Source organism: Flavobacterium frigoritolerans (assembly GCF_025847275.1).
Lineage (GTDB): Bacteria > Bacteroidota > Bacteroidia > Flavobacteriales > Flavobacteriaceae > Flavobacterium > Flavobacterium frigoritolerans.
The window spans coordinates 1-115,343 of sequence record NZ_JAOZEV010000004.1; the positions used below are offsets into that span (position 1 = coordinate 1).

The 115,343-nt window shown below is 32.4% G+C and carries 99 protein-coding genes (1 of these 99 running past the window's edge); 60 read left to right on the top strand and 39 right to left on the bottom strand.

What is annotated here, in order from left to right; translation table 11 throughout:
• Positions 1-742: 742 nt before the first annotated feature.
• The 3 genes from OIU80_RS06485 to OIU80_RS06495 all read right to left on the bottom strand — a co-directional run bounded on the left by OIU80_RS06485 (position 743) and on the right by OIU80_RS06495 (position 3,008).
• Positions 743-1,645, bottom strand: a complete 903-nt coding sequence (locus tag OIU80_RS06485; RefSeq protein ID WP_264286230.1) for a PhzF family phenazine biosynthesis protein — start codon at positions 1,643-1,645, stop codon at positions 743-745.
• Positions 1,646-1,678: 33 nt separating this feature from the next.
• The gene (locus OIU80_RS06490) at positions 1,679-2,170 is read right to left on the bottom strand and encodes a hypothetical protein (RefSeq protein ID WP_264286231.1); all 492 of its coding nucleotides are present in this window, start codon (positions 2,168-2,170) and stop codon (positions 1,679-1,681) included.
• 76 nt (positions 2,171-2,246) lie between these two features.
• Complete coding sequence (locus OIU80_RS06495) at positions 2,247-3,008, bottom strand: MBL fold metallo-hydrolase (protein ID WP_264286232.1); 762 nt, start codon at positions 3,006-3,008, stop codon at positions 2,247-2,249.
• A gap of 299 nt (positions 3,009-3,307) precedes the next feature.
• Here OIU80_RS06495 and OIU80_RS06500 point away from each other — a divergent pair, with 299 nt between their 5' ends.
• The 9 genes from OIU80_RS06500 to proC all read left to right on the top strand — a co-directional run bounded on the left by OIU80_RS06500 (position 3,308) and on the right by proC (position 12,415).
• Complete coding sequence (locus OIU80_RS06500) at positions 3,308-3,478, top strand: hypothetical protein (RefSeq protein ID WP_264286233.1); 171 nt, start codon at positions 3,308-3,310, stop codon at positions 3,476-3,478.
• Positions 3,479-3,665: 187 nt separating this feature from the next.
• Positions 3,666-4,148, top strand: a complete 483-nt coding sequence (locus tag OIU80_RS06505) for a hypothetical protein (RefSeq protein ID WP_264286234.1) — start codon at positions 3,666-3,668, stop codon at positions 4,146-4,148.
• Positions 4,149-4,352: 204 nt separating this feature from the next.
• On the top strand, positions 4,353-4,892 hold the full coding sequence (locus OIU80_RS06510) for a DMP19 family protein (RefSeq protein ID WP_264286235.1): 540 nt from the start codon (positions 4,353-4,355) through the stop codon (positions 4,890-4,892).
• A gap of 377 nt (positions 4,893-5,269) precedes the next feature.
• Positions 5,270-6,541 (top strand): serine--tRNA ligase, encoded by a 1,272-nt coding sequence (gene serS, locus OIU80_RS06515; protein WP_264286236.1) that lies wholly within the window; start codon positions 5,270-5,272, stop codon positions 6,539-6,541.
• 117 nt (positions 6,542-6,658) lie between these two features.
• The gene (locus tag OIU80_RS06520) at positions 6,659-8,437 is read left to right on the top strand and encodes a tetratricopeptide repeat protein (protein ID WP_264286237.1); all 1,779 of its coding nucleotides are present in this window, start codon (positions 6,659-6,661) and stop codon (positions 8,435-8,437) included.
• Positions 8,438-8,497: 60 nt separating this feature from the next.
• On the top strand, positions 8,498-8,809 hold the full coding sequence (locus OIU80_RS06525) for a DUF4286 family protein (RefSeq protein WP_264286238.1): 312 nt from the start codon (positions 8,498-8,500) through the stop codon (positions 8,807-8,809).
• A 538-nt stretch (positions 8,810-9,347) separates the two neighbouring features.
• The gene (gene rsmA, locus OIU80_RS06535; RefSeq protein WP_264286239.1) at positions 9,348-10,127 is read left to right on the top strand and encodes a 16S rRNA (adenine(1518)-N(6)/adenine(1519)-N(6))-dimethyltransferase RsmA; all 780 of its coding nucleotides are present in this window, start codon (positions 9,348-9,350) and stop codon (positions 10,125-10,127) included.
• Positions 10,117-11,523 (top strand): magnesium transporter, encoded by a 1,407-nt coding sequence (gene mgtE, locus OIU80_RS06540; protein ID WP_264286240.1) that lies wholly within the window; start codon positions 10,117-10,119, stop codon positions 11,521-11,523. The genes rsmA and mgtE overlap by 11 nt, the downstream gene beginning before the upstream one ends.
• A 115-nt stretch (positions 11,524-11,638) precedes the next feature.
• The gene (gene proC, locus OIU80_RS06545; RefSeq protein ID WP_264286241.1) at positions 11,639-12,415 is read left to right on the top strand and encodes a pyrroline-5-carboxylate reductase; all 777 of its coding nucleotides are present in this window, start codon (positions 11,639-11,641) and stop codon (positions 12,413-12,415) included.
• A gap of 60 nt (positions 12,416-12,475) precedes the next feature.
• On the opposite strand, the gene nhaA is transcribed toward proC, so the two are convergent.
• Positions 12,476-13,627 carry a Na+/H+ antiporter NhaA gene (gene nhaA / locus OIU80_RS06550; protein ID WP_264286242.1) on the bottom strand — a complete coding sequence of 384 codons (1,152 nt, stop codon included), beginning with the start codon at positions 13,625-13,627 and terminating at the stop codon, positions 12,476-12,478.
• A 169-nt stretch (positions 13,628-13,796) separates the two neighbouring features.
• On the opposite strand from nhaA, the gene OIU80_RS06555 reads away from it, so the two are divergent.
• The 3 genes from OIU80_RS06555 (at position 13,797) to OIU80_RS06565 (ending at position 15,761) form a co-directional block, all read left to right on the top strand.
• Positions 13,797-14,741, top strand: coding sequence for a 2-hydroxyacid dehydrogenase (locus OIU80_RS06555; RefSeq protein WP_264286243.1), 945 nt, complete (start codon positions 13,797-13,799; stop codon positions 14,739-14,741).
• A 203-nt stretch (positions 14,742-14,944) separates the two neighbouring features.
• Entirely contained in the window at positions 14,945-15,322 is a 378-nt protein-coding gene (locus OIU80_RS06560; RefSeq protein ID WP_264286244.1) for a DUF4234 domain-containing protein, read from the top strand.
• Positions 15,297-15,761: a DUF2752 domain-containing protein gene (locus OIU80_RS06565; protein ID WP_264286245.1), complete on the top strand. Its 465-nt coding sequence runs from the start codon at positions 15,297-15,299 to the stop codon at positions 15,759-15,761. Before OIU80_RS06560 ends, OIU80_RS06565 begins: the two co-directional genes overlap by 26 nt.
• A 65-nt stretch (positions 15,762-15,826) precedes the next feature.
• Here OIU80_RS06565 and OIU80_RS06570 read toward each other — a convergent pair whose 3' ends face one another.
• Complete coding sequence (locus OIU80_RS06570; RefSeq protein ID WP_264286246.1) at positions 15,827-17,629, bottom strand: lysophospholipid acyltransferase family protein; 1,803 nt, start codon at positions 17,627-17,629, stop codon at positions 15,827-15,829.
• Between the two features lie 117 nt (positions 17,630-17,746).
• On the opposite strand from OIU80_RS06570, the gene OIU80_RS06575 reads away from it, so the two are divergent.
• From OIU80_RS06575 to OIU80_RS06585, 3 genes are all read left to right on the top strand, one after another.
• Entirely contained in the window at positions 17,747-18,511 is a 765-nt protein-coding gene (locus tag OIU80_RS06575; RefSeq protein WP_264286247.1) for an exodeoxyribonuclease III, read from the top strand.
• Positions 18,512-18,650: 139 nt separating this feature from the next.
• Complete coding sequence (locus OIU80_RS06580) at positions 18,651-19,592, top strand: OmpA family protein (protein WP_264286248.1); 942 nt, start codon at positions 18,651-18,653, stop codon at positions 19,590-19,592.
• Between the two features lie 560 nt (positions 19,593-20,152).
• On the top strand, positions 20,153-21,190 hold the full coding sequence (locus OIU80_RS06585) for an NADP(H)-dependent aldo-keto reductase (protein WP_264286249.1): 1,038 nt from the start codon (positions 20,153-20,155) through the stop codon (positions 21,188-21,190).
• A gap of 234 nt (positions 21,191-21,424) precedes the next feature.
• Here OIU80_RS06585 and OIU80_RS06590 read toward each other — a convergent pair whose 3' ends face one another.
• The 3 genes from OIU80_RS06590 to OIU80_RS06600 all read right to left on the bottom strand — a co-directional run bounded on the left by OIU80_RS06590 (position 21,425) and on the right by OIU80_RS06600 (position 24,941).
• Positions 21,425-23,065 (bottom strand): DUF4139 domain-containing protein, encoded by a 1,641-nt coding sequence (locus OIU80_RS06590; RefSeq protein ID WP_264286250.1) that lies wholly within the window; start codon positions 23,063-23,065, stop codon positions 21,425-21,427.
• Positions 23,066-23,134: 69 nt separating this feature from the next.
• Positions 23,135-23,749, bottom strand: a complete 615-nt coding sequence (locus tag OIU80_RS06595) for a murein L,D-transpeptidase catalytic domain family protein (RefSeq protein ID WP_264286251.1) — start codon at positions 23,747-23,749, stop codon at positions 23,135-23,137.
• A 31-nt stretch (positions 23,750-23,780) separates the two neighbouring features.
• On the bottom strand, positions 23,781-24,941 hold the full coding sequence (locus OIU80_RS06600) for a vWA domain-containing protein (protein WP_264286252.1): 1,161 nt from the start codon (positions 24,939-24,941) through the stop codon (positions 23,781-23,783).
• A 456-nt stretch (positions 24,942-25,397) separates the two neighbouring features.
• Here OIU80_RS06600 and OIU80_RS06605 point away from each other — a divergent pair, with 456 nt between their 5' ends.
• Both OIU80_RS06605 and OIU80_RS06610 read left to right on the top strand, forming a co-directional pair.
• Positions 25,398-27,215, top strand: a complete 1,818-nt coding sequence (locus OIU80_RS06605; protein WP_264286253.1) for a tetratricopeptide repeat-containing sensor histidine kinase — start codon at positions 25,398-25,400, stop codon at positions 27,213-27,215.
• Positions 27,212-27,961: a LytR/AlgR family response regulator transcription factor gene (locus OIU80_RS06610; RefSeq protein ID WP_264286254.1), complete on the top strand. Its 750-nt coding sequence runs from the start codon at positions 27,212-27,214 to the stop codon at positions 27,959-27,961. The genes OIU80_RS06605 and OIU80_RS06610 overlap by 4 nt, the downstream gene beginning before the upstream one ends.
• A 106-nt stretch (positions 27,962-28,067) precedes the next feature.
• On the opposite strand, the gene OIU80_RS06615 is transcribed toward OIU80_RS06610, so the two are convergent.
• From OIU80_RS06615 to panC, 8 genes are all read right to left on the bottom strand, one after another.
• Positions 28,068-28,634, bottom strand: a complete 567-nt coding sequence (locus OIU80_RS06615; protein ID WP_264286255.1) for a hypothetical protein — start codon at positions 28,632-28,634, stop codon at positions 28,068-28,070.
• A 38-nt stretch (positions 28,635-28,672) separates the two neighbouring features.
• Complete coding sequence (locus OIU80_RS06620) at positions 28,673-29,176, bottom strand: hypothetical protein (RefSeq protein WP_264286256.1); 504 nt, start codon at positions 29,174-29,176, stop codon at positions 28,673-28,675.
• Positions 29,154-30,827 (bottom strand): type VI secretion system tube protein TssD, encoded by a 1,674-nt coding sequence (gene tssD, locus OIU80_RS06625; protein WP_264286257.1) that lies wholly within the window; start codon positions 30,825-30,827, stop codon positions 29,154-29,156. The genes OIU80_RS06620 and tssD (OIU80_RS06625) overlap by 23 nt, the downstream gene beginning before the upstream one ends.
• Before the next feature lie 244 nt (positions 30,828-31,071).
• The gene (locus tag OIU80_RS06630) at positions 31,072-33,036 is read right to left on the bottom strand and encodes a biosynthetic peptidoglycan transglycosylase (RefSeq protein ID WP_264286258.1); all 1,965 of its coding nucleotides are present in this window, start codon (positions 33,034-33,036) and stop codon (positions 31,072-31,074) included.
• A 24-nt stretch (positions 33,037-33,060) separates the two neighbouring features.
• Positions 33,061-34,422, bottom strand: a complete 1,362-nt coding sequence (radA, locus tag OIU80_RS06635; protein WP_195738188.1) for a DNA repair protein RadA — start codon at positions 34,420-34,422, stop codon at positions 33,061-33,063.
• Positions 34,422-35,573, bottom strand: a complete 1,152-nt coding sequence (locus tag OIU80_RS06640; RefSeq protein ID WP_264286259.1) for an alpha/beta hydrolase — start codon at positions 35,571-35,573, stop codon at positions 34,422-34,424. Before OIU80_RS06640 ends, radA begins: the two co-directional genes overlap by 1 nt.
• 182 nt (positions 35,574-35,755) lie before the next feature.
• Positions 35,756-36,106 carry an aspartate 1-decarboxylase gene (gene panD, locus OIU80_RS06645; protein WP_195738186.1) on the bottom strand — a complete coding sequence of 117 codons (351 nt, stop codon included), beginning with the start codon at positions 36,104-36,106 and terminating at the stop codon, positions 35,756-35,758.
• Between the two features lie 14 nt (positions 36,107-36,120).
• A complete protein-coding gene (gene panC / locus OIU80_RS06650; protein WP_264286260.1) occupies positions 36,121-36,999 on the bottom strand; it encodes a pantoate--beta-alanine ligase in 879 nt (292 codons plus the stop codon).
• 78 nt (positions 37,000-37,077) lie between these two features.
• On the opposite strand from panC, the gene OIU80_RS06655 reads away from it, so the two are divergent.
• From OIU80_RS06655 to OIU80_RS06725, 15 genes are all read left to right on the top strand, one after another.
• Positions 37,078-37,884 carry a glycogen/starch synthase gene (locus OIU80_RS06655; RefSeq protein ID WP_264286261.1) on the top strand — a complete coding sequence of 269 codons (807 nt, stop codon included), beginning with the start codon at positions 37,078-37,080 and terminating at the stop codon, positions 37,882-37,884.
• A 21-nt stretch (positions 37,885-37,905) separates the two neighbouring features.
• A complete protein-coding gene (locus OIU80_RS06660) occupies positions 37,906-39,510 on the top strand; it encodes a DUF4270 domain-containing protein (RefSeq protein ID WP_264286262.1) in 1,605 nt (534 codons plus the stop codon).
• A 10-nt stretch (positions 39,511-39,520) separates the two neighbouring features.
• On the top strand, positions 39,521-41,368 hold the full coding sequence (gene glmS, locus OIU80_RS06665) for a glutamine--fructose-6-phosphate transaminase (isomerizing) (RefSeq protein WP_264286263.1): 1,848 nt from the start codon (positions 39,521-39,523) through the stop codon (positions 41,366-41,368).
• Between the two features lie 298 nt (positions 41,369-41,666).
• Positions 41,667-44,474: a TonB-dependent receptor gene (locus OIU80_RS06670; protein ID WP_264286264.1), complete on the top strand. Its 2,808-nt coding sequence runs from the start codon at positions 41,667-41,669 to the stop codon at positions 44,472-44,474.
• A gap of 89 nt (positions 44,475-44,563) precedes the next feature.
• The gene (locus OIU80_RS06675; RefSeq protein WP_264286265.1) at positions 44,564-46,042 is read left to right on the top strand and encodes an SGNH/GDSL hydrolase family protein; all 1,479 of its coding nucleotides are present in this window, start codon (positions 44,564-44,566) and stop codon (positions 46,040-46,042) included.
• Positions 46,043-46,281: 239 nt separating this feature from the next.
• Complete coding sequence (atpD, locus tag OIU80_RS06680; protein WP_195738179.1) at positions 46,282-47,793, top strand: F0F1 ATP synthase subunit beta; 1,512 nt, start codon at positions 46,282-46,284, stop codon at positions 47,791-47,793.
• A gap of 68 nt (positions 47,794-47,861) precedes the next feature.
• Positions 47,862-48,143, top strand: a complete 282-nt coding sequence (locus OIU80_RS06685) for a F0F1 ATP synthase subunit epsilon (protein ID WP_264286266.1) — start codon at positions 47,862-47,864, stop codon at positions 48,141-48,143.
• A gap of 262 nt (positions 48,144-48,405) precedes the next feature.
• Positions 48,406-49,542, top strand: a complete 1,137-nt coding sequence (locus tag OIU80_RS06690) for an aminotransferase class I/II-fold pyridoxal phosphate-dependent enzyme (protein ID WP_264286267.1) — start codon at positions 48,406-48,408, stop codon at positions 49,540-49,542.
• Between the two features lie 201 nt (positions 49,543-49,743).
• Positions 49,744-49,941 (top strand): hypothetical protein, encoded by a 198-nt coding sequence (locus OIU80_RS06695; RefSeq protein WP_264286268.1) that lies wholly within the window; start codon positions 49,744-49,746, stop codon positions 49,939-49,941.
• Between the two features lie 119 nt (positions 49,942-50,060).
• Positions 50,061-50,924 (top strand): TraB/GumN family protein, encoded by an 864-nt coding sequence (locus OIU80_RS06700; protein ID WP_264286269.1) that lies wholly within the window; start codon positions 50,061-50,063, stop codon positions 50,922-50,924.
• Positions 50,925-50,931: 7 nt separating this feature from the next.
• On the top strand, positions 50,932-51,435 hold the full coding sequence (locus OIU80_RS06705) for an RNA polymerase sigma factor (protein ID WP_264286270.1): 504 nt from the start codon (positions 50,932-50,934) through the stop codon (positions 51,433-51,435).
• Positions 51,425-52,039, top strand: a complete 615-nt coding sequence (locus tag OIU80_RS06710) for a hypothetical protein (RefSeq protein WP_264286271.1) — start codon at positions 51,425-51,427, stop codon at positions 52,037-52,039. Before OIU80_RS06705 ends, OIU80_RS06710 begins: the two co-directional genes overlap by 11 nt.
• Positions 52,040-52,113: 74 nt before the next feature.
• The gene (gene bioD, locus OIU80_RS06715; protein WP_264286272.1) at positions 52,114-52,731 is read left to right on the top strand and encodes a dethiobiotin synthase; all 618 of its coding nucleotides are present in this window, start codon (positions 52,114-52,116) and stop codon (positions 52,729-52,731) included.
• A gap of 97 nt (positions 52,732-52,828) precedes the next feature.
• Positions 52,829-54,100 (top strand): adenosylmethionine--8-amino-7-oxononanoate transaminase, encoded by a 1,272-nt coding sequence (gene bioA / locus OIU80_RS06720; protein ID WP_264286273.1) that lies wholly within the window; start codon positions 52,829-52,831, stop codon positions 54,098-54,100.
• Positions 54,101-54,223: 123 nt separating this feature from the next.
• Positions 54,224-55,402, top strand: a complete 1,179-nt coding sequence (locus tag OIU80_RS06725) for a beta-ketoacyl synthase N-terminal-like domain-containing protein (protein WP_264286274.1) — start codon at positions 54,224-54,226, stop codon at positions 55,400-55,402.
• Positions 55,403-55,438: 36 nt separating this feature from the next.
• Here OIU80_RS06725 and OIU80_RS06730 read toward each other — a convergent pair whose 3' ends face one another.
• A complete protein-coding gene (locus OIU80_RS06730; protein ID WP_264286275.1) occupies positions 55,439-55,735 on the bottom strand; it encodes a hypothetical protein in 297 nt (98 codons plus the stop codon).
• A gap of 387 nt (positions 55,736-56,122) precedes the next feature.
• Between OIU80_RS06730 and OIU80_RS06735 the strand changes: the two genes are divergently transcribed.
• On the top strand, positions 56,123-58,294 hold the full coding sequence (locus OIU80_RS06735) for a zincin-like metallopeptidase toxin domain-containing protein (protein ID WP_264286276.1): 2,172 nt from the start codon (positions 56,123-56,125) through the stop codon (positions 58,292-58,294).
• A 4-nt stretch (positions 58,295-58,298) separates the two neighbouring features.
• Entirely contained in the window at positions 58,299-58,610 is a 312-nt protein-coding gene (locus OIU80_RS06740; protein ID WP_264286277.1) for a hypothetical protein, read from the top strand.
• Between the two features lie 146 nt (positions 58,611-58,756).
• On the opposite strand, the gene OIU80_RS06745 is transcribed toward OIU80_RS06740, so the two are convergent.
• Together OIU80_RS06745 and OIU80_RS06750 are read right to left on the bottom strand one after the other, a co-directional pair.
• Positions 58,757-62,143 carry an Ig-like domain-containing protein gene (locus OIU80_RS06745; RefSeq protein ID WP_264286278.1) on the bottom strand — a complete coding sequence of 1,129 codons (3,387 nt, stop codon included), beginning with the start codon at positions 62,141-62,143 and terminating at the stop codon, positions 58,757-58,759.
• 383 nt (positions 62,144-62,526) lie between these two features.
• Positions 62,527-63,003: a regulatory protein RecX gene (locus OIU80_RS06750; RefSeq protein ID WP_264286279.1), complete on the bottom strand. Its 477-nt coding sequence runs from the start codon at positions 63,001-63,003 to the stop codon at positions 62,527-62,529.
• 456 nt (positions 63,004-63,459) lie between these two features.
• Between OIU80_RS06750 and OIU80_RS06755 the strand changes: the two genes are divergently transcribed.
• Both OIU80_RS06755 and OIU80_RS06760 read left to right on the top strand, forming a co-directional pair.
• Positions 63,460-68,457, top strand: coding sequence for a T9SS sorting signal type C domain-containing protein (locus OIU80_RS06755; protein ID WP_264286280.1), 4,998 nt, complete (start codon positions 63,460-63,462; stop codon positions 68,455-68,457).
• A 587-nt stretch (positions 68,458-69,044) separates the two neighbouring features.
• On the top strand, positions 69,045-73,436 hold the full coding sequence (locus tag OIU80_RS06760) for a T9SS sorting signal type C domain-containing protein (RefSeq protein ID WP_264286281.1): 4,392 nt from the start codon (positions 69,045-69,047) through the stop codon (positions 73,434-73,436).
• Positions 73,437-73,600: 164 nt separating this feature from the next.
• On the opposite strand, the gene bioB is transcribed toward OIU80_RS06760, so the two are convergent.
• The 3 genes from bioB to OIU80_RS06775 form a co-directional block, all read right to left on the bottom strand.
• A complete protein-coding gene (gene bioB / locus OIU80_RS06765; protein WP_264286282.1) occupies positions 73,601-74,686 on the bottom strand; it encodes a biotin synthase BioB in 1,086 nt (361 codons plus the stop codon).
• A 334-nt stretch (positions 74,687-75,020) separates the two neighbouring features.
• A complete protein-coding gene (locus tag OIU80_RS06770; RefSeq protein WP_264286283.1) occupies positions 75,021-75,458 on the bottom strand; it encodes a hypothetical protein in 438 nt (145 codons plus the stop codon).
• Positions 75,459-75,573: 115 nt separating this feature from the next.
• Positions 75,574-76,503 (bottom strand): bifunctional riboflavin kinase/FAD synthetase, encoded by a 930-nt coding sequence (locus tag OIU80_RS06775; protein ID WP_264286284.1) that lies wholly within the window; start codon positions 76,501-76,503, stop codon positions 75,574-75,576.
• A gap of 193 nt (positions 76,504-76,696) precedes the next feature.
• Here OIU80_RS06775 and OIU80_RS06780 point away from each other — a divergent pair, with 193 nt between their 5' ends.
• From OIU80_RS06780 to OIU80_RS06795, 4 genes are all read left to right on the top strand, one after another.
• Positions 76,697-79,372, top strand: a complete 2,676-nt coding sequence (locus OIU80_RS06780; RefSeq protein ID WP_264286285.1) for a reprolysin-like metallopeptidase — start codon at positions 76,697-76,699, stop codon at positions 79,370-79,372.
• Between the two features lie 352 nt (positions 79,373-79,724).
• Positions 79,725-80,459, top strand: a complete 735-nt coding sequence (tssD, locus tag OIU80_RS06785; protein ID WP_264286286.1) for a type VI secretion system tube protein TssD — start codon at positions 79,725-79,727, stop codon at positions 80,457-80,459.
• A 46-nt stretch (positions 80,460-80,505) separates the two neighbouring features.
• The gene (locus OIU80_RS06790; RefSeq protein ID WP_264286287.1) at positions 80,506-81,138 is read left to right on the top strand and encodes a type VI secretion system amidase effector protein Tae4; all 633 of its coding nucleotides are present in this window, start codon (positions 80,506-80,508) and stop codon (positions 81,136-81,138) included.
• Positions 81,139-81,144: 6 nt separating this feature from the next.
• Positions 81,145-81,627: a hypothetical protein gene (locus OIU80_RS06795; protein WP_264286288.1), complete on the top strand. Its 483-nt coding sequence runs from the start codon at positions 81,145-81,147 to the stop codon at positions 81,625-81,627.
• Positions 81,628-81,938: 311 nt separating this feature from the next.
• On the opposite strand, the gene OIU80_RS06800 is transcribed toward OIU80_RS06795, so the two are convergent.
• Positions 81,939-82,622 carry a ComF family protein gene (locus tag OIU80_RS06800; protein ID WP_264286289.1) on the bottom strand — a complete coding sequence of 228 codons (684 nt, stop codon included), beginning with the start codon at positions 82,620-82,622 and terminating at the stop codon, positions 81,939-81,941.
• 98 nt (positions 82,623-82,720) lie between these two features.
• Here OIU80_RS06800 and OIU80_RS06805 point away from each other — a divergent pair, with 98 nt between their 5' ends.
• The 5 genes from OIU80_RS06805 (at position 82,721) to OIU80_RS06825 (ending at position 88,767) form a co-directional block, all read left to right on the top strand.
• Positions 82,721-84,262 carry a glycine--tRNA ligase gene (locus OIU80_RS06805; protein ID WP_264286290.1) on the top strand — a complete coding sequence of 514 codons (1,542 nt, stop codon included), beginning with the start codon at positions 82,721-82,723 and terminating at the stop codon, positions 84,260-84,262.
• 366 nt (positions 84,263-84,628) lie between these two features.
• A complete protein-coding gene (locus OIU80_RS06810; protein ID WP_264286291.1) occupies positions 84,629-85,444 on the top strand; it encodes a LytR/AlgR family response regulator transcription factor in 816 nt (271 codons plus the stop codon).
• A gap of 174 nt (positions 85,445-85,618) precedes the next feature.
• The gene (locus OIU80_RS06815; protein ID WP_264286292.1) at positions 85,619-85,930 is read left to right on the top strand and encodes a hypothetical protein; all 312 of its coding nucleotides are present in this window, start codon (positions 85,619-85,621) and stop codon (positions 85,928-85,930) included.
• Positions 85,931-86,093: 163 nt separating this feature from the next.
• Entirely contained in the window at positions 86,094-88,085 is a 1,992-nt protein-coding gene (locus OIU80_RS06820; RefSeq protein ID WP_264286293.1) for a tetratricopeptide repeat-containing sensor histidine kinase, read from the top strand.
• Positions 88,075-88,767 carry a response regulator gene (locus OIU80_RS06825; protein WP_264286294.1) on the top strand — a complete coding sequence of 231 codons (693 nt, stop codon included), beginning with the start codon at positions 88,075-88,077 and terminating at the stop codon, positions 88,765-88,767. The genes OIU80_RS06820 and OIU80_RS06825 overlap by 11 nt, the downstream gene beginning before the upstream one ends.
• A 64-nt stretch (positions 88,768-88,831) precedes the next feature.
• On the opposite strand, the gene thiL is transcribed toward OIU80_RS06825, so the two are convergent.
• Positions 88,832-89,878 (bottom strand): thiamine-phosphate kinase, encoded by a 1,047-nt coding sequence (thiL, locus tag OIU80_RS06830; RefSeq protein WP_230727961.1) that lies wholly within the window; start codon positions 89,876-89,878, stop codon positions 88,832-88,834.
• Positions 89,879-90,173: 295 nt separating this feature from the next.
• On the opposite strand from thiL, the gene OIU80_RS06835 reads away from it, so the two are divergent.
• Positions 90,174-90,653 (top strand): DinB family protein, encoded by a 480-nt coding sequence (locus OIU80_RS06835; protein WP_264286295.1) that lies wholly within the window; start codon positions 90,174-90,176, stop codon positions 90,651-90,653.
• Between the two features lie 48 nt (positions 90,654-90,701).
• Here OIU80_RS06835 and OIU80_RS06840 read toward each other — a convergent pair whose 3' ends face one another.
• The 4 genes from OIU80_RS06840 to OIU80_RS06855 form a co-directional block, all read right to left on the bottom strand.
• The gene (locus tag OIU80_RS06840; RefSeq protein WP_264286296.1) at positions 90,702-91,661 is read right to left on the bottom strand and encodes a helix-turn-helix transcriptional regulator; all 960 of its coding nucleotides are present in this window, start codon (positions 91,659-91,661) and stop codon (positions 90,702-90,704) included.
• A gap of 173 nt (positions 91,662-91,834) precedes the next feature.
• The gene (locus OIU80_RS06845; RefSeq protein WP_264286297.1) at positions 91,835-92,461 is read right to left on the bottom strand and encodes a porin family protein; all 627 of its coding nucleotides are present in this window, start codon (positions 92,459-92,461) and stop codon (positions 91,835-91,837) included.
• Between the two features lie 253 nt (positions 92,462-92,714).
• Positions 92,715-94,511 carry a translation elongation factor 4 gene (gene lepA / locus OIU80_RS06850; protein ID WP_264286298.1) on the bottom strand — a complete coding sequence of 599 codons (1,797 nt, stop codon included), beginning with the start codon at positions 94,509-94,511 and terminating at the stop codon, positions 92,715-92,717.
• A 251-nt stretch (positions 94,512-94,762) separates the two neighbouring features.
• Positions 94,763-95,296 (bottom strand): CvpA family protein, encoded by a 534-nt coding sequence (locus tag OIU80_RS06855; RefSeq protein WP_264286299.1) that lies wholly within the window; start codon positions 95,294-95,296, stop codon positions 94,763-94,765.
• Between the two features lie 281 nt (positions 95,297-95,577).
• Here OIU80_RS06855 and OIU80_RS06860 point away from each other — a divergent pair, with 281 nt between their 5' ends.
• The 5 genes from OIU80_RS06860 to OIU80_RS20870 all read left to right on the top strand — a co-directional run bounded on the left by OIU80_RS06860 (position 95,578) and on the right by OIU80_RS20870 (position 99,571).
• On the top strand, positions 95,578-95,934 hold the full coding sequence (locus tag OIU80_RS06860; RefSeq protein ID WP_035617732.1) for a hypothetical protein: 357 nt from the start codon (positions 95,578-95,580) through the stop codon (positions 95,932-95,934).
• Positions 95,935-96,044: 110 nt separating this feature from the next.
• The gene (gene pheS, locus OIU80_RS06865; protein WP_264286499.1) at positions 96,045-97,064 is read left to right on the top strand and encodes a phenylalanine--tRNA ligase subunit alpha; all 1,020 of its coding nucleotides are present in this window, start codon (positions 96,045-96,047) and stop codon (positions 97,062-97,064) included.
• A gap of 78 nt (positions 97,065-97,142) precedes the next feature.
• Positions 97,143-97,550: a hypothetical protein gene (locus OIU80_RS06870; protein ID WP_264286300.1), complete on the top strand. Its 408-nt coding sequence runs from the start codon at positions 97,143-97,145 to the stop codon at positions 97,548-97,550.
• Positions 97,551-97,746: 196 nt separating this feature from the next.
• Positions 97,747-98,520, top strand: a complete 774-nt coding sequence (locus tag OIU80_RS06875; RefSeq protein ID WP_264286301.1) for an isocitrate lyase/PEP mutase family protein — start codon at positions 97,747-97,749, stop codon at positions 98,518-98,520.
• Positions 98,521-98,530: 10 nt separating this feature from the next.
• The gene (locus OIU80_RS20870) at positions 98,531-99,571 is read left to right on the top strand and encodes a bifunctional transcriptional activator/DNA repair enzyme AdaA (RefSeq protein WP_319004960.1); all 1,041 of its coding nucleotides are present in this window, start codon (positions 98,531-98,533) and stop codon (positions 99,569-99,571) included.
• A gap of 169 nt (positions 99,572-99,740) precedes the next feature.
• Here the strand turns inward: OIU80_RS20870 and OIU80_RS06890 are convergent, their stop codons facing one another.
• The 3 genes from OIU80_RS06890 to OIU80_RS06900 form a co-directional block, all read right to left on the bottom strand.
• A complete protein-coding gene (locus OIU80_RS06890; RefSeq protein ID WP_264286302.1) occupies positions 99,741-100,736 on the bottom strand; it encodes an NAD(P)H-dependent glycerol-3-phosphate dehydrogenase in 996 nt (331 codons plus the stop codon).
• Between the two features lie 284 nt (positions 100,737-101,020).
• Positions 101,021-102,178 (bottom strand): iron-containing alcohol dehydrogenase, encoded by a 1,158-nt coding sequence (locus tag OIU80_RS06895; RefSeq protein WP_264286303.1) that lies wholly within the window; start codon positions 102,176-102,178, stop codon positions 101,021-101,023.
• A 162-nt stretch (positions 102,179-102,340) separates the two neighbouring features.
• Positions 102,341-103,105, bottom strand: a complete 765-nt coding sequence (locus OIU80_RS06900) for a type 1 glutamine amidotransferase domain-containing protein (RefSeq protein ID WP_264286304.1) — start codon at positions 103,103-103,105, stop codon at positions 102,341-102,343.
• 87 nt (positions 103,106-103,192) lie between these two features.
• On the opposite strand from OIU80_RS06900, the gene OIU80_RS06905 reads away from it, so the two are divergent.
• The 8 genes from OIU80_RS06905 (at position 103,193) to OIU80_RS06940 (ending at position 110,222) form a co-directional block, all read left to right on the top strand.
• On the top strand, positions 103,193-104,089 hold the full coding sequence (locus tag OIU80_RS06905; RefSeq protein WP_264286305.1) for a LysR family transcriptional regulator: 897 nt from the start codon (positions 103,193-103,195) through the stop codon (positions 104,087-104,089).
• Between the two features lie 291 nt (positions 104,090-104,380).
• Positions 104,381-105,073, top strand: coding sequence for an NUDIX hydrolase (locus OIU80_RS06910; protein ID WP_264286306.1), 693 nt, complete (start codon positions 104,381-104,383; stop codon positions 105,071-105,073).
• Between the two features lie 74 nt (positions 105,074-105,147).
• Positions 105,148-105,981 carry a ribose-phosphate diphosphokinase gene (prs, locus tag OIU80_RS06915; RefSeq protein ID WP_264286307.1) on the top strand — a complete coding sequence of 278 codons (834 nt, stop codon included), beginning with the start codon at positions 105,148-105,150 and terminating at the stop codon, positions 105,979-105,981.
• Complete coding sequence (locus tag OIU80_RS06920) at positions 105,978-106,514, top strand: NADAR family protein (RefSeq protein WP_264286308.1); 537 nt, start codon at positions 105,978-105,980, stop codon at positions 106,512-106,514. The genes prs and OIU80_RS06920 overlap by 4 nt, the downstream gene beginning before the upstream one ends.
• Positions 106,515-106,534: 20 nt before the next feature.
• A complete protein-coding gene (locus OIU80_RS06925; protein ID WP_264286309.1) occupies positions 106,535-107,077 on the top strand; it encodes an RNA 2'-phosphotransferase in 543 nt (180 codons plus the stop codon).
• 49 nt (positions 107,078-107,126) lie between these two features.
• Entirely contained in the window at positions 107,127-107,966 is an 840-nt protein-coding gene (locus tag OIU80_RS06930) for an ADP-ribosylglycohydrolase family protein (RefSeq protein WP_264286310.1), read from the top strand.
• A gap of 33 nt (positions 107,967-107,999) precedes the next feature.
• Positions 108,000-108,728, top strand: coding sequence for a metallophosphoesterase family protein (locus OIU80_RS06935; protein ID WP_264286311.1), 729 nt, complete (start codon positions 108,000-108,002; stop codon positions 108,726-108,728).
• 24 nt (positions 108,729-108,752) lie between these two features.
• Positions 108,753-110,222, top strand: coding sequence for a nicotinate phosphoribosyltransferase (locus tag OIU80_RS06940; protein ID WP_264286312.1), 1,470 nt, complete (start codon positions 108,753-108,755; stop codon positions 110,220-110,222).
• Positions 110,223-110,476: 254 nt separating this feature from the next.
• Here the strand turns inward: OIU80_RS06940 and nadD are convergent, their stop codons facing one another.
• The 5 genes from nadD to OIU80_RS06965 form a co-directional block, all read right to left on the bottom strand.
• Complete coding sequence (gene nadD / locus OIU80_RS06945; protein WP_264286313.1) at positions 110,477-111,058, bottom strand: nicotinate (nicotinamide) nucleotide adenylyltransferase; 582 nt, start codon at positions 111,056-111,058, stop codon at positions 110,477-110,479.
• A 116-nt stretch (positions 111,059-111,174) separates the two neighbouring features.
• On the bottom strand, positions 111,175-111,597 hold the full coding sequence (locus OIU80_RS06950; protein ID WP_264286314.1) for a DoxX family protein: 423 nt from the start codon (positions 111,595-111,597) through the stop codon (positions 111,175-111,177).
• Positions 111,598-111,657: 60 nt separating this feature from the next.
• The gene (gene gmk / locus OIU80_RS06955; protein WP_264286315.1) at positions 111,658-112,233 is read right to left on the bottom strand and encodes a guanylate kinase; all 576 of its coding nucleotides are present in this window, start codon (positions 112,231-112,233) and stop codon (positions 111,658-111,660) included.
• A 71-nt stretch (positions 112,234-112,304) separates the two neighbouring features.
• Positions 112,305-113,165 (bottom strand): YicC/YloC family endoribonuclease, encoded by an 861-nt coding sequence (locus tag OIU80_RS06960; protein ID WP_264286316.1) that lies wholly within the window; start codon positions 113,163-113,165, stop codon positions 112,305-112,307.
• Positions 113,166-113,222: 57 nt separating this feature from the next.
• Positions 113,223-113,576, bottom strand: coding sequence for an arsenate reductase family protein (locus OIU80_RS06965; protein ID WP_264286317.1), 354 nt, complete (start codon positions 113,574-113,576; stop codon positions 113,223-113,225).
• A 73-nt stretch (positions 113,577-113,649) separates the two neighbouring features.
• Here OIU80_RS06965 and OIU80_RS06970 point away from each other — a divergent pair, with 73 nt between their 5' ends.
• Positions 113,650-114,105, top strand: a complete 456-nt coding sequence (locus tag OIU80_RS06970) for a DinB family protein (RefSeq protein WP_264286318.1) — start codon at positions 113,650-113,652, stop codon at positions 114,103-114,105.
• Here OIU80_RS06970 and OIU80_RS06975 read toward each other — a convergent pair.
• The 3 genes from OIU80_RS06975 to OIU80_RS06985 form a co-directional block, all read right to left on the bottom strand.
• Positions 114,098-114,607 (bottom strand): septal ring lytic transglycosylase RlpA family protein, encoded by a 510-nt coding sequence (locus OIU80_RS06975; protein ID WP_264286319.1) that lies wholly within the window; start codon positions 114,605-114,607, stop codon positions 114,098-114,100. The two genes, OIU80_RS06970 and OIU80_RS06975, sit on opposite strands and share 8 nt — an antisense overlap.
• A gap of 86 nt (positions 114,608-114,693) precedes the next feature.
• Entirely contained in the window at positions 114,694-115,116 is a 423-nt protein-coding gene (locus OIU80_RS06980; protein ID WP_264286320.1) for a hypothetical protein, read from the bottom strand.
• Between the two features lie 103 nt (positions 115,117-115,219).
• Positions 115,220-115,343 carry the 3' portion of a TonB-dependent receptor gene (locus OIU80_RS06985; RefSeq protein WP_264286321.1) on the bottom strand. It continues 2,720 nt past the right edge of the window, so 124 of the gene's 2,844 nt are visible here — the last part of the coding sequence; the start codon falls outside the window, past its right edge; the stop codon is at positions 115,220-115,222.

Here is a 115,343-nt window from a genome sequence, read left to right on the forward strand (position 1 = left end):
GCACAAATATCTAGATTTTAATATTTACCCACAACAATATGTATTGATCCAAAAAAACTCTGACTTCATGTCTTGGATGTCTTTTTGAGAAACTATTTTAAATAACTCATTAAAAGAATCTCATATCTAAATTCACGAAATATAATGGCTAAGATGCCCTCTTGAATTAAAACAGAATAGGTATGTATTGATTAAAATACTTAAATCTTATCTTGATAGTAATGAGTTGTGGTAATTCTTGTAGGTATAGTTAAAAAGGTATTATTTAACACGGCTACTATTTCTTCTATAAAAATAGGAGAAGATATATACAATTAGTAGATATGGAGAGAAAATTAGAAAAAACATAAAAGCCTTAAGTGACCAACCAACTCCCAACATGTTTGTTTCTAATTCTTTTACTTTATCTAAATTTTCAATGGTTACATTTCTAAATCTTTCCATGTCATTCATTGCATCAAAATTATATCCATAATGAGAAAGTAGAAAATCATTTGAAAAGTTTACCCATCATCCTACAATTAAAATCAAAATAAATGTTGTTATGAGGGCAGTGAGTAGATATACGATGAAAATGTTTTTAGTATTTCGTTTATATATTTTATTTAATACCAGAATCGGTAAAGCGACTAAAGCTATTGTTGATATAAATGTTATTACTTTTATTATAATTTCCATGTGATGGCTATTTGTAGTTGTAGAAAAGAATTACTAAGTAATCTAATTTGGTTTATTGTAGTATCTAAATGTAAAGTTCTCCACGCATTGTTATAGCCGAAGATCCGCCAACTAAAATATCATTTTCTCTACTCATTACTTCAATTATTGAAGATTGATTTAATTTTACGCCTTGTAGAATCTTATATTCTGTATTGGGTTGTGTATACTTGTTTTTTGTCAAAAAACCGATTAGAGGCCCTGCAGCAGTTCCTGTAGCGGCATCTTCTTCTATTCCGATTATTGGGTTGAAAAATCGGGCTTCAACAATATTGTCCTGGTTTTTATCAGTAATAGTAAAACAATAAAAGCCTTCAAATTGATGCTCTTTTGAAATTTCGATTAGGAGTTTGCTATCTGGAGTACAGTCGTTGAGTAATTGGCTATTTCTAATAGGAACCATTACGTGTGCAACTTCTGTTTGAACTACCGTTGGAACTAACATATTAACTTCTAAATCCTCAATTTTTAAACCGAGTGCTATCGCTATCTTATAAGTAGGAATTTGATGTTTAACAACAGCTTGTTTTTGATGCATTTGTACAATTGGATATTGTGTCACAGAATCAAAACTTGCGGTTAATCGTATTGGTGAATGTTTCATAATTACAAAACGATTGTTTTCATCTTGTTCAGCGAATATTGGTAATTTTTTTAATAATGCACCACTAACAGCTCCTAATAAGTTGTGACCTGCTCCATCTATTTCAAAACCCATAGGTGTAAACGAACGAACATTAAGCGCTTTTTCTTTTGTAGAGTAATAAACAAAAGATGTTTCAGAGTATCCAAATTCCTTTGCAATATTTTGGTAAACTTCTAATTCTAAATCACCATCAGTAAAAACGACAGACAAAGGATTTCCTTTGTAACTTGTATTGGAAAACACATCCAAAACATAGTATTCTAATGCTATTCTTTCTTTCATATCTATCTTTTTAATGAGTTTTTGTCAAATAATCTATTGACTTTCATATTCGTCTAATTCTTTCCAACAAACTTCTATTTCGCGTTGAATTTGTTTTTCTAATTTTGGGACCTCATTTATAATCCAAAATTGACTTTCTTTAGACAAGTAGTATTCATTTTCATTAAGCTTAAAATTCATTGCTCCTATAATTAATGGAATCATGTCATTAACCTTCGATGTTCTATTTGCGAAATTTGGACCTATTAAGTATTTTAATATGTCTTTTTCGTATTCAGGTTTATAATATAGAATATGACTGACCATTGGAAAATAGAAATAAAAAAAACTATTTGTGTTAGAAGCATATTGAATTTTATTGAGTTCAGAAATTAAAATATCTGATTGTACATTGCTAGTTTCTAGACTCAATTCTTTTAGTAATTCATACGTTTTCTTTGCACTAGGTGCTATGTCTCCAAATTTTTTGAGATATGAAAAAGCTTTTTCAAATTGTGAATTGCGATTAATTTTTTCCTTATTCAATTATTATTTTTCAGTTTAGTATTTATTTAATGTTTTTTACGATCCATTTTGTTGAATTAATAGCTATTTACAAAGGTTATTTCTCGTAAGGTTTAAATTCTTCAATATCATGATATCCAAAAATTTCAATTTCTGGGTGTTCATTTATTAAAGTTCTGATTTTATCTAATGAGTTTAATCTTAACTCATTGTCTTCGGCTCTCATTCTGGCTAACTGGTTTACAGGATGCTTATTGTCGTTGAGTTCTATCCTCATATAATAAGCATCTGCAATATAAAATATCCATTTGCCTTCTTTTTTTAAAGCTACTCCACAATGTCCTAAGGTATGTCCAAAAAGTGGAATAAGGAAAATTTCTGTTTCGGCATTTGTAGCTACTTTTCTCGCTTCAAATCCGAACCAATTGTAATCGGATTTATTGTATGTCTTGATTGTTGGGTTATGGGATAATGGCGCTTTTAAATATCTTGGATTTCCTGAATTATAGCTTTCGTATTCTTCAATTCCCACATGAACTGTTGCATTAGGAAAGTCGGCAAGCCCACCAATATGATCATTATCCAAATGTGAAATAATGCAATCGGTAACTTTTTTAGGATCGAGGCCTAATTTTTCAATTTGTCTAATGGCGGTTTGATTTTCGTTAAAATTATAACCAACCATATTTATGAGGTCTTGTCCTATTCTTTCTAATGGTTTTTGGATGTCTAAAAGTCCAATGCCTGTATCTATTAAAATGAGTTTATCGTCCTCTTTAATTAGAAGGCAATGTCCGCAAACATTGTCATTTACTGGTGAAACAATTTTTACACAGTTTAAATGATATATTTTTTTCATGATTTTTTATTGTAGTATTAGTGGTGGATAGTCACTTAATGTAATTGTTTATTATATGATAACTTTTCTAGTTATGCTAAAATAGTGTTTTTTTAATTGGTTTATTATTCTCACAAATTTATGCTTTTTGTAAATATAAGTTGCGTGAGGGATAGTAGCGGATAGCCCGCAGCCTGACGAAGGAAGTGTGAGGACTTGCAGCGAATAGCCCGACCTGAAGTTTACGGAGGGACACGCCCGCAAAAATATTCGCATTCAGTTTCTTATATTTGTAAACGCAAATTTAAGAAAAGTAAATCATGGCAAAAGGACCTGAGAAAAACACCAAAAACAAGGCTTTACATACCAAATTGCTAAACCGGAAAAAGTCTAAACTTCAGGAGGAGAAAAAGGAAAAAGCATTACGTTTAAAAGCTTTAGTTGCAAAAATGAATCAGAAAGGGAATAGTAACGAATTGGATACTAAATAAATCCTATTGTATTTTTTTTGCTAGAATGAACACTTAACAATCTCTAAGTATAGAAGTTAATAAGATTGATGATGTTAAGGTGTGTTTAGTGTTTAAAAATGAAAAAATTATCAAAATATATAATTTAATTTCTGTTTAGTAGTTAAAAAAATATATTTTAGCGGTTAAATTAACTTAACCCAATCAGATGAAAATTTTAAAAAAAATTACCTTTTTTGCTTTTGCTATTTTTGCTTTAACAATGTCTTTCTCATGTAGTAACAATGACTCTTCTGACGAGGATGAGATTGAAACGACAGAAAATTTCATTAAATTTAAATATAAAGGAGCTTCTTATTCTTTTGATCCTGGATTAGTGACTTCGGATGCAATGAACTTAATGGGCTTTCAAGGTATTGATGATACATATAAAAGTGTTTCGTTATGGATGCCTTTAAACGCTACAGCAGGAAGTCATCCTATTGTTTATGATTTACAAAGTCTCAATACAACTTATCAAGTAGAATTTAAATTTTTACCTGAAATCGGTAATGCTAAAGTAACATCAGGAACCATTACTATTACTGCTATTGATAGTAAAAAAATTCAAGGAACATTTAATTTTTCTGGGACAAATGAAGGAACAGCATTTACTGTAACTGATGGTAGTTTTAATTTCTATAGATTTTAAATAATTAAATAAATAAATTTTAACCGTAGTGAGTATAAGCTTACTGCGGTTTTTATATATAAATACTTTCTGATCTTTATATTTTGATGTAGTTTTTGTAAAGGAACCTTAATAAATTGATACAATTTGTGATTAAAATAAAAAGCGTTTCTTTTCTCCATTTTTTACCCGAAATTTGCACCAAACTTTTTAAACATAAAGGATATGGAATTTGGTAGAATAATAATTTCTGAAACGGCAATGAATAGTGAAAATCTTCAAGATGTGATTCACTCAAATATTTCGGTAATTAACTTAATGCGCGAAGAAAAAATTGATGATGACCTGATTCATGAAGATGCTTTAATGAGTTATTATTTAGATTATTATGCCGCACAATATACAGAAGGGAATTTTGCTCAATTTGTATATAATTCGAGTTGGAATACGGAATTAAATGAATTAATAGAAGAAGGTTTGGCATTACTTGGTGCCGAAAAACATTTGGAGCTATTTCAACAACAAAGCAAAAAAGTAAAATTAATGAGTAGTGTAAAACTCAATAAATTCTTGAAAGGTAAACTAGAAGGTGTGAACCCAATAAGAGATTTGCTTAACAATGATACTTTTTACGAAATAGATGAAAATCTTGTTACCCTGAATGCTAATTTTTTAAAATCACATCCAGATTTAGAAGTTCTTTCAGTAGATGATATGTTTGCTGCTTTGGAGGAGTTTGTGGGGCATGAGATTAAAAGGGCTTAAGGAAAGTTCTGAGAAGCAAAGACTCAAAGGTTTGGGTTTGTGTGAAATGAAGTTTGTGAGAGGAGAGATGAAAGAAGAAAGAAGAAAGAAGAAAGAGGGATTTGGGAATAATGATGTTATAAAGTAATAAGAACTATATTAGGGATAAACGATATGATACTTTGATTATATTTGTCTATATTTAATTAAACTTTTGCGTCTCTTTGTGTGGTCTTAGCGCAACTTTGCGAAATAGCTTTGGCACAATGTTATGTAATAATTTCTTCTTACAAATAAGAATTTACCTTTAGCTACAAACTTTGTCTAATTCTTAGCAAACATTTCCTTAAATTTGCTTCCTTAATATATAAAAATACAATAGTTACAAAATTTAAGCTATGTTACAAATCGCATTTATTAGAGAGAATCAGGAAAAAGTAATCGCAGCTTTGGCAAAACGAAATATCGATGCCAAAAGCGCTGTTGAAGAAGTGGTGCAACTAGATGAAAAACGTCGTTCAACTCAAGTTGAGTTAGATAACATTTTGTCTGAATCTAATAAATTATCCAAAGATATTGGCGAATTGATGAAGGCGGGCGAAAAATCTAAAGCTGCAATCTTAAAAGAAAAAACAGTTGTATTAAAAGAGAAAAGTAAAGACTTAGCTGATAAAGCTGAAGTTTTGGCACATGAATTAACTCAAAAGCTATATACATTACCAAATCTTCCAGCTGATATTGTACCAGCAGGAAAAACTCCAGAAGAGAATTTGAATGTTTTCGAAGAAGGTGAAATTCCAGTGTTGCATGAAGGTGCACAACCGCATTGGGATTTGGTAAAGAAATATGATATTATCGATTTTGAGCTAGGTGTAAAAATTGCTGGAGCTGGATTTCCTGTTTACAAAGGAAAAGGAGCCAGATTACAACGTGCCTTAATCAATTATTTTTTAGATAAAAATACTGCTGCTGGATATAATGAAGTACAAGTGCCGCATTTGGTAAATGAAGCTTCAGGTTATGGAACAGGTCAATTGCCAGACAAAGAAGGGCAAATGTATCACTCGACGATTGATGATTTATATTTAATCCCAACTGCCGAAGTTCCTGTAACGAATTTATTTCGTGATGTTATTTTAAGTGAAAGTGAATTACCAGTTTTATATACTGCCTATACACCTTGTTTCCGTCGTGAAGCAGGTTCTTATGGGGCGCACGTACGTGGGTTAAATCGTTTACACCAATTTGACAAAGTCGAAATTGTACGTGTTGAACATCCAGATAATTCATATAAAGCGCTTGATGGAATGGTGGAGCATGTGAAAAATATTCTGCAAGAATTAAAATTACCATACCGAATTTTACGTCTGTGTGGCGGCGACATGGGTTTTACAGCAGCATTAACATATGATTTTGAAGTTTTTTCTACAGCGCAAGATCGTTGGTTAGAAATTAGTTCAGTATCTAATTTTGAAACTTTTCAGGCAAATCGTTTGAAATTACGTTTTAAAGATAAAGATGGAAAGAATCAATTGGCTCATACGTTAAACGGAAGTTCATTGGCATTACCAAGAGTTCTTGCTGGAATTCTTGAAAACTACCAAACGCCAGAAGGAATCGTAATTCCAGAAGTATTACGTCCATACTGTGGGTTTGATATTATAGATTAATATTTAGTATTCAGTTATAGTATTTAGTACCAGTTGCAGTTTTTAGTTTCCAGATGGTGACCGAAAACTGTGACTGAATACTGTTACTGCGATTACATACTACAAATAAAAACGAAGATGAAAAAGCTCTTTCTATTTATTACTTTATCATTCTCGCTATTTGCGTTAGCCCAAAATGAGCAATTAGCGCAATATTATTATGATAAAGGTGATTTTGAAAAAGCAAAAATCAGTTATCAGGAGTTGTTGGATAATAATCCTTCGAATACACAATATTTTTATAGAGCAATTGACTGCTATCAGCAATTACAGCAGTTTGATGTAGCTGATAAAATTATCCAAAACCGTTTTAATAAGTACAAACAAGGTACTATTTTAATAGAATTGGGGTATAATTTTCAATTGCAAAAAAATGATGCTAAAGCCAAAACTTACTACGATCAGGCTTTAGATAAGATTTTGACCAACCCTAATGAAGTTTTTGGAATTGCCAATTCTTTTGAGAAAAAAGTATTATTAGAATATGCTCTAAAAGCGTATCAGCAAGCAACCAAAATTCAACCTAGTTTTAATTTTAATTTTCAGATTGGTTTGTTGTACGGGCAAATGGGTAAGACTGATATGATGATTGAAACATTGTTGACAGAGTCGTATACCAATCAGCAAAACACACCACTTATTCAGAGTCAGTTATCGAGATTTATGGCTGATGAAGCCGATACAACATTTAATGATGCATTGCGAAAATCCCTTATTTTAAGGACTCAAAAAGAACAAGATGTTTTTTGGAATCGTTATTTGAGTTGGTTTTATGTGCAACGAAAAGAATTTGGAAAAGCTTTTATTCAGGAAAAAGCGATTTATAAACGTGATCCCGAATCGCTTTCAAGCATTGTTAATTTGGCTCAGTTTGCTATTGATGATGACGATCCAGAAGCTGCGCAAGAGATTTTAGCTTTCGTTTTAGAGAATACAAAAGACTTGGATTTACTTGTACAGGCAAATACCTATTTGTATAAAATAAAAATCGATAAGGCTACTGAAAAAGAATATCCAACAATTAACACGGAGCTTCAAGGACTGCTAACAACTTATGGTGTAAGTCCTTTTACTTTATCTTTGCAATTAATTCAAGCTCATTTTTTGGCTTTTGATTTAAAAAAATCGGAGGAAGCTAAAGCGATTGTGAAAAAAGCACTCGAATTGCAACTTAATGGCTATCAACAAGCACAAGCTAAAATGGAATTAGCGGATATTTTGCTTTTTGAAGAAAAATTTAATCAGGCGTTATTGTATTACTCACAAATAGAATTGGACTTGAAAAATGATGTTATGGCACATGAAGCAAGTTTAAAAGCGGCCAAAACAAGCTATTTTAAAACTGATTTTGTTTGGGCTTTAAAACAGTTTAAAGAGCTTAAATCAGCTAGTACGCAGTTAATTGCAAATGATGCCTTAGAGTATTTTTTATTGATAAATGATAATACGGTTGCCGATTCTACACAAACGGCTTTGAAGCAATTTGCTAAGGCGGACTACCTTATATTTCAAAATAGAAACCAAGATGCAATAGTACAATTTCAAAATATATTAAAAACTTTTAAAGGACAAGAAATAGAAGCCGTAACTTTGCTGCGATTAGGACAGATTTACGAAGATTTAGGCGATTATAATTCGGCGATAAGCCAATATCAATTGATTATCGATCAGCATAGTGACGGAATTTATATTGATGAAGCTTTGTTCTTTTCGGCAGAGATTTATAATAAGAAATTACAGGATTTTGAAAAGGCAAAGGCCTTATACGAAAAAGTAATTTTTAATCATCAGGACAGTATTTATTTTGTAGATGCCAGAAAGAGATATAGGGAATTAAGAGGCGATACTAATTTATAGCTAAGTTTAATTGGTTATTCGTTTAACCAATTAATCGAAAAAACGATTAAACAGATAAAAATGATTATTTACAACATTACTACAAACATACATGAAAGTGTGCATGACCAATGGTTAAATTGGATGCAACAAAAACATATTCCTGAAATTTTAGCAACAGGAAAATTTTCATCGGCAAGAATCGTAAAAGTTTTAGTAGATGAAGAAATGGGGGGAACTACTTACTCTGTTCAATATGTAACCGATAGTAAGGAAACCTTAGAAAAATATTATCTTGAAGATGAACCCGCTTTTAGTCAGGAAGCATTGCGATTATTTGCAGATAAGATGCTTTCTTTTAGAACAGAATTAGAGTTTATCTCAGAGCATTAATTAATACGGTATTCAATTTTTAGATGGATCGATATTTCGAAAAATCTAATAATCTGAAAATATAAAAATGGAAATTAGATTTCAAACAAAAGAAGAAAGTAATAAACAACAACAATAAGATTTCTTGAAGTTGTCTAAAACCGAAAGGCTATATAGTTTTTTTCGTTTGATGGAGCGTGTGAGCAAGTTTCCTGTTAAGAATAAAGATAATTTTCGGATTGTTATAAAATCAAAGTAGGATGTTAAAATTGTGGGATCAAAAGATTGACTAGTTCCGTAACCTATTTTAGGGAAATAAAATTTTTGATGAAGCTTACAATGACAGTGAGGAAGTAACTGTAAATGACAAAACATTTTTAAGATGGAATGTTCTGTCTTTAGAAGATTTGATTATAAGTAAAATTAAAGCCAATAGAGCTAAGGATTTGCTAAATATTCAGTAACTTCTAGAAATTAATAAAAAATAGATTATTTGATATTTGGGTGGATTGATATTTCGAAAAACTCAATAATCTAACAATCTGATAATCTAAAACAAATGGAAAAAGTAAAAGCCAAAAAACATCTCGGACAGCATTTTCTGAAAGATGAAAGCATCGCTAAGGCAATCGCAGATACGTTAAGTTTAAAAGGATATGAAGAGGTTCTGGAAATTGGACCAGGAATGGGTGTGCTAACAAAATATTTGTTAGAAAAGCCAATCAATACCTATGTTATCGAAATTGATACTGAATCGGTAACTTATCTAGATGAGAATTATCCAAAATTAAAAGGTAAAATTATTTCAAAGGATTTTTTGAAGTATGATATAAATGAAGTTTTTGAAAAGAAACAATTTGCTATAATTGGTAATTTTCCGTACAATATTTCGACTCAAATTGTTTTTAAAACATTAGAATATCGCGATCAGATTCCGGAGTTTTCGGGAATGTTTCAAAAAGAGGTAGCGCAACGTATTTGTGAAAAGAAAGGGTCAAAAGCTTACGGAATACTTTCGGTTTTAGCACAGGCTTTTTATGATACTGAGTATTTGTTTACAGTAGATGAGAATGTATTTATTCCGCCTCCCAAAGTAAAATCGGGTGTTATGAAAATGACCCGAAAAGAAGATTACAGTTTGCCTTGTGGCGAAAAGTTATTCTTTACAGTTGTAAAAACAGCTTTCCAACAGCGTAGAAAAACGTTACGTAACAGTTTGAAAACATTAAATTTATCAGACAAGTTAAGAGAAGACACTATCTTTGATTTGCGTCCGGAACAACTAAACGTGGCAGAATTTATAGCATTAACTCAGAAAATAGAAGCCGATGGAGTTTAAAATCAGCAAAGGTCTAATACAAGAATTAGAAAGTCTCATTCAAAGTAAAAACGACAAGCAATTGGAAGTTTTATTGAATGATATTCACCATGCTGATATTGCCGAAATCCTGGATGAATTGGATTTTGATAAAGCAACTTACATATTTAAAGTATTAGATAGCGAAAAAACCGCCGAAATTCTTCTAGAGTTAGAAGATGATTTGCGTGAAAATATATTAAGCAGGCTTTCGCCAAAAGAGATTGCCGAGGAGCTTGATGAATTAGAAACAAATGATGCTGCCGATATTATTGGTGAATTATCGAAAGATAGAAAAGCCGAAGTAATATCTGAGCTTCAGGACGTAGAACATGCCAAGGGCATTGTCGATTTATTACGTTACGCCGAGAATACTGCAGGAGGAATCATGCACAAAGAGTTAGTAAAAGTCAATGAAAATTGGAATGTACTTACTTGTGTGAAAGAAATGCGAATTCAGGCAGAGAATATTTCAAGAGTGCATTCTATTTATGTAGTTGATGATGAAGATAGATTAAAAGGACGTTTGTCGCTTAAAGATTTATTAACTACTTCTACACGAACTCCAGTTAGTGAAGTTTATATTAAAAAATTACATTATGTAGATGTAGAAACTCCTGATGTTGAAGTAGGACGTATCATGGAAAAATATGACTTAGAGGCAATTCCTGTTGTAGATGAACTGGGACGCTTGGTAGGTCGCATTACAATTGATGATGTTATTGATGTCATAAGAGATGAAATAGAAAAAAGAGACACAGAGGACATTCAGAAATTTGGGGGTTTGGAAGCGCTTGAATTACCGTATGTAGAAACGACTCTTTTTGAAATGGTCAAAAAAAGAGCTACCTGGCTGGTGGTTTTGTTTATTGGAGAAATGTTTACTGCATCTGCAATGGGCTTTTTTGAAGGAGAAATAGAGAAAGCTGTAGTTTTAGCATTATTTGTCCCCTTGATTATTTCTAGTGGAGGTAATTCGGGTTCACAAGCTGCAACACTTATTATTCGTGCCATGGCGTTAAAAGAATTAACGCTAAAAGACTGGTGGTATGTAATGAAAAAAGAAATCGCATCAGGATTTTTATTGGGTTCTATATTAGGAATTGTAGGCTTTGTAAGAATTATGATATGGCAAAAAACAGGATTGTATGAATATGGAATCCATTGGTTTTTTGTTGCACTAACTGTTTCTTTTTCATTATTATTTATTGTGTTATGGGGAACGCTTTCGGGTTCTATGATACCATTTATGTTAAAGAAACTTAAACTAGATCCAGCAACTTCATCGGCGCCATTTGTAGCAACATTAGTCGATGTAACAGGATTAGTTATTTATTTTACAATTGCATCCATATTATTAAAAGGCAGGTTATTATAAAAAATAAGGCATAAAACTAAATATAATTAACCACTATATTTTATGCTTTTAGAGTCTTTTTAAGACTCAAACTATTAAACCAAAAACAACCAAAAAACTATAAATTACGACTAGAATGAAAGTACACATAATAGGAGGAGGAAACCTTGGGGTTTCTATAGCCTTAGGAATTGCAAAATTTTCAAAGAACAATCAGGTTACGATTACCAGAAGAAATACAGCTAGTATTTTGTATTTACAAGAATTAGACATTACAGTTTCATCTGATAATAAACACAAAATACAAGAAGCAGATCTTATTATTTTGACTATAAAACCCTATCAGGTTGATACGGTTTTGGCCGAAATTCTACCTGTAATTTCTAACAAAACAATAGCTTCGGCAGTAAGTGGTTTAGCGATAGATGTACTTCAGGATAAAACCAATCAAGAGCATCATGTGGTTCGAATCATGCCCAATATTGCAGCGCAATTTGGAGAATCGGCTACATGTATTTCATTTAGCGAAAAAGATAAAGCACAAGCGTTACCAGTTGTAACTTTATTTGAGGATTTAGGTACAGCACCAATTATTGACGAAAAATTAATGGATGCTGCAACTGTTTTAGGAGCTTGTGGTACAGCGTATGCATTACGATATATTCGTGCTTCGATGCAAGCGGGTATCGAAATAGGATTTGATTCTCAAACAGCATTAGCAATAGCGGCGCAAACTGTAAAAGGAGCTGCTAAAATGTTACTTGAAGAAAAAGTACATCCAGAACAGTTAATAGATAGAGTGACTACGCCACAAGGCTGTACAATCGTTGGTTTGAATGAAATGGAACACAACGGCTTTAGTTCATCACTAATAAAAGGAATTAAAACTTCTTTAAAACAAATTAAGGGATAATTTTAAAATAAGACTTATAAAAAAAGGACTTTCGGTTTAAACTGAAAGTCCTTTTTTGTTTTAAGTATGTTTGATTTTTTTCTTTGAAAGAGAAAATTTTAAGTAGATGAAACCTAATAGTCCTGCCATAAAAGAAGCAAGTAAAATAGCTATTTTAGAAAAAGTAATTACTTCGGGTTCATTAAAAGCTAGTAAGGTTATAAAAATAGACATCGTGAACCCAATTCCTCCTAGCATTCCTGCACCTATAACATACGACCACTTAAGCTCTTTTGGTAATGTGCAGACTCCTAATGTAACACCTAAGAAAGTAAATAGAGCTATTCCTAATGGTTTTCCAACTACTAAACCTAGAATGATTCCTAATGTATTAGGATGACTTAAACCTTCGTGCCAGTCAGAGTTAATGGCAATACAAGTATTGGCCAATGCAAATAGTGGTAAGATAAAAAATGCAACAGGTTTGTGTAAAAAGTGCTGTAGTTTATAAGAAGAAGTTTTCTTACCTCCATCTCCAAACGGAATTACAAAAGCTAATAAAACACCTGTTATAGTGGCGTGAACTCCAGAATTAAGCATAAAATACCACATGATAACTCCACCTATTAAATAAATAAAGAGATTGTGAATTTTCATTCGGTTAAAAATAAATAATACGCCTAAAACAGCAAAAGCAAGAGCTAGATTTAGAAAAGATATACTTGTAGTATAAAATAATGCAATAACTATAATAGCGCCTAAATCGTCGATTACAGCAAGAGCAGTAAGAAAGACTTTAAGAGAAGAAGGTACTTTATTTCCTAAAAGAGATAAAATTCCAATTGCGAAAGCAATGTCGGTAGCCATAGGAATTCCTGCTCCGTTTTGAGTAGCAGTTCCAAAATTCAATAATAAAAATATTCCAGCAGGAATTAGCATTCCACCTAAAGCGCCAAAAATGGGTAAAGAAGCATTTTTTATACTGGTTAATTCACCTTGATAAATTTCGCGTTCTAATTCTAATCCTATTAAAAGAAAAAAGATGGTCATCAAACCATCATTTATCCAATGTGTTATTGAATGATGTCCAATGTTGGTTTCCCAAAAAGCAATATAATCAGTTTGGAATATTGAGTTGGCTAGAAAAAGAGAAAGAATAGTTACGAAAAGTAAGAGGAGCCCTCCAGATTTTTCACTTTGAAAAAAGGCCTTAAATGTTTTTGTTAATTTCATTTTTTGGAATAAGGTTGAAAATGCATTATTTTCAAAGTTAAAAAAATATAACCAATAAAACAGGAAATATTGGTTTTTAGAGGAGTTTTAGTATTGGCAATTTAGTAGATAAACGGTATAACCCATATTTTTTTTGTTACTTTGTTAGTCTAATTTAAGTTATAATTTCATGCCAATTAAAGTTTTACATATCGATAGCAATCATCCCATTCTTTGGAAACAATTAGAAGAAGCAGGATTTGAAAATCATGCTGATTTTACTTCAACTAAAGAAGAAATTGAAGCAAAAATTCAGGATTATCAAGGAATTGTAATTAGAAGTCGTTTTAAGATTGATAAACAATTTATAGATAAAGCAACAAATTTAAAATTTATAGCACGAGTTGGAGCAGGACTAGAAAGCATCGATTGCGATTATGCGCTCTCTAAAGATATTGAACTCATTGCTGCTCCTGAAGGAAACCGTAATGCAGTTGCCGAACATACATTAGGAATGATTCTTTCTCTTTTTAATAAACTGAATCTTGCCGATAGCGAAATACGTTCGGGACAATGGAATAGAGAAAGTAACCGTGGTCATGAACTTGATGGGAAAACAGTAGGGATTATTGGTTACGGGAATATGGGTAAAGCATTTGCGAAAAAATTAAGAGGTTTTGATGTAGAGGTTTTGTGCTATGACATTAAGGATAATGTTGGGGATGAAAATGCTAAACAAGTTTCGCTAAAAGTACTTCAAGAGAAAACTGATGTGTTGAGTTTACATATTCCGTGGACTCCAGAAACGGATAAGATGGTAGATGCAAAATTTATCAACGCATTCAAAAAACCAATATGGATCATTAATACTTCAAGAGGTAAAAATATTGTTACTGCTGATTTGGTAGCGGCAATGGAATCAGGGAAAGTACTTGGAGCTGGTTTGGATGTTTTGGAATATGAGAAATTATCTTTTGAAACACTTTTTCAGGATAAAAATACACCAGAAGCCTTTCAGTATTTATTAGATGGAAGAAAAGTGATTTTAACTCCACATATTGCGGGTTGGACATTTGAAAGTCATGAACGATTAGCGCAAGTAATTGTCGATAAAATTAAAGCGGTTTGTTTGTAGATAACACACTTGGTGAGTTTTGTTTTTCGAATTTAATAACGAGTTTTTTCTTGTAAATACTCTAGTAATAATTAGCTTTATTTGTTAATTTTTAATAATATTGCTCCTGATTTTTAGAAAGAATTAATCTAAATAGTTTTTTTTAAATCAAGGAGTAACCGAAAATTCAAAGAGTAGGAATTAACAAAATCAATAATAAAAAAATGGAATTAGAAAAAACATCAAATAATTTTAATGACCCAATCCCTGTATTTAAAGTTGATCCAATTATGGTATTACTTTTCGGAATTTTGACTTGTGGATTATATTTAATTTATTGGAATATAAAAGTAGCAGAGGTTTTTAATGCAGTTTCGGAGAAAGAGGTTATATCACAGCCTATTGCAATTTTTGCAGGTTGTTGTATGCCAGTTAATATTTATTTTTATTATCTAGCAGGAAAAGACGCATTACCTAAGGTTTATGAAAAAACTGGTGAGCTTCAAAAAGACCAATCGACTTTATTAATTCTTTTAGGGTTATTTTTCCCTATCGCGGCAGCAATGATTGTACAAGGTGATATCAACAGATTATACAAATAATAGCAGAGCAAAACGTAAAATTTACGGAATTATCGGTGCAGTAATTACACTGATAATTCCGTTTTTTTTAATGCTAAATAATCACAATGATCATTTAGAAACGGATCAGTCATTTTGTCCTTTTAAGATGCTCACAGGTTTTCCTTGTCCTGGGTGCGGAATTACTAAATCATTGGTTTATTTTTATCAGGGAGATTTATATAAGTCAATTAGTTATCATATTTTAGGACCTTTTGTGATTGCCTTTTGTTGGGTGACTATTATCGTATTGGTAACGGAATTAATTACTAAAAAAGAATATTTCACTGGACTTTTATACAACAGAAAGTTAGCATATAGATTGGCTTTTTTTCTAGCAGTTTATCATTTTGTAAGAATCATATTTTTCATAAAAAACAATTCTTTTGATGATATATTGCATCAATCAATTTGGTTTTAAGGCATAAAAAAATCCCGTTTCATAAATTTATGAAACGGGATTTTATTTTATATAATAATTCGAAATTAATCGTCTTTCTCAGCTAATTTTCTTTCCAATTCTATTTGGAATTCTTCGATAACCGGTTTCATAGTACTCTCTGGAATATCGGCAATACGAATGTACATTAAACCATCGATAGCATTGTTAAATAACGGATCGACATTAAAAGCTACAACACGCGCATTTTGCTTGATGTATTTTTTAATTAGAACTGGCAAACGTAAATTCCCTGGTTCTAATTCGTCGATTATTTTATCAAATTTATTTAAATCTGATTCGGCTTCATCAAAAATAAAGTCTTTATCAGCATCTTTCAGTTTTACTTTATATGCTTTTTTCGGATGAATGTATTGAGCAATATAAGGATCGTAATAATTTGATTTCATAAACTCAATCATCAATGATTTAGAGAAATCAGAGAATTGATTGCTTATACTTACACCACCAAGCAAATATTTATGCTCAGGATAACGTAATGTTGTATGAATGATTCCTTTCCATAATAAGAAAAGAGGCATTGGTTTTTGTTGGTATTCTTTAATGATAAATGCACGCCCCATTTCGATAGATTTATGCATCATATCATGAAGTTCTGGTTCGAATCTAAAAAGGTCATTTAGGTAAAAACCATCCATTCCGTATTTAGGGTAAATCTCAGAACCTAATCCCATGCGGTAAGCTCCTGATATTTTTTTTGCATCATCATCCCATAAAAACATATGGTGGTAATATTGATCGTATTTATCAATATCAATAGGTTCATTTGTTCCTTCGCCAACTTCACGGAAAGTAATTTCGCGTAAGCGGCCAATTTCATGTAGAATGTTCGGAATGTTTTTGGCAGAAGCAAAAAACACTTCGTAATTTTTACTTTGTAATAATCTGCAATCAGTACTTCTTAAAGCTTCTACTTCGGCATTTATCTTGTTCTCATTTGCAGGAGTAACAATTTCCTTAGGGCTTCTAGGGATTTTTAAGTTAGCAGTATCTAGCAATTTATGTTCCTTTTCAAAAGGATTTGCTAGCATGTATGTTTTCTTTCTTAAAAACTCAGAGTATTCTTCAAATGATTCAATTTCATTTTGTTCATTAACCGAAATAGGTTTACCTACACGTACCTTAATTACACGATCTTTTTGAGTAAGTAACTCCGATGGTAATTTTGCTGTACGTAAAGTGTCATCTATCTTAGAAAGCCAATAGAATAATTTACTGTTTTTGGCATGAAAATAAATAGGAACAACCGGAACTTTGGCTTTTCGGATTAATTTAATCGCGCCTTCTTCCCAAGGTTTATCCACTACTAGTTTTCCATCTTTATAAGTAGAAACTTCACCTGCTGGAAAAATACCCAAAGGTTTTCCATCACTTAAATGACGGAATGTTTCCTTAATTCCAACCACGCTAGATTTAGCATCCTTATGATTTTCAAAAGGATTTACAGGCATGATATACTTTTTAAGAGGAACGATGCGGTGTAATAGGAAATTGGCAATGATTTTAAAATTAGGCTCTCTTTCAAGCATTAATTTTAGCAATAAAATGCCATCAATACCACCTAGTGGATGGTTTGAAATAGTAATATAAGCACCATCTTTAGGTAATCGTTTTAAGTCTTCTTCAGGAATCTCGAATTTGATTTGTAAATCATCCAAAACCCCGTTCAAGAAAGCAACATCTTCTAGATGTTTGTTTCTATCGTAAACCTTATTCAAGGTAGATATCTTTAGCACCTTCATAAGGACCCAACCAGAGAAAGTACCTAGAACCCCGTACTTGTCAACATTTATTGCCTTGGCAACTTCTTTCGCGGTAACTAAACCCATGTACAATTTGTTTTTTAGAGCAGGAAACAAAGATAACAAAAAACTCTACTTTTCCTTATTTCTTATTCAAACTTTCCGCTTTTTTATTACATTTGAAATACATAAAACAAAATTGTAATGAAAATTATTTCTTATAACGTAAACGGAATTCGTGCTGCAATTTCAAAAGGATTTATCGATTGGTTGCAACATGCAAACCCGGATGTTATTTGTCTTCAGGAGATTAAAGCCACAGAAGAACAAATTCCTGTAGACGATATTACCAATGCAGGTTACCCATATCAGTATTACTATCCAGCTACAAAAAAGGGATATAGCGGTGTAGCTATTCTTTCAAAAATAAAACCAAATAACGTAGTGTACGGAACTGGAATTCAGCACATGGATTATGAAGGAAGAAACCTTCGGGTAGATTTTGATAGTTGCTCAGTAATGAGTTTATATCTTCCATCGGGAACAAATATCCAGCGATTAGACCATAAATTTATGTTCATGGATGACTTTCAGAGTTATATCAATGAGCTTAGAAAAATAATACCCAATCTTATCATTTGTGGAGACTATAATATTTGTCACGAAGCAATAGATATTCATGATCCGGTTCGTAATAAAACCGTTTCAGGATTTTTGCCAGCTGAACGAGCTTGGTTAGATGGTTTCATGAAAACAGGATTTATAGATAGTTTCCGCCATTTTAACAAAGAACCTCATAATTATTCTTGGTGGAGTTACCGCGCAGGAGCAAGAGGAAACAACAAAGGATGGAGAATCGATTATAATTTAGTTAGCGACACTTTACAGCACAAACTAAAACGAGCTGTTATATTACCAGATGCAGTACATTCAGATCATTGTCCGGTTTTAGTCGAAATTGAAGATTAATGGTACCATTATTGTTAGCTACATCCAGATTTTAAGCTTATATTGCCATTTTAATAAGATTTACTTTGCTTATGCACTGCTTTGTACTGATAATTAGAAAAGAATAAGAATATCTCAAATAATAAACACCACAATTAAAATGATTAAAAAAGTCTCAATCGGATTATTGATATTAGCGCTTACAACATCGTGTGTATCCAAAAAAATATACAATGACTTAGAAACTAAATTTACCGATTTAAAAAAAGAAAACCGTTCGATCTCTGATGAAAATGCCGAATTGCTTAAAGCAAAAAATCAATTGGAGTTAGATCGCGATGGATTAAATAAAAGCCTTAGTGCAACCAAAGCAGAGCTAGAAAAGCAAAAAGCCGATTATGCTGCTGCACAAAACAAACTAAAAGTTTTACAAGACTCCTATAATGCACTAGAGAAAAATAGTGACGAAGCCTTAAAAAACAACATGAATAAAAATCGTGAGTTACTAGAGCAGTTAGAGGCAAAAGGAAAAGCATTAGCTGCTGAACAAGCACGTTTAGATAAAACAGCTAAACGATTAGATGAACTTGAGGCTATGATAGCTGCTAAAGAAGCTGCTATGAAAAAGCTAAAAGAAACGCTTTCGAAAGCACTGAACGGTTTTGAAGGAAAGGGATTAACTGTAGAGCAAAAGAATGGGAAAGTATATGTTTCAATGGAAAACAAATTACTTTTTAATTCAGGAAGCTGGTCTGTAGGTACCGAAGGTAAAAAAGCGGTAGTAGAATTAGGAAAAGTATTAGGAGATAATCCAGATCTTTCGGTACTTATCGAAGGGCATACAGATGATGATCCATATATAGGTTCAGGAGTAATTACAAACAACTGGGATTTATCTACCAAAAGAGCAACAGCAATTGTAGCTATTTTGAGTGAGAATAGTAAGATCAACAAACAAAAACTAACGGCAGCAGGTCGTGGAGAATTCTCTCCATTGGCAAGCAATGCAACTCCTGAAGGTAAAGCTAAAAACCGTAGAATCGAAATCATTTTAACGCCAAGATTAGATGAAATCGCAGATATGTTGAATAGCATTAATTAAGTTGCTAAGGAACTGAGGTTCTATGGTACAAAGAGACAAAGGTTCAGAGTTTATACTCTGGACCTTTTTTGTTTTCTGGCTTTTCTGCAAGTTCTTTTTCTGACCTTGTAGGTATTAAGTTTATACTTGCGATTATGAAACTTGATTTTGTTTTATAGCATATTTACTCCATTTTATCTTCAAAGGATAAAATTAACTGGAAGAGTTGCACAGAGATTCGCAAAGTTTTTGCTCAATTTTGTCATTTCGAAGAATGAGAAATCTCCGTAAGAAATTCCATAATCTTTGTTGAGCTACTAACTAAGATTTCTCCTGCCTCGAAATGACAATTTTATGATAATTCGGATATGGTTTAAACAGATTTCAAAAATCTATTTAATCATTGTAATCTGTGGAAAGAAACAAAACAAGCTTTCTTCCAAACAAGGCTATAACATAAAAAGCTTTAGAGTTTTTTAACTTTGAACCTTTTTCTTTTGAAAATTTGCTTTGTACCTTTGAAGCTTATTCGTAAAAACTTAGAATCTTAGCAACTCAGTATCTTAGAACCTTAAAGAAAAATGAAATACACTACAATTCCCAATACCGATATTAAAGTAAGTAAAATAAACCTTGGTACGATGACTTTTGGTCAACAAAACACCGAAGCCGAAGGACATGCTCAAATGGATTACGCGCTAGAACATGGCGTTAATTTTTTTGATACTGCTGAGATGTATTCTATTCCTGCAAGTAAAGAAACTTACGGAAGCACAGAGAAAATTATAGGAACTTGGTTTAAAAAATCAGGAAAAAGAGAAGACGTTGTTTTAGCAACTAAAATCGCTGGACCAAATGATAACTTTGGTTATATGCGCGAGAAAATAGATTTCTCACCAGCAAGTTTAAAATATGCTTTAGACAATAGTCTGCAAAGATTACAAACAGATTATGTAGATATATATCAGTTGCATTGGCCAGAGCGTAAAACAAATTGTTTTGGACAACGTGGTCTTAAAATTCAAGACGATGCTTGGGAAGATAATATCCACGAAGTTTTACAAACGATGGAAGGTTTTATAAAAGAAGGGAAGATTAAACACGTTGGACTTTCTAATGAAAACCCTTGGGGAATTATGCGTTTTCTAGAAGAGAACAAATACAATAATTTGCCTCGTATTAAAACAATCCAGAATCCATATTCATTATTAAATCGTCTTTTTGAGAATGCTTCTGTTGAGGTTTGTATGCGCGAAAATGTTGGTTTATTAGCGTATTCGCCAATGGCATTTGGGGTACTATCAGGTAAATTTTTATCTGGAGAAAAACATCCAAACTCAAGACTTAATTTGTTTCCACAATATACGAGATATAGCAGCGAACAAAGTACCAAAGCTGCGCGTATGTATCAGGAAATCGCTAATAAACACAGTTTGAATTTTGCTCAAATGTCTTTAGCTTTTGTTAATCAGCAACCATTTGTAACGAGTACTATTATCGGAGCAACTACAATGGAACAATTAAAAGAAAATATAGATTCTATTAATCTTACATTATCAGACGAAGTTATTGCCGAAATCAATGCAGTTCACGCTATAATCCCTGATCCAGCACCGTAGTTAAGTTTTTAGTTTCAGTCTCGGTTTTCAGCTCCAGTAGCTATTATCTTTGTGAGCTTTGCGTAACTCTTTGCGAGCTTTGCGGTTAATTTATCTGCCACAGATTAAAAAGATTAAAAGGATTTTTTAATCCGCGTTATCCGCGTTCCATATTAAAGCATCACAAAACGAGATGATAAAATAAAAATCCCGATACACGTTAAACATGTATCGGGATTTATTTTTAAAAGGTTTTTATAAATTCAATATCTGATCTTTAGGATATCTTACTTTATAGCTAATTCTGAATTTCTTGATTTCATTAGGCTTCATTTGCAATTGCCAAGTCAAGATTCCAGTTTCAGAATTTACTTTTGCGCTATCACTTTGTAATAACTCAACTTCGATTTCTTTATTGGTACTCAAAGGATATTGATCTTTTAATAAAAGTTCAACAGCTTCTTTTTTGTTGTTTCTTACAGTGATATCATAGGTAAAAGTTTGTTCTTTTTTAGTCGATAAAAACTTAGTTCCCGATTTGTCGGCTACTTTTTCACGTTTTATAGATACTTTCTTATCACGCCCCATACTCAAGTTTAGTGTATCGCTAGTTTGGTTTGGCTCGATAAATGTTTTACCTACATACATTCCTTCAAAGATGATATTGGCTTCACCTCTCAATAAATTGTATTTGCTATAATCTGCAATTTCAGCAAGAAGGAAAGCTTCGTTTTCTACTCTTGGTGCAGCATAATATTTATACGATGCAGGCAATTTTATTTCTTTTAGAGAAACACTATGTACTTTTCCGTTAGATAAAATATCATAAGGAATATCAATATCAAAAGATACATTAAGTTGGTTTTCTTCTACTGTTGTGTAATTAGAAACAGATGATTTTACCATTTTTTTTGTTACTGGAGCTGTGACAACTACTTCTCGTAATGTATTATCCTCAGCAACTCTTCCCTGTAACTGATTCATTTTATTTTTTTGAGGAGCATAACCCATTTGAACAATTTCATTATTGTTTCTCAAAAACCATGAACTTAATATTGGCGCTTGATTGTTTTGGTTAGGATAACCGCTTGATAAAGTAAGCTTTACTTTTTTCCAATCGATCCCCGTGTTTTGGATTACCTGAGCTTTGTACATCATATTAATAGGTGAGGTAACACTTTCGGCACGTAGGTCATAAAAAGGAGTCCAGGTAGCATTATTTGTTAAGTACGAAATATCCAATGGCACAGCCCCAGCAACTTCATTCATAACCTGAACGATTAGTTTTCCAGATGAGGTTTTCTCTTCTTTACTCGTGTCAACTTCAAGTTTGTTATTTAGTTTTTGAAGCGTTTCATTAAGCTTTTGTTGTTTCTCTGAAAGCGTATTAATAGTATTGGCAATTTCTAGTTGTTTGTTTTTATAATAGTCCACCATCTTCATTAATTCAGTTACATTTAAACCTGAATTCACTCCCGAAATTTGTTGGTTTTTATCTAAAAGCTGAATCGTTTTTGTTTCAGAATTTATCGTGTTATTAACTTTCTGAAGTTCTTTCTGAACCAAAACAATACTATCTCTTACTCTTTTTAATGCTGGAGATTTAGTATCAACTTCATATTCTGAGATATAATTATTGGTAAACTGAACTGAAAGAACGGTTACTGTTGAGGGAGTTCCTATTTGTATTGAACTTTCGTTTAGGTCCACAGCTACATTTTTTATTACAATTTCGCTTGTTCCTAGAGGTAGGTTCGCGTTTGCAGTTTGTGAAATTTCGGCAGCATTAAAATATACTGTTGCGGCTTTTACTTTTGCTGTTGTAAAGATTGGTTTCTGCGCAAACGCAATTGTGCCAATCAATAATAAAACGGAGGTTATTATTTTTTTTATCATGGGATTATAATTTTAAAATATTTATTTAGTCTAATATAGATTACAAATAACGAAAATTTGAATGGGTTTTTAGTGATAGATAACAAGAATGATTTTCTTTTTAGAGTTGTCAATTATTTTTTCAATTACACCATAAAATTTTTCATTAACCATTGGGCAACCTTGACTGTTGCAAATAGGATTTTTTTGTTCTTCAAATGGGACGTCCCAATATTTATGTAAAACGATATTTCGATCAAAGGCATTACTATTAGATTTGTCTAAGCCATATAATTTGTAAGCTTTACCAAACGTACCATTATAAGAATTACCAATTGCATATTTCCCTAATGAGGTGCTATAGGAATTTTTTATATTACTAAACTTTAGCTTTCCTGGAATTCCAGTTTCCGAACCCGAACCATGACCTACTAAACCCTGATCAAGCAGCTTGTTATTTTTTAAATCATATATAAAAAAACGATTTTTGCAAGATGCAATTCTCATATCGATAAAAAAACCAACTTCAGTATTGTATTTAGAAGATGTATTTACAAACTTTTTAATCTCGTTTATCTGGCTTGCTAGTTTTTCTTTTGAAGAAAGTTTTGAATTGGGTAATTGTAGGTTCTCTTCTTTATGTATGCATTTAAAACTAACACAAAATACTCCTATAAAAATTAAAAAGAGGGCGCTCTTTTTCATGTTCTTAACTAATTTATTTTTCACACTTTATTTATTTTTCAACAGTATATCCTTTAACTTTTGCAAAAGCAACAATCGATGTATTAATGGCATTACCCAAATCATCTTGTTTCTTTGTTTTTTTCGCTTCAGTATCTATATATTCTTGACGTTTTTTGGCAAGTTCGCCAATTTCCTTTTGAATATTTTCTCTTTCTTTGGTTTTTTGTGCAACAATTACCTTTAATTCAGCAGTAGATTTATTACGGAGTTCAGCAGGTAATTCTTCTTTTTTAATTTTTGAAATAGCAGTAGCATCATCTTTTACTTTATCGACCAAGTCCCAACTATCGTTTTTATAAACAGCTTTGGATTTACTTACAGCACGTTCGGCATAATTTGATGCAGAAACTTTCTGAGCGTTTTTATCTTGCATTTCCTGATTCATTTTTTTCTCAGAGCCTTTTGAACCATAACCAATGTAAGTTTTATTGATTTTTTCGTTACATTTTGTAATTTCAACATCATAAGGAGTTACTATATAACGTACTGTTTGATTGGAATCGATATTAAAATATTTGCCTTTTCCGTAATCGGCACCATCTTTCCATAGTTCATTTATGCCTTGAGTTTTATCTCCGCAATAAATAGTATTTACATAAATGTCATTCTTTAAAGCATTACTAATAGCTTCTTTATAATTAATTCCACCCTGATTAAATTCTTCGTTTCCTGCAATATAAATTAGCTTCATATTGTTGTTGTCTTTTGCCCATTTTAATTGCTTGGTTGCATCTTGTATTACAGCTCCACAGTATTCGTTACCACCATTGGTACTTAGAGAAAACAGTTTTTCTGAAATCAAATCTAAATCTGTCGAAAGTGGTGCTATTTGTCGGATATAATTCGATTGCTTAGACAAACCGTCATTACCATATTCGTATAAAGCAATTTCGATATCGGGTGTTTTTCCATCATATTTTAAAGTCGTTAAAGTGTTTACAATATTCCAAAGTCTGGATTTTGCCTGATCAATTAAACCATCCATACTACTAGAAGTATCTAATAATAATGCAACTTGTATTTTGGTCTTTTCCGCTGTTATCGGTTTTTCAGTTTTAGTATTCTTTTTTGGATTTGCAGTAGTATAATTGCTATTTGCAAAAGAGAATGTAGTTGCTAAAAGCGCTGAGATAAAGATTGATGTTTTCATGATTTCTTATGTTTAAGATTGTGATTATAGACCAAACTTATAAACTTAAAGAGTTCGTTTTTTGCATAAATGGTGAAACGGTATTTTCACTTGGTGAAACGAGTTGTAGACAGAATATAAAATACTTTACTTTACAGTATTGTTTTTAAAGAGTCTAAGGCACTAAGTTTCTGAGTTACTAAGTATGTTATTTACAGCTTTCCAGTTATTTAACCTTTCTTAGGATATTGTTTTAAACACATAGAAACATAGACTTTATACTCTTAAAAAAGGCGTTTCACTTAATTTTAAATACACATAGCCTAGTTATGTGAATAGAAATGTATTTCTTTTTTGCGTTCTTTTTCACGTTCTTTTTCACATATGAAATCTATGTTTCTATGTGTTAAATAAAAATGATATGAATTATACCAATGCTTTAACTATTAGCACATCAGAATTTTTAAAAAAAGTAAAATGAGATTAGTATCTGTGTTTATCGTTTTCTTATTTACATTGTTGTTACTTCCTTTTGGAGTAACAGCACAGGATTCTCTTGCTAAGAAAAAAGCAGTGCCGGTTTCTAAAATGAGTAAAGTATCTAAAGAATTGCAAAAATCGTTGGATATAAATGATGAAACACAAATAGGTCAGAATTATGAACGCTTAGCTAATGAGTTCCTTAATAAAGGAGATAATGCAAAAGCCGAAGAATATTATAAAAAAGCATTAGCAAGTTATACCAAACAAAATCTTGCCGAAGATAAAATACGTGTAACAAGAAGTATTGCCAAAGTACAGGAAAGCCAGAAAAAGTTTGTATCGGCAATTAAAAATTATGAAGCTGCAGGAGCCATTGCAGCGGATAAAAATGAAGAAAAAATAAATAGTAATGATGCTAATCGTCTGCGAACACAAGCAAGCCCCGTTACGCAAGCAGAATATGTAGATTCGAATATTGAGTTACTTAAAAGAGATAATAAAATTGATGAGGTTGCAGCTGCATACGTTCAGAAAGCAGAGAATTCTTTGCAGCAAAAAAACAAAGTGATTGCAATCGAAAGTTATACTAAGGCACTCGCTTACGCAAAAGATAAGCCGGAAGAGGTTATTAAAATCAAAAATGAAATTGCCAAAGTATATGCTTCTGATAATCAGTTTGAGAAAGCAATTGGCATTAACGAAAGACTTTTGGCAGAAGCCAAAACCAAAAAAGATTATACTACCCAAATAAAGCAATTGCAATCTTTAGCAAAACTTTATTTTAAAAAAGAAGAACCTAAAAAAGCTGTTGTATCACTTAAGGAAGCATATGACTTAGCCTCTAAAAGCGGAAACTCTACTGAGGCAAAGAAAAGCTTGTCTGCTTTAATTCAGTATTACAAAACGAAAGGAGATGATAAAGAAAGTATTGCTTTATATGAGCAGTTTTTTCAGAATTTTGATAAGTTAATTGAATCGGATACAACGCTTATCGATGCTAAAACATTTCAAGTTACTGAGGATAAAATACGTCAGTTAGAAAAAGAAAAGACATTAAAAGATGAATTGATTACAAAGAAAAATACGTTTAATTATTTTCTTCTAGGATCAATAGTACTGCTCTTATTGTTGTTCTTATTTATTGTGAAAGCATTGTACTCGATAAAAACCAAAAACAAAGAAATTGCGTTACAGTCTTTGCGAAGAGAAATGAACCCGCATTTTATCTTTAACAGTTTGAACAGTGTGAATCAATTTATTTCTGAAAATAAAGAATTGGAAGCCAATAAATACCTGACTTCTTATTCTAACTTAATGCGAAATATGATGGAGAATTCGAATAAGGATTTCATCACATTAGATAAAGAAATTGAGCAACTTAAAAAATATTTAGATTTAGAACATTTGAGGTTTCAGGACAAATTTGATTTTAAAATTAGTGTTGATGATGCTTTAGATACAGAAACAGTCCTAATTCCTAATATGATTATACAGCCACATCTGGAAAATGCGATTTGGCATGGATTGCGTTATCTCGATAAAAAAGGATTTCTGAATCTTAATTTTGAGTTTGTAGCAGAGAAAGTTGTAGTGATTATAGAAGACGATGGGATTGGTTTAACTAAAAGCCGTGAACTTAAAACAAATAATCAAAAAGCACATGAATCCCGAGGATTAAGTAATACTAAGGAACGAATAGGTTTGCTGAACGAATTGTATAAAAAGAATATTTCTTTCGAAATTATCGAAAAAGGGATGCCCAAGACAGGTACTATTGTTCGAATTGTTTTTCCGTTAATAGATAAATTATGATGACTTTTCAAAAGATAAAAAGTGTAATTGTTGAAGATGAACTTGCTGCTCGAGAAGTACTTAAGAATTATTTGAGTAAATATTGTCCGCAGGTAGAAGTTATTGGCGAAGCACAGAACATAAAAGAAGCTGTTCCGTTACTGCATGAGTTACAGCCACAATTAGTCTTTCTGGATGTCGAAATGCCTTTTGGAAATGCTTTTGATGTTTTGGAGGCTTGCAAGGATTTACATTTTGAAACTATTTTTGTTACTGCTTTTTCCGAATATTCATTAAAAGCGTTAAACCAAAGTGCAGCTTATTATTTGCTAAAACCAATAAGTATCGAAGAGTTGATTGTTGCAGTAAACAAAGTACAGCATCAGGTTATGAATCATGAAATTTTTAACAGAAACAAAATTATTGTTGAAAATTTCCATGAAACAAAACCAGAGAAACAACAAGTTATTTTGCCAACGTTAGAAGGATTTGAGGTGGTGAAAATGGAAAAAATTGTTCGCTTAAAAGGAAACGGAAACTTTACCGACTTATATTTGAATGACGGAAGTAAAAAAATGGTTTGTCGGTTTTTAAAACACTTTTCTGAAATTTTACCCTTACCATTTATAAGAGTTCATAAATCACATATCATTAATATGAATTGTGTAAAATCATATAACAAAGGAGGAATTATTATGCTAAACGATGGGGCTGAGATCGAAGTTTCTCCAACGTATAAAGAAGATTTTCTGAAGAATTTTAAGTAAATATTACATAAAGATACTCACTAATAAAATGCTTAAACCAACTAAGCTAATATCCTTCAATATACCCATAATAATTACTTTTAAATGATTCGATAGTACTAACAAACTATTTAATCTTTTTGCCTAATGATGCATCTAAAGATATATACGTCGATTGGCGTTCCGATTTTATCGTATCTAAATAGTTAATATTTTTGCCGTTGACAGTAGCCTTTAAACTATATCTTACAATAATCTTACGTCCTAGAAAACCGAGAGGATTAGAAAGCTTCAAACTATCCTTAATAAAGTATACATTTGTAAATTTATACTCAATAGTATCATTTAATAAAAGAATCATATCATCATTAATAGGTTTATTATTTACAAATTTTGGAGTAATTATCAACGCATAAGATGGAATGGGACTCCTTTCAGTTCCATTATCTATTTCTTTTGTAACCTCAAAAAGTGAATCCGCAGTAATTATTTTTTTAAAACTTGTATTTTTATCATAATAATATAATTTAGCTTTAACATTACTACTCAAGATTCCTTTTGCATTGGCTTTAATATTTGTCTCCCAATTTTTTATACAAATAAAATCATAGATCTGTTCATCTTCTTCATATGTATTACAAGAAGACAATAATAAGAATATTGAACAATACTTAATAAAGTTCGATATAGCCATAATAATTTGATTTAAATGATTATAAAGAAATTCTTTGATTATTTCTTTATAATCTTCCCAATTTTGGTTGGAATATTAAAACTAAGAGGAGTTTTTGTATTATCTAATTTATGGCTGTTGATGATTAATGATTTAATATTATTCATCACAAGCCATTTTCCTGGACCAGATTTTCCTGAAATAGTATCTAATTTATCTTGAATATTTGTTATCTTAAATTCCAAACTATCATCAATGATCAATTTTATATCATAATTAATATGACCCTCGTAAGGAATAATAGGTGTAAATACTCTTTGATTAAATTTTGATTCTGTTTTTTCGCAACCTCCAATCTCGAAATTTGTATTACGATCAATTAATTTTTTAAAATTGGTTTTTTTTACATACCTCTCAAAAACAACCTTTTTGGGACATATAGATGAATTCCATTCCTTTATATGAATATCACTAAAAGAATCGTCAATTTTTTTATACTCTGTATTTATACAACTTGAAAAAAAAACTAATAGAAAAAAACTAATATACTTCAATATACCCATAATAATTACTTTTAAATGATTCAATAGAGATTCTTTGTTTTTTGTAAATAAGTGGTCTTTTGTACTTATTGTCTTCATTTCCTTCTTCATCTTTTTGACTTACTGGATCAAATCCCCAAGTATAAATACGGAAACCAACAAATTTACTATCTCCAACCTCTAAAAAATTCAATCCACCTTCGTAAACCACCCAATGTACATTTGTTGTTAAAGCTTTGGGATTATAACCAGCTTTATCCTCAATCATATCGCTGTCTATCATCATTAGGATAGTATGTCCTTGTTTGTACTTTCGGTCAATGATTTTAAGGTGCATAATATCCATGTCGCCAATAGCATCGTTTAATTTTCCGGACATTCCTTTTTTATTTGCAATTTGAAGCATACCTAAATCAATTGCTTCTGCACTACTAAAACCTGCAACTTCTTTGCACATTCTGGTTAGCATTTCTGGCCAATTTACTCCTTTTAACATATCAATATTGCCATTTTCAAAACCATTGTACACAAAATAATCGTTTAAACTTTCTTTGCTGCGGGTTGTTGCAAGAACTATCCAATCTATTTCTGGCATTTTTAATGCCATGTAGTTGTCATAACTTGTATTAACATCATACATGCTTAAAGCTTTTTCATGAGGTTTAAGTATATAACTACCAATTGCATATTCTCCTGTTCTAAACAATTCTTTGGCAAGTTTCTCATATCCTTTTGGGTCACGTTTTGCCATCGCATAATACAAGGCTGCCATACCACAAAGCGAAGTTTGTGCTTGATTAATCTTCCAAGGATCATTAACACGGTTTTTTATTTGCTCATGAACAACCATTCTATCAAAAAATCTAAACCTATTGTGTTTCCAAACTTTAAGTTCTCCTTCGTTTTCAGCATCTTTTATGTAAGCTCTAAGATACACAAAACGACCGCACATGTCTTTTTCGTTAAGCGTAAATTTTAGCGTGTCGCCTGTTACCGAAAGTTTTTTCTCAATCCACTTGTTTTCAGATAAGTTATGGAATCTGTACATCCAGTTTATAGACGATTTGTTTTCGGGAACTCCTTCGGTATAATCGGTTACTTTAAACTCGTAGGTTTCCCCATAAAGCATTCCTTGCTGATGTTTTGTTCTTGTACCATCATTAGCAGAACCTAAATCAAGAGTTGTAACACATTCTATAGTTTTTACTCTGGTTTCTTTTTCTTCTTTTTTAGGTACGTAATAAACAGGTTCACTTGGCGGAATCCAAGATTTATTCCAGTATTTTACTATTTCTGCTCCATAATCCTGAATTGCAGGGGAGATGGTTAAAACAATTTGCATGCTTTCTGTTTCATCGGTATTAAATACTTCTGAATATTCGATCAAATAGGCATCACTAAATTTATACTTTCTTATCGGAATATCTTCATCGCCTTTTTTATAAAAGTGTACTTCACCTTTTTCCATTCGGTCCGTTTGTTTTTCAATGTCTTTTGTCATATTATGCCAAAAGACATCATCGTTTTCTTGCGATACAAAACTTAAAGTAAGAAAGCCTCCTTCGACATCACTGGTTGGTGAGCCATCTGCTCTCGTACTTCTATAATAATTGGTGTTTATCCATAGTAATTCTCGCTCTTCTCCTAAAATAAATAATTTAGCTGTGGTCATAAATTCACACATTTACATTTCGATAAATATATGTAAATAATTACAAATAAATATTTTTATCAAATAAAGAGTAAGATAAATACTCTTTTAATTATGTTTTGGAACTATAGAATACTATCCTGATACTTATGAAATGCGACAAAGAATAGCTATAGAAAAGCAGGAATTAGCTTCTAAAGCGCGTAATAAACTTCATGAAAAAGGATGAGATTTTTATTCAAATTATATTCTGTAGCAATGGGTTCTAAAGATCAAATTCATCATCAATAGACATTGAATCTACTGGTACAGCCGTAGAATCGGGAGCTTTTATTCGCAATAATGAACGAGCATGACCCGAAATGTAAACAGGTAATCTGTTAATAGTATCCTCAGGTGTTAGAACACCACGGCGTAACATAAGATTACTAAGGAATTTTTGATTCCTGATAGCATAATCTTTTAAATTACCCTGATCGTTAAATTGGTATGTGAATTTTCTTGGACTGGGAATAATTGTAGCCAAAAATAAACATTCATCTAAGCTTAAATCGGCTGGGCTTTTTTGGAAATAAAAACGACTTGCTTCCCCAATTCCATATACATTTGGTCCCCATTCGATAATATTGAAATATACTTCGAGCATACGTTGTTTGCTTACAACGCGATTATTTTCGAGGATATAAACTAATAAAATTTCTTCGAGTTTACGAGATAGCGTTTTTTCTCTGGTAAGGAAAACATTTTTTACCAGTTGCATGCTAATTGTACTTGCGCCACGAGAAAATTTCTTGGTTCGGATATTTTTTAAAATCGATTGCTTGAAAGCTTCATTAATAAAACCGCGATGTGAGAAGAACGATGGATCCTCTGTAGTTAATACGCTTTTTTGAAGATACGGAGAAATTTGCTCAATAGGAGTGTAATTTGGGTTTCCAGAACCTACTAAAATGGGTCTCTGTAATACATTTTTTATAATGGCACGATATACAAATTCACTATTTAATTTGTTGAGGTTTGCTTGGCCATACTTAGTAATTACAAGATTTTCTTTGTTTAGTTTACTATCAAAAACTAAACTGTTTGGTTTGTTTTTGTTGAACTTGAAATCGAGTTTGTAATCAAAATTACCTGTAGCTTCCATGCCTTGAAAATTAGTAAATAAACCATCTGGCAACGAGACAATAAAATCTTGTGCTTTCATTTTAGGAATAGCAACTTTTAAGGTATAAATAGTATCCGATTTGGTATTATAAGATACGTAAGGGTGGAGTTTTATTTTGTTTAATTGAACTGTTGAGGTGCTATCTATTGAGATAAAATCAGAGCCTAATAAGAAACGATAATCAAAACGAGCATTTTTTATGATTACATCTTTGCTGGCAATCTTTGCATGGTTAATTTTTAAATTGGTTATAGAAGAATATCCATCGATGTGAAGTTCACTTCCACTTTTTTTAATATTTTCAATATTCAATCGGATAGAATCGAAGCTTGCCAACATATTAAAACGATCATCTATGTAGGGTACTCGAATTGCCCCTGTATCGAGATTAAAAAATCTAATGTCTGCTTTTTTGTTTCTTGGATCAGCAAAGCCTTTTATGTTCCAACGCTGGTCGAATGTTTTAGTTTGAACATGTAAATTAGTTTCAAGTTCTTTATCGACCAAGACCAGCTTGTTTATTGCGATTTGTGCTTTTTTACCATTGTCATCAATCCTAAAGGTTAAATTTTCCAACTTCATATCAGTTGGAACAAGATTTAATAGTTTTGATATAATTCGGTATGCATACGTTGCGTATTCTCTTTTTTCATTTTTAGATGTACTGGTACTGTCTTTCTTTAAGAAAGCATCGAAGTTCTTGATGTTTCCTTTTTTTACCAATTGTATATATCCTTTGTCGATTTTTAAAGTTCCAATTTGAATGTCACCCACTAATAAATGTGACAAACTAATGCTCGTCTCTATATTATGAATGTTGCAAAGCGTATCGGCGTTTTTTGGAACTAGTATTACATTGGATAGTTTTATGCCTGAAATTCCATCAAATGAAGCTGTTTTAACTGAAAACGTACTGTTATATTCGTTGTTCATTTTATCTGATACTTTTGCAATGGCTTTATGCAAAAGAGCATCTCGAAAGAAATAAGCACCAACTAGTACTACAATAAATAGGATGACTACAATTTTAAGAGCCAATACTATTTTTTGTTTTTTTGTTTTCATATAAATTCTTTGATGTATTTAAGTTTATCCAAAAAGAATACTGGCTACGTCTTCGATTTTGGCAACAAGTTCAATTTTGATTCCTGTATTCTTTAACGCAATTTTATTGTATTTAGATACAAAAATAGTCGAAAATCCTAATTTTTCTGCTTCTTGTATGCGTTGATCTACTCGATTAACAGGGCGAATTTCACCAGATAGGCCAACTTCTCCAGCAAAACAGAAGCCTTTGGTTACAGGAATATCTTCATTTGAAGATAAAATAGCAGCTACAACGGCAAGGTCTATTGCGGGATCATCTACAGAAATTCCTCCTGTAACGTTTAGGAAAACATCTTTAGCTCCCAAGCGAAATCCAGCTCTTTTTTCTAAAACGGCCAAGATCATATTTAATCTTTTGGCGTTATATCCTGTTGTGCTTCGTTGAGGTGTTCCGTAAACGGCCGTACTTACCAAGGATTGTATTTCGATCATTAACGGACGCATTCCTTCAAGTGTTGAAGCAATTGCTGTTCCTGATAATTCTTCGTCTTTGTGTGAAATTAATATTTCGGAGGGGTTAGAAACTTCTCTTAGACCGCTTCCTAGCATTTCGTAAATACCTAGTTCAGCAGTCGATCCAAAACGGTTTTTTAGTGATCGTAAAATACGATATACATGATTTCTATCTCCTTCAAATTGTAAAACAGTATCGACCATGTGCTCCAGTATCTTCGGACCTGCGATGTTTCCGTCTTTGGTAATATGACCAATTAGAATTACAGGGATATTGGTTTCTTTGGCAAATTTGATTAATTCGGCTGTAGTTTCTCTAATTTGAGAAATACTTCCAGCAGTTGATTCGATATAATCGGTATGAAGCGTTTGGATAGAATCTATGATTACTATCTCAGGTTGAATGGCTTCAATTTGTTTAAAGATATTTTGGGTTTTGGTTTCGGTAAGAATATAGCAATTGTCACCATTTGGCGTAATTCTTTCAGCGCGCATTTTTATTTGTTTCTGGCTTTCTTCACCCGAAACGTATAGGGTTTTATAAGGCAATTGTAATGAGACCTGAAGCAAAAGTGTACTTTTCCCAATTCCAGGTTCTCCCCCTAAAAGGGTTAGAGATCCTGGTACAATACCGCCACCAAGAACCCTGTTTAATTCGCCATCGGTAGTGTCCATACGAACCTCTTGCGTAGAATCGATTTCGTTTATTCTTAAAGGACGAGGTGCTTTACCAGTTGGAGTAGGTTCGCTTTTCCAAGCAACTTTTTCTTGCTTCTGGATAATTTCCTCGGCTATAGTATTCCATTCTTTGCAAGAATTGCATTGTCCTTGCCACTTAGAATATTGGGCGCCACAATTTTGGCAAAAAAATGTTGTTTTAACTTTTGACATTATTTCTTTTTGATAAGATCATTCATTTCATCTATTTTGTCGTACATCAAATCTTTGTTCAATCTGCCAATAGGCTCCATTTGTGAAGCGTTTTGGTATTTTTTAGAAGCTCTTTTTGCATCTCCCATTTTTTCGTACATCAATCCTAGTTCGTATTCACCTAACATTGCTTTAGGATAACTGGTATTGGCAATTTCTGCTAATATGCCTAATTCATCGTAAGCATTATTTTTTAAAATAGCAGTCTCTATAGCTATGTAGTCATTCATTCGAACAGGCATTTCAACACCTAACGTTTTTGTAATTATATCGTATTTGTTTCTTAGGTAATCAACATAATCAGATTTAAGAATAGCTATTTTGTCATTGTATTCGGTTAAATTTATAGGCTTGTAAGCTTCGAAAATTTGATTTAAAGCGTTAGGTATTGCATATAAAACAGCCGAATAATAGGTCGTATTTTTAAATAAATCGTATTTGTAATTAATTAAAGGATTGTTAGCTATTTTAATATTTTGATCTAATTTTTGGATTGGTTCTTTAGTTTTTTTGATATCTCCATCTGCAACAGATAGATAATAAAATAAAGGTGTTTTTAATTTAGCAAATTTTTCAGGAACACGAACTTCCATTTGAGTTGCCAGCTCTGGACTCATAGATATGTATGCATTAAATAATGGGACTTCTTTATATAAGAAAAAGTTTAAATAGCCAGCAGTTACTCCGTGACCTGCAATAATTCTGAATGGTGCAGTACGGTAATTTTTTTCAATTTTAGGAATTACTTCACCTGCAACAAATTCAAAAAACTTAGCTCCTTTTTCAAATGGTAATCCATTGATTGCGTCAAAGGTTGAATCATCTTCACGTTCATCATTTTTGTTTTGATGAATAGCTACGATAATTGTTTCTGGCAAATCATCCCAATAAACTCCATATTTTAGAGCACCACTAAATGGGTCAAGAAGATATTCTCCATCAAATAAATAAAGTACTGGATATTTTCGGGTTTTATTAGTTTCATAAGAAGCAGGTAACTCAATAGTTATTGTTCTTGCTTCTCCTAATGGTGTTGAGTTAATTGTTTCTGTTTTTCTTTGAGAAAAAGCTGTAATAGAAATGAATAATAATAGTAGGTAAACTTTTTTCATAATTTGGGATTTCTGAAATTTTAAGATTATCAAAATAGAGTAGCAATATAGTACTTTATTTTTTTTATTGAATTACAAATTGATAATGCTATAGCAATTTGGTTGGCTTATAGATGCAAAATTGCCCTTTTTACAAAATTTAACTTTGAAAAAGGGCAGTTTTTATATGTTTAGAAACAGATTTATGTCAAGGAATTATCATTTTCATTTGGGAAAATGATCCATGGTTTGAAGGTTTTGGCTTCTTCAAATTCTAATGTTGCATAAGAAATAATGATGATGATATCATCTTTTTGTACTTTTCTTGCAGCAGGACCATTAAGGGTTATTTCGCCCGAATTCCGTTCTCCTTTAATGGCGTACGTTTCAAAACGTTCTCCATTATTAATGTTGACAATTGCTACTTTTTCGCCTTCAATTATGTTTGAGGCATCTAGTAAGGCTTCGTCAATAGTAATGCTGCCAATATAATTAAGATCGGCTCCAGTTACTTTAACGCGGTGTATTTTTGATTTTACTACTTGAATTTGCATGTTACAAAAGTAAATTAATTTAATGAAATAGTATCAATCAACCTAATAGAATTAACAAATACTGCTATAAATGCGCGGTAATTTTTGTCTTTATTTTTATGATCTATAGGTAATAATGTTGATTCATCAGCAATTACGAAATATTCTAGTTCAAATTTGGTGTTGTTTTTGAAAGAGTTTTCTACAAATTCAATTGTTTCTTCAGGGCTTTTTGTCTGAAAAATTTCTTTTACTTCAGTTAGAATTTTATAGATCATGGCTGCTTCTTGACGTTCTTCAGGTGTCAGGCGTTCGTTTCTAGAGCTCATTGCCAATTGGTTTGGTTCTCTAAAAATTGGACAGCCAACAACATTTACTGGGAGATGGTTTTTTTCGACCATTTTCTTTACAATCTGTAGTTGTTGGAAATCTTTTTCTCCAAAATAGGCATTTGTGGGAGTGATAATCTCGAACAAACGCTTTACAATTGTACCTACACCATTAAAATGTCCGGGTCTAAATTTTCCTTCCATCTGATTTTCTAGTCCATCGAAATCAAATGATTGAGAAACGGTATGGCCTTCATAGATATCTTCGACAGTTGGAGCATATAAGATTATTTTATCACTTAAAGTGCGCATTTTTCTTACATCTTCCTCTAGAGTTCGGGGGTATTTTGCTAAATCTTCTTGGTTGTTAAACTGTGTTGGATTTACAAAAATACTTACAACTGTATCATCATTTTCGTTCAATGATCGTTGCATTAAAGCCAGGTGGCCTTGGTGTAAAGCGCCCATGGTTGGTACGAAACCAACACTCGAATTTTCGGTTTTAATAGTTTTCAAATAAGCTATTAAAGCAACTTTACCGTAGAAAATATGCATGGTGGTATTATTAAAATTTAGTGCAAACATAATATATTAGTTAATAACTGCATAAATTTTTGTAATTTTGCATCGTTTTTATTACCAAAAATTAAGCAAATTACTATTATGAAAGATAAGAGGATATTGTATGTATCATCTGAAGTTGTGCCTTATTTAGCTGAAAATGAGGTTTCTTTAATGTCTTATGATGTGCCCAAAATGATTAATGATCAGGGCGGACAAATAAGAATTTTCATGCCAAGATATGGAAATATCAATGAAAGAAGACACCAGTTACACGAAGTTATCAGGCTTTCTGGAATGAATTTGGTAGTGAATGACTTAGATATGCCATTGATTATTAAGGTAGCATCTATTCCTAAGGAAAGAATTCAGGTTTATTTTATAGACAACGATGAGTATTTTAAAAGGAAAGCCACTTTTACGGATGAAGAAGGTGTAATGTATCCAGATAATGACGAAAGAGCAATCTTTTTTGCTAAAGGAGTTGTGGAGACAGTTAAGAAATTAAACTGGGTTCCAGATATAATACATGTACATGGATGGATGGCTGCAATGCTGCCAATCTATATGAAGCATTATTATAAACATGAAGCTTTATTCTCTGATACAAAAATTGTTACTTCTGTTTATACGCAATCGTTTGATGAGACACTAGATCCAGAAATGATTAAGAAGGTAAAATTTGATGGGGTTCCACATGAAGCTGTTTCAGATTTAGAAATTCCGAATTATGAAAATATTTTAAAAGCGAGTATTCTTCATTCAGATGGGGTAATAATAGCCTCAAATAATCTGTCTTCAAGTTTAACAAAATTTATAGAATCTTCAGGAAAACCTTTTTTACCTTTCGTCCCAAAAGATGCATTCGCAGAGGCGTATACAAATTTTTATAAAAACGAGGTTCTTTAAAATTTAACTTTTTTATTACACATGTATAATACTTCTTTTTTTAGAAAAATACTTTTAGTAGCAAGCGTTGTTTTTTTATATTCTTGCGATAAGGATTTTAATGTTATTGGCGATGATTTAATTGGTGATAATCATTTTAATTTAGCAACGTATAGTTCAGATGTAGTGGCTTATAATCAGAAAATTAAGCCGATACAATCAAACAATTTAACTTCAAATCAATTGGGGATTTATGTTAATTCTGCATTTGGTACTACTGTAGCTAGTTTCGCTACGCAGTTAAGTTTGGCAGTAGTTAATCCTACAATAGGAGCAGATCCAGTTATTCAAAGTGTTGAGCTTGAGGTTCCGTATTATAGTCATGTAGATAAAGTTAATACTGATGGTACTCGTGTATATAAGTTAGACTCGATTTATGGTCCAGCAACAGGTGAAATGAAACTTAGTGTTTATCAGTCAGGGTATTATATGGCTGATTTGGATCCGAATAGTAACTTTGCAAATTCACAACTTTTTTTTACGGATCAAAATTCTACTTTTGACACTGCCAAAGTTGGGACGCGTTTGAATACTGGTGTAGAAGGTCAAAACGATAAGTTTACTTTTAGTGCGGCAGAAATAGTTGAGACAACTAAAGATGATGCAGGTAAAGAAACTACTGTAAGAAGAGCGCCAGCAATGAAACTGACGTTGGATAAAGGTGTTTTTCAAAAGGAGATACTTGATGCGACAGGTAAGTTGACAACAAATGATGTTTTTAAAAATCATTTTAAAGGATTGTACTTTAAAGTAGAAAGTAATGGAGAAGTTGGTAGTTTAGCTAATGTTGATTTTAGACAAGGAAAGATTACTATAAAATATAAAGCAAAAACAGAGATAACAACAGATGCTCCTGAAACAATGGAGGATAAAACTCTTATTCTTAATTTAACAGGTAATACGGTAAATTTATTACAGGAAGTTAATGTTAATTCAGCTTATAATACTGCAATAACGACTCCAAAAGCAACTGGCGACGAGAAGTTGTATTTAAAAGGAGGAGAGGGTTCAATGGCTATATTAGAGCTTTTTAAGCCTGGGGAATTAGAAGAAATAAGAAGTAAAGGCTGGTTGATTAACGAAGCTAATTTGATTTTTCATGTTGATTCTGATGCTATGAAAGGAGTGCCTTATGATGAAAATAAAGTTCCTTCTGAGCCAAACAGAATTTATTTGTATGATTTTAATAATAATCGACCAATTATTGATTATTATAATGATGGAACTCCAAGTGCTACGACTGATGCGAAAAAAATCAAACAGGTTTTTAATGGTATATTAAACGTTGACCCTGTTACTAAAAGAGGTTCTACTTATAAAATCAGAATTACAAATCATGTTAGGAATTTGATTAAACATGCAGATTCAACTAATGTGAAGATGGGAATTGTAGTTACTGAGGATATAAATATTGTTGCTTCTAATAAATTAAAAGGGACAGATATAAAAACGGTAAAAGGAGATCCTTTTACTAAAGCACCAAGAGCATCGGTAATGAATCCTTTAGGAACGATTCTTTACGGAACAAATACTCCGGATGAAAGTAAGAGATTGAAACTTCAGATTTACTACACGAAACCAAATTAATTAAATATATATGTGTGGAATTGTTGGATATATTGGATATAGAGAGGCGTATCCTATAGTAATAAAAGGACTAAAACGACTCGAATACAGAGGTTATGATAGTGCTGGAGTTATGTTATATGACGGAGAAGCAATTAAACTTTGTAAAACAAAAGGTAAAGTTTCGGATCTTGAAGTTAAAGCTAAAGAAGGCTTTACTACAAACGGAACAATAGGAATAGGACATACGCGTTGGGCAACACATGGTGTTCCTAATGACGTGAATTCACATCCCCATTTATCTAATTCTGGAGATTTGGCGATAATACATAATGGTATTATTGAAAACTATGCTCCACTTAAAGAAGAATTAAAAAAAAGAGGATATGTTTTTCATTCTGATACTGATACTGAAGTATTGGTAAATTTGATTGAAGAAGTTCAGAAAAAAGAAAAGCTTAAACTAGGTAAGGCAGTACAAGTTGCATTAAATCAAGTTGTAGGGGCTTATGCTATTGCAGTATTTGATAGAAAAAATCCAAATGAAATTGTAGCTGCCAGATTAGGTAGTCCATTGGCAATTGGAGTAGGTGAAGGAGAGTACTTTATTGCATCTGATGCTTCGCCTTTTATTGAATATACTTCAAATGCAGTTTACCTAGAAGATGGAGAAATGGCAAACATTAGATTGCATAAGCCTATCAAAATCAGAAAGATTAAAGACGATTCATTAGTTGATCCTTATATTCAGGAACTTCAAATGAATTTAGAGCAAATTGAAAAAGGTGGTTATGAGCATTTCATGCTTAAGGAAATATATGAGCAGCCTAGTGTTATAAAAGATACTTATAGAGGAAGACTTCATGCAAATGAAGGAATTGTTCAGCTAGCTGGTGTTGAAGATAATTTAGAAAAATTTCTTAATGCCGACAGAATAATTATCGTTGCTTGTGGTACATCATGGCATGCAGGTTTGGTTGCAGAATATATCTTTGAGGAATTTGCCCGAATTCCAGTAGAGGTTGAATATGCTTCAGAATTTAGATACCGTAATCCTATTATCAATAAAACAGATGTAGTTATAGCAATTTCTCAATCAGGAGAGACTGCAGATACTATGGCTGCTATTAAATTGGCAAAAGAGCATGGAGCATTTGTGTTTGGTGTATGTAATGTTGTAGGTTCTTCTATTTCTAGAGAGACTCATGCAGGTGCTTATACACATGCAGGCCCAGAGATTGGAGTAGCTTCTACAAAAGCATTTACAACTCAAATTACTGTATTAACAATGATTGCTTTGCGTTTAGCAAAAGCAAAAGGAACATTGTCTAGTCCAGATTTTCATAGATACTTGCAAGAGCTTGAACTTATCCCAGATAAGGTAAAAGAAGTTTTGGAAACAAATGATGTTGCCAAAGAAATTGCAGGAGTATTTAAGGATTCTCCAAATTGTTTATACTTAGGAAGAGGTTATAATTTTCCTGTAGCACTTGAAGGGGCTTTGAAGCTTAAAGAAATCTCATATATTCATGCCGAAGGGTATCCTGCAGCAGAAATGAAGCATGGACCAATTGCTTTAATAGATGAGCATATGCCAGTAATAGTAATTGCGCCTAAGCAAGGACATTACGATAAAATTGTAAGTAATATTCAGGAAATAAAATCCAGAAGTGGAAAAATTATTGCAGTAGTAACCAAGGGAGATACACAAGTACGTGAATTAGCAGACTATGTGATTGAAATACCTGAAACTTCAGATGCATTATCACCGTTAATTACTACAATTCCATTGCAGCTTTTATCTTATCATATAGCAGTTATGAGAGGTTGTAATGTTGACCAACCAAGAAACTTGGCGAAGTCAGTTACTGTAGAATAAAAAACGAATAAAAACATAAGTATTTGAAAAAGCGAGATTTACATCTCGCTTTTTTTATAACAAAAAATTAAGAAATTCATTTTTGTAGAATATTCATTTTTTTCTTCAAAATAATATGTATGCATAGTATATTTCAATGAGTTAGGGAGGAATAGTTGTCAAAAGTTCAAAAAACACGAATGTGTAATATGTATTTTTGTTGCTAAAAAGTTAAGGAAAATTAATTTTTTTTAACCTTTTTTTAGTAATATCAAAAATATTTGTACTTTGGTAACATAAACCATCTAAAACTAACCAAATGAGAATGTATTTACTTATTCTATCATTGTTCTTTTGCGGGGTATCCTTTGCGCAGAGTACAATTTCAGGTTCCGTTACCGATAATAAAAAAGAAGCAATTCCCGGAGCTAATATTAATGTTGTGGGTGAGGCCAGTAGTACTTCTACTGATTTCGACGGTTCATTTATTTTAAAGTCATCCAAAAGTGTACCGTTAACAATTAGGATTACGGCAGTTGGATATGAGACTAAAACTGTCAATGTTACTTCAGCAAACCAAAAAGTCAATGTATCGTTGGTTGAGGAGAGAACAATGTTAAATGAGATTGTTGTTTCGGCTTCGAGAACTCCAGAAAGAGTAATTGAATCACCAGTTACAATTGAAAGAATGGGTATTCAGGAAATAAGAAACACTACGGCTCCATCTTTTTATGAAGGTTTGGAGAATCTAAAAGAAGTTGTTTTTAATACCAGTAGTATTTCGTTTAAATCGGTAAATACGAGAGGTTTTGCAACTGTTGCTAATACTCGTTTTATGCAATTAGTTGATGGTATGGATAATTCATCTCCAGCATTGAACTTTGTGTTAGGAAACTTAATTGGTCTGAATGATTTAGATGTGGCAAGTGTAGAGCTTTTGCCAGGAGCATCATCTGCACTTTATGGAGCTAATGCGTTTAATGGTATTTTGTTTATGAACAGCAAAAGCCCGTTTACAAACCAAGGTGTTAGTACTTATTTTAAATACGGACAAACTTCACAAGATGTAGCGGGAACAAATGATTATGTAGATTTTGGTTTTAGAGCGGCTACTGCATTTAGTAAGCATTTTGCAATAAAAGCAAATTTTAATTTCATCAGAGCAACGGAGTGGATTGCAGATGATCAAAGAAGTTTGACAGGAGGTTCTATCGGACATGCTAATAATCAAAACTATGATGGGTTAAATATTTATGGAGACGAGGTTACTACTTTTCTTCCAAATGTAGGACAGGTAAGTAGAACGGGATATCATGAAAAAGATTTGAATAATAATAAATCAGAAAGTGTAAAGGCTGATTTCGCAATGCATCTTAAGCCTTGGGAAAGTGAAACTGAGATTATATTCCAATACAAATTAGGTATAGGTAGTACTATTTATCAAGGAGCAAACAGATATTCTTTGAAGAACTTTTTCATGGGCCAAACTAAATTGGAGGTAAAAGGAAAGAACTTTTTCGCAAGGGTTTATATGACAAATGAAGATGCTGGAGATTCTTATGATATGCGTTTTGCAGGTTGGAACGTAAATAGAGCAGCTAAATCAGATACGAACTGGTTTACAGATTATGCTAAATCTTTTCAATTGTCTTCTGCGGTATTGGGGCTTAATGCAAATGACGCTGCTAAATATGCTAGAACTTTTGCAGATTATAATATTTCACCAGGTTTAGGCTTGGCACCAAATATTGATCCAGCTAATCCTAGTGCTCCAAGATCAGCACGATTTGAACCAGGTTCTCCGCAATTTGCAAGTGCGTTTGCAGATGTAATAGATAATCCAAATCTAAAAGAGGGAGCAAAGTTTATAGATCATTCTAAGTTGTATCATTCTGATGTAAATTACAATTTTAAAGATCTTATTGATTTTGCTGAAGTTCAAGTAGGAGGTTCTTGGAGAGAGTATGTAATGAACTCTGAAGGGACAATTTTTACAGATTATGATGGTCCGTTAAGGTATAAAGAATATGGAGCATATACACAGCTTGCTAAAAAATGGATGGATGATAGATTAAAATTTACAGGATCTATTCGTTATGACAAAAGCCAAAACTTTAAAGGAAATGTATCGCCTAGGATAGCATTTGTTTATTCTGCAGGAGCGACAAAAGTGCATAATTTTAGAGTTTCATACCAAACAGGTTTTAGAAATCCAACAACTCAGGATCAATATATCGGTCTAGATTTAGGTCCGTTTGCATTAATTGGTTCAGCGGCAGAAAATTTAGATCGTTTTACAGAAGTTAGAGAAGTGAGTTTAGCAGGTCAGGCAGCGGGTAATCCAGCTACAGTGACAATGAATGGTCATAAAGCTTATGAAAATGCATATACAGTAGCTTCTGTGCAGGCGTTTGGAGCTACCGGAAATCCAGCAAATCTTGAAGTGGCGAATATTGGATTGGTAAAACCAGAAGAAGTGCAAGCTTTTGAAGTTGGATATCGTTCGGTAGTAAGAGATTTTTCAATTGATGTTAATGCATATTATAATATTTATGATAATTTCATGAATACAGCCCGAGTGATTAGTCCGTATTACGGAACTGTAGGGACAGATGTTACTAATCCAGCAGTGCAACAAAGTTATCAGGCACTAGCATTTGGTGACAGAAGAGTTTATCAAGTTTATACTAATACAACTGCGCAAATATCTTCTTTTGGAGTTGGGGTTGGGTTGTCTAAAAAAGTATACAAAGATTTTGAAGTAGGAGTGAATTATAATTATTCACAATTTAATTTTGATCAGTCAAAAGATCCAGGATTTGTTGCTGGATTTAATACTCCAAAACATAGAATTAAAGGTTCGTTAGGGAATTCTAAATTATTTAAAAATTTTGGATTTAATATGAACGTAAGATGGAATACGGAGTATTTATGGGAGGCATCTTTTGCTGACGGAATGGTTCCGGAAAATACAGTGTTTGATGCTCAGATAAACTATGGAATTCCTAAATTAAAATCGGTTATCAAAATTGGAGCTACAAATATTTTTGGAAAAGATTATATTCAGGTAATAGGGGCAGGTTTAATAGGGCAACAATGGTTTGCTTCATGGACAATTAACCCATAAATAAATTATAAGTATATAGTTTATTGTATTTCTTATTAAATTTTAAGAAGTGTGGAAAAATGAATATTAATGTAAAAAAAATACAAATCATGATAAAAAATTTTAAATGGCTATTATTGGTTTCATTGGCCTTTGTAGCATGTAATAACGATGATGAAGATACAACGCCGGCAGAGGTTCCGATAACGCCTGGTTCGGCTGTTTTTACAAAATATGTTGCATTAGGAGATTCATTTGCGGCAGGATATAGTGATGGGGCTTTATTTGCAAAAGGACAACAAGGTTCTTATGCGAATATATTGTCTCAGCAGTTTGCTCTTGCAGGAGGAGGTGCCTTTACAACGCCATTAATGCTTGATAATATAGGAGGGTTTTCTTCAGGTGGGACACAGGTTGCTGGATTTCCAACAAGGTTAGTTTTTAATCCACTTACAAGTTCGCCGGTTAATGTGCCTGGGGTTTCTGGGACATCAATAACGGCTCATTTAACGGGTTCATTTGGTAATTTAGGAATTCCGGGAGCAAAGAGTTTTCATCTTATGGCGGCAGGTTATGGTAATGTTGCAGGTGTTCCTTCGGGAGCTGCAAATCCGTATTTTGCCCGTATTGCAAGTTCGGCAACAACAACAATCTTGGCAGATGCAGTAGCTCAAAAACCTACTTTTTTCTCTTTATTTATAGGAGGAAACGATGTTTTAGGTTATGCAACATCAGGAGGGATAGGGAAAAATCAAACAGGGAATCCTAATCCAGCTACTTATGGTAGTAATGATATTACGGATCCTACTGTGTTTGCAAATGTATACACGGCTTTGATTACGGGTTTAACGGCAGGAGGTGCTAAAGGGGTAGTAGCAAATTTACCTTACGTAAATGCATTGCCTTATTTTACAACTGTTCCTTATAATCCAGCTGCATTAACGGCTCCTTTGGCGGCACAGTTAAATTCTGGATACGCTGTTTATAATGGTGGTTTGCAGCAGATGGTTACTAATAAATTACTGAGTGAAGCTGAAGCAGCTCGTCGTACAATAAAATTTGCTGCAGGAAATAATGCGGTTGTAATTGTAGATAGTTATTTGACTGATCTTAGTGCATACGGACTACCGTCTTACAGACAAGCTACAAAAGAAGATTTCTTGGTTTTGATTTCCAGAACATTTATAGGCACTACTGTTGGTGGAGATCCAACAAAAGTAAATGGTTTGTCGGTGCCTCTGGCAGATAATTGGGTGTTGTCAAAAGATGAAGTAAAAGAAGTGAGTACGGCAACAGATGCTTATAATGTAACAATTGAAGCTATTGCTAAGGAAAAAGGATTAGCTTTTGTGAATACAAGAACAGTTATGGCTCAGTTGTCTAACGGAGGGGTTAATTTTGGTGGTTTTAATATGACATCCGCTTATGTAACCGGAGGGGCATTTTCGCTAGACGGGGTTCATCCAAGTGCAAGAGGGTACGGATTAATTGCTAATATCTTTATAGATGCGATTAATGTAAAATATGGTTCCACATTGCGACATGTTGATTTGGGAATTTATCCAATTCAATATCCAGCAAATTTATAACAAAGCCAATTTTTTTTAGTAGGAAAGCCACCCGTTTTTGTAATGTGGTGGTTTTTTTTTATTGGGCTGAAAAGATGGTCTTTTATGCAATCAATGTACTTATTTTTATTAAGTGTAAAAATTATAGTATTTTTCTAAAAAAAAGTTATTGATTTTATATTTTAAAAATTATCTTTGCGCACTGAAAAAAGAGGTATTTTCGTTAAACCTAAATAGCTATTTAATAAACACATACAGTAATGTCAAAAGTAATAGGAAAAGTTGCCCAAATCATTGGACCAGTAGTTGACGTCGTTTTCAACGGTAAAGATGTTGAACTTCCAAAAATTTATGATTCATTAGAAATCACTAAAAAAGACGGAACATTGTTAGTTCTTGAAGTACAATCTCACATCGGAGAAAATACAGTTCGTACAATATCAATGGACTCAACAGATGGTTTGAGCCGTGGATATGAAGTAGTTGGAACTGGAAATCCAATCCAAATGCCAATCGGTCCAGACGTATATGGTCGATTATTTAATGTAATTGGAGATGCAATTGATGGTTTAGGGAACTTGCCAAAAACAGGAGAGAATGGATTGTCTATTCACAGACAAGCACCAAGATTCGAAGATTTATCAACTTCATCTGAAGTATTGTTCACAGGTATTAAAGTAATCGATTTGATTGAGCCTTACTCAAAAGGGGGTAAAATTGGATTGTTTGGTGGTGCTGGTGTTGGAAAAACAGTATTAATTCAGGAGTTGATTAACAATATCGCAAAAGGTCACGGTGGACTTTCAGTATTCGCAGGAGTAGGAGAAAGAACACGTGAAGGAAATGACTTACTTCGTGAGATGTTAGAGTCAGGAATTATAAAATACGGTGATGATTTCATGCACTCTATGGAAAATGGAGGATGGGATTTATCTAAAGTAGATATGCCAGGAATGAGAGAGTCTAAAGCTACTTTCGTTTTCGGACAAATGAATGAGCCTCCTGGAGCTCGTGCACGTGTGGCACTTTCAGGATTATCTATCGCTGAGTATTTCCGTGATGGAGCAGGAACAGATCAAGGTAAAGACGTATTGTTTTTCGTTGATAACATCTTCCGTTTTACACAAGCAGGTTCAGAGGTTTCGGCTCTTTTAGGTCGTATGCCATCTGCGGTAGGATACCAACCAACATTAGCAACAGAAATGGGTGCGATGCAGGAACGTATTACATCTACAAACAAAGGTTCGATTACATCTGTACAAGCGGTTTACGTACCTGCGGATGATTTAACTGACCCGGCGCCAGCAACAACTTTTGCTCACTTAGATGCAACAACAGTATTGTCTCGTAAAATTGCTGAGTTAGGTATTTATCCAGCAGTAGATCCATTGGATTCTACTTCTAGAATTTTGACTCCTCAAATCTTAGGTGATGAGCACTATGACTGTGCACAAAGAGTAAAAGAAATTCTTCAAAAATACAAACAATTACAAGATATCATCGCGATTCTAGGTATGGAAGAGTTATCAGAAGAAGATAAATTATCTGTATCAAGAGCACGTCGTGTACAACGTTTCTTATCTCAACCTTTCCACGTAGCGGAGCAATTTACAGGTATTCCTGGAGTATTGGTTGATATTAAAGATACTATCAAAGGATTTAACATGATTATCGATGGTGAGTTAGATCATCTTCCAGAAGCAGCTTTCAACCTTAAAGGTTCTATTCAAGATGCAATCGAAGCTGGAGAGAAAATGTTAGCAGAAGCTTAATCTAGTTTTCAGTATTGGGTCGCAGTATTTTGCTGAGGCTATTAACTGAAACTGTAAACTAAAAGAAAATGACTTTAGAAATAGTATCACCAGAAGCAAAATTATTTTCAGGAAATGTGACTTCGGTTACTTTGCCAGGAGTTGATGGAAGCTTTCAAATATTGAATCATCACGCTCCTATTGTTTCTATTTTAGAAAAAGGGACTATTAAAATTGTAGCGCCAAGCTTCAATTTTTCTAAAGAAGTAGCGGGTAAATTCACGAAAGTAAATGACCAAACTTATACTTTAGATATTGTGTCAGGTACTATCGAGATGAAAGACAATAAGATAATTGTTTTAGCTGACTAAGACAATTCAGAATAAAGTTAAAAAAGCCAGACATATGTCTGGCTTTTTTATTGTTAAGAACTGCCATTGTAAAATTTATGGTTTTAATTTTAATCTCAGTATTTTAGTTAATGAAAATTCAATTAGACTAAAATATAATTAAGCTTGATATTGCTTGAATTTATTTTTGGCGGCTATAATATGAAATTCTGATAGCTTTAGGGACAGCGCTAAAAAAATATAATAGGTAATGAATTCAGGCTTAATTTTATAACTTTGCTTTATGAAATTACCAGAAAGTCTTATTCAAAAATTAGTTGTACGAAAGCAAAACAATGCACTTAGACAATTGCCGGATGTTAATGCATCAATTGATTTTACTTCCAACGATTATATTGGGTTTTCAAAATCTGGGATAATTTTTAATAAAACACACCAATATTTACTCGATACCAAAAATATACAAAATGGAGCAACAGGTTCAAGATTAATTTCGGGTAACCATTCTTTGTATAAAATTGCAGAAACTTTTATAGCGCAGTTTCATGAGTCAGAATCGGCTTTAATCTTTAATTCGGGTTACGATGCCAATGTTGGTTTTTTTAGTGCTATACCGCAGCGCAATGATGTTATTTTGTATGATGAGCTAAGTCATGCTTCTATTCGTGACGGAATTTTAATGTCGAATGCTAAAACGTATAAATTTAATCATAATGACTTTGAAGATTTAGAACGACTTATAGTAAAACACCAAAATTCAATTATTTATATTGTTACCGAAAGTGTTTTTTCTATGGATGGAGATTGTCCAAATCTAGAGGAATTGGTACTATTATCCGAAAAATATAAGTGCTACCTTGTAATCGATGAAGCTCATGCATTAGGAGTTTTTGGAGAGAAAGGCGAAGGATTGTTACAGTTTTTAGGATTGCATAATAGAGTTTTTGCCAGAATTATGACTTTTGGTAAGGGTTTAGGATGTCATGGTGCAGCAGTTCTTGGTACTCAAGAATTAAAAGAATATCTCGTTAATTTTGCAAGAAGTTTTATTTACACAACAGGATTGTCTCCACATTCAGTTGCTACTATTTTTATTGCTTATCAGCAGTTGGAGATAGAGAAAGAAACTATCGAAATACTACGCCAGAATATTGTTTACTTCAATCAGCAAAAAAAACTTCTTGGATTACAACCTATGTTTGTTAGAAGTAAATCAACAATTCAATCAGCAATTATTCCGGGTAATGAAAATGTAAAGGCTGTTGCTCAAAAATTGCAAGAAAAAGGATTCGATGTAAAAGCAATTTTGTCTCCAACAGTTCCAGAAGGGCAGGAACGATTGCGTTTTTGTATTCATAATTATAATTCGGAAAAGGAAATAAATCAGGCTTTAGAATTGTTAAGAGACTACGTGTTTTAATATTGTTCTACAATCAATCACAAAGTTGATTTTGTGAATCTCTGTGTTTTTTTTCACGCATATCTTTTTGAAATTAAGAATTTTTAAAAAAATATACTCCCTAAACTATTGCATTTTCTCACTTTCTTTAAAAAGGTTTAAAAATTTTGTAACGTTTTGATGATTCGATTACTTACGAGTCGTAATCAAAAAATCACAATTATGAAAACCACATCAACTTCAAAAAGCGAAAATATTTTCAACTTCGTATTTATCTTTTTAACTTCTTTAGGATTGGGATATACTTTAGTAAACCAATTTCTTTTAAATAAGCCTAAAACAGAATTACTTGTCGTAATGATCTGCTTATTTGTTATTTCGATAGCTTCTTGGCAGCGAAGAAAAATGGGAAAATTGTAAATAACGAGTTTTAATCATCAATCAAAATCAATCAAAATCATCAATCAAAATCAATCAATCAATCAAAATCAATCAATCAATCAAAATCAATCAATCAAAATCAATCAAAATCAATCAAAATGAAAAATTTATTTAAATCACTAGCAGTAGCAATCGCAATTATTTTTTGTGCAACAATACAAGCACAGGATAAATCTCCTAAACTTGAGAATAGTCTTTTATGGGAAGTTTCAGGAAAAGGATTAAGTAAGCCATCTTATTTGTATGGAACTATTCACATGATTTGTGGAGCAGATTATTTTCTTTCTGAAAAAACAAAGAAAGCATTTGAGGCTTCAGACAAATTAGTTTTAGAAGTTAATTTATCTGATCCAAATGAAATAACAGACATGCAACAATTAGCAATGGGTAAAGAACCTCTCGATAAAAAATTAACAGCTTTACAATTATCGACGTTGGAAGAAATTTTGAAAAAAAGTACTGGGATGAATGTTCAACAAGTAAATAAGTATAGTTTATCTTCTGTGATGAGTTTGATTTTTATGAAAACGTATCCATGTACAGATCTCAAAGTTTATGAGTTTGAATTTATAGAACTGGCAAAAAAAAGAAATTTTGAAGTGGCTGGTTTAGAAACTATTAAATCTCAATTTGAAACCCTTGATGACGCTTATACAAATGATGAAATGATTTCAATGTTGGTAGAATCTGTTAAGGATGGTTCTACTCCTTTAGTAGATGATTACAAAACAGAGAATATTGAAGCTCTTTATAAGAGAACAACTGGCGATAAGTTTATGAATGAAAAAACAAGGATTGCAATGTTAGATAAAAGAAATAGTAATTGGGTAAACCAAATACCTGAATTAATGAAAAAGCAATCTATATTTATAGCAGTTGGAGCTGCTCATCTGGCTGGAGAACAAGGAGTGATTAATTTGTTAAGAATGGCAGGATATAAAGTAAAACCAGTAATGAAATAGAAATATTTTGAAAGAGAAAGAACTAGAATTTTTAAATCGGATCGAAAGGCATAAAGGGATTTTATATAAAGTTTCTAAAATGTACATGGATAATTATGATGATCAACAAGATTTGTTTCAGGAGATTGTTTGTCAACTTTGGAAATCACATGATTCTTTTAGAAACGAAAGTCAGTTTTCAACATGGATGTATCGCGTAGCAGTTAATACGGCTATCATTTTTCTTAAGAAAGAAAAACGAAAAGTAGATAGATACGAAATTGCGTCAGAAAATATTAAAGAGGAAGAAACAGATTCGCATATAAAAGAAAGTCAGATTGATCATTTTTATAAAGCAGTTCAGAAACTCGAAAAGATTGATAAAGCGATTATATTTTATCAGTTAGAAGGCTTTTCGCATAAAGAAATAGGTGAAAACCTTGGGATTTCTGAGGGAAATGCAAGAGTGAAATTAAATAGAGCAAAAGAAAAATTAAAAGAAATAATTAAAAATCAAGGATATGGATTTTAACGATATACAAAACGCATGGAATAATGAAAAGGCTGAAAATGTCATTCTTCCAGATAATTTAGAAAAAATTGAATCGGCAAATACGCCTTTGGATAAAATTAGAAAAAACCTTAAAAAAGAACTTCTTTATCAGTCTATTTCTGTGATTTTTATAGGATTTGTGCCTTATTTATATGCTTTCCCAGAAAAATGGATTGCGCCATTTTATTTGTTTTTCAGCATATTTGTTGCAGTTTGTGTGTATTATTTAGTAAAGCTGTATTTGTTTTATAAAAGATTAAACAAGATTACTTTAAGTACAAAAGACAGTTTGTATGAAACCTATTTTGATATTAGGTTAAATATGGAATTATACAAAACTTTTGGGTTTGCTTTAACTCCGTTTATGGTTTTGTTTTTAATTGGGTTTTTATATGACAAATTTTCAAAACAATCAGGATTTCAGTTAAATGATTTTAGCAATCCTCAATTAATTAGTGTGTTTACGGTAGTAACTTTTTCTATTCTGTTTATGGGATTGGCACTGGAGTGGTGGGTATATTATTTTTATGGCAAATACGCTAAAGAAATCAAAAAGGTTATAGATCAATTAAAAGAAGAATAATCAAAAACAATAAACCCATCGTAATGATGGGTTTTGTTTTTATTGGTATTTTTGTACGCAATAAAAACAAGGGAATGAAACTATTTATTACAGGTATTTCTACCGATGTTGGTAAAACAATTGCTTCGGCTATTATCGTAGAAGCATTAGAAGCAGATTATTGGAAACCAATTCAGGCAGGAGATTTAGATAACTCAGATACAGGAAAAGTTCAGTCAAAAATTTCGAATAAAAAATCTCAATTTCATAAAAATTCATATGCATTAAATACGCCTGCAAGCCCTCATTTGGCAGCCGAAATTGATGGAATTACTATTGATTTGAATGAGATAACTGAACCAAAGACTGATAATCATTTGGTTATTGAAGGAGCAGGAGGAGTTTTTGTACCATTAAATAATAAAGAATTTGTAATTGATTTAATTCAACCAAATTATAAAGTTATAGTGGTTTCTAGGCATTATTTAGGAAGTATCAACCATACAGTGCTAACAATTGAAGCCTTGAAGAGCCGAAAATTAAATATTGCAGGAATTATTTTTAGCGGAAGCGAAAATAAATCTTCTGAAGCAATTATTTTAAATAGTACAGGGGTTAAATGTATTGGGCGAATTGATGAAGAACCTTATTTTGACCAAAATGTAATTCGCGAATACGCCGATTTATTTCGAGAGAATCTTTTAGAATTGTAAAATGTTTTTTGTGGAAAGTAAAATACATTCCACATCTTGCAGAATACATTTTACAAAAAACACAGTTTACTTTTTACAAATAAACATTTCACACAAAATGACATTATCAGAAAAAGACAGCCAATATCTTTGGCATCCTTATACACAACATAAAACTGCTGCAGTACCAATTGCTATTTCTCGAGGAGAAGGTGCATTACTTTGGGACGAAAACAATAAAGAATATATAGATGCAATTGCCTCTTGGTGGGTAAACCCTTTTGGACACAGTAATCGGTTTATTGCCGATGCGATCTACAAACAGTTAACTACGCTGGAACACGTTTTGTTTGGGGGATTTACGCATGAACCAGCAATTGTTCTTGCTGAAAGATTAATTGAAATTTTACCTAAAAATCAACAGAAAATTTTCTTTTCTGATAATGGTTCTACAGCGGTAGAAGTAGCAATAAAAGTTGCTTTGCAATATTTCTTTAACAAAGGAGAAAAACGAACTACGATTATTGCTTTTGAAAATGCTTTTCATGGAGATACATTTGCGGCAATGGCTGCAAGCGGAATTTCATTTTATACACAGGCTTTTCAAGGAATGTTTATAGATGTAGTTCGAATTCCAGCTCCAGTAAAAGGACAAGAGCAGGAGAGTTTTGATGCATTAAAAAGAGTAATAGAAGAGAAGAATTGTGCAGGATTTATTTTTGAACCCTTAGTTCAGGGAGCAGCGGGAATGGTTATGCATGAGCCAGAAGCACTAGAAACTTTAATTAAGATTTGTGCAGCAAATAATGTTCTTACAATTGCCGATGAAGTGATGACAGGTTTTGGTAAAACTGGTAAAACATTTGCAATGGATTATGTGAATGAAAAACCAGATATGATGTGTCTTTCGAAAGCATTAACAGGAGGGACAATCCCGATGGCAATTACAACTTTTACTCAAGATGTTTTTGATGCTTTTTATGATGATGATATTAATAAGGCATTGTTTCATGGGCACACTTTTACAGCTAATCCTACAGGATGCGCTGCAGCTTTGGCAAGTATTGATTTGTTGCAAACTCAAGAAATGCAAGACAATATCGTGCGTGTAAATAAAAGACATCTTAATTTTCAGAATAAAATAAAAAATCACCCAAGAGTTGTTACAACCAGAGTGTTAGGAGTTATTTTTGCATTAGAAATAAAATCTGATTCAGAAGAAAGCTATTATGGATCGATGAGAAATAAACTTTATAATTTCTTTATTGATAAAGGAGTTATTCTAAGGCCAGTTGGGAATATAGTTTACATTTTGCCACCATATATTATTAATGATGAGCAACTTGATAAAGTGTATTCAATTATAGAAGAAGCTATAGAGATGGTATAATTAATTTTAGACCATTAGATTAGTTAGACTTGTTGGATTTAATAAAATCTTAAAACACTGCAAACTTTGCGTATCTCGAGAGTTATCGGGATTGCAACTTTTTCGGTTAATAAAATAATAACATTGAATAAAAAAATCGCGATTACCGCATTTTCTTCTATTTCGCCTTTAGGAAACAATCCAAAAGACGTTTGGGAGAATTATTTGAGTAATAAACATTGTTTTACTTTGCAACAATTGGACAAACAAGAAACTCCAGTTGCTGCACTTAATGCTGATTCTAAACAAATTATAGATCAGGTTCGTAATTCGGATATTAAATATAAATTTCTTGACAATAGTGTTTTGTTTGCTTTAGCGGCATCACGAGAGGCAATAAAAAATTCCGGATGGGATTCAGAGGCAGTTTTTGGAATTAATATTGGTTCTTCTCGTGGAGCAACCGATTTATTCGAAAAGCATTATCAAGAATATTTAGAAACTGGAAAAGCCCAAACATTGGCTTCGCCAACAACCACATTAGGAAATATATCGTCTTGGATAGCGCATGATTTACAGAGTTCTGGCCCAGAAATCTCACATTCGATTACATGCTCTACAGCGTTACATGCTTTGTTAAATGGTGTAGCATGGATAAGAGCAGGAATGGTCGATAAGTTTTTGGTAGGTGGTAGTGAAGCTCCGTTGACCGATTTTACGATTGCACAAATGCGCGCTTTAAAAATTTATTCCCGAGTAGATTTAAATACCGACAAATGGCCTAATCTGGCTTTTGATTTAGATAAAACTCAAAATACGATGGTTTTGGGCGAGGGAGCAGCAGTTTGTTGTCTTGAAGCTGGAGAGAAAGAAAATGCCATTGCTTACGTTACAGGAGTAGGATATGCTACAGAAGTTTTGGAGCATAATATATCTATTTCGGCAGAAGCAACTTGTTTTCAAAAATCAATGAAAATGGCTTTAAAAGAAATAAGCCCAGAAGATGTAGATGTAATTGTAATGCATGCGCCAGGAACAATAAAAGGTGATTTAACAGAATATAGAGCAATCCAAAAGATATTTGCTCCGATAGCAGGGACTAAGCTTCCGCTGCTTACTACCAATAAATGGAAGATTGGACATACTTTTGGAGCTTCGGGAATACTGAGTGTAGAAATGGCAATCTTAATGATGCAACACAATACGTTTATTGGAGTTCCTTTTGCAGAAGAGCAACAACAAACGAAACCTATAAAAAAGATTTTAATTAATGCAGTAGGTTTTGGAGGAAATGCAGTGAGTATTTTAATAGAAAAAGCATAAAAAAAGAGGCTATCATTTTTAGATAGCCTCTTTTTTTTAATCAATAGTAAGATGGGGGTTTAGAATTTCGGCTAATTGATTTAACCAATATAACCCGTGGTCTAATTCTTTTGTATGGTGTTCTAATGTTTCATTTTTTCTAATTAAGGTCAATGCGATTACGTAGTTTAGGTTGCGAATTATTTTAGCCATAGATTCAGGCGGGACGTCCTTATTAAAAAATTCGATAAGCTTTTCAGGGTCGTAGCTTGTAGCGGGTGTGTTTTTTGCATTCATAATTGTGATGATTTTAGAATATAAAAACCCTTGTACGTTAGCGGTTCTAATGCTCATCACAGCATTTGTCGAGCGTTTCCACTTCGACCCACATAATACAAGGGCAATCTTTTAGTTTCTAAGGTGATGATTTTAGAAGTTGCAAATATAAGAAAACCCGTGCAATCAACACAGGTTTTCTTATCTATCAAAAATAATTTAGGCTAATCACTTCCTGCCTATTCGTTTATGTTTCCAGTTTTTAGCATTCATAAATAATTTTGAATAGCTCTTGTAAGCTAACTAAAAAGAGATTATTTGTGTTTATAGATAGCCTCAATTTTTTTCTTGATTTCAAATCACAGATATCTTATCATCTACTGAAACTACTGATTTGCAGTTGTGTATTATTTTTAAAACATGCTACTTCGGTATATTTTTGCAGTCTTATTAAAACAGACCGCAATGATTATTAAAAACCATACAATAGTACTAGAAGATACCAGTCCTGCCGAAATGGCAAGGTTCAGGCAAATTATGATTGGTATTTGGCGACAGCAAATAGAAGACGATAAAAATACCGCTGAAATGGAGAAGTATATTAAAAATTCTCAGATAAGTACCTCTGTTAATTTCATACCAGTATTCCAAGTCATAGAATGTATTAAAAGTAAGATTAACAATGTTTATCCTAATACTTCTTTTAGTCAATTTATTGGTAGTACAAGAATGAGTACACCCGAAAAATTAGGAAGCATAATTTATAACGACAGCCAAGGAGCTCAAAAAAAAGGAGGAGTACATTTAGAGTGGAATGACTTTAATGGGATAAATTTAATAACATTTAGTCCTTCTATTGAAATTGGAAAATACCACACCGATTTTACGCTGACTATTTTTGACCATGACTTAAAGAAGATTGCCTTTAAATTTACGGTTCGTGATTTTGATCTTTACATCACTCTTTTTGGTTTGCTGGGAGTCGCAATTACCAGCGATGCTCAAGTGATTATTGATTTGTATCTTAAAAAAATAAAAGAAGCCAAGTCTGATCCTAACAAATTAGATGTTATTTATGAATCACTTCCCAGCACATTATTTGGAAAAATGAATGATCAGGAATTGTATAAACATCTTGACCTTATTTTAAAAAATATATCTATTTTAGAAGCAATAGGAACACCTACAGAATTGGATACAAACGAAGATAAAGCCGTTTTACACATTCTTTATGCTATAAAAAACAGAGAACATTTATACACTACACTCCGTGATACGGATTTATTACATAGAATATACAATAAGCTTGATGGTGAAGAAGTACAAGATTTACTGCGTTTTTTAACTCGTCTGGTAGGCGATTTTGATAAGACAAAACCAACAGACATTGTGTACTTTGACAACGCCTATTATTTATTTAGAGATGTACATGTAAAAACCAATTGGTCAGGAGGAAAAATTTATGTAGACAATTATAAAGATAAAACCGAATTAGTAGGAGCTCCTAGAGCAGCACTTAATCCAAAAGAACTCGATAGAATGTACCCTCCAGGGGTTCAGGAAATATACCTTCCTCAATATTTTATTTTTAGCAAACCCTTTAATCCATTAGCAAAATTAAATTTCGGAACCAAATTAGGAGATTTAGGTGAGCAAATAGGCGACGAAAACACGTTTGTCATAGCCTTAAAACTCCACAATATGGCTACTAAACAATCAAACTGGGATTGGTTTGATATTGCTACAGATTTCCTCAGTTTAGTATCTGCTTTTGGTGCCTTGCGTATCGTGTTGGCAAAAGGAGCATCTCTGACTGCAAGAGCACTTGCGGGAGTTGTTTTGGCAAAAGATGTTGCTCATTATGTAATGTTAAGTAATGGCACTTTAGAAAACTGGCACAAAAACGGTTATGGCTGGCTAGCCAATCTCTGGATTGCTTTTAGTGTAACAGTAGATCTTGCTTCTTTTGGATTACCTAATTTATCCCGAATCGCCAAAGAAGGAAACGCCGCGGCCGAAATTGCAAAAACTGCTGAAGATGCTAAAGAAATAAGACGAGTAGCTAATGAAGCAAACAGACTTGTAGAAGCAGAAACAGGTAAAGATGTTTCTAAGATGAGTGAGAAAGAGTTTGAGGATCTTTTTGATTATTTAGCAAATTGGGATGGTAAACCAGTAAGTAGAAGAGGTTATTTAGGGGCTAAAAAATTATCAAAAAAAGAAATAAATGTATATATTCGGAAAATAAATAAAATGTCGAATGGAAAATCAAAACTAATGGTAGTTCCAAAAGGACATGAAATTTTACAAGGTAATAAAGCAGGCTTTCACCCGTTTTCTGGTACATTATATGTTGAAAAAGGCGCAACAGAATTTGAAATTTTCCATGAATTTAAGCATTTTGAAGAATTTAAAAAAATTGGATTAGATGAATATCTAAAAGGTGCAGTTGACATTAGTGGCAACTATGTATTAGATGCTATTAGAACTTATAAGCGTGAAAAATATGTATTTGATGAAATTATGAAAAATAAAAGTAAGTTTAATAAAGCACAGATAGAAAGGGCTCAAGAATATATGGAGGAAATAATTACTGCATGTAGAGCATATAACATTGATGTAACAAAAATAAAATAAAAGTATGAATGCAAAAGAACAGGTAATTGAAAACTTAAAAAATTGGCTTAATAAGACAAGCATAATTTCATACGAGGAACGTATTGCTTTCAATTGTTGGGACAAAGAATTAAAAAAAATAAGAGATGGAAAAACAAAAGAAGTTTATGTGGTATCATTTAAAACAAAAAGCACTAATGTAGAATATAATGAAAATGGCGAAATTACTTCATTTTTCGAAGGAATGTACTGTTTTGCTTATTTTGATGCAGAAACACTAGAGTTGCTTTATATAAGTAAAAAAGCAGGATATATAGAAGTGGATGGTTCTTACTAATCAATCTAAGTATTTAATTTTCTTCTATTGGAGACTGTTTAAAAAGCCGCAGTCCTTTCTGAGAATCATATATTTGAAAAAATGTCAGATAGAGGTATCCGAAAACAAAAAGAGGCTATTTATTATAATAGCCTCTTTTTGTTTTATTACAAAATTATCTTTTTTGTAATTATTGAATTGTCTTCCGTTTTAATTTTGACAATTACAATTTGATCTGGAACCTGCAACTCTCCGGTACTAAATGTGGTATTATTTATAGTATCTTTTTTATATATAATCTTTCCTAGTATATCATAGATCATAATAGAATTGATGTTTTTGTCATTTGAGGAAACCTGAATTTGCTTATTTTGGTTGTAAACTATGATTCCGTTTTCTGCCAATATTGGTTTGTCGATTCCTAATGTTTTTTGAGTAAAACGTAAAGAAAATCGATCATTAAAAGTTCCTGATTCAGATTTAAAAGAATAGCGAGAATCTTTTAAGTTGGTTGTAATGTTGGTTGTTTTATCAGTCAAGAACACTTTTTCATTACGGAAAAAACCATCCATACTTTCGATGCCAATAGTATATTCGCCAGCAGCATCAGTAATAATTCCTAAAGGGATAACCTCATTTTCATCAAAAGGTAAAGCACGGCCTTGGATCACTAAATTTTCATTATTTAAAATAGAATAAATTGCGGTTCCTGCTGAATAGGATGGACCATCATAAGCTTCATCTAAATCATTTGTGGCACCAGTTATGTATCCCAAAAGGGTTTCATTGTAAAGGCCGTCATCATTTTTTAGGTTTAACCAAACTCTGTTTTTTTCAATAGTTGTTATGGTTTTTTCCTCAGTTTTTGAAGCTCTAGAAAATTCATTGTTTTTAGAGTTCAATTTAACTCTCATGGCATTATTATAGGTTAATTTGCCTGACTTTTTAGCCTGTACAAAGAAACTTTGGCCACTAGCAATATTACCTGTCATTTTTTCGCCTCCGCAGGTAGAACAGTATGCAGTATCTCCAGAACTAGTTGCTCCAGTGGCATTGTATGAAATGTAATCAGATGGACTATAGTTATATTGTCCATTTGGACCAACTACAGAGCTTATTCGTGTATTATGTGTCCAGAAATAAAAAGTTCCTTTTATCAGTGCTTTGTTTTGCTCATAAAATAAGTCGGCACTTATTGCTGATGGATATGGATTTCCTATTAGATTGGTTGTATAATCACCAATAGTAAATACATCTACATTTGTAATGCCGTTGTTTGGTTTTCCAATAAAATTAGCAGTGTATGGTAATTTAATGTCTAGATTGCTGTTATAAGGGGCTCTTACAATGTAACCATATCCAGGTTTCATTTCTAATGAACCACTACTATTAAGTTCCCATCCTTTGTCTGTGCTATAGCTATAATATCTATTTCCTGTAGAATTTGGCGATAACATTTTTAATGTAAATTTTGAGTCGGTTGTCAAGGGCGATGACCAATAAGTGTAATCCGTTGAGTACATTGCTTTTGTTATTCTTTCCATCTCAAACGAACCCATAGATCCAGTATATGATGCATTGTCGTTTGTTTGAACTAGTGCTCCTGCATTTTTTATAATTAAAGAACCATCATTAACAATGTTATTATTTACAATCAAGGTTTCGCCTTCATTGATTGTAACTTGTATTTTTGATTTTATAATTAATTTATTTACGTTAGCTAGTATTTCGTAAGATTCTAGAAGTCTTGTTTTACTATCATAGTTCCCTTCAATAATAACATCAGTATTGGCACTTGGATAACCATTTTTCCAACGTTTGCCAGTCCAGATTACTGTTTTGATAAGAGGTTCTTTTACAAGTACAGTTACTGTAGCCGAAGAATAACTTTTTTTGTTATTAATTGTATATGTAAAAGAAGTTGTTCCTGTAAAATTTGGAGCAGGTGTGAAAGTAGCCTCCTTAGTGCTACTAATAATTACTGTTCCCTCTGAGCTTGATGGTTGTTTTGTAATAACAATATTTTGCAAAGGTTCTAGTCCAACTATGTCATTTTTTAAAATTGGAATATCAATAGCTTGATTCATTTCTGTGGTTGCAGAGTCATTGTTTGCTATTATTGTGCTAATGTTTTTTACATAACCATTTATTGAGGCTCCAGTTTTTATATGAAAATTATTATTACTATTATATGCATAAACTCTTATGTATACTGTTTCATTAGGCGCTATAGGGTTTATGTCATTTGAAAAAGAAGGATTTACAGTAGTCCATGATGTACTACTAGTTGTTTGTGGGATTAAAGTTTTAACATCAGTAATAAAATTAATATCTTTTGAATAGCGAATTTCAAATCTTTCATTATTACCGCCTTGGCTTCTATAAGAAAAACTAAATGTACTTAATTCAATTTCATGATCTTTATCTGGAGCTATTTTAAACAAGGCATATTTCATGAGATTAATATTGCCTTCGTTTTCTTGTGGAGTTGGCCATTTTCCAAATAGAAAGAAAGCATCACTCCAATTCGTATACTCTACTTTCATATTGTTACCTTTAGTAGTAATTGGATATGGGACAACATTATTGTTGACAATTGGAGTCAATTGATCAGAGTTAGTAGCGTCCCATATAGCTAGGCTTTCAGCTTTTGTTTCATTAACAGTTATGAAAACTGTGGCTGTTGAAGAACCTGTTGCGTTTGAAATAGTATAAGTAAACGAAGTTTTACCTGTAAAACCTATTGTTGGGTTGAAAGTAAAGGTTAAGTCTTTATTGATTAATACTGTTCCACCATTTAAACTAGGCAGAGAATTTATTACAATCTTATTTATTTCGCTTGATCCTTTAACATCATTTTTAGTAATTGGTAAGTTTACTGCCAAATTTTTAGAAGTGGATTCATAATCATTAATTGCAAGTATTTTATTGGTATCAAAATTTGAAGTACTACCTGTAATTGTTGGTCCTAAATTATTACTATTAGAACCTATTTTTAGGTGAAAATTATTATTACTGTTATAAACATATAGCCTTATGTAAACAATTTGATTAGGTAGTACTGGATTTATTTCATCAGAAAAGGTTGGATTGATAGTAGTCCAAGAGTTGCTGCTTGTTGTTTCTGAAATCAAAGTTTTCACACCAGTTTTGAAATTAATATCCTTTGAATAATGGATTTGGAATTTCTCCTTAGAACCTCCTCCTTGACTTCTATAAGTAATATTAAAAGTGTTTAAATCAATTTTATGATTTGGTTTTGATGTTATAGTAAATTGTATATACTTTTCAGGATCATAACTTCCTTTGTTTTGTTGAGGTGTTGGCCAATTTCCTATTTGAAAGAAGACATTTTCTCCTGAATTATTTATAGGCGCTGAGGCTAGATTTACTCCACCATACGCTGTAATTTTGGTTGGATCGACAGCAGGATTAATAACTCCAGGATAGGTTTGTGGACTAACTCCATTATTTCCATTCCATTTTACTAAATCAACAATTTGTCCAAATCCAAAAAAAGGTAATAATAAAAAATAAAGTATAAATTTTCTCATATAAGTAGGCTAGATTTTTTGTGCTTTTTTAGGTGCATTTTTTTTTAAACGCGCAAAAGTACACCTACTTACAAGGTGAAAATGTTAACAGGATTTAAATTTTCAAAGTTTTCGACAAAGTGTTTAAAAACTCGACAAAGAGCAACTAAAGTTAGTTTTTTGGCGCTTTTACTTACAATTAATTTGCTTAATTTAAGCGCAAATCACTAGTAAATGATGCTATATGGATTAGGAATTGAGTTTTTAGAAATGATCTGTATTTAAGAAATCGATTGAATTATTTGTAGATAATTTTATTAGATATAATTTGTAGAATATATATAAGCTAAGTCTAGATTTAGCCAATATTAAAAATGGGTATCGTTTTTCTATAAAGTAGAAAATTATTTTGCTTCGGCTTCCAGTTCTTTTACCTTTTCATATACCATATTACTTTCATAGCCTCGGCGTAGTATATAATCGCAAAATTTCTTGCGTTTTTTAAGCTGATTATTTTCATGTATGCCATCCCAACATTTTTGAGTTAACTTTTCAAATGTCTCTATATATTCTTCAGCACTAATTCCGGCAAGAGCAAGATTAATATTGGTAGAAGTAATATGGCGTGCTTTGAGTTCGTTTACGATTCTTATTTTTCCCCATTGCTTTATTCTATGTTTTCCTTGGGCGAAACTACAGGCAAAGCGGGTTTCATTAAGAAAATTGTCTGTAATAAGTTGTACAACAATAGAGTCTATCTCGTCTGAAGTCATTTTTAAGCTATATAATTTAGATACAACTTCATCATGACAGCGCTCTTGATAAGCACAAAAATGCTCTAATTTTTGTAAAGCTTCTTTGGGAGTACAATCTGATTTCATACAGGCTATCGTAGTTTTAATATTGAATAAAAAACAAATGTAAAGCTTTAATTTTTTTTCAGAAGATTGTTTCGTTTAGAAAGTTTGCTTTAGAAAGTATCCAAATGAAAAAAGAATAAATAAAAATCTGATTAAGATATATGTTATTGTGATCGATAATCCAAATTACATGTTATTATTCATTTATGTGTTAAATAGTTATCAATAATTCAATTTCGCTCTCTGTAATGTATAATAATATGAATAATATTATAACTGATTTCAATTTATTTTCATTAAATTTAATAATGTATTTTATAATTGTCTTTGCCCCAGGATGTTATGGAATTTTTATTTTCCTTTAGAGAAAAGGACATGTTATTAATTAATTTCTTCAATTAGTACTGTCGTCTTTTTAATACCACTCATAAACATCACAAAGAATTAGTTGATTTTTTTATCATTAAACCTACTATTATGAGACTAAAATTATCTTTGTTTTTCTGTTTTATTAGTATTTATTCATGGTCACAGACCACAGACATGTTTACAACAAGTGGTACATTTACCGTTCCTGCTGGTGTTACTAGTATTACCGGTAAGGCTTGGGGTGGAGGTGGATCTGGAGGTGGAGCCAGCGGTGCTGGTTTACTTGTAGGAAGAGGTGCTGCCGGAGGAGGAGGAGGAGCTTATGTAAGCTCTGTACTTGCAGTTACTCCCGGAGCAGCTTTGAGTGTGGTTGTTGCAGGTCAGACATTCGGTACAACAGGAGCAAATGGTACAGCAGGAGGGAATTCTACAATTACAGGTTTTGAAGCTTCATTTTTGGCAGCCGGAGGATCAGGAGGAGGTGCTAATAATACAGGAACTGCCCCAGGTGCGACAGCAGGTGGTACAGTTGCAGCGTCAGCAGGAACAACCAGGATAGCTGGTGTTGCAGGAGGTGCAGGTAATTCAGCATTATTATCATTAGGTCTTTTCTCAGGAGCTGGAGGAGCGGGCGGAAATTCGGGAGGTGCCGGAGGAGTTGCTAATTCAAGTTTGATTTTGGGAACCGCGCCGGGAAATATAGGTACTGCCCCTGGTGGAGGTGGAGGTGGAGCAATAAATTCTGCATTAGGGGTAGCTCAAATTGGAGGTACAGGAGGAGCAGGTGAAATATCGATTACTTATACTTGTCCAACTTATAATATTACAGGTACTAGCGCAACAAATGTGTGCTTGTCTGTAGGTACTACATCTACAGTAACATTAACCTCAAGTGCATTATCATTACCTGTTGGTAATTACGTCGTTACTTATAATAGGAGTAGTCCTAGTGCTACTGGACTAACTGCAAATATGACGGTTAGTACAGCTGGAACAGGAGGCTTTACAGCTGTAGGGTTAACGACAGCGGGATCTAGTACTATAACAGTTACTGCGCTTACATCAGGGGCTTGTTCGTCTAATCCTACTACTAATAATACAGCTACTATAACAGTAAGTGCTTTGCCAACAATAACATTAGCAGCCTCTGCAGTTACAGTTTGTTCTAGTTCAAGTGCTCAAAATACCACATTAAGTTATAGTGCAACAACAAATACTCCTACATCTTACAGCATTGTTTGGAATGCATCGCCAGCAAATACTTTTGTGGCAGTTACTAATGCTGTTTTGGGAGCAAGTCCTATTACTATTGCCGTTCCTGCAGGTACTGCAGTAGGAACTTATACTGGTACATTAACGGTAAATAATGCCGCAGGTTGTGTTAGTAGTTCAGGCTCAAGTTTTTCAGTAACTGTAAATCCTCTGCCAACTATAACCTTATCAGCAACCACAGCAAGCGTTTGTTTTAATACAAGTGCCCAAAATACAACTTTAGCTTATAGTGCAACTTCAGGAACTCCAACTACCTATAGTATTGTTTGGAATGTTTCACCTAGTAATACTTTTTCAGCGGTTACAAACGCGTCATTATCAGCAAGTCCCATTACAATTGCTGTTCCTGCGGGTACAGTAGGAGGTACTTATACGGGTACGTTGACAGTTAAAAATGCAAATGGATGTGTTAGTTCTGGTACAAGTTTTACCGTTACAGTAAATGATTTACCAACGATAACCCTATCAGCAGCTACCGCAAGCGTTTGTTTTAATACAAGTGCCCAAAATACAACTTTAGCTTATAGTGCAACTTCAGGAACTCCAACTACCTACAGTATTGTTTGGAATGTTTCACCTAGTAATACTTTTGCAGCGGTTACAAACGCATCATTATCAGCAAGCCCTATTGCAATTGCTGTTCCTGCGGGTACAGTAGGAGGTACTTATACGGGTACATTGACAGTTAAAAATGCAAATGGATGTGTTAGTTCTGGTACAAGTTTTACCGTTACAGTAAATGATTTACCAACGATAACCCTATCAGCAGCTACCGCAAGTGTTTGTTTTAATGCGAACGCCCAAAATACAACCTTAGCTTATAGTGCAACTTCAGGAACTCCAACTACCTATAGTATTGTTTGGAATGTTTCACCTAGCAATACTTTTGCAGCGGTTACAAACGTGTCATTATCAGCAAGTCCCATTACAATTGCTGTTCCTGCAGGTACAGTAGGAGGTACTTATACGGGTACGTTGACAGTTAAAAATGCAAATGGATGTGTTAGTTCTGGTACAAGTTTTACCGTTACAGTAAATGATTTACCAACAATAACCCTATCAGCAACCACAGCAAGCGTTTGTTTTAATACAAGTGTTCAAAATACAACTTTAGCTTATAGTGCAACTTCAGGAACTCCAACTACCTACAGTATTGTTTGGAATGTTTCACCTAGCAATACTTTTGCAGCTGTTACAAACGCATCATTATCAGCAAGTCCCATTACAATTATCGTTCCTGCGGGTACAGTAGGAGGTACTTATACGGGTACATTGACAGTTAAAAATGCAAATGGATGTGTTAGTTCTGGTACAAGTTTTACCGTTATAGTAAATGATTTACCAACAATAGCCTTATCAGCAACCACAGCAAGCGTTTGTTTTAATACAAGTGTTCAAAATACAACTTTAGCTTATAGTGCAACTTCAGGAACTCCAACTACCTACAGTATTGTTTGGAATGTTTCACCTAGCAATACTTTTGCAGCTGTTACAAACGCATCATTATCAGCAAGCCCTATTGCAATTGCTGTTCCTGCGGGTACAGTAGGAGGTACTTATACAGGTACATTGACAGTTAAAAATGCAAATGGATGTGTTAGTACAGGATCAATTTTTACCGTAACTGTTAATGCTTTACCAACAATTACTACAACTGGAACAATGATAAGTGTTTGTACGAGTGCTGGCTCACAAAATGCAACATTAATCTATACTGCAACTACAGGAACTCCTTCAGGATATAGCATTGACTGGAATGCAACGGCAAATACTAATTTATTAGCAGATCAACTTAATACTTCTTTTGCTTTCTCACCAACAGGAGGTAGTTTAAATACGATAGTAGTTCCTGCAAATGTTGTAGCAGGAACTTACTCCGGCATAATGACAATTACGAATGCGAACTGTAATACAACGCAGGCGGTGTCTATAACGATTAATGCTACACCAACAGCTCCAACAATAGGATTGGTTACACCTCCAACTTGTACCGTTCCTTTTGGAAGTGTTCCTCTAAGTGGTCTCCCTTCTGGTAATTGGACAATAGTAACTAATCCGGTTACTGTTACTACATCGGGTTCTGGTTCGAGTGCAGTTATTACAAATCTTGCGCCAAATAGCTATACTTTTACTGTAAGTAATTCAGTAACAGGTTGTACTTCTTCAGCTTCACTACCGGCTACTGTTGCAAGCTTAGTTACCAATTATTGGAATGGTTCAGGATGGACAAGTGGTACTCCAAATATAAATCAGAATATTGTTTTTTCAGGAAATTTCACTTCTTCAACTGGGACAGCTGGAGATATAAATGGATGTTCTTGTCAGGTAAATTCAGGGATTAAAGTTGTATTTGACTCAGGCGCCACATTGTCTATTATAAATGCTGTTAATGTTAACACGAATGCAGGAACTAGTCTGACTTTTAAGAATAATGCTAGTTTATTACAAACGAATAATGTTTCTAATTCAGGGAATATTATTTACAACCGTACAACGACAGCAATGAACGCGTTAGATTATACGTATTGGTCTTCTCCAGTATCTGGACAGAAGTTTAATTTACTATCACCAAATTCAGATCCCAATAAGTTGTATTCATACAATAACGGATGGGTAGCCGAGTCGGCAACTAATGCTATGACAGTTGGTAAAGGATATCTTATTAGAGTTCCAAAGGCAGGTACATGGCCAAATGGGGAAATAGTTAGCTATCCTTACTCCCAGTCTGTTTCGTTTACTGGGACTCCAAATAATGGAAACATAACAGGTCAGACAGTTACAGTGTTAGATGAGCCTTATTTAATTGGTAATCCATATCCTTCGGCAATGGATGCAAAAGCTTTTCTAACAGCAAATAATCTTGTTCTAGAAGGGACATTGTATTTATGGACACATAATACACCCATTGCAGATAATGGAAATTTAGGTTTTCTTTATACTGCAAATGATTATGCTGTTTATAATTTTACAGGAGGAACAGGAACTTCAGCAGCAATAAATCCTGGAGTTAATAATTCAGTACCCTCAGGTCAAATTGCTTCAGGGCAGTCCTTTTTTGCTAAAAGTATAGCCTCAAGCGGAACTATTGTTTTTAATAATAACATGAGGATAGCAGGAAATAATACTCAGTTTTTCAGACCTGCAAAAGATGCTTTTGTAGGAGAAGGTCGTATATGGCTAAATCTAACAAATACGAATGGTTTTTTTAAGCAAGTACTTATCGGATATGTTGACGGAGCTACAAATGAGTATGATAACAAATATGATGGAGTCAAATTTGATGTGGAACAAATGGCAGATTTCTATAGTATAGCTTCAGATAAAAAATTTATAATTCAAGGACGCGCGTTGCCTTTTGATGTTAGTGATACAGTACCGTTGGGGTATAGTTCAGCAATTATTGGTAATTATACTATTGCAATCGACCATTCAGATGGGTTGTTGGCAAATCAAGAGGTATATCTCGAAGATAAAGTAACTAATACGATACACAATTTGTATAATGGAGGATATACATTTGCTACAAAAGATGGAGTTTTTGAGGATAGATTTGTATTTAGATATACCAATAAAACTTTAGGAACTGATGAATTTAATACTTCTAAAAATTTGATATTTGTTGCTGTTGAAAATAAAGAAATTAAAATTAGTGCACCTGATCAAACTATAGATAAGGTATTTATATACGATATGTCGGGTAAATTGATATATAAAAAAGAAGCTGTTGGCAATCCTGAATTAGTAATAGAATATTTAAAATCAAGTAATCAGGTTTTAGTGGTGAAAGTAATTTTAGATAATAAACTTATTGAAACAAAGAAAGTGATTTACTAAATGCATCCCGTTTAGATTTTTAAAACCATTTGCTGAAAAGCAAATGGTTTTTTGTTTTAAAAAATCTTTAAGAGTGTGATATAAATTTATTTTTCTCATTTTTAAGTATTGTTTATTTAATAGATGTGTTTTTGATACAAAATAATAAGTTTTTACTTCATAAATAAATATAATGTTGTTAAAGTTGTGTACTTAAACGAGTATTTAAGTAAAATAACGAAAATGTATTATCCAAAAAAAAAAATCTTGTAAGAGGTTTTTTTTTGTGCTTTATTTGGTGTGAAATTGTTAAAATTAACAATTTTTTACATTTAATTAACTGTTATTCATTTGGTTGTGAATTTGCAACAATCTCTAAACGGATGCTGGAAGACTAGATAAAAAATCATTTGCAAATAAAAACCTACAACACATTGGGTTTATTTTTTGGAATGCAATTAAAACTGAAAATAAAAAAATAAGAGATACTGATTTACTGAATGTTATTGAAAAATATTAAGTAATGAATTATTAAAATAAGATTGCTAATAACGAGTCAATGAAATGATTGACAAAAAAATATCATACCAAAACAAATCTATAATTCTATGAATAGAAAACTACTATTAAGTGTTGCCCTATTTTTTACTTTTTTAATTAATTACGGACAATGTGTTAATTATCCAGCTTCTGGAACATCGCAATCAGGAGCAGAGCAGTTCTTTTGTGTTGATAATAATACCCAAACTGTTACTCGATCAACTTTTAAAGCAATGCAGTATGTTAGTGTTAATGTTGTTAAGGGATTTAAGTATACTTTTTCAGTACCGAATATTTGGAACACAGTAGGGAATGATGTTGAATATTTGGGATTATTTAATGATGTAGGAAATGGGTTTTTAGCTCAAAATAATTCAACAAATGGGGCCAGTGTATCGTGGGAAGCGACATTCTCTGGAAAAATAAGAGTTTTGTTATTAAGAGGTAACAGTTGTTCAACTGCAACGGACAGTGCATCAACCACCCTTACGCTAACTTTGAACTCTATCGGCAACAACTTTGATTCTCCAGATGCGGAAGGCTTAAACACATGGAGAGGGCATATTTATAATTATGCTGGTGGAGGTGCCCCAGGAAATTTTCCGTCACCATCAACACTACCAACAAATGTAAATCCTTTTTTTAATGCAGATTATGTAGGGTATTATGATGTTACTTCAGAGGCAATAAATGCAAATTTCACGGGTAATGCAATTTGTTTTCCAGTATTTTCAAATGGAAATAAACGTGCAGAAATTTATACAGAAACTTTTGCCGTTCGTTATCGGATGAATTCAAAAAAAGCAGCGGGATGTTATTTGGCTACTTTTACAGGAGATGACGGAGTTCGGTTGTATGTTGATGGTGTAAATGTTTTTGATGAATGGAAGGAACAGTCAGGGCTTACTTATAATAGTGTTATGATTTATTTGTCTGGCGATAGTCATCTTGTACTCGATTATTATGAAAATGAAGGAGGTAATCAGGTTAGTTTTAGTTTAACCCCTTTTGATAATAATACAAATAAAATTACTGCACCTGCAACGACAACTGTATGTGGGGGAATAACTCCAGGAGCTATTGTTGGATCTAATTATTCGTATAATGGAGCAACAGTTAATCCTACGATTAAGTTTCAATGGCAATATTCATCATCAGCTACTGGTCCATGGACAGATGCAACAACGGGAGTAGGATTTACCTCAAGAGATTATACACCAGCAGCAATTACTGAGTCAACAATAAATACAACCTTTTACAGACGTAGAGTGTCTCCAATTTCAAGTTCAGCATGTTATAGTGATAGTACACCTATTTCTATTACAACAAATCCTAAAGCTGTAGTTAAAGACATGACAGCTTCATCTTGTAGCGGATTTGTATTTACTGTTATTCCAGCGGATGGTATCAATGGGGTTGTGCCAGCTGGAACCATGTATAGTTGGCCAGTTCCAACTACTCCTACTCCAAGCAATGTAAATGGACGTGCGTCTAGTGGGAGTAATCAGACAAGTATAACAGGAACATTAACATTAACGAACGGAACCACAACACCACAAAACGTTACGTATACAGTTACAGCAACAAAAGGAAGTTGTACAAGTACGTTTAAAGTAACTGTTACTGTATATCCTGCAAGTATTGCGGGTACAATTTCTGGTGGTACTGCAATTTGTGCAGGGACAAATAGTACCCTTTTAACTTTAAGTGGAAATAGAGGAAATGTTCTTAGATGGGAATCTTCTACAGATAATTTTACTTCGGTAATTACGCCTATCATAAATACAAATACAACATATACAGCAGAAGACTTAAACACAACAACTTCTTATCGTGCAATAGTACAAAGTGGAAATTGTTCTGTTGTTACTTCTGCGATTGAAACAATAACAATTAAAAATCCAATAGCTACTGGCGTTACAATTTGTCAAGGAGGTTCAGGTTCTCTTACAGCATCAGGCTCTTGTACACCTGCTGTTCAAACGCCAATCACGGCCTCAGGGACAGGAGGAACATCAAGTTCTTCTGGTTATGGAGGTTCAGGTAATAAGGATATAGTTATAAATTTCCCAGTATTACCAGCTGGAGCAGTGGTTGTTAGTACAAATGTTACGATAAGTTTTAATACAAATGGTAATTCGTATTTGAAAGAATTACGTGTCAGAGCAACACCTCCTGCGACAGTCGGAGGAATACAAGATGACATAGCTCCAGGGGGTAATCTTACTTGGGGTAATCTTACAAACGAAGCTTTAGGAATATGGGGGACTGGAAATCCTGCGGGTAATTGGACATTTGCATTTAGAGAAACTGTTGTAGATTACGCAAATCCAGATGCAAACATAACAGATATTACAATTAGGGTTAATTATACTTTACCAGGAACATTAGATTGGTATACAGCTGTATCCGGAGGTACAAAAATAGGTTCTGGGTCTTCATTTAGCCCCGTTGGCAAAGCTAATTCAGGGTTGTTAGATACCAATACGGCAGGTACATTTCCATACTATGTAGCCTGTTCTAATGATGCAAATTGTAGAACACGTGTTGAATATGTTATAAATCCACTGCCAACAACTCCAACAGTAGGAGCAGTTACTCATCCTACATGTATTGTCACTACAGGAAGTATAGCTTTGAGTGGGTTGTTAGTTGGAGGTACTCTAAAACAAACTGGTTTTGTTAATAAAGATTATTCAATTACAGCATCGTCAATGACGATTCCGCTGCTAGCATCAGGAACCTATCAGTTTGCAGTAGATAATGGTACATGTACCTCGACGGTAACAGCTGGAATAACAATTAAGCCACAACCAGAAGTGGCGACTTATAGAACAATTGGAGGATGGAGTTCTACACCTACAATCGAAAAGAGTATTATTTTTGCAAACAATTATAATTCAGGAATTGGAACTGTAGGTAATCTAGAAGGCTGTTCTTGCACAGTAAATTCAGGAGTTAATGTTATAATAAATTCAGGAGCTACCCTAACTATTACCAATTCAGTTGAGGTTAATACAGCTTTAAATACAAGCTTAACATTTGAAAATAATGCAAGTTTAGTTCAAACTACAAATGCAACTAATAAAGGAGACATTATTTACAAACGTATTTCTAGTAAAATGAAAGCGTTGGATTATACCTATTGGTCATCCCCAGTTTTAGGGCAAAAACTTAATGGATTGTCGCCAAATTCAGATCCGAATAAATTTTATTTTTACAATAATGGCTGGCAAGCACTAGGAGCATCTAATCCGATGGTTGTTGGAAAAGGATATATTATCAGAGTTCCTAAAGCGGGAACCTGGCCAGGAGAAACCGTTAGTTACCCTTATGCACAGCCAGTAGCTTTTAAAGGAGTTCCAAATAACGGAATCATTCAGGGAGAGACTATTACAGCAGGAAATGTTTATTTAGTGGGGAATCCCTATCCTTCTGCTATTGATGCAGATAAATTTATATTGGATGTAACGAATAATGCAATTACAAAAGGGACTCTTTATTTTTGGACACACAATACAGCCATTGAAGATAAAGGTTCTCAGGGATTTGTATATACATCAGATGATTATGCTTCTTATAATATTACAGGAGGTACAGTTACAAAAATAGCAGCAACTACAACAGGAAATAAAGACCTTCCAACAGGTAAGATAGCGGCAGGACAATCTTTTATGCTTGAGAGTAGAGGAGCAGGAACAATTGCTTTTAATAACGGAATGCGAGTAGCAGGAGAAAACAGTCAGTTTTTTAGACCAAGTAAAACGGCTAAAGCATCTGGTATTGAGAAAAACCGTGTATGGCTAAATTTAATCAACGCTAAGGGAGCTTTCAAGCAAATTTTAGTGGGTTATATTGAAGGAGCTACTAATGGTGAGGATAATAATTTTGATGGTGCATCATTTAATTTAAATAGTTTTATTGATTTTTATAGTATCAATGATGAAAAAAATTATAGCATTCAAGGACGTGCTTTGCCATTTACAGACAGTGATCAAGTTCCATTGGGTTATAGTTCAACAATAAAGGGTGATTTTACTATCGAAATAGATAATGCAGATGGGTCGTTGTCAAGTCAGGTGATATATCTGGAAGATAAGACAGTAGGGACAATACATAATTTGACTCAAGCAGGTTATACATTTAAGACAGCAATAGGAACTTTTGATGATCGATTTGTGTTGCGATACACTAATAAAACATTAGGTACGGGAGAGTTTGAAACAGCAGAAAATGCAATTTTAGTATCAGTAGCAAATAAAGAAATTAGAATCAATGCAATTAGTCAAACAATAGATAAGGTATTTATTTATGATGTAACGGGTAAATTAATTTACAAGAAAGACAAAGTAGAAAATCCTAAATTGGTTATTGAGAATTTAAAATCAAGCGATCAGGTTTTGTTGGTAAAAGTTGTTCTTGATAATAAGCATACCCAAACAAAGAAAATTATTTTCTAATATATAATAGCAATTTATTTTAAAACCATTTGTAGAAAGGCAAATGGGTTTTTGTTTTTAGAGGTTATGTTTAATCAATAATGAATGTTCCAAAAGAAAGCTAAGCATAAAAAAAATCCTCATTAAAATTAATTAATGAGGATTTTATATGTTTTAGAATAAGATTATTTCGATTTACCCGAAGCCTCTAAGTTTCTTTCGATAGCATGTCCAGGTCTTGACCATTTTGGTTTTTCACCAAGAGGAGCGTATTGAGAATTTTCTGCTTCTACAGTTTCTGGTTGAGAAATTTTAGTAAAAGGCTTTTGAGGAATCAATCCTAATAAATCAAACATTTTCATGTCTTCGTGTACATCAGGATTTGGAGTTGTAAGTAATTTATCTCCTGCAAAGATTGAGTTCGCCCCAGCAAAAAAGCACATTGCTTGTCCTTCGCGACTCATATTAGTTCTTCCTGCAGATAAACGTACTTGAGTTTCAGGCATGATGATTCTGGTTGTAGCAACCATACGAATCATTTCCCAAATTTCAACAGGTTTTTCTTCTTCCATCGGAGTTCCTTCTACAGCAACCAATGCATTAATTGGCACTGATTCTGGTTGAGGGTTTAAGGTAGAAAGTGCTACTAGCATTCCAGCACGGTCTTCAATACTTTCTCCCATACCTATAATTCCTCCGCTACAAACAGTAACATTGGTTTTACGAACATTCTCGATAGTTTGTAAGCGATCTTCGAAACCACGTGTCGAAATAACCTCTTTATAATATTCTTCAGATGTATCTAAGTTATGGTTATATGCATATAAACCAGCTTCGGCCAAACGTTGTGCTTGGTTTTCAGTTATCATACCAAGGGTACAACATACTTCCATATCTAGCTTGTTAATAGTACGAACCATTTCTAGAACTTGGTCAAATTCAGGTCCATCTTTTACGTTTCTCCAGGCAGCTCCCATACAAACACGAGATGAACCACTAGATTTAGCACGTAAAGCTTGAGCTTTTACTTGGCTAACAGACATTAAATCATTTCCTTCTACTCCAGTATGATAACGGGCAGCTTGAGGGCAGTAGCCACAATCTTCTGGACAACCACCAGTTTTGATAGATAGCAAAGTAGATACCTGAACTACATTTGGATCATGATTTACTCTGTGAATTGATGCTGCCTCGTAAAGCAAATCCATCATCGGTTTATTATATATAGCGATAATCTCGTCTTTCGTCCAATTGTGTTTTGTACTGTTCATCTATGCGATTTTTTGATGCTCCAAAAGTAGTTAAATTGTTCTAATGAATCAATGCACTATTTCGTAAAATAAATTACAGTATTTAAAATTCAGTCTGTTAAAAGTTTTTGCAATTATATTTCAAGACACAAATTTTAGATGCATGTTGGCAAGCATATTCAAAAAACAATAATTTATTCTTTTGAAATTCTTCTATTTATTGAGAAATATTCTTTTTAATTGCCTGTTTAAAATTTAAATATTAAAATTTTTATGAGGTTATTTAATGATAGATGAGGTTGATTTTATGAGAATAATTAGATAAATTTTAAACAGGGTTTAAATGGTTTTAAAATTAATCAGCTGCATATTTATGGTTCCAATACAGCATTAATAGCATGGTTACAACTACTGAAGATGCAATACCTTCAAATAATAGACAGATACAATAAGTAGGTACAGAAGGATTGCCGCCAAACATGAAAGTTGCTGATAAAGTTTTTACATAAGCATCTCCGCCTTTGGCATAACTGTAAATAAGTAGTCCGAGGATACTAAGACAAACACCAATTACAGATGTTGTCATGGCAGAAATAGCATTAGAAACAGCATTGTTTTCTCCCTCAGCAAGATTCATCTTAATAGTTCTGTTTACTCCATAAACCACAAAAGCTACGTTTAATGCACGTAAATAAAGTATATGAGCAAGACCTAAAACATTCATTAATAAAAAATAAACACCAATACCCAGGAATATAAGAATTCCGTTGTACAATTCTTTTGAAAGTTTCATAACGATTATTTTTAAGAAGTTAATAGTATTTGGTTGATAAACAGTGTAGTGCTTATCAAATTTACTAAAAAAATCGCTATGTTGTCATTATGAACAGCAGAAAAAAATAAGGTAGTTATAATTTATTTATAAAATCTAAAGTTGTTTTTTTGTCGTTCTCTAATTGTTCTTTTAAGAGAGTAATAGAATCAAATTTCTGTTCTTCACGAACATATTGTAACAAAGAAACCGTGATTTCTAAATCGTAAATGTCCTCATCAAAATTTAAGAAATGAATTTCAATAGATTGAGTTTGACCGCCTACAGTTGGGTTAAAGCCTATATTCATCATTCCGTAAACCAGTTTTCCATTGATAGTTGATTTTACAATATAAACTCCATTCTTTGGAATTAATTTGTATTCTTCTTCAATTTTAAGATTAGCAGTTGGAAAACCAATAGTTCTACCCAGTTGTTTTCCTTTTGCAACAGTACCAGTCAAGAAATAGTCATAACCTAAATATTCGTTGGCAAGATTCATGTCACCTTCAGTTAATGCATTTCTTATTTTTGTAGAACTTACAGATACATCTTTTATTTCCTGTGCAGAAATCTGCTCTACTTCAAAACCATATTGTTCACCAAATGCAATTAAATCATTAATGTCAGCTGTTCGATTTCTGCCAAAACGATGATCGTGACCAATGATTATTTTTTGAATATGAAATTGATCTACTAAAATAGAGCTTACAAATTCTTCGGCAGTTAATCTCGAAAAACTTTCGTTAAAAGGATGAATAACAAGATTTTCTATCCCAGTGTTTTCTAAAAGTTTTGTTTTTTCAGCAATAGTATTCAGTAATTTTATTTCTGACTTTTCCTGTAAAACCATTCTAGGATGCGGAAAAAAAGTAAGAACTAAACTCTCGTATTTTCCATCTTGGGTATTTTGAGTAATCTTTTCAAGTATTTTTTTATGACCAATATGAACACCATCAAAGGTGCCAAGAGTTAATATTGTTTTCTTGGTAGACCGGAAATCGTTTATAGAATGAAAGAGCTTCAAAGCAAATAGTTTAAGATGTTGCAAATTTATACTATCTATTTTAAATCTAATACTAAGGAGAATTGAAATTTTATAAAGTTGGCAATCATTTTATGAAAATACCTTGATTTAACGGTTTTATATAATTACTTAACGATTAAATCCGATTATTATCTTTAATTAAATTAATTTTGAACTTTAAATATTTCTCAAGATGAAAAAAACTATACTTCTTTTGTTAATTATCATTGGTTCAGCACAAATTCAGGCACAAAGTAATGAAATGTGGAAAAAAGTTAGTCAAAGTACAACTTCAATTACTGAGAGAGGCAGTGTAGATACTTATGATAGAGAGAAGACTATTTATCAACTTGATGAAGCTTTTTTAAAAGAAAAACTCTCTAGTACGTTACTGAAAACAGATAAAAAAAATACAGTCGAAATTACTATTCCTAATATGGATGGAGCTTTTGAAAAATATACTGTTTGGGAATCATCTAATTTTGATCCACAATTACAAGCTAAATATCCAGAGATAAGAGCTTATGAAGGAGTAAGTATTAAAGATAAAAAAGCAAGAATCCATTTTAGCGTTTCTCCCAAAGGAATTCAAACAATGGTTTTAAGACCAGATAATGCATCTGAATTTATTGAGTCAGTTGATGCAAGTACAAATGAATATATTTTGTTTAGTGCGAAAAACAGAGGAAATGGAAGTTTGCCATTAACATGTAATACAAAAGAGGTAGCACTAAATCAAGATCTAAAAGATAAAACAGCTAAAATAACAGCGAATAATAAAGTGTTTAAAACATTGCGATTAGCATTGTCTTGTACAGGTGAATATGCTGCCTTTTATGGTGGTACAAAAGCAAATGCATTAGAGGGAATGAATGCTACAATGACAAGAGTTAATGGAGTCTTTAATAAAGATTTGGCTTTAAAATTAGTTGTAATCGCTAATAATGATGCTGTCATTTATACAAATGCAGCAACAGATCCTTATTCAGATGCCTCAGTAGGAGCTGAGGGAGCTTGGAATCAAGAAGTTCAAAATACCTTAACAAACGTTATAGGTGAAAACGCATATGATATTGGTCATTTATTTGGTGCGTCAGGAGGTGGTGGAGATGCAGGATGTATCGGTTGTGTTTGTGAAGACTCAGTCAAAGGTAGAGGGTATACTTCTCCATCAGATAGAAAACCACAAGGAGATACTTTTGATATTGATTTTGTATCTCACGAAATGGGGCATCAATTAGGGGCAAACCATACTTTTTCTTATAATATAGAAGGGAGAGGGGTAAATGTCGAGCCAGGAAGTGGTTCTACAATTATGGGATATGCTGGAGTAATAATAATAGACGACTATAATATTCAAGATAATTCAGATGATTATTTTGCCTATGCAAGCATTTTACAGATTCAAAATAATTTGGCTAGAAAATCATGTGCAGTAGATCAGGCTTTAACAAATAGTCCTCCTGTAATTAATGCAGGGGCAGATTATACAATTCCATTTAAGACTGCTTTTGTTTTAAAAGGTACAGGATCAGATGTCGTTGGTAATTCGGTTACCTATTGTTGGGAACAAAATGATTCGGCAATATCAACGTCAGGAAGTGCTAGTGTTGCTAAACCAGATAAGCTCAATGGACCTTTGTTCAGATCGCTACCTCCTTCACGTACACCAATCCGATATATGCCAGATTTAAATATTGTTCTTTCTGGAAATTTAAGAAGTACTTGGGAATCAGTTCCGTCAATAGCCAGAACATTGCACTTTACACTAACTGGTCGTGATAATGCAGCTTTAGGAACAGCACAAACAAATACAGATGAAATGATTGTAAATGTAAGAGCAGACATAGGGCCATTTGTAGTAACATCTCAAAGTAAAGACGATATCGGATGGCTACATGGAACTAGCCAAATGATTACTTGGGATGTAGCAAAGACCAATACTTTGGGAGGATCTGCAAACGTAAATATAAAACTTTCTACTGATGGAGGTTTGACATTTCCGATTGTCTTAGTAGCAAATACACCCAATGATGGTTCACAAACGATAAAAGTTCCAGAAGATATAACAGCAACAAATTGTAGAATTTTAATAGAGCCTACGGAGAATATTTATTATGCAGTAAACAGTAAATCATTTGCAATTGGATATAAAGTAGAGTCTTTGTGTACAATGTATCCTCTTAATGCAGGATTTGCAATTCCTAATGCATTAGCATATACATCTAGAACGATAGCAGTTCCAGCAGATTCCGGAATTGTTTCGGATGTAAATGTTTTTGTTGGATTAACGCATACAAGATTTGCAGATGTTGAAATGCAACTAGTAAATCCACAAGGAACAACAGTGCGGTTATTCAATAAAAATTGTGGAGATGCGTCAGGAAATTTGTTGCTAAAATATGATGATTTGGGAGGCGCTCAAGATTGCTCAATAGCAATTTTGCAAACTATAACTCCTAAAGATTTATTAAGTGCTTTTAATAATCAAGATGCACAAGGAATCTGGACATTCAAAGTAAGAGATGCCTACGTAGGGAGAGATGGTAAATTAGATTCTGCTTCTATAGAAATTTGCACAAAAAAATATACTTTGCAAACAGAAATTGTTGTCGAAATAATAGATCTTACCGTTTTTCCAATTCCAAATAAAGGAGATTTTGATATTGCTTTTAAAAGTGAATCAAATGAAGGAGTTAGGGTTTTTATATATAATGATTTAGGAAAAGAGGTATATCATAATTCATTTGAAAGTATGGTAAACTTTAAAGAGCATATTCAGTTAAAAAATCATGTAACCCCAGGAGTTTATTTCATGGCTGTATATGACGGGGATAGAAAAATGGTAAAAAAGATAGTTTTCGAATAAGAAAAGTATAATTTACTCTCTTGAGTACAACCATTTTTAACACGGAAGAATCATTTTTTTTATTTAAAAATAGGTGTTTCAGTTATTTATAATATATAAGTAACTGAAGACAATTTGTTGTAGTATAATTGTTTAAAATAAAAAGGGCGCATTATATCGTTTTCACTACAATAGGTCTATTTATAACTATTTTTATTTTTACAACTACAAATTTTGAATAAAAAGCCTGAATTTATGTTTTAATACATTTCTCAAATTAAATTAATTACACCTTTTACCTTACTAAAATATATAATTTTGTAATTATTAACCTATATTTGTAGCGATTAGGATACAATAAAGAAGTGAAATTATGACATCAGCCAAATTATTTATTTTAGGAGAAGAGCGAGAATTACTTTGGATAAACACCAATTATTATAGGAGTTCGAGAATTGATGGTTCACCAACTAGTGATGTGGAAGGAGGCTTTATTTCGCTAAGTTTTGTATCTCAAGAAAATGACGATGTCTTTTGGCATAATATGACAAAGACTGTTGAAAAAGAAACGGACAGAATGGAAAAAGGAGAAGTACACTTTTATAACAAAGGAGATAAGGATATTCCAATAAGAAAATTTAAATTTAGTGATGCGTATTTGATAGAGTATTCAGAAGTATTTAATACTGATGAAACAGAAAGCATGCACATTGTTTTAACCATATCTCCTGCAATTCAGGATTATGGAGCAGAACTAGTAAAGCACTGGCACGTATCTTGGATTTCGCCAAGTGAACCTAGTTATTATCAACAAAAAGAAGAAGTTATTGATAATACAGGGGGAATTATTAATATGTACTGGACGTATGGAGATACTAAACTATCAGATAAATCTAGATTTTATGTAGATATGAATTTGGTAGTAAAGACTAAAAACTACAACGAAGGAGAAAGTATTATCGTGAACATAAAGTGTGAAGGTGGGCACCCCATAACCGATAGACTGAATGAATTACGTCTTACTGGAATGGTTGGAAAAGATGGTATCGTAATTTTTGAAAAGGTTTTAAAAGACTATACTCTAAATCTTTTAGGAGAAGATAATTAAGATATGGAGTAGGATAAAAAAGAATCTAACCTAGATATAAAAAATTATGGATTTTGAAAAAATAATTCCAATTGAGTTAATGCAAGCAATTATTGTAGCTGAGTGCGGTAGTGTTCAGGCAAGCCCAATAACTGTAAAAAGGCCAAGGTGGGAAGATGTTTATGAAGGTTATCCTAAAAACGCAACAAATACGGATGATTTATCAGGCCCAGATTTTTATAAAATACTATTTGGTAATAGATATGATTTAAGTACTAACTTACTCGATGAGAAAATTCATTTATACAACGGATGTGCAGGAAAAGTATCAACAGCTTTAACTTTAGCAAAATTTCCAATTAAAAAAATCAATGGGATTGGAATTGATTTTATAGCTAGTGAAGGCGATATGAAAGGGAAAGGCTTTATAAGTACTGCTAGTAAAATGAAAAAATGGTTAGATGTAATCTGGAAAAAAGATGGGGATTTTCATATTGAGAATCCAAAATCAATTGACGAATTGTATGATTTGGTAGGTGAAAAAAAAGGTATTTATTTGATGTTGGCCATAAACCAAAATAATTTTGGAGCATCTGGGCATGTCACTTTGTGGACAGGAGAAAAAAGCACCAAATGGGTATTTGGAGGTCATCATTATGAAGCTTCAGCTAAGTCTATGTATTTTTGGGAATTAAAATAAATAAATATGAAAAAAATAATATTATTACTTATTTTATTTAGTATAAAAACAACAGCACAAACTTCGGTCTTAATAGATAAAACTTTTATTAGGCTGAAAAATGATAAAAAATCATTTGAACAATTTGTTTTTTATGGTTATTGTAATTGTACTGATAAGTTTTTATATACAAGTACTTATAAAGATAATTATATTACATCATTTAATCATTTAGAACCATTTCCAAGGTTATTTGAAAGTGATGGCATAAAGATGTTTTTAGACAATTACCAAAAATTAAAAAATAAATATTTTGAGAATATTCAAGAAAAATATTATAATGGCTATGTAATTATAACCAAATGTAATGAGACTTATAATGTTAAAAATAAAGATTTGAGAAAAATATACAACAATCTTATTTCTGATAAAAATATACAAAAAGAATGGATAGATGATTATATGAAGGATTACTTAGATAGTTATTTTATAAAAATTCAAACAGAATAAAATTCAAAAATAATTATTTTGTGTATTTCTAAATATATGTATTAGTTAAGTCCAGTTATTGGGAATGTTTATTTTTCTTACTCAAAAGATATTTTCTTTAGATTGGAGACAATAAAAGTGTTATCGAAGACGATGATTAAGTTGATTATGGTGGAATGATTTAGGAAAAGAGGTATGTCATAATTCATTTGAAAGTATGGTAAACTTTAAAGAGCATATTCAGTTAAAAAATCATGTAACCCCAGGAGTTTATTTCATGGCTGTATATGACGGGGATAGAAAAATGGTAAAAAAGATAGTTTTCGAATAGCTTAAGAATGTGCCATTGCCATACAAACGATGCTAATTTTGGCTCCAGGAATTTTTAGTAATGCACGGGAGCAAGCTTCTAGTGTAGCTCCAGTTGTAATTACATCATCAATAAGTAAAAAATGCTTGTTATGTTCGGTATCTGTAAAGGAAACATCAAATATTTCTGAAAGACCTTCGGATCTTCCCAGAAGATTTTTTTTAGATTGAGTTTTAGAATATCTGGTTCTGATTAAGACAGAGTCATTGTAATCAATGTTTAAACCTTCTGAAAGAGCAAGCCCAAAAGTAGTTACTTGATTATAGCCCCTTTCGTTGAATTTTTTTCGATGTAACGGAACAGGAATTACTATATCAAAAGGCAGAGCTAATTCTAATTCTTTTAAATCTTCGATATACCATTGCCCAAGCATAGTGCCTATATTTTGGTGTCCTTTGTATTTTAAATTATGAATGAGTTCCTGTACAATTCCTTTTTTATTGAAATAAAGAAAAGCAGAAACATGTTCGACTTCAATTTTTCCATAAAATTTTTTAAAAGCTTCATTTTTTGGATTTAAATAATATTGGGTCAGAGGCATTTCATGTCTGCAAATCGTGCAAATAATAATTTCATTTGCCATTAAAAAAGAGTGGCATCCAGCACACGCTTTTGGGAAAAACAGGTTAATAATGTAATTAAACACAAATAGAAAGAATTTAGTTACAAAAATAAAGAAATTGAAGCTTCAATCTTTGCAATTTTTCTTTTTTTTACAAGTACTTTTTATATTTTTGCATTACTATGGCAAAACAAGACGATTTATTTAAGAATGTAGTTTCGCACGCAAAAGAGTACGGATTTATTTTTCCGTCAAGCGAAATATACGATGGTTTAAGTGCAGTATATGATTACGCGCAAAACGGAGTAGAATTAAAGAAAAATATTCGTGAATATTGGTGGAAATCAATGGTTCAGATGAATGAGAATATTGTAGGTTTAGATGCCGCAATATTAATGCATCCAACAACTTGGAAAGCTTCAGGCCACGTTGATGCCTTTAATGATCCATTAATAGATAATAAAGATTCTAAAAAAAGATATAGAGCAGATGTTCTAGTAGAAGATTACGCTGAAAAACTAAATCTAAAAGCTAAAAAAGAAATCGAAAAAGCGAGTGCTCGTTTTGGAGATGCATTCAATGAGCAGGAATTTGTAACTACAAATGCCAGAGTAATTGAATATTTGGCAAAAGAAAAAGAAATCAGAGAACGTCTAGGACGCTCTTTAGGTAATGGAGATTTAGAAGATGTTAAAGCTTTAATCGAAGAACTAGAAATCGCAGATCCAGAAACTGGATCTAGAAACTGGACCGATGTAAAGCAATTCAACTTAATGTTTGGTACAAAACTGGGAGCTTCAGCAGATTCAGCGATGGATTTGTATTTGCGTCCAGAAACAGCTCAAGGTATTTTTGTTAATTTCTTGAATGTACAAAAGTCTGGGCGAATGAAAGTTCCTTTTGGAATTGCACAAACAGGAAAAGCGTTTAGAAATGAAATTGTTGCAAGACAGTTTATTTTCCGTATGCGTGAATTCGAACAAATGGAAATGCAATTTTTTGTACGTCCAGGAGAAGAAATGCAATGGTATGAGCACTGGAAAACAACACGTTTAAACTGGCATTTATCTTTAGGGTTAGGAAAAGAAAATTATCGTTTTCATGATCACGAAAAGTTAGCACATTATGCTAATGCAGCTGCGGATATAGAGTTTAATTTCCCTTTTGGATTTAAAGAATTAGAAGGAATACACTCTCGTACTGATTTTGATTTAAAAGCACACGAACAATTCTCTGGTAGAAAATTACAATATTTTGATACTGAATTAAATCAAAATTATGTTCCTTATGTAGTCGAAACTTCAGTAGGATTAGACAGAATGTTCTTAGCAGTTTTTGCTACTTCATTAAAAGAAGAAGAACTTGAGGATGGTTCTACAAGAACAGTTTTGAAATTACCAGCAGTTTTAGCTCCAACAAAAGCAGCAGTTTTACCATTGGTAAAGAAAGATGGATTACCTGATATCTCTAAAAAAATCATTGAAGATTTAAAATGGGATTTCAACGTTACTTATGATGAAAAAGATGCTGTAGGAAGACGTTACAGAAGACAAGATGCCTTAGGAACTCCTTTTTGTATTACAGTAGATCATCAAACTATCGAAGATCAAACAGTAACAATTCGTCATAGAGATACAATGAAGCAAGATCGTGTTGCTATAGCCGATTTGAGATCGATTATAGAAAACGAAGTTTCGATGAAAAACTGGTTGATGAAAATGTAATTATATTACATATTTTTCACGCAGTTATTTGTTTTCTAATTAGTTATATATGAAAAGCTTCTCATTTGAGAAGCTTTTTATGTTTAGAATATTTTTGTTTTTCTAATGCATAAATAAGAATAATATATTTTGCTAGATTTTATTTTATGCATTTCATCGGATATATTTGCATTTCATCCTTATGTGTTAACATTTGTTTAAAATGTATTAACAATGAAATGTTTGAAAAAGGGAAATATGTAATTTTAATTGCTTAATTAAAACTAAAAATAAGATTTTGTTATTTAAATTCTAATGAAAGGAATAAATTTGAACATAATTATCAGTACGCTTACTATTAAATAATACCACTAATAAACAAAAGCATTGAAAAATTATTTATACATTATTATTGATGATGATCAAGAAAGTGTTTTGAAAACAAAGGAAGTAGCCGATAGTTTTTCAGAACTAATTTTTGTTGCTAGTGCAAATACATATAAACAAGGATTAAATTTAGTTTTAGAGCACAATCCGAACCTTATATTTCTTGAAATTGATCCCGATGATAAAACAAGTAATCTCTCGTTGGTGTTTATTAATGAACTGTATCATTATTTACGGATAGTACCTAAAATCATTATAACGACAACCAAAAAAGATTTTGCGTTTGATGCAATTAAGTATGGAGTAATGGATTATTTGCTAAAACCACTAAAACGGACAGATTTACTTAAAACTATTTTAAAACTGGATTTGCCTAATCATGAAGTGAACTTAATTAGCAATGAAACAGTGTCAGATTTTAAAGGAACCCTTAAGGGCGATGCGATAGAATTGCAAAAAAATAATCAAGGTTTAGTGTTATGTGTTAAATCGTATGGAGATTATCGTTATATCCAAGCAAAAGATATTACCTATATTCAAGCAGATAATAATTCTACCGATATTTATTTAAACACAGGTGAAATGATAACTGCTTTTAAAACATTAAAGTACTTTGAAGCTATTTTATTACACCCGTTCATACGCATACATAACAGTTACATCATTAACAGAAACCACATAGCAAGAATACATACTGGAAACTCAGTATGTTACATAAAAAACTCTACAAAAAAACTGCCATTTTCTAAAACTTATAAAAGAAATGTAGAGATAATAATTGCCGAATTTGCAAACGGAAACTATATAGAAGTCTAGCAACTAAGTATTTACACGTATTTGACCTACGTACACTATCATTTGATAGCATTCCACCATATATGCCTTTTTATTGAATTGAAAAGGGGGTAACAGTACTAATTTTACACCATGATTTAGCAATAAGCGGTCATTAAAAACGTAAAAAAACACTAACAATAAAATCCCCAAATCATGAAAAAGTCATTCACAACAATCGCATTATTTTCTTTAGTATTAGTAGCAACTTCTTTTACTACACCAGAAATAGTAAACAGTAATATAGATCCTATTGATGGTGGAGTATCTGTAGGAGGAGGAAGAAAGCAAGATATCTATGCACAATTATCGTCAACTACTAGCTACACACAACCTATTGATGGTGGAGTATCTGTAGGAGGAGGAAGAAAACAAGATATTTATAGAGCACAATTATCATCAACAGCTAACTACAATCAACCTATTGATGGTGGTGTTTCAGTTGGAGGAGGAAGAAAACAAGACTAGAATAAAAAATTATATTTAGGATTCAGGCTATCAATTTTTTGATAGCCTTTTTTTGTATGGATAGTTTTACTATTTTTGGTAAAACTCAAAAATACTATTGAAAAATAACTACCATATATTATTGTTATTATTTGTTGTCTTATTTGGGTGTACCAAGAAAAAAATGGTGGACAATAATCTGAATTCTTCCACAGATAGCCTGCCAGTTTATTTATCATTGGCCAATGATGTTAATTTGCCATTTAAGGATAAACAAGATTATAACAAAAAAGCATTTGCCATAATTATAAATCAGAAAGACGATTCACTTAATAAAGTAAATTTATTTAAAGTGGCTAATCGGTATTATAATATGAGTGATTGGTTAGCGTATAAAGAGACTTCAAGACTAATTTTGGAACGGTCAAAAAATAGCCATGATTCAATTCATATGGCAAAAGCCTATACATATTTAGGAGATTATTATGGTTTTAAAACAGTTTCGGACAGTGCTTTTATGAATTATTTTAAGGCCGAAAAATTATATCTTCGAATAGATGATAAATACAATCTAGCAAAAACTTTTTTAAGTAAGGCAAACTTACAATTTAACGTAGGAGATCTTTTTGAGAGCGAAATAACGGTTTTTAAAGCTTTGCGAATTTTAAAACAACAAAAAAACGTAAGCAATTTACTGTATGATTCATATAATCTTTTAGGAGTAATATATAATGAACAAGAAGAGTTTAATAAAGCACTAGAATTTCATAACAAAGCTTTAAGTACACTTGGAGATAGATCAATTGCCTCAGATCTTCAGCTAAAAGCTACTTCACTTAATAATATAGGATTTGTTTATTTAAGTACATATAATTACAAACTCGCAAAACAATCTTTTCAAAAAGGATTGGAACAAAAAAACTTATTTAAAGAAAAAACGGCATTATATGCCATGTTATTAGATAATCTAGCCTATTCTAAATTCAAATTAAGAGAATCTAATGGGCTTCCGGGGCAATTTTATCAGGCATTAAAGATAAGGGATAGTTTAAATCTGACATCGGGAATAATACTAAATAAAATGCATCTATCGGAGTATTTTTTTAATAAGAATGATACTTTAAAAGCAATACAATATTCTAAAGAAGCGCTTAGCTTATCTCGGAATTCAAATAGGTTGAGGAACATCTTAGATGCTCTAAGACAAATAGCTCTTGTAGATCCAGGAAAAGCATCGCTTTATTCAAAAGAATATATTCAGATAAATGAAAAACTACAAAAGGAAGAAAGAAAGATGGGAGAGAAATTCTCTCGAATAGAATATGAAACAAATGAAATAAAAGATGAAAATACGAGTTTAAATATACAAAACAGAACTTTGATATATGTTTTTAGTATATGTACTTTATTAGGACTCTTCTTTTATGTTTATTTGACTCAAAAAGCCAAAAACAGAGAGTTACTTTTTAAACAACAACAGCAGATTGCTAATGAAGATATTTATAACCTGATGATTTCGCAGCAAAATGCAATTGAAGCGATAAGGATTAAAGAGAAGAAAAAGGTAGCTCAGGATTTACATGATGGAATTTTGGGCAGAATGTTTGGAGTTAGGATAAGTTTAGATAGCTTGGATAAAATTGATGATGTGACAGCTGCAGTGAAGCGAAAAAAATATTTGTTGGATTTAAGAGAGATTGAACAAGATATTCGTGAAATTTCACATGATTTAAACAAAGAGAAATCGGAACTGATTAATAATTTTGTTGCAATTGTAGATAAGTTATTGGAGAATCAAAAAGCTACTTTTGACACAAAATTAATTTCAAGTATCGATTCGAGTATTCGATGGGATTTGGTGAGTAACTCTATTAAAATAAATTTATACAGAATTATTCAGGAAGCATTGCAAAACTGTAATAAATATGCACATGCAAAAACAATAAAAATAGAACTCAAAAACGAGGTGAATCATTTGTTTTTATTAATAAGTGACGATGGTGTAGGGTTTAATGTGCATAGAACAAAAAAAGGAATTGGGTTGCAAAATATTTTTTATCGAACTAAAGAATGTGATGGGACTGTTGATATAAAATCTAATAAAGTAGATGGAACAATTATAGTAATTAAAATTCCAATTGATCAAAAAATTAACCTACAGAACGATGACAATTGATAAAAATCTTGAAGAAATAACCAAAAACAACATACTAATAGTAGATGATCACCCTTTTATAATTGAAGGGTATAAAAATGCAATTACGAGATATAAACCTAAAGAGTATGATTTCTTAATCACTCAGGCCAAAGATTGTAAGTCAGGCTATGAAATTATCACAGACCCAGCAACAGCAAGTTTTGATATTGCATTTTTAGATATCAGCATGCCAGCTTATGAAGAAAAGGAAATATATTCAGGAGAAGATTTAGCTAAGCTAATTATGGAGCATATGCCCAATTGCAAAATAATTCTGCTGACTATGTATACTGAGCTACTTAAGATAAAAACAATTATTAGAACAATAAAGCCTAAAGGATTAATCATAAAAAATGACTTAACATTTGATGAACTGCTTTTTGCTTTTGATAAAGTAATGAAAAACAATACTTATTATAGTCAGTCGGTTATAGAAATGTTAGAAAAATCACCAAAAGACTCAATAGAGATTGATCAGATTGATGAGCAAATTCTTTTTCATTTGTCTAAAGGAACCAAAACAGATGAAATTCCACATTATATTCCTATATCTTTAAAAGCAGCGATAAGAAGAATAGATAATTTGAAAGGATTACTAAACGTAAATGAAGGAACAGGGGATGATTTGGTTAAGCAAGCCAGGATTAAGGGACTTTTGTAAAGAAACTATTTTAATAAAAATAAAAAAGACATCTTAAGAGATGTCTTTTTTATATATGTGAGAATTATTCGCTTAAAGCATCCCATCCACGGGCTTTTAAAGCAATCTTTGTATTAGCACGTGTTACTAGGTGAATACCTTCACTTTCTTGCGTCATATGACCAATAATTGAGAAGTTTGGGTTTGCTTTTATTTTTTCAAAATCTTCCATAGCGATAGTAAAAAGCAATTCATAATCTTCTCCACCATTTATTGCCACAGTAGTGCTATCGATATTAAACTCTTCGCAAACACTTATAAATTGAGGGTCTAGAGGTAATTTGTCTTCGTATAAATTACAGCCCACTTTAGATTGTTTACATAAATGAATAATTTCAGAAGACAACCCGTCTGAAATATCAATCATAGAGGTTGGCTTAATCTCAAGGGCATGCAATAAAGTACGAATGTCTTTACGAGCTTCAGGTTTTAATTGGCGCTCAATTAAATAGGTATAAGCGTCTAAATCGGGTTGAGAATTTGGGTTTACCTGAAAAACTTGCTTTTCTCTTTCTAAAACTTGTAATCCCATGTAGGCAGCTCCAATGTCACCAGTAACAACCAATAAATCGGTTTGTTTGGCACCATTTCTATACACAATTTCATTTTCATCGGCTTCACCAATAGCAGTAATGCTAATAATCAATCCTTTTTGAGATGAGGTAGTATCACCACCAATTACATCTACATTATATTCTTTGGCAGCATGTGTAATACCTGCAAATAACTCTTCTAGGGCTTCTAAAGGAAAACGATTAGAAACAGCTACAGAAACAGTTATCTGTGTTGGCTTGGCATTCATAGCACAAATGTCAGAGATGTTTACTACGACAGCTTTGTAGCCTAAATGCTTTAAAGGCATATAAGCCAAATCAAAATGTACGCCTTCGATTAATAAATCGGTAGAAACAACTACTTTTTTGTCTTTAAAATCTAGTACGGCTGCATCATCGCCAATACTTTTTAAAGTAGATTCCTGAGTAACATCAAAGTTTCGTGTTAAGTGCTCAATTAGTCCAAATTCGCCTAATTGTGCTATGCTGGTACGTTGTGGGTTTTTATCTTCAATCATTTTGTTGAGGTACTAAATTTCTAAGTTGCAAAGGTACAAAGTTGTAAAGGTTTTGTCTAATTAAAAAGGAGCCCATTTATTAAGGATGCTTGTTTTAGATAAAACGTGCTTTATTTTTCAATTTTTTATTTAAAAGCAAAGATGTGTTTTGTTTTTGTATTACGTATTCTGTTGAAATATAAAGATATACGATTTTTTTTAGAAATGTTTTCAAAAAATAAAATTACTACTGACAAACAGTTGTCACCGGCTCAATTTACTTTTGAAGTAATAAAAAAATCAAACCTTTAAAATTATGAAAACACTAGCAGCACAAGTTATTACTCCAGAAGATTTATTAAAACATTGGCAAGGACATCGTACATTGACACGTCACGTAATTGAATCGTTTCCTGAAAAAGATTTTTTTGAATTTTCTATCGGAGGGATGCGTACTTTTTCTCAATTAGCCGATGAACTTTTGGCTATAGCGGCACCAGCCCTAAAAAGTATTGTTGAAAGAGAGAGTCAACCTTTTAAAGAAGGAGAAGAAAAATTAATTTTTAAAGCACAATATCTTGAAAAATGGGATGAATCTACAGCAGAGATTAATCAGAATTGGGAGAAATTAACCATTGAAGATTTTAACGAAACCTTTAATTTGTTTGGACAATATGAGTTTCCAATCGTTCAGAATATTTTATATTTTATCGATAATGAAGTACATCACAGAGGTCAAGGATACGTTTATTTACGAGCTTTGGGTATTGAGCCTCCTTTTTTCTGGGAAAGATAAAATGATTAAAACTCCTAAAATAAGATGAAACTTGTTTTAGGAGTTTTTTTATAGGAGTCTATTTTTATTTTTTTCTAACAATTCTAAAACCCGAAGTTTTAATCGCTCAGGTTCAATTATTGTGGCATAATCACCAAACATTAAAAACCAACGAGAAAAACCTTCTTCGATATCGCGTGACATAAAGGTCATTTCGATTTGACTTTCTACTTCTCTTTCAGAAATAAAACCATGGTATTTTCGTTCGTGCGATAGATATCCTGCTATCTTTTTCTCGACAAGAATACGCACTTTGGTAGTTGGGATAGTTTCATTTTTATTCAGATAAGTTTCAAGAGAATCATGTTCTATTGTGAAATTTTTTTCTGTTTTCTTTATTCCATGTACGCGATCAGTTCGAAACTGTCGGTAGTCACTACGTAAATGGCAGTATCCTATAACATACCAATTGTTGTTATCATGAAAGACACCAACTGGTTCAATATCTCTTTCTATAATTTCATCTGAATTTAGAGCCTTATAAAAAAGAATAGTTTGCTTTTTCTCTGCAATACCCTCAAAAAGTACTGCAAGAGTATTAGGTGATTTATCATTAAAAAGTTTTTCTGCAGATTGCATCAAAACACTTGACTCAATTGTAGATACCCAATCTTTATCGTCGTTTTTAAGAACGGCTTTTAATTTATACATAGCCGAAGCATAATGGTTGCCTAATGCCGTATCTGTAAATTTTTGCATCAATTTTTCGGCAGCAATAAAACTACTAGCTTCTTCTCGGGTAAACATTACCGGAGGCAAGCGATAGCCTTCCATTAAAGCATAACCAACTCCTGCTTCACTATAAATCGGGACTCCAGAAGCTTCAAGAGTACGAATGTCGCGATAAATTGTTCTTAGACTTACTTCAAAGCGATTGGCTAATTCCTGCGCTTTTACAATTTTTTTAGATTGTAACTGGATAAGAATAGCTACAATACGGTCAAATCGTTTGGGAGTTTCGTCGAGCATTTTTTTCTTTTGAGTTTTTATAGGTACAGAGGTTCAAAGATACAAAGGTTTCGTTTTTATTGCTTTAAATTATAAAACAGTTATGCTAAAAAGCCCAATAACTTTCGTTATTGGGCTTTTTTATATTCTGTACCTTATTTTCTAAAAACCTAAAGTAGATTTCTAAAGGATTATTAGAATTTATAAAGCAAACCAAATTTAGGTTGTGCAAAAATATTATTAAACAAGTTGATGTTTAACTGAAAACTACTAGTTGATGGTCCATTTTCAGGATTTGCATTATTGTACGTTAAGATGTCAGCAAGAGCAAATGTAGCAGCCCATTTCTTGGTAAAGAAATAGTTTAGCCCTACTGTTAGGTTTGCCTTAATTCCATTTGTTGTGTCTTCTACATTTAGTACTTCAGTTTTAACATGACTGTATCCTAATCCTGCTTCTCCATATACTTTAAGACGTCTAGAATCCAATTCTAAGAAATAATATCTGGCAAATGCTCCAACACCAAATCCATTGTTTTTTGTTTCTGAAGGAGTTCCTTTGTTTGTTGTAGATCCAGATACATCCATGTCTAACCCGATAGCTATATTGTCGGCAATAAGATATCCAAATTGAGGGTTTACGGCAAATGAGTTTGAATTATCTTTTACAGTGTTCACCGATATACCTCCCTCAATAAACATGCTTCCTTTTTCGAACCGTACTCCTTTAGCAGTACTAACTTCTTCATCTACTTCTTTCTGTTGTGCGTTTGCAAAGCAAAATGTAAATAATGCCACAAGTGCTGTAATTTTTGTTTTCATAATGATTGCTTTTAAGTTGTTAAGTAAAGTATGATTATCTAATCATTATGTAAAAATAAACAAAAACTTACAAATAATACGTTAATAAAGTAAGATTGTTTGAGATTTTTAAAAATAACGTATTGATGTATAGTGAATTAGTTTTGTTTTGTTGGTTGAAATGGTTTTTAAAAAGAATGCATAAAAAAACCTGATAATGAAAATTATCAGGTTCTTTCTATATTCGATTTCTTTTATTTTCTAAAATAAAAAACTAGTCATTCAATTTCAAAACAGCCATAAATGCTTCTTGAGGAATCTCTACGTTTCCTACCTGACGCATACGTTTTTTACCTTTTTTCTGTTTTTCAAGAAGTTTACGCTTACGCGAAATATCACCACCGTAACATTTTGCAGTAACGTCTTTACGTAACGCTTTTATAGTTTCACGAGAAATTACTTTTACTCCAATTGCAGCTTGAATCGGAATATCAAATTGCTGACGTGGAATTAATTCTTTTAGTTTTTCACACATTTTTTTACCAATGTGGTACGCATTATCAACGTGAATTAAAGAAGATAAAGCATCAACAATTGTAGCATTTAATAAAATATCCACTTTTACTAAGCTTGAAGTTCGCATTCCAATTGGAGCGTAATCAAACGAAGCATATCCTTTTGAAACCGTTTTAAGACGATCATAAAAATCAAATACAATTTCAGCAAGAGGCATATCAAAAGTTAACTCCACTCTTTCGGTAGTTAAATACGTTTGGTTAGTAATTAAACCACGTTTTTCAATACACAATGACATAACATTTCCTACGAAATCAGATTTGGTGATAATTGTAGCCTTAATGTATGGCTCCTCTACGTGATCTAATTTTGATGGTTCAGGTAAATCAGAAGGATTGTTTACCACAAATCCTACAGTAGGTTCTTTTTTGGTGTAAGCCAAGTAAGAAACGTTAGGTACGGTAGTAATTACAGTCATGTTGAACTCACGTTCTAATCTTTCCTGAATAATCTCCATGTGTAGCATTCCTAAGAATCCACAACGGAAACCAAATCCTAAAGCAGCCGAACTTTCAGGTAAAAAAACCAATGAAGCATCGTTCAATTGTAATTTTTCCATAGAGTTACGTAACTCCTCATAGTCTTCAGTATCTACAGGATAAATACCAGCAAATACCATTGGTTTTACGTCTTCAAAACCAGTAATCATATTGGTTGTTGGGTTTTTAGCATCAGTTAAGGTATCCCCAACTTTTACTTCTTTGGCTTCTTTAATACCTGAAATTAAATAACCAACATCACCAGCAGAAATAACATTTTTAGGAACCTGATTCAATTTTAGAGTTCCAATCTCATCAGCAAAATATTCATTGCCTGTAGCCATGAACTTAATTTTTTGCCCTTTTTTTATCTGTCCGTTTTTCACACGGAAAATAACTTCAATTCCGCGGAATGGATTGTAATGTGAATCAAAAATCAAAGCTTGTAATGGCTCATCTACATTTCCTTTTGGAGGAGGAATTCTTTCGATAATTGCAGCCAAAATATTTTCGACACCTAAACCAGTTTTACCTGAGGCATGAATAATTTCTTCTAGTTTACATCCTAATAAATCCACGATATCATCGCTAACTTCTTCTGGATTTGCACTTGGTAAATCGACTTTGTTCAAAATTGGAATAATTTCTAAGTCGTTTTCTAGTGCTAAATATAAATTTGATATTGTTTGAGCTTGTATACTTTGAGCAGCATCAACAATTAATAACGCCCCTTCGCAGGCCGCAATTGATCTTGAAACTTCGTATGAAAAGTCAACGTGTCCCGGAGTGTCAATTAAATTTAAGATATACTCTTCTCCTTTATAAGTATATTCCATTTGGATCGCGTGACTTTTTATGGTAATTCCACGTTCGCGTTCCAAGTCCATATTGTCTAGCAATTGAGCCTTTTCTTCACGAGCAGTAACGGTTTGTGTAGCGCCAAGCAAACGGTCAGCAAGTGTACTTTTACCGTGATCAATGTGTGCAATAATGCAAAAGTTACGTATCTTTTTCATTGTTTATTATGTCAATTCTCTATGCGAGTTTAAGTGTTTTTTTGTTGTGAATCTAAGATGTAGCAGAGCCATAACACCTCTTCATTAATCCGCAAAGATAATGCAAAGTTTTGGATTGTAGAATCTAGATGTATTATTGTTGAAGCTTTAAGAAATAAAAGATGGATTTGGCTGTTTTTTACACACTTGTGTGCTTAATCTAGAATATAAAGTGATATAAAAAGCAAGCTTTGTGTGTAAGAAAAAGACTTTTATTTAGTTGACTCAGATTCTTTTTCGGTACTGCTTTTCTTTAAAGTATCGTACCAGTTTTCAATAGAAGGATATACAAAAGCGGCGACTTTTTTAACAGGGTTATAGAATATCGATTTATCGAGTGTTTCTTGTTTAGCAAATGTATGGTTGAAGTTTATTTTTTCAAAAAGAGCAATAAAAATGCTCAGAATTAAGATTGTTTTCAAAACTCTGAAAAAACCTCCACCGAGTTTATTAGCCCATCCCAGGAAAGCAAAATCAGCAATTCCGGTAAGAATTTTTGCTAAGAAATAAACGGCAATCACCACTAAAATAAAAGTAAGGATAAAAGCTGTAATCTGAATTGTATTTGGGTTCCATGAAACATGTTTCATGATAATTTCTTTCATTAAAGACGAAAATTTAATTGCTAAATAAATCCCTAATAATAAAGAAATAAAAGAAGCTACCTCTACAAAAAGCCCATTTTTAATACCTTGGTATAAACCGTATGCAAATAAAACACCCAAAATCATATCGAAAAAACTCATATTCCTGTTTTTGTTTAATAAAGGCGCAAATATAAAAGAATTATCTGTTTTTTCAGGTTCAGAGACGCAAAGGTTCAGAGGCTTAAAATGTTGATGTTTTTGATTTTTCGGGATCAATAGACAAAAGCATTGTCTTAAATGATCCTTATTTATAGCGTTAAATCTATGAATCTATACGTTTAATTTTTTAAGGTGTTTGAATTTGAAGTCCGTATCTTTGCAAACTAAATTTTATGACTTTTGAATTTATAATTCATTAATTCATAATCAACAATATAAATATGTCAAGAGACACACAACTTAAAGAACGCTGGGAACAGCTTGTAAATATACTTTCCGATCAATTTTCACAAGGAGAAAACTTAGATTTAGATTCCATAATTTATTTAATTGGAGTACAGGAATTAGGTAAATTACATCGTGAATTTAAAAAAGATGAAAAATTAAACCTCATGCATATTGCCATTTGCAGGTTATTAGAGCCTTATGGTTTTTATGAATTTGAGTTTTTTGACGAGGAAGGCTGGCCACATTACAAAGTAAAAGAAGAATTGCCACCATTAAAAGCAGGCGAACAATCGGTTTTAATGAAAGAAGCAATTGTAAATTATTTTTTAGAAAGAAAACTTATAGAGTAGTTTTTAGTCGCAGTCGCAGTTTTCAGAATTTACTTGATTGAAAACTGCGACTGCGACTGTTTACTTTCAACTAAAATTACTAAATTTGTATTCTCAATTATGGAATGAAAATGATAGACAAGATAAAAGAATATATTGGGGAAGCTCAAGCTTTTTCAACAGAAAATAAGGAAGAATTAGAAGCATTCCGCATTAAATTTCTTGGAAAAAAAGGTGTTTTAAACGATTTTTTTGCCGAATTTAAAACTGTACCAAATGACCAGAAAAAGGAATTTGGACAAGTTATAAACGCTTTAAAAACAGCAGCTGAAGATAAAGTAAAAGCTATTGTTGAAGCTTTAGAAAGTAAAGAAGAAATTAAAGGTATTTACGGAGATTTAACCCGTGCTGCTGAACCAATCATTATTGGCTCTCGCCACCCGATATCAATTGTAAAAAACCAAATTATTGATATTTTTGCAAACATTGGTTTTAACGTTTCTGAAGGTCCGGAAATCGAAGATGATTGGCATAATTTTACCGCATTAAACCTTCCGGAATACCATCCGGCACGTGATATGCAGGATACATTTTTCATACAAACAAACCCAGATGTATTGTTGCGTACGCATACTTCATCAGTTCAGGTACGTTATATGGAAAATCATAAACCGCCAATTCGTACTATTTCTCCAGGACGTGTTTTTCGTAACGAAGCAATTTCGTCACGTTCACACTGTATCTTTCATCAGGTAGAAGGATTGTACATTGATAAAGATGTTTCTTTTGCTGATCTAAAACAAACGTTACTTTATTTTACTAAAGAAATGTTCGGGAAATCAAAAATACGTTTACGTCCGTCATATTTTCCGTTTACAGAGCCAAGTGCTGAAATTGATATTTATTGGGGACTAAAAACAGAAACCGATTATCGTATTACCAAAGGAACAGGTTGGTTGGAAATTGGAGGATGTGGAATGGTTGATCCAAACGTATTGAAAAATTGTGATATAAATCCAGAAGAATACAATGGTTTTGCATTTGGAATGGGAGTAGAGCGTATCGCGATGTTGTTATATCAAATCGGTGATATTCGTATGTTTTACGAAAATGACGTTCGTTTCTTAGAGCAATTCAAATCAAATATATAATTTAAGTTGAAAGTCATAAAGTCGGAAGTTTCAAAGTATGGAATTTTCGACTTTATGATTTTATAAGTTTAGACTAATATGAAAAAGGATATAATTATTCCAGAAGTAGAAAATGTATTTCTGGCAGTTGTTCAGGAATGGAGCGACGATTTTATGGAGAAAGTATGGTATGCTTATCTTATAAATGATAGTGATTTTGATATTGATAGTGTAATGGTGGTTTCAAAAGCTTTTGGAACAATCGATGGTGAAATGAAAAAAACATCACTTTTACGTCATGCTTTTGTTGAAGTACCTGCAGTTTCAGTTGTAAAAATAGAAATGGTAGAAAAAAGCCTATTGGTTTTAAACAATGAATTTATGGTTACTTTTTTCATAGGAAATACGCTGTATGACAAGAAATTTATTTTCAAAGCGCATTCGATCCATGAAGATTTTTCTGAAGAAGTGCCTATCTTATTTGTAGATGGTGTTATGGTGAAGTAGATCATCTTAGTTCTCAGTTGTAGTTTTTAGTTTCAGTAAAGAAGTAAAGAGAAAATAAAGAATATAGAAGAAAGAGTTAAGACGAAATAGATGTCTTGACTCTTTTTTTTATGCTTAAAAAAAATACTTGTCAATTTTTCGGTTGCTGGGGGTATAACGTCTAAAGTATTTTTGTGATAGATAATTGCGATATACTATGACAACAAGATTTGAAGAATTCAGAAAATTACATTTAGGTGAAACACCACTATTACTTGGAAATGTGTGGAATGTGCAGACAGCTTTGCAATATGAAAAATTAGGATTCAAGGCTATTGGTACTTCGAGTGCTGCAGTTGCAAGTGATTTGGGTTATGAAGATGGAGAAGATATGCCATTTGAAGATTATTTTTTTATAATTAAAAGAATAGCAGTTTCGACAACGCTTCCTTTAACGGTCGATTTGGAAGCAGGATACGGAAATACAGCCGAAGCAATAATTGCAACTATGGTACGATTGCATGAAGTAGGCGTTGTAGGGATTAATATTGAGGACTCAGTAATAAATAACTCCCAACGTACAATAGAAGATGTAGAACGGTTTACAATCAAACTAAAAGCGATTGTTGATGGTCTTGAAAAAAGAAATATCACAATGTTTATAAATGTTCGTTGTGATGTATTTCTTTTAGATTTGCCAAATGCATTAGATGAAGCCAAACATAGAATAAAACAATATCAAACGGCTAATATAGATGGCGTTTTTCTTCCTTGTATTACAAATCCGGATGATACAAAAGCGATAATAGATACAATAGATGTTCCTCTTAATGTTATGTGTATGCCGAATCTTCCTAATTTTGAAACATTAAAAGCATTAGGAGTTAAACGCATTAGTATGGGTAATTTTATACACACATTCCTTAATAAACAGTTGGAAAAGGTTACAAAGGAGATAATTGAAAAAAATAGTTTCATCCCAATTTTCTAAAGATATAATTATGAAACTCACAGATGATATAATGTATCAGGCAGCAGTAAATAAAAACACTTCGTTTGAAGGCGTTTTTTTTACTGCAGTAAAAACCACAGGGATTTTCTGTAGACCTACGTGTACTGCAAGAAAACCAAAAAGAGAAAATGTAGAATTTTTCAGATCCTCAAAAGAGGCTATTTTAAAAGGATACAGACCATGTAAAGTTTGTTTTCCGTTAGAGAAATACAATGAAACACCCGATTTTATAAAAGAAATTCTAAGAGAATTATCGGAGAATCCTTCTCTTAAATTTAAAGATTATGATTTGGTTAAACGAGGGATTGAGCCAAGTAAAATGAGACGATGGTTTTTAAAAAATCATGGAATTACATTTCAAGCCTATCAAAGAATGTTTCGTATTAATAGTGCTTTCAAAAAAATAAAAGAAGGAGAAAGTGTTACAGCCACAGCCTTTGATGCAGGATATGAATCGCTGAGTGGGTTTAATGATACTTTTAAATCCGTGTTTGGAGTTTCACCTAAGAATAGTAAGACACAGAATTTGATTGATATCAAGAGGATAGAAACGTCTTTGGGTACGATGTATGCTTGTGCTGTAAAGGAAGGAATTTGTCTGCTTGAATTTACAGATAGGAAAATGCTAGAAACAGAATTAAAAGCTTTAGCAAAAATGCTGAATGCAACTATTATTCAAGGAGAGAATGAGCATTTTAATGTGTTAGAAAGTCAATTAAAAGAATACTTTGATGGAGAAAGAAAAAATTTTACCGTTCCGATTTTTTCACCAGGTTCTGATTTCCAGAATCGAGTATGGACGGCTTTAAAAGCAATTCCTTACGGAGCTGTAAAGTCATATAAAGAACAATCTATTATAATTGATAAACCAGAAGCGGTTAGGGCTGTTGCAAACGCAAACGGGATGAATAGAATTTCTATCCTCATTCCTTGTCATCGAGTTATAGGCTCGAATGGAGAATTGACAGGTTATGGTGGCGGTTTATGGAGAAAAAAATGGCTCCTTGAAATGGAAGGGGAAAATAAATAGTATTCAGTCGCAGTTTTAAGTTGTAGTTTGCTATAAATACATATAGAGTATCTACTATATTATAAAAACAAAAAGAGAGTCAAGGTTAATTTATTTCCTCTTGACTCTCTTTTTTATGTCCTTTATTTTTACTCTACTTTTTACTGAAACTGTCACTGTAAACTGAAAACTAATCTAATACATCAGTTAATTTCTTGAAAACAGTTTTAGCATCTTTACCTTCATATAGAATACTGTACACAGCATCTATAATAGGTGTTTTTGCACCATAACCTTGGTTTAGTTTGTAAGCGCTTTTGGTTGCATAATAGCCTTCAGAAACCATACTCATTTCCATCATAGCACTTTTTACAGTATATCCTTTACCAATCATATTTCCGAACATTCTGTTTCTTGAAAAAACAGAATAACCCGTAACCAATAAATCGCCTAAGTAAGCCGAGTCATTAATGTTACGTTTCATTTTATGCACTTTTTTGATGAATTTTTTCATCTCGCGAATTGCATTACTCATTATAACCGATTGGAAATTATCGCCATAGCCTAAGCCATGTGCAATTCCAGCAGCTATTGCATAAATGTTTTTAAGCATTGCAGCATATTCAGTACCAATAATATCATCAGAAATTTTGGCTTTAATATAGTTTCCAGATAGGTTTTTAGCAACGACACTGGCTTTGTTAGGATCACCACATGCAATTGTTAAGTAGGATAATCTTTCAAGCGCAACTTCTTCAGCATGACATGGACCAGTAATAACACCAATGTTATAATATGGAATGTCGTATTTTATATGAAAATGTTCACCAACAATTAAGCTTGTTTCTGGAACAATACCTTTAATAGCAGAGAAGACAATCTTATTTTCTAACGAAACTGTTAGTTTTTCTAGCTCAGCATGTAAGAATGCCGACGGAATAGCAAAAATAATATAATCTGCATATTCAACCGCTTCATTTATATTATTGGTAAGCTTTAGTTTTTGAGTATCAAATTCTACCGAACTTAAGTAATTCGGGTTGTGTTTGTATTTATTAATGTGTTCGATAGCAGCGTCATTACGCATATACCACGAAATTTCAGAAAGATTTACGCATAGCATTTTTGCAATGGCGGTCGCCCAGCTTCCACCACCGATAACTGCAAATTTTAAATTTTCGCTCATTTAATTATTAATTTTCATCAAAAGTACTTAATAATGCAGTAATAACACAAAAAAGCGCCCAATTAATGTACTGATTTTGGTATCAATAATAAAAAACAACTTTTTTTTACAATACATACAATAAGTTTTTGATTCTTGCGTTGTAGTAGTTTATGAATTAGAATTTTAGTTAAATGAATTTACAAATTGAGTTAGTTAGTTTTGTTTTAGTATTGTAAAAAGGCGTCCTTAATAAGTTTTAAGAACGCCTTTTTTTAGTTTTCAGTAAAATACTGCGACTGCGACTAGTAGCTCATTTCTACAATCGATTTCACTTTATCTAAAGTAACCAATTGGTTTTCTCCTAAACCTTTCCAACCTCTTTCCTCAAAACGATTTACGATAAAATCGGCTGTTTTATCATAATCATCAGTATATTGAGATAGTTTAGTATCCATTCCCATAGTATGGAAAAAAGCTACAGTTTGGTTAATAGCTTCTTTTGCTACTTCATCATCAGAACCAGTTAGGTTAAAAATACGTCTTCCGTATTGTGCTAGTTTTCCTTTTTTAGTTTCAAACATTACATGATATAAACTAGGTCCAACAATTGCCAACGTTCTTGCGTGGTCAATACCGTATAGAGCAGTTAATTCATGACCAATCATATGAGTTGCCCAATCGCTCGGTACCCCTTTTTGAATTAATCCGTTTAACGCCATAGTACAGCTCCACATAAAGTTTGAAGCCAGCGTATAATCAGTAGGGTTTTCAACTACTTTTGGACCAACTTCTATTAACGTTTGTAAAATACCTTCGGCAATCCTGTCTTGTAAATATCCTTCATGAGGATACGTTAAATATTGCTCCATTACGTGCGTATAAGCATCTACAACACCATTTTGTAATTGTCTTTTTGGTAAAGAAGCAATAACAGTTGGATCGCAAATAGAGAATTTAGGAAACAAGGCGCTTCCACCAAAAGCTAATTTTTCCTGAGTAGCTTCGATAGTTACTACAGCACCCGAATTCATTTCGCTTCCTGTTGCAGGCAAAGTTAAAACCGTCCCAAATGGCACTGCATTTTCTTTAATCAATAAACGTTTTTGAAGAATATCAATCGGATTTCCTTCAAAATTAACTGCTGCCGAAATAAATTTCACACCATCAATTACAGATCCACCACCAACAGCTAGAATAAAATCGATTTTTTCGGCTTTAATAACTGCAACAGCTTTCATCAACGTTTCAAAATGAGGATTTGGTTCAATTCCGCCAAATTCCACAATATCAAAACCTTTTAAGTTGTTGATTACTTGTTCGTGAATTCCGTTTTTAAAGATGCTTCCACCTCCGTAAGCCAATAATATTTTTGCTCCTTGAGGAACAAGATCCTTTAGTTTCTCAATTTGTCCTTTTCCGAAAATTAAATTTGTCGGATTGTATAATTCAAAGTTTAGCATTTTTTTTTAGAGTTTCTAAGATACTAAGGCACTAAGGTTCTAAGTTTTTTTGATCCTGGCAACTTGATATCTTTTTATTAATATTTATTGTGACACTAAGTTTTTAAGCTTTCTTAAAGATATTCCAATCTTAGCAACTCAGAACCTTAGTGGCTTAGAATCTTATTTAGTTAATTTTTGTAATAATTTTTCAGCAACCAATTTAGATGATGCGGGATTTTGACCAGTAATTAATAAACCATCTTCCACTGCGTATGGTTCCCAGTTTGGTCCTTTAGAATAAATTGCGCCATCTTTTTGTAAGGCATCTTCAAGTAAAAAAGGCACTATTTTGGTTAATCCAACAGCTTCTTCTTCAGCATTAGAAAATCCGGTAACTTTTTTCCCTTTTACCAAGAACTCGCCATTTACCTTAACGTCTTTAAGAACGCCCGGAGCATGACAAACAAAACTTACAGGTTTATTCTGAGTATAAAATGCAGAAATTAACGCTGCTGAATTTTTGTCTTCGGCAAGATCCCATAAAGGACCGTGTCCACCTGGATAAAATACAGCGTCATAATCGGCAGGATTTACATCTGATAATTTAATAGTATGTTTTAATTTTTCTAATAAAACTTTATCAGCATCAAATCGTTTAGTGTCTTCAGTTGCCGATGCTGGGTCAGCACTTTTTGGGTCAATTGGTGGCTGTCCTCCAAGTGGTGTTGCTATAGTTATTTCAACTCCTTTATCTGCAAGCGCATAATAAGGCGCAGCAAGTTCTTCTGTCCAGAATCCAGTTTTTTCGCCTGTGTTACCCAACTTATCATGGCTGGTAACAACAAATAATACTTTTTTCATATGTTTTTTATTTACTTTTTGTGCGGTAGTTTTTGCACAGTTTATAGTTAATGCGATAATAACAAATAGAGCGATTTTCTTCATGTTGAATTTTATTTGATACAAAATTAGAGCAATTAAGGTATTAGTAAAAATAAAATAAATTATGTTTGTGATAAATATATTTATATCATGGTCAATCTAGAATGGTACAGAACGTTTAAATCGGTATATAAAAATGGCAATTTTTCTTTGGCAGCCAAAGAGCTCTTTATTAGTCAACCTGCAGTAAGTCAACAAATATCAATGTTAGAAGCTCATGTGGGATATAAACTATTTAACAGAAAATCTAAAGGAGTCGAACCAACGGATTACGCTAAGTTACTTAATAATCTTATTATCGATGCTCTTGATCGCCTCGAAAATGTTGAGAATGGATTTCGTGCAAAAGCATCCGATGCAAATCGATTAATTTCTGTTGGCATTTCTAAAAATCTATTTGCTAGTTTAGGAAGTATTCTAATTCCTAAATTCGATTTTATAGATTTTAGTTTCCATGATAATGATACACTTTTTGAGTTAGTAGATACTAAGAAACTTGATTTTGCAATTATTACCAAGCAGTTTGATACGTTTGATACTATTCATGAAATTGTTGGAAAAATTAAATTGGTTATGGTTTCATCCCCAGAACTTGAAACGAATGAATTTAAGTTAAAACTAAAAACTAAAAATTTATCAGAAATAGAGCAATGGCTTAATGAGCAAAAATGGTATAGTCATGATGCGCGGATTCCACATATTAAATTATTTTGGTTAAATGTCTTTAATAAAAAAAGGCCATCGATGGTAGCCAATTATATTATTCCTAATGAAAGTGAAATGCTAAGAGTACTTTCTAAAAACAACGGAATTGGGATAACATGGAATTGCAATGCAAAAGAATTGATTCAGGAAAATAAGCTTAAATTATTATGGGATAGTAAAGAAATGCCAAGTATAGATGTTTTCTTGTTGTCTGGAAAAAATAGTAATCTGAGTCCGATTTTTGAAACCATTGCTGGAGAGTTAAAGCAAGTTTTAAAATGATTAATTTATTAATGTTTAATCCGTTTGATGTAAATTTCTAACACATAGAATCATAGATTGCAAAGCTTAAAAAAGACATTTCACTCAAAATAAATCACATAGGACTATGTGAAAAAATTATAATTTTTTAAAAACACCTTAAGTTTTAATTTCAAATCTATGTTTCTATGCGTTAAATATCATTTTTACGAATTAAATGCAAGAAGCTAATGTTTATAGTTTAATAAGATTGCTAAGACTTAATGAACACAAATACTCATTATATTTGTGTAAATTTTACGCATTAGAGTTATGATAGAAAATCAAAATATTAGAGTTGCTGTCGATGCGATTGTTTTTGGATACCAAAACAATCAATTATATGTACTTTTAATTCAGCAAAAATTTGGATCTACAGAATCGTACTGGGCTTTGCCAGGCGGTTTAGTACAAAATGATGAATCATTGCAGGAAGCAGTAAAACGGGAGTTAAAAGAGGAAACTAATATTACGGTGAATCACTTTGAGCAATTATTTACTTTCGGCGATGATGTCTTTAGAGATCCCAGAAACAGAGTTATTTCTGTAGCGTATTTTGCGTTAGTAGATCCTTCTAAGCTAAAAGTGAAGGCCGATTCTGATGCAGATAATGCGCAATGGTTTAAAGTGGATGCTATTCCAGTTTTGGCTTTTGACCATAATTTGATTCTAAAAAAAGCAATTGAGCGTTTAAAAGCAAAACTTACTTACGAACCAATTGGGTTTGATTTATTGCCAGAAGAGTTTCTGTTTTCTGAACTAGAGAATTTGTATTGTACAATTTTAGAGAAAGAAATTGATAGAAGAAATTTTAGAAAAAAGATTTTAAGCTACGGGATTATTCAAGAAACAGATAATTTTTCTTCTAATAAAACAGGGAGACCTGCCAAATTATTTAAGTTTAATCAGCAGAAATACAATGCTTTATTGAAAGAAGGATTTCACTTTGAAATAAAGTTTGCGTAATTTTTACACAAAATAATTGTCGAACAAAATATTAAATGTATATTTGCGTATAATTAACGCAAACTAAAAAAATTATGATACTTAATTTAGACCCAAATTTTAGACCATTTCCAGGACAAAAAGAAATAGATTTTAAAAGTTTCATTTTTTCAGGAGGAGAGCCACATATCAAGATTAATCCTGATTTTGATGTCAATCAAAAAATAACAATTACACATAGATTAAATTCATTCAATGATTTTGGATTATTGTGTTTAGCTGTTGATGCCTTAAGAAGGATGGACGTAAAAGTTATTGATTTGTTTATTCCATATTTTCCAGCAGCAAGACAAGATCGTGTCATGATAAAAGGGGAGCCATTATCTGTAAAAGTATATGCAGATATTATTAATGCAATGCAATTGAACAAAGTGTTTGTTTTTGATGCACATTCTGAAGTTACACCAGCTTTGGTAAATAATTGTGAAGTGATTCCTAATCATACTTTTATTGCTACAGTTATTAAAACAATAGGAAGTAATGTAAAATTAATTTCTCCAGACGGAGGAGCTTTGAAAAAAATTTACAAAGTTTCTGAATTTTTAGGTGGAGTAGATGTTGTTGAATGTAGCAAAAGCCGTGATGTAAAAACAGGAAGATTGTCTGGATTTAAAGTATATGAAGATGACTTAAAAGGAATTGATTGTCTTATTGTAGATGATATATGCGATGGTGGAGGAACTTTTGTAGGTCTAGCGGAAGAATTAAAAAAGAAAAATGCTGGTAAATTATATTTAGCGGTAAGCCACGGAATTTTCAACAAAGGTTTTGAGGTTTTAGATTGTTTTGATAAAATATTCACAACAAACTCTTTCAAAGATTTTGAAGGCGAAAGTGTTGAAGTGATAAAATTAAGCGAATTGATATGAAGTATAGTATAGAAAAACTGATAGTAGAAAATCAAGATAATAAATATCTCTTTTTCTGGGGACATCAACCAAATAAAGACGGAAGTATTTCTAAAACTTGTTTCAGTCAGTGGTGGCTAAGTTCATTTGAAGTTGATAATGTGACTTATAAAACGGCAGAACATTGGATGATGGCGAAGAAAGCAGAATTGTTTAACGATAAAGAGGTTTTAGCAAAAATAATTAAAGCCAATTCTCCTGCTGAAGTTAAAAAGTTAGGTAGAGAAGTTAAAAATTATGACGATGCCGTTTGGTTAGCAAACCGATATGAAATTGTGAAACAAGGAAATTATCATAAATTCAGCCAAAATAAAGATTTAAAAGAATTTCTAATCAATACGAAGGATAGAGTTTTAGTAGAAGCTAGTCCAGTTGACCCAATCTGGGGAATAGGAATGGCAAGTGATCATAAAGATGCTCTAAATCCTGAGAAATGGAGAGGACTAAATCTTTTAGGATTTGCTTTGATGGAAGTTAGGGATGAATTAAAGTAAAATATTATCTCATAGAAATTATGAATGAAAAAACAGCAAAAAGCATTAGCAAATTCCTGAGTTTAGTACTCAGACATTCGCCAGAAACCATAAATTTAAAACTAGATGAAAATGGTTGGGCAGATGTAGAAGAATTGATTACAAAATGTTCGAAAAATGGAAATACATTAGATTCAGAACTTCTGGATTATGTAGTAGAAAATAACGATAAAAAAAGATTTGCTTTTAATGAGGATAAAACTAAAATAAGAGCAAGCCAAGGACATTCAATTTCGGTTGACTTAAAACTAGATGAAGCAGAACCTTCGGAGTTTTTGTATCACGGAACAGTTGGAAAGTTTATGGAAAGCATCAAAAAAGAAGGACTTCAGAAAATGAGCCGTCAACACGTACATCTTAGCCAAGATAGAGAAACAGCTATTAAGGTGGGCGGAAGAAGAGGAGCTCCTCAAATTTTAAGCGTTAGAAGTGGTGCTATGCACAGAGACGGATTTAAATTTTATTTGTCTGAAAATAATGTTTGGTTAACAGATGCCGTTCCAGCAAAATATATTGAGTTTTAATAATAAACAGAATTAAAGCAATTCAAATTAATAAGTAAAAATAGCGGTTATGATATTAGAAGCAGCAATTGGCGATGCATATGGTGCAGGTTTTGAATTTCGAGATTTGGATTTTATTACTCAAAACAACAATTTAACGGAGTATCATAAACACGGACTTTATACTGAAATTTATAAAAGATATACAGATGATACTCAAATGGCAATCGCAATTTCAGAATTGTTATTAGAAGATAATAATTGGAATGAGATTAAAGTTGCAGATAAGTTTGTCGAAGTATTTCACAGAGATAAAAGAAGAGGATATTCAGACAGGGTTTATAATGCTTTAGACGCCAGTAAAAATGGATCTGATTTTATTAAAATAATCAATAATGGAAGTAATGGAAACGGTTCTGCAATGCGAGCATATTCTATTGGTTATTTAAGAGATATTAATCAATTAAAGGAGTTTTGCGAAATTCAGGCAAAAACTTCTCATCATACGATTGAAGGTATCAGTTGTGCGAAGCGTATTGCTTTGGCTGTTCATTATTTTAAATATAATTTAGGAGATGGATCGACTTTGATACCATTTTTAAATGAAACGCTCAAGGAAAATGAAACCTACAAGATTACTTCTCCAATCGATATGCACGGATATCCGACAACACAATCGGTTATTAAAATTGTTTCAGAGGCCACTTCTATGAGTGATTGCTTAAAAACAAGTATAGGTTATGGCGGAGATACAGATACTGTTGCTGCTTTATGTATGGCAATTTTAAGTCATAAAGAAAATTGTGATAAAGTGTTGCCAGGATTTTTGTATGAAGGTTTAGAGAATGATAAATTCGGGAAAGATTTTCTAATCAAATTGGATTTAGAGTTGAATAATAAATTTAAATAACAATCAAGAAGCTCACGTAATTCTATAAGTATCATGAAAAGAACTTTAGTTATTGGGGATATTCACGGAGGTTTAAAAGCTTTGGTTCAATTATTAGAAAGAGTTGAGGTTAAAGAAAATGACCGCCTTATTTTTTTAGGAGATTATGTTGATGGTTGGAGTGAATCTGCAGCATTAATTGATTTTCTTATCGAATTGAATAAAACACATAGTTGTATATTTATTAAAGGGAATCATGATATTTGGTGTCAGGAATGGTTGCAATCAGGAAAGCCAAATACTATTTGGTTGAAACACGGAGGAACAGCGACTATAAAAAGCTGTGAAGATTATAGTTCTGAGAAAATAGCGGAGCATTTGTTCTTTTTCGAAAGCATGAAAGATTATTATATCGATGAGCAAAATCGATTGTTTATTCACGCAGGATTTTCATCCATGCATGGTCCGGAAAAAGAACATTATTCGAGTAATTATTCTTGGGACAGAACATTATGGGAAATGGCTTTGACGATGGATTCTCGTATAAAAAAAGACTCCCTTTCCTATCCCAAAAGATTATTGCTTTACGAAGAAATATACATAGGGCATACACCAACATTAAATTACAATATCGAAGTTCCTATGCAAGGTTGTAATGTTTGGAATATTGATACAGGAGCTGCTTTTCTAGGAAAATTATCCTGTATAGATGTTGATACAAAAACAGTTTGGCAAAGTGATATAGTTCAGGGATTATATCCGAACGAAAAAGGAAGAAATTAAATGTATAAATTAAAATAATAAACCATGAACCCATTATTATTAACAGATGGTTATAAAGTTGACCACAGAAGACAATATCCAACAGGAACAACATTAGTATATTCTAATTGGACACCAAGAAAATCTAGAATTGAAGGAGTTGATGAGGTAGTATTTTTCGGATTGCAATATTTTATCAAAAAGTATATCATTCAGGATTTTGATTTATACTTTTTTAAACAGCCAAAAGATGAGGTTGTGAAAAAATATGCAAGAAGAATTAATAACTATTTAGGAGAAAACTTAGTTGGAACTAAACATATTGAAGATTTACATGACTTAGGATATATTCCGATGGTTTTTAAAGCATTGCCAGAGGGGGCAAGTGTTCCTGTTCGTGTGCCTATGTTTACAATGTACAATACACTTCCAGAATTCTTCTGGTTAACAAATTATTTCGAAACATTGCTTTCGGCAGTAGTTTGGTTGCCTTGTAATTCTGCAACAATTGCTAAAGAGTATAGAAAAGTACTTGATAAATACGCACAAGAAACTTCATCTGTTCCAGAATTTGTAGATTGGCAAGGACATGATTTCTCTATGAGAGGAATGGGTGGGATAGAAGCAGCAGTGACATCTTCGGCAGGACATTTATTAAGTTTTGCTGGTTCTGATACTATTCCTGCAATTGATTTTCTAGAGGAGTATTACAATGCCAATTCAGATGTTGAGCTTGTTGCTGGTTCAGTAGCAGCAACCGAGCATTCTGTAATGTGCATGGGAACGACTGAAGGAGAATATGATACTTTTAAAAGATTGATTTGTGAAGTGTATCCTAAAGGAATTGTTTCTATAGTTGCAGATACTTGGGATTTGTGGAAGGTATTAACGGATTACTTACCTCGATTAAAAGAAGAAATTATTTCAAGAGAAGGAAAAGTAGTGATTAGACCTGATAGCGGAGATCCTGTTGATATTATTTGCGGTAACCCAAATGGGAAAACAGAAGAAGAAAAGAAAGGTGTTATTGAGTTAATCTGGGATGTTTTTGGAGGAACCACAAATAGTAAAGGATATAAAGAATTAGTGCCGCAAATTGGAGCAATATATGGTGATAGTATAACTGTAGCCAGAGCAACTCAAATTTGTGAAAGATTAAAAGCCAAAGGTTTTGCTTCTACAAATGTGGTTTTAGGAATTGGTTCATTTACGTATCAATACAATACCAGAGATACTTTTGGTTTTGCAATGAAAGCTACTTATGGCGAAGTAAACGGAGAAGGAAGAGCTATCTTTAAAGATCCGATTACTGATGACGGAACTAAGAAATCTGCTAAAGGATTAATGAAGATTGATTTAGTAGATGGTGTATATCAATTAACCGATAATGTTTCTTGGGAAGAAGAGCGCAAAGGAGAGTTAAAAGAAGTCTTTAGAGATGGTAAATTATTAATCGACCACTCATTAACAGAGATTAGAAATAACGTAAAAAAAGAAGAGCTTGCTATAAGCTAACTAATAAAGGAAAAGCCTAAATGAAATTAACATTTAGGCTTTTTTGATATAATACGAAATAAGACTCGTTGTGTATAATTGTTTTTAACGCATATAAACATAGCTTTTGTACTCTAGAAAAAACAGGCATTTCACTTATTTTAAATACACAGAGCTAGCTATGTGAGAGAAATGTATTTCTTTTCGTTTTATTTTTAATGCATAATGTCTATGTTTCTATGCGTTAAATAAAGTTTTATAAAGAGTTACTATAATTACTTTTTGTAAAAATTATTATGGTCAATGTATTCCCAAACTTTTTCGGGTAATAGTGGTTGAATATTTTTTCCTTCTTTAATATTGTTACGAATAAAAGTAGAAGATATTTCTACAATAGGTGCATCAATTAAATGAATTTTAGGATGGTTTTTTAGTTCTAAGTTTTCTACTTCAGATGAAATTCGAGGATAAACATAAATATCATAATTTTGAAGAATCACTTCGTAGTTTTTCCATTTATGAAGGGTTTTTAAGTTGTCTTCGCCCATAATCAATGAAAATTCATGATTAGGGTATCTTTCTTGTAAATGAACTAATGTATTTACAGTATAATTTGGTTGAGAGAGTTTAAACTCAATATCCGAAGGTTTTAACTTTTCAAAACTATCTGTAGCTAAATGAACCATTTGCAAACGATGATAATCATCTAGCAAAGTGTCTTTCTTTTTAAGAGGGTTATGAGGTGTAACTACCATCCAAACCTGATCCAAATCGGCATGTTCTGCCATGTGATTGGCAATGATTAGATGCCCAACATGTATGGGATTGAAAGTTCCGAAATAAAGACCAATTTTCATAAAAAAGGTAATTTTTGTTTGATAGATTAAATAGCTTTAACTACATCAGTATTTACAGGATGAGGTAGTTTATCTTTTTTACTTTCAAATTGTTCTAAAAATATTAGCTGTAAAGCTTAAAAACGACTCTTTTTACTAATGAAGTTGTCTATTGAGAACTTACCACTTCCTGTTACAAAAAGGAGTAAATAAAATAATAGATATAAAATCCCCATTTCTTTAGCATTGATTGGGTCTGCGCCATGAATAACAAATACAGCAACTAACATTGTTATTATTAAAGGTATCGAAGCTAATCTTGTGCCTAATCCTATTGCAATAAGAAATGAACATATAACTTCGGCAAAGACAACAAGACCTAAAGAGAGCGTGCTCCCTACTCCTAGAGGATCAGGAAATTGAATTTCGCCTCCTGCTAAAAGTTTATTTAACTTTAGTAAACCATGAAAAATCATCAATGTTGCAATTGATAATCGGATTATAAGAATGATAAAATCTACGTTATTTTCGCTTCTTTTTACTTGAAATAATCTATTCATAATAGTACTTTTATTTTAAAATAATTTGGGTTTTATGTTGCTTTTTAGAGCGTAGAAAAGCTATTTTTTATTAATGAATTCTTTTACCAATTGGTACGCTTCTTCTTTGGCAGTATCTAAATCGTAATTTTTGATAATCTTGTCAAATTGAGGAGCAGTTGCTAATTCTACAGATGCTTTTGCAATACGCATATTGATTTTGTCTTCACTCTCGGTAGAACGTTTTTTTAAACGAATTTTTAGTTCATCTATACTTGGAGGTTTTACAAAAACCGCAAGAGTTTCTTCTGGAAATTTATGTTTAATACGTAATCCTCCAGAAACATCAATATCAAAAATTACATTTTTCCCTAATGCCCAAATACGTTCGATTTCACTTTTTAAAGTTCCGTAAAAATTATCACGGTAAACTTCTTCCCATTCTAGGAAATCTTCGGCTTTAATGTGTTTTTTAAACTCTTCTAAGGAAATAAAATAATAATCAGTTCCATGAACTTCTTCTCCGCGAGGTTCGCGGGAAGCTGCCGAAATAGAAAATTCTAAGTTTAAATCTTCTTTACTTAATAAATGTCTAACGATGGTTGTTTTTCCTGAACCGGAAGGTGCTGAGAATACGATTAATTTCCCTTTTTTCATTACTTATGCTTTTGGCTTTAAGCGTTATGCTTTAAGCTTATATTTATTATATCTTTTCTGGTTTTTAGTTTTTACAAAACATTCAAAACCTGCTCTTTAATTTTTTCTAATTCATCTTTCATCATCACGACCAATTTTTGCATTTGAGCATGATTTGATTTTGATCCCATGGTATTAATTTCACGACCCATTTCCTGAGTGATAAAACCTAACTTTCTACCATTGGCTTCAGTGCCGTTAATAGTCTCTAAGAAATAATCAAGGTGATTGGTTAAACGTACTTTTTCTTCAGTTATATCTAGTTTTTCAAGATAATAGATAAGCTCTTGTTCAAAACGATTTTCATCAACATTTACTTTGAGTTCCGAAATTGCAGTTTGTAAACGATCTTTGATTGCTTGAACACGTTCTGGATCCAGTGCTAGGGCATCTGTCATATGCTGACGGATATTAGTTATTCTTAACTGGAATTCTTTTTCAAGAGATTCACCTTCATCTTTTCTGAAGGTTAAGATGTTTTGTAATGCTTCTTCAATTACAGTTTGAATTTGCTCCCAATCATTTTCGTCAATTTCATCGCGTTCCGTTTTTAATGTGTCAGGCATACGAATAGCCATTTTCATCAATTCAGTTTCATCTGCTTCAGGATAAACTTCTTTTAATTGGCTGATATAAATTCTCACGATAGGAACATTTACTTTCGTAGATGTTTGTTCAGAAGTACTTTCGATAAAAATAGAAAAATCGACTTTACCTCTTTCTAGTTTCAATGCAATCTGATTGCGTAAACCCAACTCCATTTCTCTGTAAAGTGAAGGCATTCTAACATTGAGGTCTAGGCCTTTACTGTTTAACGATTTTACTTCTACAGTAATTTTTTTTGTTGGTAATTGCAAAGAAGCTTTGCCGAACCCTGTCATGGATTGTATCATATAATTGGATATAAAGGGGCAAAGATAATGAAATATTTGCTGTAATGCTGTTGAAGGTTATTTGGTTAAAACCTTCATTACCTGTAAGATGTTTTGTTGCGAGTTGCCAATGTATATTTTTTCATCAATAATAAAGACAGGACGACTCAAAAAAGTATAATGTTCTAGTATGTATTTTTTGAAATCGGCTTCAGTCAATGATTTGTTTTTTAAATCCATTGATTTATACAATTGTGCTTTTTTGCTAAACAGGGCTTCGTAGCTGCCAGAAAGACGGTACATTTCTTCAAGTTCAGTTTCAGTAATTGGATTTTGCTTGATGTCATGAAATACCAAATCTATATCTTTAGGTAGTCCTTTTATTATTTTGCGACAAGTATCGCAAGAGGCGAGGTAGTATATTTTATTCATAGTGTCGAAATTTTGAGTACAAAGAAAACCCTTTTAATATTCAAAATGTTTATTTTTATAAAAAAACAAAATCATGAATCAAACATTTGAAACAATCAGAGTCAGTAGAAAATTGACATCACAATTCTTAGAGAATTATTCATTAGAGCAATTAAACAAAATTCCAGAGGGTTTTAATAATAATATAATTTGGAATATTGCACATGTTATTGTTACGCAGCAACTTTTAGTATATAAATTGTCGGGATTGCCAATGATGGTTTCAGATGAGTTAGTAGATAAATATAGAAAAGGGACTAAGCCCGATGGTGCTATATCGCAAACAGAACTTGATGAAATTAAATCATTGCTCTTTGAAACTATAAATCAAACAGAAGCAGATTATAATGCTAAAGTGTTTAAGTCATACAATGAATTAACGACAAGTCTTGGTTTTACTCTTAACGATATCGAAGATGCGTTACCTTTTAATAACTATCATGAAGCGCTTCACGTTGGAATTATGATGAGTATTCAGAAATTTATTTAATTTTTTCTATTGTTTCAATCGTTACTTTCATTGCGCCAGCACCTTTGTTTTTGGTTATGTCCATAAATGCACGTTTAGATAAATCTATTTCACGTGTTTTTACAAATGGACCTCTGTCAGTGATTTCTACGATTACAAATTTTCCGTTGGCCTCGTTTGTAACTTTTACTTTAGTACCAAACGGAAGCTTTTTGTGAGCAGCAGTATATTTATTGTTGTTGAAACGGCTTCCGTTTGCAGTTTTTCGACCATTAAAACGGTCTGAGTAATAAGAAGCGTGAGCAGATTTTTTGTAAATTTTTAATTTGGAATTTTTATCTATTGTTATAGAGTCTTTTTCTGTATTAGTAGGAGAGGCAACAGTTTTATTTTTTGGGTTTTTTAAAGTATCCTGAATTACTTTAAGGTTTACTGGTTTGGTTTGACTGTTTATATATGAAAAACCACAGCTTAAAAAAGTAATGATTAGGATAGAAAGTATGATAGTTGTTTTATTACTCATAAATTTTATTTTTAAGATGGATATACTTACACAAATAATATGCCGAAATTAAAAAAAGCCCTGTAATTAGGGCTTTGTTTGTGTTTTTAGAACCATAAATTCCATGGTAATCTACTTAAAATCAGTAGTAATCCTAAACCGTAAAAAATTGAAAATGTTTTGAATTTAGATTCACTTGTGATCAAGTTTTTATGTTTTGACCAGCCAACAGTTATCAAAATGATAGCTATAATATTAATTAATGGGTGTTCTAATGAAGTAAGTCTAAGTTCTGCGTTTGACATTTGTCCGAAAGCTGCTTTACCAAGAGGAGAAACAAAATAAAGAAACAATCCGATTAATAATTGGGTATGAGTCGCAATCAGGGCAAAAAGACCAATCTTACGATCAGTAGATGTAAAATCTTTTTTTGAAACAAAACCAATAATGGCATTTATAACAGCAACTAATAAAAGGATTAAGACAATATAAGCCCATCCAGAGTGAAATTTTTGTATGAAATCGTACATAGAACTAAGTTTTTTAAACAAATATAAACAAAATTATGGCATAAAAAAACGGCATTAAGCTAAAAGCCAATGCCGTTTTTGATAATTATTTTGATTCTAAATATTAGAAATTATAACTTAATGTAAAGTTCCAAGTTCTTCCGAAACCAAAGAATACTTGGTTGCTTGTTGCAACACCATTATATGTTCTTCCAGCTGAAGCATAAGTAGCTCCATCTTTTCCATTA

Bases quoted from the DNA above. Each gene is read 5' to 3' on its own strand.
- OIU80_RS06485 (WP_264286230.1), bottom strand. From the start codon at position 1,645: ATGAAAGAAAGAATAGCATTAGAATACTATGTTTTGGATGTGTTTTCC.
- OIU80_RS06495 (WP_264286232.1), bottom strand. From the start codon at position 3,008: ATGAAAAAAATATATCATTTAAACTGTGTAAAAATTGTTTCACCAGTA.
- OIU80_RS06500 (WP_264286233.1), top strand. From the start codon at position 3,308: ATGGCAAAAGGACCTGAGAAAAACACCAAAAACAAGGCTTTACATACC.
- OIU80_RS06505 (WP_264286234.1), top strand. From the start codon at position 3,666: ATGAAAATTTTAAAAAAAATTACCTTTTTTGCTTTTGCTATTTTTGCT.
- OIU80_RS06510 (WP_264286235.1), top strand. From the start codon at position 4,353: ATGGAATTTGGTAGAATAATAATTTCTGAAACGGCAATGAATAGTGAA.
- serS (WP_264286236.1), top strand. From the start codon at position 5,270: ATGTTACAAATCGCATTTATTAGAGAGAATCAGGAAAAAGTAATCGCA.
- OIU80_RS06520 (WP_264286237.1), top strand. From the start codon at position 6,659: ATGAAAAAGCTCTTTCTATTTATTACTTTATCATTCTCGCTATTTGCG.
- OIU80_RS06525 (WP_264286238.1), top strand. From the start codon at position 8,498: ATGATTATTTACAACATTACTACAAACATACATGAAAGTGTGCATGAC.
- rsmA (WP_264286239.1), top strand. From the start codon at position 9,348: ATGGAAAAAGTAAAAGCCAAAAAACATCTCGGACAGCATTTTCTGAAA.
- mgtE (WP_264286240.1), top strand. From the start codon at position 10,117: ATGGAGTTTAAAATCAGCAAAGGTCTAATACAAGAATTAGAAAGTCTC.
- proC (WP_264286241.1), top strand. From the start codon at position 11,639: ATGAAAGTACACATAATAGGAGGAGGAAACCTTGGGGTTTCTATAGCC.
- nhaA (WP_264286242.1), bottom strand. From the start codon at position 13,627: ATGAAATTAACAAAAACATTTAAGGCCTTTTTTCAAAGTGAAAAATCT.
- OIU80_RS06555 (WP_264286243.1), top strand. From the start codon at position 13,797: ATGCCAATTAAAGTTTTACATATCGATAGCAATCATCCCATTCTTTGG.
- OIU80_RS06560 (WP_264286244.1), top strand. From the start codon at position 14,945: ATGGAATTAGAAAAAACATCAAATAATTTTAATGACCCAATCCCTGTA.
- OIU80_RS06570 (WP_264286246.1), bottom strand. From the start codon at position 17,629: ATGGGTTTAGTTACCGCGAAAGAAGTTGCCAAGGCAATAAATGTTGAC.
- OIU80_RS06575 (WP_264286247.1), top strand. From the start codon at position 17,747: ATGAAAATTATTTCTTATAACGTAAACGGAATTCGTGCTGCAATTTCA.
- OIU80_RS06580 (WP_264286248.1), top strand. From the start codon at position 18,651: ATGATTAAAAAAGTCTCAATCGGATTATTGATATTAGCGCTTACAACA.
- OIU80_RS06585 (WP_264286249.1), top strand. From the start codon at position 20,153: ATGAAATACACTACAATTCCCAATACCGATATTAAAGTAAGTAAAATA.
- OIU80_RS06590 (WP_264286250.1), bottom strand. From the start codon at position 23,065: ATGATAAAAAAAATAATAACCTCCGTTTTATTATTGATTGGCACAATT.
- OIU80_RS06595 (WP_264286251.1), bottom strand. From the start codon at position 23,749: ATGAAAAAGAGCGCCCTCTTTTTAATTTTTATAGGAGTATTTTGTGTT.
- OIU80_RS06600 (WP_264286252.1), bottom strand. From the start codon at position 24,941: ATGAAAACATCAATCTTTATCTCAGCGCTTTTAGCAACTACATTCTCT.
- OIU80_RS06605 (WP_264286253.1), top strand. From the start codon at position 25,398: ATGAGATTAGTATCTGTGTTTATCGTTTTCTTATTTACATTGTTGTTA.
- OIU80_RS06610 (WP_264286254.1), top strand. From the start codon at position 27,212: ATGATGACTTTTCAAAAGATAAAAAGTGTAATTGTTGAAGATGAACTT.
- OIU80_RS06615 (WP_264286255.1), bottom strand. From the start codon at position 28,634: ATGGCTATATCGAACTTTATTAAGTATTGTTCAATATTCTTATTATTG.
- OIU80_RS06620 (WP_264286256.1), bottom strand. From the start codon at position 29,176: ATGGGTATATTGAAGTATATTAGTTTTTTTCTATTAGTTTTTTTTTCA.
- tssD (WP_264286257.1), bottom strand. From the start codon at position 30,827: ATGACCACAGCTAAATTATTTATTTTAGGAGAAGAGCGAGAATTACTA.
- OIU80_RS06630 (WP_264286258.1), bottom strand. From the start codon at position 33,036: ATGAAAACAAAAAAACAAAAAATAGTATTGGCTCTTAAAATTGTAGTC.
- radA (WP_195738188.1), bottom strand. From the start codon at position 34,422: ATGTCAAAAGTTAAAACAACATTTTTTTGCCAAAATTGTGGCGCCCAA.
- OIU80_RS06640 (WP_264286259.1), bottom strand. From the start codon at position 35,573: ATGAAAAAAGTTTACCTACTATTATTATTCATTTCTATTACAGCTTTT.
- panD (WP_195738186.1), bottom strand. From the start codon at position 36,106: ATGCAAATTCAAGTAGTAAAATCAAAAATACACCGCGTTAAAGTAACT.
- panC (WP_264286260.1), bottom strand. From the start codon at position 36,999: ATGTTTGCACTAAATTTTAATAATACCACCATGCATATTTTCTACGGT.
- OIU80_RS06655 (WP_264286261.1), top strand. From the start codon at position 37,078: ATGAAAGATAAGAGGATATTGTATGTATCATCTGAAGTTGTGCCTTAT.
- OIU80_RS06660 (WP_264286262.1), top strand. From the start codon at position 37,906: ATGTATAATACTTCTTTTTTTAGAAAAATACTTTTAGTAGCAAGCGTT.
- glmS (WP_264286263.1), top strand. From the start codon at position 39,521: ATGTGTGGAATTGTTGGATATATTGGATATAGAGAGGCGTATCCTATA.
- OIU80_RS06670 (WP_264286264.1), top strand. From the start codon at position 41,667: ATGAGAATGTATTTACTTATTCTATCATTGTTCTTTTGCGGGGTATCC.
- OIU80_RS06675 (WP_264286265.1), top strand. From the start codon at position 44,564: ATGATAAAAAATTTTAAATGGCTATTATTGGTTTCATTGGCCTTTGTA.
- atpD (WP_195738179.1), top strand. From the start codon at position 46,282: ATGTCAAAAGTAATAGGAAAAGTTGCCCAAATCATTGGACCAGTAGTT.
- OIU80_RS06685 (WP_264286266.1), top strand. From the start codon at position 47,862: ATGACTTTAGAAATAGTATCACCAGAAGCAAAATTATTTTCAGGAAAT.
- OIU80_RS06690 (WP_264286267.1), top strand. From the start codon at position 48,406: ATGAAATTACCAGAAAGTCTTATTCAAAAATTAGTTGTACGAAAGCAA.
- OIU80_RS06695 (WP_264286268.1), top strand. From the start codon at position 49,744: ATGAAAACCACATCAACTTCAAAAAGCGAAAATATTTTCAACTTCGTA.
- OIU80_RS06700 (WP_264286269.1), top strand. From the start codon at position 50,061: ATGAAAAATTTATTTAAATCACTAGCAGTAGCAATCGCAATTATTTTT.
- OIU80_RS06710 (WP_264286271.1), top strand. From the start codon at position 51,425: ATGGATTTTAACGATATACAAAACGCATGGAATAATGAAAAGGCTGAA.
- bioD (WP_264286272.1), top strand. From the start codon at position 52,114: ATGAAACTATTTATTACAGGTATTTCTACCGATGTTGGTAAAACAATT.
- bioA (WP_264286273.1), top strand. From the start codon at position 52,829: ATGACATTATCAGAAAAAGACAGCCAATATCTTTGGCATCCTTATACA.
- OIU80_RS06730 (WP_264286275.1), bottom strand. From the start codon at position 55,735: ATGAGCATTAGAACCGCTAACGTACAAGGGTTTTTATATTCTAAAATC.
- OIU80_RS06735 (WP_264286276.1), top strand. From the start codon at position 56,123: ATGATTATTAAAAACCATACAATAGTACTAGAAGATACCAGTCCTGCC.
- OIU80_RS06740 (WP_264286277.1), top strand. From the start codon at position 58,299: ATGAATGCAAAAGAACAGGTAATTGAAAACTTAAAAAATTGGCTTAAT.
- OIU80_RS06745 (WP_264286278.1), bottom strand. From the start codon at position 62,143: ATGAGAAAATTTATACTTTATTTTTTATTATTACCTTTTTTTGGATTT.
- OIU80_RS06750 (WP_264286279.1), bottom strand. From the start codon at position 63,003: ATGAAATCAGATTGTACTCCCAAAGAAGCTTTACAAAAATTAGAGCAT.
- OIU80_RS06755 (WP_264286280.1), top strand. From the start codon at position 63,460: ATGAGACTAAAATTATCTTTGTTTTTCTGTTTTATTAGTATTTATTCA.
- OIU80_RS06760 (WP_264286281.1), top strand. From the start codon at position 69,045: ATGAATAGAAAACTACTATTAAGTGTTGCCCTATTTTTTACTTTTTTA.
- bioB (WP_264286282.1), bottom strand. From the start codon at position 74,686: ATGAACAGTACAAAACACAATTGGACGAAAGACGAGATTATCGCTATA.
- OIU80_RS06770 (WP_264286283.1), bottom strand. From the start codon at position 75,458: ATGAAACTTTCAAAAGAATTGTACAACGGAATTCTTATATTCCTGGGT.
- OIU80_RS06780 (WP_264286285.1), top strand. From the start codon at position 76,697: ATGAAAAAAACTATACTTCTTTTGTTAATTATCATTGGTTCAGCACAA.
- tssD (WP_264286286.1), top strand. From the start codon at position 79,725: ATGACATCAGCCAAATTATTTATTTTAGGAGAAGAGCGAGAATTACTT.
- OIU80_RS06790 (WP_264286287.1), top strand. From the start codon at position 80,506: ATGGATTTTGAAAAAATAATTCCAATTGAGTTAATGCAAGCAATTATT.
- OIU80_RS06795 (WP_264286288.1), top strand. From the start codon at position 81,145: ATGAAAAAAATAATATTATTACTTATTTTATTTAGTATAAAAACAACA.
- OIU80_RS06805 (WP_264286290.1), top strand. From the start codon at position 82,721: ATGGCAAAACAAGACGATTTATTTAAGAATGTAGTTTCGCACGCAAAA.
- OIU80_RS06815 (WP_264286292.1), top strand. From the start codon at position 85,619: ATGAAAAAGTCATTCACAACAATCGCATTATTTTCTTTAGTATTAGTA.
- OIU80_RS06820 (WP_264286293.1), top strand. From the start codon at position 86,094: ATGGTGGACAATAATCTGAATTCTTCCACAGATAGCCTGCCAGTTTAT.
- OIU80_RS06825 (WP_264286294.1), top strand. From the start codon at position 88,075: ATGACAATTGATAAAAATCTTGAAGAAATAACCAAAAACAACATACTA.
- thiL (WP_230727961.1), bottom strand. From the start codon at position 89,878: ATGATTGAAGATAAAAACCCACAACGTACCAGCATAGCACAATTAGGC.
- OIU80_RS06835 (WP_264286295.1), top strand. From the start codon at position 90,174: ATGAAAACACTAGCAGCACAAGTTATTACTCCAGAAGATTTATTAAAA.
- OIU80_RS06840 (WP_264286296.1), bottom strand. From the start codon at position 91,661: ATGCTCGACGAAACTCCCAAACGATTTGACCGTATTGTAGCTATTCTT.
- OIU80_RS06845 (WP_264286297.1), bottom strand. From the start codon at position 92,461: ATGAAAACAAAAATTACAGCACTTGTGGCATTATTTACATTTTGCTTT.
- lepA (WP_264286298.1), bottom strand. From the start codon at position 94,511: ATGAAAAAGATACGTAACTTTTGCATTATTGCACACATTGATCACGGT.
- OIU80_RS06855 (WP_264286299.1), bottom strand. From the start codon at position 95,296: ATGAGTTTTTTCGATATGATTTTGGGTGTTTTATTTGCATACGGTTTA.
- OIU80_RS06860 (WP_035617732.1), top strand. From the start codon at position 95,578: ATGTCAAGAGACACACAACTTAAAGAACGCTGGGAACAGCTTGTAAAT.
- pheS (WP_264286499.1), top strand. From the start codon at position 96,045: ATGATAGACAAGATAAAAGAATATATTGGGGAAGCTCAAGCTTTTTCA.
- OIU80_RS06870 (WP_264286300.1), top strand. From the start codon at position 97,143: ATGAAAAAGGATATAATTATTCCAGAAGTAGAAAATGTATTTCTGGCA.
- OIU80_RS06875 (WP_264286301.1), top strand. From the start codon at position 97,747: ATGACAACAAGATTTGAAGAATTCAGAAAATTACATTTAGGTGAAACA.
- OIU80_RS20870 (WP_319004960.1), top strand. From the start codon at position 98,531: ATGAAACTCACAGATGATATAATGTATCAGGCAGCAGTAAATAAAAAC.
- OIU80_RS06890 (WP_264286302.1), bottom strand. From the start codon at position 100,736: ATGAGCGAAAATTTAAAATTTGCAGTTATCGGTGGTGGAAGCTGGGCG.
- OIU80_RS06895 (WP_264286303.1), bottom strand. From the start codon at position 102,178: ATGCTAAACTTTGAATTATACAATCCGACAAATTTAATTTTCGGAAAA.
- OIU80_RS06900 (WP_264286304.1), bottom strand. From the start codon at position 103,105: ATGAAGAAAATCGCTCTATTTGTTATTATCGCATTAACTATAAACTGT.
- OIU80_RS06905 (WP_264286305.1), top strand. From the start codon at position 103,193: ATGGTCAATCTAGAATGGTACAGAACGTTTAAATCGGTATATAAAAAT.
- OIU80_RS06910 (WP_264286306.1), top strand. From the start codon at position 104,381: ATGATAGAAAATCAAAATATTAGAGTTGCTGTCGATGCGATTGTTTTT.
- prs (WP_264286307.1), top strand. From the start codon at position 105,148: ATGATACTTAATTTAGACCCAAATTTTAGACCATTTCCAGGACAAAAA.
- OIU80_RS06920 (WP_264286308.1), top strand. From the start codon at position 105,978: ATGAAGTATAGTATAGAAAAACTGATAGTAGAAAATCAAGATAATAAA.
- OIU80_RS06925 (WP_264286309.1), top strand. From the start codon at position 106,535: ATGAATGAAAAAACAGCAAAAAGCATTAGCAAATTCCTGAGTTTAGTA.
- OIU80_RS06930 (WP_264286310.1), top strand. From the start codon at position 107,127: ATGATATTAGAAGCAGCAATTGGCGATGCATATGGTGCAGGTTTTGAA.
- OIU80_RS06935 (WP_264286311.1), top strand. From the start codon at position 108,000: ATGAAAAGAACTTTAGTTATTGGGGATATTCACGGAGGTTTAAAAGCT.
- OIU80_RS06940 (WP_264286312.1), top strand. From the start codon at position 108,753: ATGAACCCATTATTATTAACAGATGGTTATAAAGTTGACCACAGAAGA.
- nadD (WP_264286313.1), bottom strand. From the start codon at position 111,058: ATGAAAATTGGTCTTTATTTCGGAACTTTCAATCCCATACATGTTGGG.
- OIU80_RS06950 (WP_264286314.1), bottom strand. From the start codon at position 111,597: ATGAATAGATTATTTCAAGTAAAAAGAAGCGAAAATAACGTAGATTTT.
- gmk (WP_264286315.1), bottom strand. From the start codon at position 112,233: ATGAAAAAAGGGAAATTAATCGTATTCTCAGCACCTTCCGGTTCAGGA.
- OIU80_RS06960 (WP_264286316.1), bottom strand. From the start codon at position 113,165: ATGATACAATCCATGACAGGGTTCGGCAAAGCTTCTTTGCAATTACCA.
- OIU80_RS06965 (WP_264286317.1), bottom strand. From the start codon at position 113,576: ATGAATAAAATATACTACCTCGCCTCTTGCGATACTTGTCGCAAAATA.
- OIU80_RS06970 (WP_264286318.1), top strand. From the start codon at position 113,650: ATGAATCAAACATTTGAAACAATCAGAGTCAGTAGAAAATTGACATCA.
- OIU80_RS06975 (WP_264286319.1), bottom strand. From the start codon at position 114,607: ATGAGTAATAAAACAACTATCATACTTTCTATCCTAATCATTACTTTT.
- OIU80_RS06980 (WP_264286320.1), bottom strand. From the start codon at position 115,116: ATGTACGATTTCATACAAAAATTTCACTCTGGATGGGCTTATATTGTC.